Origin of the sequence: Prevotella sp. P3-92 (assembly GCF_002251205.1) — a bacterium.
Lineage (GTDB): Bacteria > Bacteroidota > Bacteroidia > Bacteroidales > Bacteroidaceae > Prevotella.
On record NZ_NPJE01000058.1, the window covers coordinates 1 to 115,343 of the forward strand.

At 45.8% G+C, this 115,343-nt stretch carries 81 protein-coding genes, 2 tRNA genes and 2 pseudogenes (1 of these 85 running past the window's edge); 49 read left to right on the plus strand and 36 right to left on the minus strand.

The genetic code is table 11. The features are described from left to right. On the plus strand, window positions 1-171 hold a 171-nt coding region (locus tag CIK93_RS08440), incomplete at its 5' end, for a transposase (RefSeq protein ID WP_144007558.1). Between the two features lie 247 nt (window positions 172-418). On the opposite strand, the gene CIK93_RS08445 is transcribed toward CIK93_RS08440, so the two are convergent. From CIK93_RS08445 to CIK93_RS08470, 5 genes are all read right to left on the minus strand, one after another. After that, window positions 419-493, minus strand: a tRNA-Val gene (locus CIK93_RS08445). Between the two features lie 155 nt (window positions 494-648). Continuing rightward, window positions 649-1,074 carry an amino acid-binding protein gene (locus CIK93_RS08450; protein WP_094391412.1) on the minus strand — a complete coding sequence of 142 codons (426 nt, stop codon included), beginning with the start codon at window positions 1,072-1,074 and terminating at the stop codon, window positions 649-651. Between the two features lie 85 nt (window positions 1,075-1,159). Further along, window positions 1,160-2,458, minus strand: coding sequence for a phenylacetate--CoA ligase family protein (locus CIK93_RS08455; RefSeq protein ID WP_094440265.1), 1,299 nt, complete (start codon window positions 2,456-2,458; stop codon window positions 1,160-1,162). 340 nt (window positions 2,459-2,798) lie between these two features. Beyond that, entirely contained in the window at window positions 2,799-3,467 is a 669-nt protein-coding gene (locus tag CIK93_RS08465; RefSeq protein WP_094435931.1) for an FKBP-type peptidyl-prolyl cis-trans isomerase, read from the minus strand. A gap of 19 nt (window positions 3,468-3,486) precedes the next feature. Beyond that, window positions 3,487-5,028, minus strand: a complete 1,542-nt coding sequence (locus CIK93_RS08470; protein WP_094391408.1) for a glycine--tRNA ligase — start codon at window positions 5,026-5,028, stop codon at window positions 3,487-3,489. A gap of 443 nt (window positions 5,029-5,471) precedes the next feature. Between CIK93_RS08470 and CIK93_RS08475 the strand changes: the two genes are divergently transcribed. The 4 genes from CIK93_RS08475 (at window position 5,472) to CIK93_RS08490 (ending at window position 12,359) form a co-directional block, all read left to right on the plus strand. Beyond that, the gene (locus CIK93_RS08475; RefSeq protein ID WP_254046773.1) at window positions 5,472-7,613 is read left to right on the plus strand and encodes a glycoside hydrolase family 3 C-terminal domain-containing protein; all 2,142 of its coding nucleotides are present in this window, start codon (window positions 5,472-5,474) and stop codon (window positions 7,611-7,613) included. A 100-nt stretch (window positions 7,614-7,713) separates the two neighbouring features. Next, the gene (locus tag CIK93_RS08480; protein WP_094447078.1) at window positions 7,714-10,419 is read left to right on the plus strand and encodes a DNA gyrase/topoisomerase IV subunit A; all 2,706 of its coding nucleotides are present in this window, start codon (window positions 7,714-7,716) and stop codon (window positions 10,417-10,419) included. Beyond that, window positions 10,403-11,221 (plus strand): DUF3316 domain-containing protein, encoded by an 819-nt coding sequence (locus CIK93_RS08485; RefSeq protein WP_094447079.1) that lies wholly within the window; start codon window positions 10,403-10,405, stop codon window positions 11,219-11,221. The genes CIK93_RS08480 and CIK93_RS08485 overlap by 17 nt, the downstream gene beginning before the upstream one ends. A gap of 103 nt (window positions 11,222-11,324) precedes the next feature. After that, entirely contained in the window at window positions 11,325-12,359 is a 1,035-nt protein-coding gene (locus CIK93_RS08490) for a S41 family peptidase (protein ID WP_094447080.1), read from the plus strand. Window positions 12,360-12,361: 2 nt separating this feature from the next. Here CIK93_RS08490 and rmuC read toward each other — a convergent pair whose 3' ends face one another. After that, window positions 12,362-13,990 (minus strand): DNA recombination protein RmuC, encoded by a 1,629-nt coding sequence (gene rmuC, locus CIK93_RS08495; protein ID WP_094447164.1) that lies wholly within the window; start codon window positions 13,988-13,990, stop codon window positions 12,362-12,364. 1,170 nt (window positions 13,991-15,160) lie between these two features. Here rmuC and CIK93_RS08500 point away from each other — a divergent pair. From CIK93_RS08500 to CIK93_RS08555, 11 genes are all read left to right on the plus strand, one after another. Beyond that, entirely contained in the window at window positions 15,161-17,365 is a 2,205-nt protein-coding gene (locus CIK93_RS08500) for a sodium-translocating pyrophosphatase (protein WP_094447081.1), read from the plus strand. Window positions 17,366-17,382: 17 nt separating this feature from the next. Then, window positions 17,383-17,802 carry a family 20 glycosylhydrolase gene (locus CIK93_RS08505; protein ID WP_371327176.1) on the plus strand — a complete coding sequence of 140 codons (420 nt, stop codon included), beginning with the start codon at window positions 17,383-17,385 and terminating at the stop codon, window positions 17,800-17,802. 275 nt (window positions 17,803-18,077) lie between these two features. Beyond that, window positions 18,078-18,158 (plus strand) — tRNA-Leu (locus CIK93_RS08510). A 352-nt stretch (window positions 18,159-18,510) separates the two neighbouring features. Then, the gene (locus tag CIK93_RS08515) at window positions 18,511-18,744 is read left to right on the plus strand and encodes a helix-turn-helix transcriptional regulator (RefSeq protein WP_094391401.1); all 234 of its coding nucleotides are present in this window, start codon (window positions 18,511-18,513) and stop codon (window positions 18,742-18,744) included. Between the two features lie 11 nt (window positions 18,745-18,755). Continuing rightward, window positions 18,756-19,589, plus strand: coding sequence for a DNA damage-inducible protein D (gene dinD / locus CIK93_RS08520; RefSeq protein WP_094447082.1), 834 nt, complete (start codon window positions 18,756-18,758; stop codon window positions 19,587-19,589). A gap of 7 nt (window positions 19,590-19,596) precedes the next feature. Beyond that, window positions 19,597-20,628: a DNA cytosine methyltransferase gene (locus CIK93_RS08525; RefSeq protein WP_094447083.1), complete on the plus strand. Its 1,032-nt coding sequence runs from the start codon at window positions 19,597-19,599 to the stop codon at window positions 20,626-20,628. Beyond that, on the plus strand, window positions 20,625-22,754 hold the full coding sequence (locus CIK93_RS13785; RefSeq protein WP_254046768.1) for an AAA family ATPase: 2,130 nt from the start codon (window positions 20,625-20,627) through the stop codon (window positions 22,752-22,754). The genes CIK93_RS08525 and CIK93_RS13785 overlap by 4 nt, the downstream gene beginning before the upstream one ends. Further along, window positions 22,754-24,919: an LlaJI family restriction endonuclease gene (locus tag CIK93_RS08540; RefSeq protein ID WP_094447084.1), complete on the plus strand. Its 2,166-nt coding sequence runs from the start codon at window positions 22,754-22,756 to the stop codon at window positions 24,917-24,919. Before CIK93_RS13785 ends, CIK93_RS08540 begins: the two co-directional genes overlap by 1 nt. Before the next feature lie 13 nt (window positions 24,920-24,932). Continuing rightward, window positions 24,933-25,313 carry a hypothetical protein gene (locus tag CIK93_RS08545; RefSeq protein ID WP_094447085.1) on the plus strand — a complete coding sequence of 127 codons (381 nt, stop codon included), beginning with the start codon at window positions 24,933-24,935 and terminating at the stop codon, window positions 25,311-25,313. 2 nt (window positions 25,314-25,315) lie between these two features. Further along, window positions 25,316-25,981, plus strand: a complete 666-nt coding sequence (locus tag CIK93_RS08550; protein ID WP_094447086.1) for a hypothetical protein — start codon at window positions 25,316-25,318, stop codon at window positions 25,979-25,981. A 10-nt stretch (window positions 25,982-25,991) separates the two neighbouring features. Then, a complete protein-coding gene (locus tag CIK93_RS08555; protein WP_254046769.1) occupies window positions 25,992-26,711 on the plus strand; it encodes an ATP-binding protein in 720 nt (239 codons plus the stop codon). A gap of 169 nt (window positions 26,712-26,880) precedes the next feature. On the opposite strand, the gene CIK93_RS08560 is transcribed toward CIK93_RS08555, so the two are convergent. Both CIK93_RS08560 and CIK93_RS08565 read right to left on the minus strand, forming a co-directional pair. After that, complete coding sequence (locus tag CIK93_RS08560) at window positions 26,881-27,111, minus strand: hypothetical protein (protein WP_144007549.1); 231 nt, start codon at window positions 27,109-27,111, stop codon at window positions 26,881-26,883. A gap of 1,234 nt (window positions 27,112-28,345) precedes the next feature. Further along, window positions 28,346-29,473, minus strand: a pseudogene (locus tag CIK93_RS08565) (tryptophanase); the annotation flags it as partial. A gap of 158 nt (window positions 29,474-29,631) precedes the next feature. Here CIK93_RS08565 and CIK93_RS08570 point away from each other — a divergent pair. Then, entirely contained in the window at window positions 29,632-30,225 is a 594-nt protein-coding gene (locus tag CIK93_RS08570; RefSeq protein WP_094447165.1) for a uracil-DNA glycosylase family protein, read from the plus strand. 14 nt (window positions 30,226-30,239) lie between these two features. Here the strand turns inward: CIK93_RS08570 and CIK93_RS08575 are convergent, their stop codons facing one another. The 3 genes from CIK93_RS08575 to CIK93_RS08585 all read right to left on the minus strand — a co-directional run bounded on the left by CIK93_RS08575 (window position 30,240) and on the right by CIK93_RS08585 (window position 34,098). Then, complete coding sequence (locus tag CIK93_RS08575; protein ID WP_094447088.1) at window positions 30,240-31,706, minus strand: PD40 domain-containing protein; 1,467 nt, start codon at window positions 31,704-31,706, stop codon at window positions 30,240-30,242. Between the two features lie 18 nt (window positions 31,707-31,724). Further along, window positions 31,725-32,948 carry a DUF6057 family protein gene (locus CIK93_RS08580; RefSeq protein ID WP_094447089.1) on the minus strand — a complete coding sequence of 408 codons (1,224 nt, stop codon included), beginning with the start codon at window positions 32,946-32,948 and terminating at the stop codon, window positions 31,725-31,727. 136 nt (window positions 32,949-33,084) lie between these two features. Next, window positions 33,085-34,098 (minus strand): aspartate-semialdehyde dehydrogenase, encoded by a 1,014-nt coding sequence (locus tag CIK93_RS08585; RefSeq protein WP_094391397.1) that lies wholly within the window; start codon window positions 34,096-34,098, stop codon window positions 33,085-33,087. Window positions 34,099-34,552: 454 nt separating this feature from the next. Between CIK93_RS08585 and CIK93_RS08590 the strand changes: the two genes are divergently transcribed. From CIK93_RS08590 to CIK93_RS08600, 3 genes are read left to right on the plus strand one after another with little or no spacing between them, the layout of a single operon-like run. Then, window positions 34,553-36,697 carry a cation:proton antiporter gene (locus tag CIK93_RS08590; RefSeq protein ID WP_094391396.1) on the plus strand — a complete coding sequence of 715 codons (2,145 nt, stop codon included), beginning with the start codon at window positions 34,553-34,555 and terminating at the stop codon, window positions 36,695-36,697. Then, entirely contained in the window at window positions 36,694-37,464 is a 771-nt protein-coding gene (locus CIK93_RS08595; protein ID WP_094391395.1) for an ABC transporter ATP-binding protein, read from the plus strand. The genes CIK93_RS08590 and CIK93_RS08595 overlap by 4 nt, the downstream gene beginning before the upstream one ends. Next, complete coding sequence (locus tag CIK93_RS08600) at window positions 37,454-38,311, plus strand: S1 RNA-binding domain-containing protein (protein WP_094447090.1); 858 nt, start codon at window positions 37,454-37,456, stop codon at window positions 38,309-38,311. Before CIK93_RS08595 ends, CIK93_RS08600 begins: the two co-directional genes overlap by 11 nt. 102 nt (window positions 38,312-38,413) lie before the next feature. Here CIK93_RS08600 and CIK93_RS08605 read toward each other — a convergent pair whose 3' ends face one another. After that, complete coding sequence (locus CIK93_RS08605) at window positions 38,414-39,235, minus strand: hypothetical protein (protein ID WP_094447091.1); 822 nt, start codon at window positions 39,233-39,235, stop codon at window positions 38,414-38,416. A 113-nt stretch (window positions 39,236-39,348) separates the two neighbouring features. Between CIK93_RS08605 and CIK93_RS08610 the strand changes: the two genes are divergently transcribed. Further along, the gene (locus tag CIK93_RS08610) at window positions 39,349-40,308 is read left to right on the plus strand and encodes an aldo/keto reductase (RefSeq protein WP_094447166.1); all 960 of its coding nucleotides are present in this window, start codon (window positions 39,349-39,351) and stop codon (window positions 40,306-40,308) included. Window positions 40,309-40,936: 628 nt separating this feature from the next. Here the strand turns inward: CIK93_RS08610 and asnS are convergent. From asnS to CIK93_RS08645, 7 genes are all read right to left on the minus strand, one after another. Continuing rightward, a complete protein-coding gene (asnS, locus tag CIK93_RS08615; RefSeq protein WP_094447092.1) occupies window positions 40,937-42,340 on the minus strand; it encodes an asparagine--tRNA ligase in 1,404 nt (467 codons plus the stop codon). 33 nt (window positions 42,341-42,373) lie between these two features. Next, on the minus strand, window positions 42,374-43,858 hold the full coding sequence (locus CIK93_RS08620) for a pseudouridine synthase (RefSeq protein ID WP_094447093.1): 1,485 nt from the start codon (window positions 43,856-43,858) through the stop codon (window positions 42,374-42,376). A gap of 58 nt (window positions 43,859-43,916) precedes the next feature. Continuing rightward, the gene (gene purB, locus CIK93_RS08625) at window positions 43,917-45,263 is read right to left on the minus strand and encodes an adenylosuccinate lyase (RefSeq protein WP_094391390.1); all 1,347 of its coding nucleotides are present in this window, start codon (window positions 45,261-45,263) and stop codon (window positions 43,917-43,919) included. A 265-nt stretch (window positions 45,264-45,528) separates the two neighbouring features. Continuing rightward, entirely contained in the window at window positions 45,529-46,953 is a 1,425-nt protein-coding gene (locus CIK93_RS08630; RefSeq protein ID WP_094447094.1) for a glycoside hydrolase family 28 protein, read from the minus strand. Window positions 46,954-46,988: 35 nt separating this feature from the next. Continuing rightward, window positions 46,989-47,366, minus strand: a complete 378-nt coding sequence (locus CIK93_RS08635) for a sensor histidine kinase KdpD (RefSeq protein WP_256387580.1) — start codon at window positions 47,364-47,366, stop codon at window positions 46,989-46,991. A gap of 133 nt (window positions 47,367-47,499) precedes the next feature. After that, on the minus strand, window positions 47,500-47,931 hold the full coding sequence (locus CIK93_RS08640) for a Fur family transcriptional regulator (protein ID WP_094391387.1): 432 nt from the start codon (window positions 47,929-47,931) through the stop codon (window positions 47,500-47,502). Window positions 47,932-48,016: 85 nt separating this feature from the next. Beyond that, window positions 48,017-48,916: a diaminopimelate dehydrogenase gene (locus tag CIK93_RS08645; protein ID WP_094447096.1), complete on the minus strand. Its 900-nt coding sequence runs from the start codon at window positions 48,914-48,916 to the stop codon at window positions 48,017-48,019. 200 nt (window positions 48,917-49,116) lie between these two features. Here CIK93_RS08645 and ruvA point away from each other — a divergent pair, with 200 nt between their 5' ends. After that, window positions 49,117-49,719, plus strand: coding sequence for a Holliday junction branch migration protein RuvA (gene ruvA, locus CIK93_RS08650; protein ID WP_094391385.1), 603 nt, complete (start codon window positions 49,117-49,119; stop codon window positions 49,717-49,719). 49 nt (window positions 49,720-49,768) lie between these two features. Continuing rightward, a complete protein-coding gene (gene sprA / locus CIK93_RS08655; protein ID WP_371327164.1) occupies window positions 49,769-57,082 on the plus strand; it encodes a cell surface protein SprA in 7,314 nt (2,437 codons plus the stop codon). A 796-nt stretch (window positions 57,083-57,878) separates the two neighbouring features. On the opposite strand, the gene dacB is transcribed toward sprA, so the two are convergent. After that, a complete protein-coding gene (gene dacB, locus CIK93_RS08660; protein ID WP_094447098.1) occupies window positions 57,879-59,096 on the minus strand; it encodes a D-alanyl-D-alanine carboxypeptidase/D-alanyl-D-alanine-endopeptidase in 1,218 nt (405 codons plus the stop codon). A gap of 92 nt (window positions 59,097-59,188) precedes the next feature. On the opposite strand from dacB, the gene nadB reads away from it, so the two are divergent. From nadB to CIK93_RS08695, 7 genes are all read left to right on the plus strand, one after another. After that, window positions 59,189-60,775, plus strand: coding sequence for an L-aspartate oxidase (gene nadB, locus CIK93_RS08665; protein WP_094391382.1), 1,587 nt, complete (start codon window positions 59,189-59,191; stop codon window positions 60,773-60,775). Window positions 60,776-60,848: 73 nt separating this feature from the next. Then, window positions 60,849-61,820, plus strand: a complete 972-nt coding sequence (locus CIK93_RS08670) for a lipoate protein ligase C-terminal domain-containing protein (RefSeq protein WP_094447099.1) — start codon at window positions 60,849-60,851, stop codon at window positions 61,818-61,820. 51 nt (window positions 61,821-61,871) lie between these two features. Next, entirely contained in the window at window positions 61,872-62,948 is a 1,077-nt protein-coding gene (gene gcvT, locus CIK93_RS08675; RefSeq protein ID WP_094447100.1) for a glycine cleavage system aminomethyltransferase GcvT, read from the plus strand. A gap of 37 nt (window positions 62,949-62,985) precedes the next feature. After that, window positions 62,986-63,366 carry a glycine cleavage system protein GcvH gene (gcvH, locus tag CIK93_RS08680; protein WP_094391379.1) on the plus strand — a complete coding sequence of 127 codons (381 nt, stop codon included), beginning with the start codon at window positions 62,986-62,988 and terminating at the stop codon, window positions 63,364-63,366. Between the two features lie 24 nt (window positions 63,367-63,390). Then, complete coding sequence (gene gcvPA / locus CIK93_RS08685) at window positions 63,391-64,710, plus strand: aminomethyl-transferring glycine dehydrogenase subunit GcvPA (RefSeq protein WP_094447167.1); 1,320 nt, start codon at window positions 63,391-63,393, stop codon at window positions 64,708-64,710. Between the two features lie 16 nt (window positions 64,711-64,726). Then, a complete protein-coding gene (gene gcvPB, locus CIK93_RS08690; protein WP_094447101.1) occupies window positions 64,727-66,139 on the plus strand; it encodes an aminomethyl-transferring glycine dehydrogenase subunit GcvPB in 1,413 nt (470 codons plus the stop codon). Next, complete coding sequence (locus CIK93_RS08695) at window positions 66,126-67,361, plus strand: NAD(P)/FAD-dependent oxidoreductase (protein ID WP_094447102.1); 1,236 nt, start codon at window positions 66,126-66,128, stop codon at window positions 67,359-67,361. The genes gcvPB and CIK93_RS08695 overlap by 14 nt, the downstream gene beginning before the upstream one ends. A 121-nt stretch (window positions 67,362-67,482) precedes the next feature. Here the strand turns inward: CIK93_RS08695 and kduI are convergent, their stop codons facing one another. Both kduI and CIK93_RS08705 read right to left on the minus strand, forming a co-directional pair. Further along, window positions 67,483-68,451: a 5-dehydro-4-deoxy-D-glucuronate isomerase gene (kduI, locus tag CIK93_RS08700; RefSeq protein WP_094391376.1), complete on the minus strand. Its 969-nt coding sequence runs from the start codon at window positions 68,449-68,451 to the stop codon at window positions 67,483-67,485. A gap of 20 nt (window positions 68,452-68,471) precedes the next feature. Next, window positions 68,472-69,914, minus strand: a complete 1,443-nt coding sequence (locus CIK93_RS08705) for a PTS galactitol transporter subunit IIC (protein WP_094391375.1) — start codon at window positions 69,912-69,914, stop codon at window positions 68,472-68,474. A 514-nt stretch (window positions 69,915-70,428) separates the two neighbouring features. Between CIK93_RS08705 and CIK93_RS08710 the strand changes: the two genes are divergently transcribed. The 6 genes from CIK93_RS08710 to CIK93_RS08735 all read left to right on the plus strand — a co-directional run bounded on the left by CIK93_RS08710 (window position 70,429) and on the right by CIK93_RS08735 (window position 76,490). Beyond that, entirely contained in the window at window positions 70,429-71,229 is an 801-nt protein-coding gene (locus tag CIK93_RS08710; RefSeq protein WP_094447103.1) for a GIN domain-containing protein, read from the plus strand. Window positions 71,230-71,264: 35 nt separating this feature from the next. Next, entirely contained in the window at window positions 71,265-71,777 is a 513-nt protein-coding gene (locus CIK93_RS08715; RefSeq protein WP_094449212.1) for an RNA polymerase sigma factor, read from the plus strand. Continuing rightward, window positions 71,774-72,469, plus strand: a complete 696-nt coding sequence (locus tag CIK93_RS08720; protein ID WP_094447105.1) for a hypothetical protein — start codon at window positions 71,774-71,776, stop codon at window positions 72,467-72,469. Before CIK93_RS08715 ends, CIK93_RS08720 begins: the two co-directional genes overlap by 4 nt. A gap of 18 nt (window positions 72,470-72,487) precedes the next feature. Then, window positions 72,488-73,462: a hypothetical protein gene (locus CIK93_RS08725; protein WP_094447106.1), complete on the plus strand. Its 975-nt coding sequence runs from the start codon at window positions 72,488-72,490 to the stop codon at window positions 73,460-73,462. A 25-nt stretch (window positions 73,463-73,487) separates the two neighbouring features. After that, entirely contained in the window at window positions 73,488-75,668 is a 2,181-nt protein-coding gene (locus CIK93_RS08730; RefSeq protein WP_094447107.1) for a TonB-dependent receptor domain-containing protein, read from the plus strand. Window positions 75,669-75,878: 210 nt separating this feature from the next. Further along, on the plus strand, window positions 75,879-76,490 hold the full coding sequence (locus CIK93_RS08735; protein ID WP_371327161.1) for a hypothetical protein: 612 nt from the start codon (window positions 75,879-75,881) through the stop codon (window positions 76,488-76,490). A gap of 127 nt (window positions 76,491-76,617) precedes the next feature. Here CIK93_RS08735 and CIK93_RS08740 read toward each other — a convergent pair whose 3' ends face one another. The 6 genes from CIK93_RS08740 to CIK93_RS08765 all read right to left on the minus strand — a co-directional run bounded on the left by CIK93_RS08740 (window position 76,618) and on the right by CIK93_RS08765 (window position 83,954). Beyond that, window positions 76,618-78,390 carry a hypothetical protein gene (locus CIK93_RS08740; protein ID WP_094447108.1) on the minus strand — a complete coding sequence of 591 codons (1,773 nt, stop codon included), beginning with the start codon at window positions 78,388-78,390 and terminating at the stop codon, window positions 76,618-76,620. Between the two features lie 106 nt (window positions 78,391-78,496). After that, a complete protein-coding gene (locus CIK93_RS08745; RefSeq protein ID WP_094434271.1) occupies window positions 78,497-79,123 on the minus strand; it encodes a hypothetical protein in 627 nt (208 codons plus the stop codon). Window positions 79,124-79,174: 51 nt separating this feature from the next. Continuing rightward, entirely contained in the window at window positions 79,175-80,491 is a 1,317-nt protein-coding gene (locus CIK93_RS08750) for a plethodontid receptivity factor PRF (protein ID WP_094447109.1), read from the minus strand. Window positions 80,492-80,520: 29 nt separating this feature from the next. Then, a complete protein-coding gene (locus CIK93_RS08755; RefSeq protein WP_094447110.1) occupies window positions 80,521-81,639 on the minus strand; it encodes a hypothetical protein in 1,119 nt (372 codons plus the stop codon). Between the two features lie 38 nt (window positions 81,640-81,677). Further along, on the minus strand, window positions 81,678-82,970 hold the full coding sequence (locus CIK93_RS08760; protein WP_094391365.1) for a DUF6175 family protein: 1,293 nt from the start codon (window positions 82,968-82,970) through the stop codon (window positions 81,678-81,680). Between the two features lie 93 nt (window positions 82,971-83,063). After that, window positions 83,064-83,954 carry a hypothetical protein gene (locus CIK93_RS08765; RefSeq protein WP_094447111.1) on the minus strand — a complete coding sequence of 297 codons (891 nt, stop codon included), beginning with the start codon at window positions 83,952-83,954 and terminating at the stop codon, window positions 83,064-83,066. Window positions 83,955-84,438: 484 nt separating this feature from the next. On the opposite strand from CIK93_RS08765, the gene CIK93_RS08770 reads away from it, so the two are divergent. The 10 genes from CIK93_RS08770 (at window position 84,439) to CIK93_RS08825 (ending at window position 101,289) form a co-directional block, all read left to right on the plus strand. Continuing rightward, window positions 84,439-85,596 carry a hypothetical protein gene (locus tag CIK93_RS08770; protein WP_094447112.1) on the plus strand — a complete coding sequence of 386 codons (1,158 nt, stop codon included), beginning with the start codon at window positions 84,439-84,441 and terminating at the stop codon, window positions 85,594-85,596. A gap of 5 nt (window positions 85,597-85,601) precedes the next feature. After that, complete coding sequence (locus CIK93_RS08775; RefSeq protein ID WP_094447113.1) at window positions 85,602-86,312, plus strand: porin family protein; 711 nt, start codon at window positions 85,602-85,604, stop codon at window positions 86,310-86,312. 625 nt (window positions 86,313-86,937) lie between these two features. After that, a complete protein-coding gene (gene mutY, locus CIK93_RS08780; protein ID WP_094447114.1) occupies window positions 86,938-87,942 on the plus strand; it encodes an A/G-specific adenine glycosylase in 1,005 nt (334 codons plus the stop codon). Between the two features lie 14 nt (window positions 87,943-87,956). Then, the gene (locus CIK93_RS08785; RefSeq protein WP_094440224.1) at window positions 87,957-88,310 is read left to right on the plus strand and encodes a YraN family protein; all 354 of its coding nucleotides are present in this window, start codon (window positions 87,957-87,959) and stop codon (window positions 88,308-88,310) included. Between the two features lie 384 nt (window positions 88,311-88,694). Then, window positions 88,695-89,003, plus strand: coding sequence for a helix-turn-helix domain-containing protein (locus CIK93_RS08790; protein WP_094391360.1), 309 nt, complete (start codon window positions 88,695-88,697; stop codon window positions 89,001-89,003). Continuing rightward, on the plus strand, window positions 88,993-90,252 hold the full coding sequence (locus CIK93_RS08795) for a type II toxin-antitoxin system HipA family toxin (protein ID WP_094447115.1): 1,260 nt from the start codon (window positions 88,993-88,995) through the stop codon (window positions 90,250-90,252). Before CIK93_RS08790 ends, CIK93_RS08795 begins: the two co-directional genes overlap by 11 nt. A gap of 633 nt (window positions 90,253-90,885) precedes the next feature. Beyond that, the gene (locus CIK93_RS08800; protein WP_094447116.1) at window positions 90,886-93,279 is read left to right on the plus strand and encodes an alpha-L-arabinofuranosidase C-terminal domain-containing protein; all 2,394 of its coding nucleotides are present in this window, start codon (window positions 90,886-90,888) and stop codon (window positions 93,277-93,279) included. A 1,395-nt stretch (window positions 93,280-94,674) separates the two neighbouring features. Further along, window positions 94,675-95,403 (plus strand): UpxY family transcription antiterminator, encoded by a 729-nt coding sequence (locus CIK93_RS08810; protein ID WP_158215502.1) that lies wholly within the window; start codon window positions 94,675-94,677, stop codon window positions 95,401-95,403. 665 nt (window positions 95,404-96,068) lie between these two features. Then, the gene (locus tag CIK93_RS08820) at window positions 96,069-100,247 is read left to right on the plus strand and encodes a hypothetical protein (RefSeq protein ID WP_158215503.1); all 4,179 of its coding nucleotides are present in this window, start codon (window positions 96,069-96,071) and stop codon (window positions 100,245-100,247) included. A 70-nt stretch (window positions 100,248-100,317) separates the two neighbouring features. Next, window positions 100,318-101,289, plus strand: a complete 972-nt coding sequence (locus tag CIK93_RS08825; protein ID WP_094447121.1) for a sacsin N-terminal ATP-binding-like domain-containing protein — start codon at window positions 100,318-100,320, stop codon at window positions 101,287-101,289. Window positions 101,290-101,300: 11 nt separating this feature from the next. On the opposite strand, the gene CIK93_RS08830 is transcribed toward CIK93_RS08825, so the two are convergent. After that, window positions 101,301-102,206 (minus strand): IS982 family transposase, encoded by a 906-nt coding sequence (locus CIK93_RS08830; protein ID WP_094447122.1) that lies wholly within the window; start codon window positions 102,204-102,206, stop codon window positions 101,301-101,303. 236 nt (window positions 102,207-102,442) lie between these two features. Between CIK93_RS08830 and CIK93_RS08835 the strand changes: the two genes are divergently transcribed. Further along, window positions 102,443-105,469, plus strand: a complete 3,027-nt coding sequence (locus CIK93_RS08835; RefSeq protein WP_158215504.1) for a protein NO VEIN domain-containing protein — start codon at window positions 102,443-102,445, stop codon at window positions 105,467-105,469. A gap of 216 nt (window positions 105,470-105,685) precedes the next feature. Next, complete coding sequence (locus CIK93_RS08840; protein WP_144007551.1) at window positions 105,686-106,258, plus strand: HAD family hydrolase; 573 nt, start codon at window positions 105,686-105,688, stop codon at window positions 106,256-106,258. Between the two features lie 6 nt (window positions 106,259-106,264). Here the strand turns inward: CIK93_RS08840 and CIK93_RS08845 are convergent, their stop codons facing one another. The 6 genes from CIK93_RS08845 to CIK93_RS08870 all read right to left on the minus strand — a co-directional run bounded on the left by CIK93_RS08845 (window position 106,265) and on the right by CIK93_RS08870 (window position 112,056). After that, window positions 106,265-107,350 carry an IS4 family transposase gene (locus CIK93_RS08845; RefSeq protein ID WP_254046770.1) on the minus strand — a complete coding sequence of 362 codons (1,086 nt, stop codon included), beginning with the start codon at window positions 107,348-107,350 and terminating at the stop codon, window positions 106,265-106,267. Window positions 107,351-107,480: 130 nt separating this feature from the next. Beyond that, complete coding sequence (locus CIK93_RS08850) at window positions 107,481-108,719, minus strand: hypothetical protein (protein ID WP_094447125.1); 1,239 nt, start codon at window positions 108,717-108,719, stop codon at window positions 107,481-107,483. A gap of 9 nt (window positions 108,720-108,728) precedes the next feature. Next, the gene (locus CIK93_RS08855) at window positions 108,729-109,172 is read right to left on the minus strand and encodes a DUF488 family protein (RefSeq protein ID WP_216820895.1); all 444 of its coding nucleotides are present in this window, start codon (window positions 109,170-109,172) and stop codon (window positions 108,729-108,731) included. Window positions 109,173-109,186: 14 nt separating this feature from the next. Further along, window positions 109,187-109,897: a DUF488 family protein gene (locus CIK93_RS08860; protein WP_094447126.1), complete on the minus strand. Its 711-nt coding sequence runs from the start codon at window positions 109,895-109,897 to the stop codon at window positions 109,187-109,189. A gap of 7 nt (window positions 109,898-109,904) precedes the next feature. After that, the gene (locus CIK93_RS08865) at window positions 109,905-110,726 is read right to left on the minus strand and encodes a hypothetical protein (protein WP_144007552.1); all 822 of its coding nucleotides are present in this window, start codon (window positions 110,724-110,726) and stop codon (window positions 109,905-109,907) included. After that, window positions 110,713-112,056, minus strand: a complete 1,344-nt coding sequence (locus CIK93_RS08870; protein ID WP_094447128.1) for a hypothetical protein — start codon at window positions 112,054-112,056, stop codon at window positions 110,713-110,715. The genes CIK93_RS08865 and CIK93_RS08870 overlap by 14 nt, the downstream gene beginning before the upstream one ends. A gap of 250 nt (window positions 112,057-112,306) precedes the next feature. Here CIK93_RS08870 and CIK93_RS13920 point away from each other — a divergent pair. Beyond that, window positions 112,307-112,436, plus strand: a pseudogene (locus tag CIK93_RS13920) (IS1380 family transposase); the annotation flags it as partial. 1,437 nt (window positions 112,437-113,873) lie between these two features. Here CIK93_RS13920 and CIK93_RS08875 read toward each other — a convergent pair. Continuing rightward, window positions 113,874-115,343, minus strand: the 3' portion of a protein-coding gene (locus CIK93_RS08875) for an acyl-CoA dehydrogenase family protein (RefSeq protein WP_094447129.1). It continues 258 nt past the right edge of the window; 1,470 of the gene's 1,728 nt are visible here — the last part of the coding sequence; the start codon falls outside the window, past its right edge — the gene reads right to left on this strand; it ends in the stop codon at window positions 113,874-113,876.

The window sequence follows — 115,343 nt, forward strand, 5'->3', positions numbered from 1 at the left end:
TTCTACGAGCACTATGATGACATACTCAACTTCTACAATAACAGGTCGTCTAACGCAGCAGCAGAGTCTTTCAACGCCAAAGTCAAGTCCTTCAGGGCAGCACTAAGGGGAATTAGGGATGAGAAATTCTTTCTCTACAGACTTTCCATGATATACGCTTATCCCCACTAATTATCTACTGAGCCCATAAGCCTTCGTGTCAACGTACTCAATATCAGTTATGATGAAGTGGTCAAGCACTTCCTTGGGCAGCACCATACGTGCCAACATTAGCAAACCTTTGTCTTCCATGATGCAAAGGTAAGCATTTCATATGAATCATACTCATTTACCCCTATGAAAAATCTATTGAGCCGTAGAGTAGGCTTAGATGGATATATAAACAAAAAAAAGAGTTCCAATATTTTGGAACTCTTTGTGGGCGCTGAGGGATTCGAACCCCCGACCCTCTGCTTGTAAGGCAGATGCTCTAAACCAGCTGAGCTAAGCGCCCTTATTTCTTTGTTTGATTGCTTATTTCTTTTAAGCGATTGCAAAGGTACGGAGTTTTTGTGAATCCACCAAATATTTTGGGAACTTTTTTCGAAAAAAACACGAAAAAAGTTCCCAAAACGCGTTTTTTATGCCTAAAATGCGTGATTTTCGGCATTACAGACGGTATAAATCGCTTGCAGCAAGTAGATCTACTTTCTTTTCTGCGAGTATTCTTTCGCAGCCCTCAAGGTCTGTTGGACGTATGACTACGTGCGCCACATCGCCGTTGGAGAATGAGTACATATATTCGATGAATACTCCGTTTTCCGACAAGTGTTTCAGTACTTTTGCCAGTGAACCGCTGGTATTGGGACATACAAAGCCGATGACATCGGTCATTTTTACGGCGAAGTGTGATGCTTTGAGCACTTGGTAGGCTTTGTCGGGGTCGCTTACTATGCAGCGCAGGATGCCGAAGTCGCTGTTGTCAGCAATACTCATGGCTGAGAGGTTGACGCCTGCATTGCCCAGCACGTCTGTAACTTCTGTCAGGCGGCCTGACTTGTTTTCGAGGAAAACGGATAGTTGTTTAGCTAACATATTCTTATTGTTTTATTGTTTGTTGTTTCTGTTGTCTGTATGTCGCATGATTGAAATGCGGTTGTGTGTCGTTTGGTCACGGCGTTTATAGCTTGCGTTTATCGATGACGCGTTTAGCTTTACCGGTAGAGCGCTCGATGGCACGTGGTTCTACGAGGCGCACTTTGAAGCCGAGTCCGATGACGCTACGCAGTTCTGCTTCGAGTTTCTTCTGCAGTCCAACCATGGTTGACATCTCGTCGGTGTAGTATTCCTCTTTGACCTCTACCTGCAGTTCGCTGGTGTCGGTATTGTCTTTACGATCGACGGTCAGCAGGAAGTGCGGTTCGTATTCAGGCAACGAGAGGATGACTGATTCGATTTGTGATGGGAATACGTTGACGCCACGTATGATGAGCATGTCGTCGCAGCGTCCCAGTATGCGGTCCATGCGCACTAATGTGCGTCCGCATGCACATTTCTCATAGTGTAGTGCGGTGAGGTCGTGTGTGCGGTAGCGCAGCAATGGCATTCCCTCTTTGGTAAGGTGTGTGAAGGTAAGTTCTCCCAATTGTCCTTCAGGCATGGGTTCTCCTGTTTCAGGATTGAGTATTTCGGGGTAGAAATAGTCTTCGTTGAGGTGTGTACCGTTCTGACATTCACATTCGTATCCCACTCCTGGTCCTGATATTTCGCTCAGTCCGTAGATGTCGTATGCTTTGATGCCCAATGATGTTTCGAGTTTATGGCGCATCTCTTCAGTCCATGGTTCGGCTCCGAATGCACCAATTCTGAGTTTGAATTCGTCTCGTGGCCATTCGCAGTCTTTTAGTGTTTCTGCTAAGAACATGGCGTATGATGGTGTACAACAGAGTACGGATGTGCCGAAGTCGTGCATCAGCGTGATTTGTTTCTGTGTGTTTCCACTTGACATAGGAATCACGCTGGCTCCGATATTGGTAGCTCCATCGTGAGCGCCGAGTCCTCCGGTAAAGAGTCCGTAGCCATAGCTCACTTGGAAGATATCGTTTTTTGTAGCGCCGTATGCAGTGAATGCGCGTGAGATAGCTTCGGTCCACATGGCAAGGTCTTTGCGGGTGTAGAGTACTACTACCGGTTTACCTGTAGTTCCTGAAGAGGCGTGGATACGCACAATCTGACTCATGGGCACGGCAGTCAGTCCGAAGGGATAGTTGTCGCGCAGGTCGAGCTTGTTGGTAAATGGTAGTTTCACGATGTCGTCTATATCTCGGATATCACCAGGTTCGAGTCCCATTTCTTGAAATTTCTTCCGATAGAATGGTGTGTTGTGATAGACGTAGTCTGCCATTTTTCGCAGACGTTGGCTTTGTAGGTCGCGAAGCTGTTCGCGACTCATACATTCAATAGTTTCATTCCAGATCATTTTCTGTCTTGTTTTCAGTTGTGTATATCCTTGACAAAGGTACGAATAAGCGAGCAGAATGCAAAAGAAAAGCGTGTTTTTCTTTTCATTCTCGAGCGAAAGTACCTAAGAGGCACAGCCTCAAAGGTACGAATAAGCGAGCAGAATGCAAAAGAAAAGCGTGTTTTTCTTTTCATTCTCGAGCGAAAGTACCTAAGAGGCACAGCCTCAAAGGTACGAATAAGCGAGCAGAATTCAAAAGAAAAGTGTGTTTTTCTTTTCATTCTCGAGCGAAAGTACCTAAGAGGCATGGTGTCAAAGGTAGGAATTAGCGTGGCGTAGATATAAAAAAGGTGACCGCTTAATTGCGATCACCTTTAGTCTTTGTCCAGAAATCTGTGAGCCAAATGTCGAACACCAGCGTGCTGTATGCTGGTATTACTCCGCTGGCGGTTTCTCCGTATGCCAGTTGATATGGTATGGTCACTCGCCAATGGTCGCCTTTATGCATGTTCATTAATGCTGTGCTGAATCCATCGACGAAATCGGAAGCAACGGGCAGTCGGTATCCTGATACAGAACCGTATGAGTTGTACTGTGCTATCTTGTAGGGAGCGGTAACGGCAGGGTCGTATGTCCCCTCAAAACTTTGGTCGAACACATATCCGTCTTTGTACGACTTTGATGGCAGGAGGCGTCCGCGATACTGCATACATAGTGAGTCGTTGTAGTATGGCGATGTAGTGCCTTCTCCGCGCTCTATTACATCCACGAGGATGCAGTCGGTCTGTGGGATGTTGATGGAGTCGGAAACCGACCATTTGCGTACAACGAACGATGAGGCTGTGGCAGAGGCATGTAGTTTGTATTGTGTTTCAAAATACTGTTCATTGGTATTTTTCCAATCAACAAATTCCTCTTCTGTGCCATCGTCTTCGCTGCATGATGCCGCAAAGAAGGGCATCAAGGCAAACAGGCAACCTGCGAGGATTGTCTGTTTGCTGCGTATCATCATGTTGTAGATGCTCATTATTATATAATAAGTGTATTTACTGAATCTTCTTGAGCAGGCTGACAATGCTCACCTTGTCTTCGATGATGCTTGCCAAGTCGCTGATATTGACGCGCTCCTGTTCCATGGTGTCGCGGAAGCGGAGTGTCACCTTGCCATCGTTGAGTGAGTCGTGGTCAACGGTAACGCAGTAAGGAGTACCGATGGCATCCTGACGACGGTAGCGCTTTCCGATAGAGTCTTTCTCGTCGTATTGGCAGTTGAAGTGGAACTTCAGGTTGTTGATGATTTCGCGTGCCTTTTCGGGCAGTCCGTCTTTCTTGACGAGTGGCATGACTGCCAGTTTTACAGGAGCCAGGGCGGCGGGCAGTTTGAGTACTACGCGTGTTTCACCGTTTTCGAGTTTCTCTTCGCAGTATGAGTGACACATGACTGAGAGGAACATACGATCTACGCCGATCGAGGTCTCGATGACATACGGAGTGTAGCTCTCGTTGGTCTGTGGATCGAAGTATTTGATGCTCTTTCCTGAGAATTTCTCATGCTGTGAGAGGTCGAAGTTGGTACGTGAGTGAATACCTTCCACTTCTTTGAAGCCGAATGGCATCTTGAATTCGATGTCGGTAGCTGCGTTGGCATAGTGTGCAAGTTTATCGTGGTCGTGGAAGCGATAGTTTTCTGCACCGAAACCAAGAGCTTGGTGCCAAGCCATACGAGTTTGTTTCCATTTGGGGAACCATTCGAGTTCAGTACCTGGAGTTACGAAGAACTGCATTTCCATCTGTTCAAATTCGCGCATGCGGAAGATGAACTGGCGTGCTACAATCTCGTTGCGGAATGCTTTACCAATCTGAGCGATACCGAATGGAATCTTCATGCGACCGGTCTTCTGCACGTTGAGGTAGTTGACAAAGATACCCTGTGCGGTTTCTGGGCGGAGATATACTTTCATAGAACCTTCAGCGCTGGCTCCCATTTCGGTAGAGAACATCAGGTTGAACTGGCGTACGTCCGTCCAGTTGCGTGTGCCGCTGATGGGGCATACGATTTCTTCGTCAAGGATGATCTGCTTCAGTTCTGCGAGGTCAGGTCCTTGCATGGCTTTAGCGTAGCGCTCATGTAGTGCGTCGCGCTTGGCAATATGCTCTTTTACTCGTTCGTTGGTTTCGAGGAATTTGGCTTCGTCAAATGCTTCTCCGAAGCGTTTGCGTGCTTTTGCCACTTCCTTCTGCACCTTCTCATCGTATTTTGCAATCTGGTCTTCAATCAGCACATCGGCACGATAGCGCTTTTTTGAGTCGCGGTTGTCGATGAGGGGGTCGTTGAATGCGTCAACGTGTCCAGAGGCTTTCCAAATTGTGGGGTGCATGAAGATGGCAGAATCGATACCGACAATGTTTTCGTGGAGCAGTACCATTGATTTCCACCAGTATTCTTTGATATTGTTTTTCAACTCTACACCGTTCTGTCCGTAGTCGTAAACGGCTCCCAATCCATCGTAAATATCGCTGCTTGGAAATACGAAACCATATTCTTTACAGTGGCTTACGATTTTCTTAAATACATCTTCTTGTGCCATAATGCTTTTACTTCTTTTCAAAAATTATGCGTGCAAAGGTAGTGCAAATCGAGCGAAATACAAAAGAAAAACGATTTTTTCTTTTTATTTCCGAGATGCAGCCTACCTAAGTACAGGGTTACAAAGGTAGTGCAAATCGAGCGAAATACAAAATAAAACGTGTTATATTTTGTTTATTCGAACGTGATGGGGCTTACATTGTGCGTAAGTTTATGGGAGTTAGTTGGGAGTTGCTTGGGATTTACAGACCTTGCGGAAAAGCGCAAGAAACAGGGATGGCTGCATCCTGAATGCATCCCGAATGCATCCCGAATGTTTTTTTTGCTTTGCAAATAATCTTTTTTGGGGGTAATGTTAGAACATTCTCGCAAAAAAATCGTATTTTTGCAATCTAAAACCTAAAATATTAAAGTATGAAGAAGCTGCTTTCGATACTAATGTTTATGGCACAACTCTCGGTAGTTGCACAGCCATTCGATTTTCAGAACACTCGATTGAAGGATGACCAGCGTATCAATCTCTTTATCGGCCAGTTGACACTCGACGAGAAGATTTCTCTTCTCTCCACACAGATGGGAGTACCACGTTTGGGCATTCCGGCTATCAGTTGCTATGAAGGACTTCATGGGGTGGCTTTGGGTGGACCTGCAAACAATAACGGAATGATTGAGGTGAATGGTGAAAAGCGCCCCAATCCACTACCGACTTCCATCTTTCCACAGGCATATGGATTAGGAGAAACGTGGGATCGTGAGGCTGTGCGCATGGTAGGTGAGCAGATGGCTGCCGAGGCCCGCTATTATATCCATCAGCCCAATGCCCGCCGCAAGGGACTTGTCATCTATGCGCCCAATGCCGATTTGGCACGCGATCCCCGTTGGGGACGTACCGAAGAGAGTTATGGTGAAGATCCGTACCTAACCGGACAGCTCGCCGTGGCTATGGTGCGCGGACTGCAAGGCAATCATCCTCGCTATTGGAAAGCAGCCGCGCTGATGAAACATTTCCTTGCCAATAGTAATGAATATGGTCGCGATTCTACCTCCAGCAATTTCGACGACCGATTGTTTCGCGAGTATTATTCCTATCCTTTCTATAAAGGAATCACGCAGGGAGGGTCACGTGCCATGATGGCAGCCTATAATTCTTGGAATGGAACACCTATGGCCATACACCCATGTCTGCAAAGTATCGTTCGCAAAGAGTGGGGGAATGATGGCATTATCTGTACCGATGGTGGTGCGATGGGTATGCTATCGACCGCCCATAAGGCATTTGCTACTAAGACAGAAGCCGCAGCTGCCGTGGTGAAAAACCAGTTGGGACAGATTCTCGACCGCTATCAGGATGAAATCCGCGAGGCGCTTGCCAAGGGAATGGTTACTGAACAAGATATCGAAGTGGCTATTCGGGGTAATGTGCGCGTGATGCTCCGCCTTGGACTGCTCGACGGAAAGAATTCGCTCAACCCGTATGCAACCAGGGGAACAGATACAACCGCCACACCGCCCTTTATGACCGAAGAGGCACGGAATGCTGTGCGAGAGGTGACCAACAAGTCGGTAGTACTCCTGAAAAACAACGGACTCCTGCCGCTCGATAGTAAGAAAGTGAAAAAGGTGGCTGTTGTCGGACCTTATGCCGACGAGATTATCTATGACTGGTATAGTGGCACACCTCCCTATGAAGTAACTGTCTTGAAAGCACTTCGCGAACTGGGAGCACAACAGGGATTTGAAGTGAGCTACGTGAAAGACAACCGTATGGGTGAGGCAGAACGTCTGGCACGTGAAGCCGACGCTGTGGTAATATGTACAGGCAATCATCCTTATGGTACCAAGGCTGATTGGTTCTTCTGTCCTGTACCCAGCGACGGTCGCGAAGCCGTTGACCGCCTATCGTTGCAATTGCCCGATGAAGATCTCGTTCGTCAGCTCTATCGTGCCAACCAGAACACAGTACTTGTGCTTGTCAGCAGTTTCCCATATACCATCAATTGGAGTAATGACCATCTGCCTGCCATCCTCCACATCACCCATTGCAGTCAGGAGCAAGGCCATGCCGTAGCCGATGCACTCTTCGGACGCATCAATCCTGCCGGTCGCACCACTCAAACATGGGTGAAGGATATTCTCGATTTGCCCGCCATGATGGACTATAATATCCGTAATGGCCGTACCTATATGTATCAGCAAGGCGATGTGCTCTATCCTTTCGGCTACGGATTGAGTTACACGACGTTCCGATATGGTGAGCCAAAGGTTAATCTGAAAGACAAACATACCGTGACCGTTACGCTCCCCGTTACCAATACTGGCGGTCGTGATGGCGATGAGGTTGTCCAATGTTATGTGAACTATCCTGATTCTAAAGTTGAACATCCACAGAAACAGCTCAAAGCCTTTGAACGAGTGGCTGTCAAAGCTGGAGAAACACGCGAGGTCAAACTCACCATCGACCGTGCCGACCTTACCCATTGGGATGAGGCTACCCATCGTTTTGAGGCAGAAAAGGGTCGCATCCAACTCATGATAGGTGCGTCATCAGCCGACATACGGACGGAAATATCGTTTGAAGTGAAGTAAAACCGAGCATCCAACTTGCAAAATTCGAATATTTTTCGTAATTTTGCAAGAATTAAAGGCGTTGGCAGACAATGCCTATAACTTAAAAGGATAAACATCAATGGACGACGAAATCAAGGACGACGAAATACTGAACGAAGAGCAAGACATCACCGAAGAGGTTGAAGCCGAGGCACACTCAGGCTATAAACCCGTGGATAGGTTTGATGCGGCAGCCGTACACCATCTTAGCGGAATGTATCAAAACTGGTTTCTGGACTATGCTTCGTACGTAATCCTGGAACGTGCCGTACCACATATTGAAGATGGACTAAAGCCTGTGCAGCGCCGCATCCTTCACTCGATGAAGCGAATGGACGACGGTCGCTACAACAAGGTGGCAAATATCGTAGGACACACCATGCAGTTTCACCCACATGGCGATGCTTCTATTGGCGATGCGCTGGTACAGATCGGACAGAAAGAATTGCTGGTGGATACCCAAGGAAACTGGGGAAATATCCTCACCGGCAACCGTGCTGCCGCCCCTCGTTATATTGAGGCACGCCTGTCGAAGTTTGCCCTCGATACGGTTTTCAATCCGAAAACTACCGAATGGCAGATGTCCTACGACGGACGCAACAAGGAGCCCATCACATTGCCCGTAAAGTTTCCGTTGCTTCTGGCACAGGGAGCCGAGGGTATTGCCGTAGGTCTGTCGTCGAAAATCCTGCCCCACAATTTCGTTGAACTGTGTGATGCAGCCATCAGTTATCTGCATGGCGAGGAGTTTCATCTCTATCCCGACTTCCCCACAGGCGGCTCTATTGATGTTTCGAAATACAACGACGGACAGCGAGGCGGTTCGTTGAAAGTACGTGCGAAGATAGAGAAACTCGACCAGAAGACCCTTGTCATTCGAGAGATTCCCTTCTCCAAGACTACCGAAACCATAATTGACTCGATACTCAAAGCCATCGAGAAAGGAAAGATTAAGGCACGTCACGTGGAAGACCTCACCGCAGCCAAGGTGGAAATACAAATACAGTTGGCACCCGGTGTCTCGTCCGACAAGACACTCGATGCGCTCTATGCTTTCTCCGATTGCGAAATCAATATTTCGCCCAACTGCTGTGTCATCGAAGACAATAAGCCGAAATTCCTCACCATATCCGATGTGTTGCGCCATTCAGCCGACCGCACTAAGGATCTTATCCGGCAGGAACTCGAAATCCGCAAAAACGAACTTCTTGAGCAGTATCATTTCGCTTCGCTTGAAAAGATATTCATCGAAGAGCGCATCTATAAAGACCGCAAATTCGAACAGGCACCCAATGTCGATGCCGTATGCGAACATATTGACGAACGCCTCACTCCCTACTATCCACAACTGGTTCGTGAGGTAACCAAGGATGATATTCTCAAGTTGCTTGAGATTAAGATGCAGCGAATCCTTAAGTTCAACAAGGATAAAGCCGACGAACTCATGGCACGCATCAAGGAGGAAATCGAACAGATTGACCGCGACCTCAACAACCTTGTAGAGGTCACCGCCAATTGGTTTAAGTTCCTTAAAGAGAAATATGGTAAGGATCATCCGCGACTGACCGAAATCCGCAACTTCGATACCATCGAGGCTACCAAGGTTGTTGAGGCCAATCAGAAACTCTATATCAACCGTGCCGATGGATTTATAGGTACAGGACTGAAGAAAGACGAGTTTGTCTGCAACTGTTCCGATATCGATGATGTCATCATCTTCTACAAAGATGGTAAGTTCAAGGTCATCCGTGTGGCAGATAAGATATTCGTAGGAAAGAATATACTGTGGCTTGGTGTGTTTAAGAAAAACGACCAGCGCACTATTTATAATATGGTGTATCGTGACGGAAAGAAAGGATTCTATTATATCAAGCGCTTCAACGTGCCGTCGGTTACTCGCGATCGCGAATACGACCTGACCATTGGAACCCCGGGATCGCGTGTCGTTTATTTCACCGCCAATCCCAATGGCGAGGCTGAAGTTATCAAGATAACACTCGACCCTGCACCAAAGCTCAAAAAGATATTCTTCGACAAGGACTTCTCTGAGGTGCTCATCAAGGGACGTGCTGCTAAGGGTAATCTGCTGACCAAGTTCCAAGTGCATCGCATCGGACTAAAGAGTCATGGTCACTCCACATTGGGCGGACGCAAAGTGTGGTACGATCCCGATGTCAACCGCCTGAACTACGACGAGCACGGACGCTTGTTGGGCGAGTTCAACGATGGCGACCAGATACTCGTATTCCTACCCAATGGTGAATACTATCTTACCAATTTCGATGTCAACAACCACTTCGAAGACAATATCGTAAGACTGGAGAAATACGATGCCGACAAGGTCTGGAGCTGTGTGCTCTACGATGCCGACAATCAAGGATATCCCTATGTCAAGCGCTTCTTGCTGGAAGCATCCAAACGCAAACAATGTTATCTGGGCGAGAATCCCAATTCCAAGGAGATATTGCTCACCGATCAAGTCTATCCGCGCATCCTTGTCACCTATGGTGGAGCTGACGAATTCCGTGGATCAGAGGAGATTGACGTAGAACAGTTTATTGCTGTTAAGGGCTATAAAGCAAAGGGTAAACGTCTCACTACCTACCAGATTGCCAGCATTACCGAACTGGAACCCACTCGTCTGCCTGACCCACCCAAAGAAGATGAGGCCGATGAAACGGAAGAGGAAGAGAATCTGGATCCTGATGCTGGAAAGAGTCAGCAACAGGTGATTGACGAACTGACTGGACAACAAACGCTTTTCTCTGATGAAGACTATCAATAGAACGCTCTTCGTACTGGCACTTATGCTGAGTGCAACGTCGGCAACGTCACAAACCGCTACCGATTCTCTCCGTATCTCTACGGTAAGTCACATGGTGGGAGGTGGCGCATCCCAGGTGCTTGACACCTATCTGTCTGCCGAGCATTTTAGCGGACCGGGAGTCACTTATCTCTGCACCGTCGAACGACAGCGCCCACAACGAAGATGGGGCACGGTCATGGAACATGAAGTCAACTTCTCGTCGGTTAGTGACCGTACCAATCAGCGCGACGAACTGGAAGGTGCCTACAATTTCTATTGGGGACGTTTGCGCCGTTGGCAACTGCTCGACAATCGCCTGACCCTACAGGCAGGAGGCATGGCTAATGCCTCGTTGGGATTTATCTATAATAGTTCCAATTCAAACAATCCTGCCCAGGCTCGTGCACATCTTAATCTGATGCCTACCGGAGTGGCTTCCTATCGCTTCTCGGTCATGCGCCATCCGGTAGTGGCACGCTACGAACTTGCCGTGCCATTGGCAGGAGTGATGTTCTCGCCCAACTACGGACAGACCTACTATGAGACTTTTGTCAGAGGCGACTATGACGGCAACGTGCGGCTGACCACCTTTGTGTCGGCACCTGAGTTTCGTCAGATGTTGACACTTGAAACGCCATTATCAGCGTCTATCGCCCTTCGCATCGGCTATTTGGGCAACTATCAGCAGTTTCATGTCAATCATCTGAAGCAACATGTCTATACTCATCGCTTCATGGTGGGCATCACCCGTCGGTTCTCAATCATTTCGCGCCGGCTCTGAATACAATTCAGACAGCGTAAAACAATCAATCCCGTAACGAATCATGATGACAGTTCTATCCCATAAATTGAATATCGTCCATCGGCTTTGCCCATTTGGCTTCATGCAGACGCTGAACCGTTTGCATACCGTCGCCCTGATGTTGTGCGCCATATTCATGGTCACGATGTTCACTTCTTGTATCGACGAAGACGAACAACCCAATACGCCAACCGGCAATTTTGAGGCACTTTGGCGTATCATCGATCAGCATTACTGCTTCTTCGACTATAAGCAACAGCAGTATGGACTCGATTGGCAGGAGGTCTATGTCAAATACAAGGAGCGCGTCAGCGACCGCATGACCGATCGTCAGCTCTTTGAAGTGATGACCGATATGCTGTCGGAACTGCGCGACGGACACGTCAACCTTGGTGCCAGTTATGATTACGGACGCTATTGGGCATGGAAGGAAGACTATCCCTCAGATTATAGCGATTCGCTTGAACGCATTTATCTCCGTACAGACTATAAAATTGCCAGCGGCATGAAATATCGGGTGCTTGACGACAATATCGGCTATGTGCGCTATGAGTCGTTTGCCGATGCAATAGGAGAGGGCAACCTCGATGAGGTATTGTCTTATTTCCTACTTTGTCGTGGACTTATTATCGACATCCGTAGCAATGGCGGTGGCGAACTGACCAATGCCGAGCGCTTGGCTTCCCGCTTCGTCGATGAGAAGACGTTGGTGGGATATATGCAACACAAGACAGGTACGGGACATAATGATTTCAGCGAACTCAAAGCTCAGTATCTCGAACCCTCCAGCAGGCTGCGTTGGCGCAAACCGGTATGTGTTCTTGTCAACCGTGGGGTGTTTAGCGCTGCCAACGAGTTTGCATCGATGATGCATGCGCTCCCAAATGTCACTCTGGTAGGTTATCGTACTGGTGGCGGTTCTGGCATGCCGATGAGCAATAGTCTGCCTAATGGATGGATGGTTCGCTATTCAGCCTGCCCCATGTACGACAGTCAGAAGCGTCAGACAGAGTTTGGCATCGAGCCCGACATCTCCCTCCATCTCGATGATGCAGATACGCGTCGTGGTGTCGATACCATTATCGAAACCGCACGAAATGTGATCAAAGGAAAGTGAAATCAGCTTTCGCTCTCGTCATGGAGCATCGCTGTAGCATCTGTTTCTATAAATAAGGAGTCGTTCATGTCGTTGAGCGACTTCTTCTTTTTATTCTCTTTGGCACCTGCCTTAATCAGGTTTTTGGCAGCTGTGATGATGCTTGGTCCGCTGTCGGCGGTGGTAATTTTCAGTTTGGAAATCTTCTTGATGGTATCGTTCATGCTCGATTCCACCTCCATGAAACGAATGCCAAAGTCCTGCACACGGTCTATCACGGTATTGGCAGCATTCATCATGTCCTGTTGGTTTTGGAGTTGTCTCACCTGTGTCCACATCATCTCCAATACGCGCAAGTTCATATACATGGTCTGCGGACCGAGTATCAACACCCCTTCGTCGTAGGCTTCGCGCCATAGCGAGTTGTCGTTGAGTAGAGCCAGATTGAGTGCCCCTTCTATCGGCACATACATAATGGCGAAATTGAGTCTGTTGTATCCGCTTGGCAGATATTTGGTATATTCCTTTTTTGCAAGTCGCTTCACCTGTGCTCTTACGCTGGCGATGTGTGCTTTAAGATAATCTGACTTCTCGGCTGTGCCGTCTTCTGCATTCATATATCGCTCATAGTCTGTCAGCGACATTTTTGAATCTACCACCACATGGCGGTTGTTGGGGAAATGCAGAATGAAGTCGGGTATCAGTCCCTTTCCGTCTTCGCCTTTAGCCGTTTTTCCTGCTTTGTCGCGTAGTGTTTCCTGCGTGTCAAACTGTTCACCCTCTTTCAGTTCAAGGTCTTCAAGGAGTTGTTTCAGTTTCAATTCGCCGAAGTTGCCCTGCACTTTCACCTCACCGGTAAGAGCTCTGGTCAGTCGGTCGGCAGTTTCTCCCAGTTGTGCACTCTTCTGCATATTGATTTTGATGGTCTCGTCGAGTCGGGTGAGTGCTTCGTTTTGTTGTTCCTTCGATTTATCGAAAGCCTCCTGCATATCCTTCAGGCTCTGTTGCAACGGGTCGATAATCTTCGACACCTGTTCTTTGTTTCTCTCTCCCAACTCTTCCTGTCTGCGCTTGAGCACTTCTTCCGATGTGGTCTGCATCTGCTCTTTGATGAGTTTTATCTGACTGTCAATCTGTTCGCGGTTCATTTGCTTCAGCGCTTCTATTTGTTTTTCGGCACCCTCTTTGGTTTGTTCCAGTTGTTTCTCGTGCGAGGTTTTCAGTTCTGCAATCTGTGTTTCATAAGAAGCCTTGAAGTCGGCGAGTTGTTTCTCAAACGTTTCTTTCAGTTCGCTTTCCCTTTTGACATTGCGATCCCTTTCGGTATTGATAGTTTGTTGGGTATTTTCCTTTAGGGCGCTCATCTGTTTTTCGAAGTCAGTTTTCTGTAAAGTCAACTGTGCACAGAAATTCTCAGCGTGAGTTTTCTGCACATCGCGCTCCGATGTAAGTGTTATGATTTGATTCTGTTGATTGGCAATGGTGCTTTCCTGTGCTTGTATTTTCCTGGTCAAGTCAGTCAGTTGTGCGTGTAGATTGTCAATCAGTTCGGCATTGTTTTGTCCGTTACCTTTGCTTTTGTTGCCTAATGCGAAGCCTACTGCCACCATGATGACAGCTACCACAGCAATAATGATGAGATATGTTACCATACGTTTTGATGTGTTGGGAATGTTGCGGGTTATATTGCATGCAAATATATAAAAATTAAATGAGAGAGGCGAAGATGTTGACATAAAAATCTTGCTTTATCATTATTTTCTTTGGCTGAATCCTTGTTGAAGATAATTCTGTGAAACAGAAAATGCCCAGTTTACTTTTTGAAAACTGTTATATTGTCATCTGTAACGCATAGTTTTAATAGTATCGAATTCGGTACAATTAAGAATCTGATTATAGAACTGTCCCTTTTAAAGAAATGTAATTATAGAGACAACTATCGTCTTGAATAGATGATACGGTTTCCGTACTTGGAATCCATAAAATTTTTGTTTTCTAAAAATTTCGACCACACGACCACAGGTATAGTGTAATGTATTGTAAGATAGTGATTTGTTGCTGTGGTCGTTTGCTTCGAACCCGTATTTTCGACCACACTTCGACCACACATGATTTTCCAGATAATCATTGTGGATGTTTACACGAAGTAAATAAAAATTATTATCAGGCATTTTCAAACGGCTGACAAAGTTATTATCCAACGTTAGGTAAAGGTGTTATCCAACGTTAGATAAAAGTATTGTCCAACGTTAGATAAAAGTATTGTCAAACGTTAGATAAAAGTATTGTCAAACGTTGGATAAGGGTGCTGTCAAACGTTAGACAAGGGCCTTTTCAATGTTGGAAACAAGTTGTTTCAAATATCAGAAAAGAGTGCTGTCAAATATTGTGCAATAGTGTTGTCGAATGTATGATAAGGGTGTTGTCGAGCATCTGAAAATATCAAGCCTATATTGGACTTTATTGTGGTTTCGCAGCTTTTATGGTTGCAACAGCAGATTGGGCATGGTGTTTGGAGGGTGGTCGAATGGTGGTCGAAAACCATGTTTTTTTGGAATCGACCACCGCTGTAAGTTATTGAAAAGACGAATGATATGCGGAAATGGTGGTCGGTGGTCGAAAAAGTTGAGACTCGCGTGTGCGTGTGCGCGAGGAAATGGTGATCCAGAATAGAGATGTGCGCGCAATGGAAAATAAATTTGTTTGGGTCGAAAAAAATAATGGATTTTGCTTTTTCGTATCGATATATTTCGTAAATTTGCAGTATCGTTTTCCTAACGATGATTGCCGTATATAATTATTAATCTAAAAACTATATTGTTATGAACAACATTCCATTAGTGTTTTGGCTGATTCCGATTGCCAGTATTGTTGCATTGGGAATGGCATGGTATTTCTTCCGCACCATGATGAAGGAAGATGAAGGTACAGAGCGAATGAAAGAAATTGCAGCACATGTGAGAAAAGGTGCAATGGCTTATCTGAAACAACAGTATAAGGTAGTGACTATCGTCTTTATAGTGCTTGCCATCGTATTTGCTTTCATGGCGTACGTACTGAAAGTGCAAAATCCATGGGTACCCTTTGCATTTCTCACCGGCGGTCTGTTCTCCGGACTGGCAGGTTTCTTCGGTATGAAAACCGCCACCTATGCATCAGCCCGAACTGCTCACGGAGCGCGCACCGGACTGGACAAAGGATTGCGGATAGCATTCCGCAGTGGTGCGGTGATGGGACTCGTTGTGGTAGGTCTTGGACTGCTCGATATCGCCATTTGGTTTGTTGTACTCAATGCCGTTTATGAAGGCGAAAATACTGCACTCATCACCATCACAACCACCATGTTGACCTTTGGCATGGGCGCTTCCACCCAAGCACTCTTTGCCCGTGTGGGTGGAGGAATATACACCAAGGCTGCCGATGTGGGTGCCGACCTCGTGGGCAAGGTAGAAGCCAATATCCCAGAAGATGACCCACGCAATCCAGCCACCATTGCCGACAATGTGGGCGACAATGTGGGCGATGTTGCCGGAATGGGTGCCGACCTCTACGAGAGCTATTGCGGTTCGATACTGTCAACCGCCGCTTTGGGCGCTACAGCCTTTGCCATGAATGGCGATATGCAGTTGCGCGCAGTCATTGCCCCGATGGTGATAGCCGCCATAGGAATATTCCTGTCGCTTATCGGCATATTCTTGGTGCGCACCAAAGAGGGAGCATCGATGAAAGAACTGCTCCACTCGCTGGGGCTTGGCACCAATGTCAGCGCCGGACTCATTGCCGTAGCCACCTTTGTGATTCTCTATCTGCTGGGCATAGAAAACTGGTTAGGACTCAGTTTCTCCGTTATCAGCGGTCTTGTGGCAGGTGTGGTAATCGGTCAGGCAACGGAATATTACACCTCACAAAGTTATCGACCGACACAAAAGATAGCAGAGGCATCGCAGACAGGACCAGCCACCGTCATTATTAAAGGAATAGGTACGGGAATGATCTCTACGATGATACCCGTAGTCACCATATCGGTGGCTATCATGCTGAGCTATCTCTGTGCCAACGGTTTCGATATGTCGCTCTCGGCAAAGTCTATCAGTATCGGCCTTTACGGTATAGGTATTGCAGCCGTGGGCATGCTGTCAACGCTCGGCATCACCCTTGCCACCGATGCCTATGGACCCATTGCCGACAATGCCGGCGGCAATGCTGAGATGAGCGGACTGGGTAAGGAAGTGCGTGAGCGCACCGATGCCCTTGATGCTCTTGGCAATACTACTGCTGCTACAGGCAAGGGCTTTGCCATCGGATCGGCTGCCCTTACGGCTCTCGCTCTACTTGCTTCCTATATCGAGGAAATCAAGATTGCCATGATACGTGCCGTGGAAAACGGAAAACAGTATTTTGATGCAGCAGGAAATGTGTTCGACCCAACGAATGCAACGACCATAGACTTCATCAATTTCTTCCAAGTGAATCTCATCAATCCGAAGGTCCTGGTAGGTGCTTTCCTCGGAGCAATGGCTGCCTTCCTGTTCTGCGGATTGACCATGGGTGCCGTAGGGCGTGCTGCCGAATCGATGGTGCAGGAGGTACGCCGGCAATTCCGAGAAATCAAAGGAATACTTGAAGGCAAAGCCACACCCGACTATGGTCGCTGTGTGGAGATAAGCACACGTGGTGCCCAGCGCGAGATGATCATTCCTTCGCTGCTTGCCATCGTTATCCCCATCGTGGTGGGTCTTGTGCTTGGTGTGGCTGGTGTGCTCGGTCTGCTCACTGGCGGACTTGCTGCTGGTTTCACCCTTGCCGTGTTTATGTCTAACTCTGGTGGTGCATGGGATAATGCCAAGAAGATGATAGAAGAGGGCCATTTCGGCGGAAAGGGCAGTGAGAACCACAAGGCAACCATTGTTGGCGATACCGTGGGCGACCCATTCAAGGATACCTCTGGTCCCTCGCTCAATATTCTTATCAAGCTCATGTCGATGGTAAGTATCGTGATGGCAGGACTGACCATCATATTCCTGTAACGGCGTGTTGCCGCAGCATGACCTATGGACTGACCGATAAGGCGCTTCAAGCTGCTGTGGAAAACAATGCTCGCATCATGCTATGTCCAGGAGAACATTGCTATTTCGACTATCCAATGGCCAAGGGCGATATGCCCGAAGTCAACTGGGGTATGCCGACGACCACACTCAAGGATACTTATAGCCTTGATCCTGCATGGGGACACGATAAAAAGTTTGAAGAGAACAACTTGTTTGGTGTGGCAGGAACGCTTTGGAGTGAATGTATCACAACACCTGAGCGCATCTATTATCAGGCTTATCCCCGTGCCATAGCATTGGCAGAGGCTGGATGGAGCCAGCAGGAAAACCGCTCATGGGAGTCGTTCCTCCAGCGCATGCGTCCATTGGCTAATGACATGATGCGTCGTGGCATATCGTTCTCGATGGAATATTGACGATAGAAACCAATGGTAGAGACAGACCGCCTGTATGGCAGCGGCATCCGTCTCTGCCTCTATCCATGATATGAATTAAACCCAAGTTGGTCACCATGCCGATTTGGGCTTGATTCATTCCTCTGTTTTTGGTATAATGTGTATTCCCTTTGCGTGTCATGCGTTTCCCTTTCCGGTATAAAGTGTATTCCATACCAATATCATGCACAAATGAAAAGAAAAACGGATATTCCTTTTGCAGTTCGCATCTTTTTTACTAATTTTGCAGCCGAAATGCGCCTGTGGCGGAATTGGTAGACGCGCTAGACTTAGGATCTAGTGTTTCCGACGTGCAGGTTCGAGTCCTGTCAGGCGCACCCAGAGAAATCCTAACTACTTAGAAATGAGCAGTTAGGATTTTTGCTTTTATAAAATTGCCAACATTTTGGCAACATAATTCGTCGCTAATTTGTTGTGGTTAGCAAAGTTTATGTTGTTTTCATCCGTATTTCTCATAATTTCATTGCATTTCAATTGACATCGTCCATTTTATGAGTCACCAAATGACAAACTATAGTCAGATAGATTAGCTCATAGATTCTATAAATTGATGTATATATCATCTATATAATACAAATATCACTATCTAACATAATAATTCAACACCTTTATTCGTTATTCTAACAGGAAATCACTACTTTTGTACATTCCAAACAATTAAACGTAAATATGAGTAAAGATATAAACAGACTAAAGGTCGTCCTGGCTGAAAAGAAACGAACCAACAAATGGCTCGCCGAACAATTAGGTAAAGATCCTGCAACCGTATCTAAGTGGTGTACCAACACCATACAGCCGAATGTCGAGACATTGGTGGAGATTGCCAAATATTTGAATGTTGAGATACAAGACTTGTTTTGGCCAATTGAGAATATTGCCATTAACGATTTGTCTGAAGAATAAAAAGAAATCTTATGAAAAAAGAAGAAATACAAGCATTGTTCTCTCAATTTGAACAAGTATCATGTGTTACAAATGGCATAGAATGTTGGAGCGCAAGAGAATTATGTTCTCTATTGGGATATACCCAATGGCGTAATTTCTTGAAAGTCATTGATAAAGCAAAGGAATCGTGCAAAAATGCAGTTCATGATATAAAAAACCATTTTGCTGACGTCAGCAAAATGGTTGTACTTGGTTCAGGTGCTGAGCGTCAGATAGATGACATTATGCTAACACGCTATGCTTGCTACCTTGTCGCCCAAAATGGCGATCCTCGCAAGCCACAGATAGCATTTGCGCAAACTTACTTTGCTGTGCAAACTCGTCGTGCAGAACTTATAGAACAGCGTCTTATTGAAGTTGAAAGAGTTAAGGCACGTGCTAAACTACAGGAAACAGAGCGTAAACTTTCTGGCGTACTTTATGAACGAGGTGTGAATGACAAGAGTTTTGCTGTGATACGTTCCAAAGGAGACCAAGCATTATTTCGTTTGAATACTGCAACGCTGAAGCGACGCATGGGAATCCCCGAGAAACGACCATTGGCAGATTTCCTCCCCACTATCAGTATCAAAGCAAAGGATTTTGCGGCAGAAATGACGAGCGTGAATGTACAGACTAAAGACCTTAAAGGAGAAAGTCGTATAAGCCAAGAGCATATTGCCAACAATGCTGCTGTTCGAGATATGCTTGTGCAGCGTGGTATAGTTCCAGAGAACCTTCCTCCAGCAGAAGATGTAAAGAAGGTTGAACGCAGATTGGCAAGTGAACAGAAAAAGGCTTTGGAGAACAAAAAAAAGAAATAGAAAAACGATGAAGAAGAGATATAAGGGTATAGATTTGTTTTGTGGCATAGGGGGATTTCGTATTGCCATGAAAAGAAATAATGTCAAATGTGTATTTTCGTCTGATAACGATAAGTTTGCACAACAAACTTACGAGGCGAATTTTCACGAGATTCCGACAGGTGATATAAAGGCTGTCGAAGCAAAGGATATACCCCATTTTGACATTCTAACAGCAGGATTCCCATGCCAGCCGTTTAGTTATGCAGGAGAAAAACAAGGTTTCAATGACGATGTTAGAGGTACTTTATTTTTTGATGTGTGTCGAATTTTGGAATACCACAAACCTCCTATGGTTTTTCTTGAGAATGTAAAAGGACTAAAATCACACGATAAAGGCAAGACTCTTCAGGTTGTTTTAGACAGTCTGAGGAAACTTGGCTATTATCCACATTGGACCATTCTATCATCTTTGGATTATGGACTTCCTCAAAAAAGAGAAAGATGGTACTGTGTCGCATTTAGAAGCGATGTGAATTTTGAATGGCCGAAACCTGTAGGTGGACATCCGACCTTGCGTGATATAGTAGACATGAATGATTATAATCCTTCACTGGCTATTTCTAAATTTGAACTTGATAGGATTGACTACCATTTTGCGAAGGCAAAGCCTGGTGATAGGATTCAACATGACAACTCCAAGTATAAACCCAATACAAAGAAAGGCAAATATGGAGTGTATTCGTTCCAAAAACCTGATGGCTCTTTGAGATTTCATGTAGGAGACCCGGCAAAGACTCAAATACAAGAGGCTTTTTATTCGTGTCTTGACACATATGCCTCCACTATTATAGCCAACAGAACGCCTAAGCTATGGGATATTCGTAGAAAGTTATCTGTCCTTGAATCGAAAAGACTTCAAGGTTTCCCTGATGACTTTGTATTCCCCGTATCTGATGCTCAGGCATACAAACAATTAGGAAATTCAGTCAGTGTTCCAATTATTGTTAAGATAATGGAAAACATGATTAAAACTTACGAAAAAACTCTTGAAAAATGAAATACATAAGTGTTAAGTCCGTCGTTGAAGCCTATAAAGGATTTCAAGACTGCATGACCAATAAGTCGTGGGGGTACTTGGCTTTGCTAAAAGGATGTAATAATAGCATAGAGCCATCTGTACCTTATGAGGTAAATCTTGATGGCGTTTCAAATTTTCTTGAAAATATATTCAATTTAAGCCAAACGAAAAAACAATATAATAGTGGGCGTTCTTTGTATGTAGTATTTTCTAATAAATGGGAGAAATACTTTAACGATCAAGGCAAACACATTCCTAACATCTATGACATTGCAGTTTGGGCTTATCGGAGAATGTCTTTCGAGGATAATATAACCATTGAGAGCATACTTCAAAAATTTGCCAGCGAATTCAATATACCATTGAATATTGTTTCAGAAAGTTTCAATACTCATGCTGTAAATATTGAGTTTTCAAACTCTTTGTATTTGGAAAGTACACTAAAAACGGAGTTAAAGAACATAGGTGTAGATGTGTCAAGAGAAAATATTGATGCAAAGAAAGGTAGTGTTGTCGCATCCCCTGGTGAAATAAGCCGTGGTCCTTTTGTTCAAACTCTATATGCAGGATTAGAAATAACAGATTATGTTTTGATTTTACAATCGGACTATCATTCTCTATACGGAAATGGAATAAAGTCAGAGGACAAAGGACACAAGCCCGAACAAAGTGACTCTCTCCAACAAATCTTCTATGGTGCTCCTGGCACAGGTAAATCGCATACTATCAATGAGGAAACGAAAGATGAAGATGTTATTCGTACAACATTCCATCCTGATACAGACTATTCGACATTTGTGGGTGCTTATAAACCGACAACAAAAGAAGTTGAGTTGCGTGACCTTTCAGGTCATAAAGTAGTAGAGAATGGTGAAATTGTAAAAGAAGACCGTATCATTTATGAGTTTGTAGCGCAATCATTCTTACAAGCATACGTAAGTGCATGGAAGAAATATGCTGATGCGAATGAGGGCGAACCTCAAAAGCAATTCCTTGTAATCGAAGAAATCAATAGGGGTAATTGTGCTCAAATATTTGGTGACCTGTTCCAACTTCTCGACCGTAATGATTATGGCTTTTCCGATTATCCCATAAAAGCAGACGCTGATATGAAGCGACAACTTCAAAAAGCATTTGCAGGATTGGTTATTGCGCAAAAAGACAAAATTAATGCCATGTATGAAGGCAAGGATATTGTATCACAAGTGTTGAATGGCGATATTCTACTATTGCCTAACAACCTTTACATATGGGCTACCATGAACACAAGCGATCAGAGTTTGTTCCCAATAGACTCTGCTTTCAAGCGTCGCTGGGATTGGACTTATATGCCTATATCTAATGCAGAAAAGGACTGGATTATAGAAGTTGATGGAAGCAAATATGATTGGTGGCAGTTCCTTGAAAGGATAAACGAGAAAATTGGTTCCACAACCAATTCTGAGGATAAGAAACTCGGCTATTTCTTCTGCAAAGCACAAAATGGTGTTATATCGGTAAAAACATTTGTCGGTAAGGTCATCTTTTATCTGTGGAACGATGTGTTTAAGGACTATGAGTTTGGTGATGCTATTTTCAATGATGAGGATGGTAGCAAGTTATCTTTCGATAAATTCTATACCTCAGAAGGGAAGAATTCAAAAGTAGTAGAAGAGAAGGTTGCTTTATTCTTTAAAAACCTTGGGCTCATACCAATAGAAATATCTAAAGAGGAAAGTGAAATAGAAGATGAGGACGGTAATACGCCAGAATCAAACAGCAGAAACTATGACAAGTTTACTGTAAATGATGGCGCAGAATGTGCCAAAAATAAATTGGCTATAGAATGTATAAAAGAATATATTAAGTTAAATCCAGACATTACAGCCCAAGAGGTTTATGAAAAATGGACTTCATTAGGCAGTATTGTGCCTCATTTCATAGAGACTAAGGAACAATTTGATTCACGTACAGATAACAGTAAGCGTTCTGATGCTGTAGATTGTTATGGAATACCTATTTATGTTGCTCGTAATGGATACGGCAGCAATGGTAAAGCAGATATTCTCATGAAATTAGTAAATGAGAAAAATTGGGGTATTACTATTAAGAAAATTATAAAGTAATGCGCATACTGATAGAAGAATATCAATACAACGTTGCCAATATAAAGAACATTCTCTATGGCATTGATGCTTTGGAGAATGTCGAGGGTAAGGTGTCCGTTCACTATGTGGGGTATTTCTATAATACTCTACTGAAGGATTGTGTCTTTATCCTTCCCAAGGTATTGCTCAAAGATGTGGTGGGGCAAGAACTTGTATTTGGGAAATATAAGCCAGAAAGCATAGCTAACTTGGATGAGAACAATCCTCTTGACGCTGTTGAGAGAAATTTTCTCTACAAGTTTGCAGTTTGGATTTATCGTGCCATTGTGGTTTACAAGAACGACAAACGCAACGATACCGATATTGTATATCATTCGCAAATAGCCCAAGTTGGTAATGGGCAGCGCAGATTGAGCAATACTTATCTTGATATTCTTCTGTCGTTGTTACAATTCAATCGTAACAACCAAAGTTTCTTCTTTTTCATTGTGAAGAACTTACATAGTGGCTTGAATAAAATCAATTGGGCTCGAACCATCGGAACGCAAGCAGCCATTGTGCAAGATGGACGACCTATATACTTGAATCCTGTTAACAAAAAACGACAAATCAACTTTGATGAAGAACTGCTCGTTATCTTCTTCTCAATTTTGAATTATATAGGTGAGACTTATGGCTTTCCAAAAGAAATCTGTTGCCAGTTTCAGTTGATAACGGGAAAGAAGTTTGAGACGTACTTGAATGGTTTCGGCAAAACTCGTTTGCGCCAAATTAAGTACAAATATTTCTCTGACAAAGCACTACAACTGTGGCAATTGTGCTATGCCTTCTTTGATGAAGCAAGGCAAGTGTTCATCACGACAGAGCAGAAAGAATACCTGTTGGTCAAGAATTTCTATATTGTGTTCGAGGCTATCATAGACGAACTGATTGGTGATAATCCATTGCCAGATGGTATGGAGAAAAAGCAAGAGGATGGAAAAATCGTTGACCACTTATTTACAGCCAAAAGCTTGATTGAAAGCGAGAACAAGCAGAAGACCTATTATATAGGTGACAGCAAGTATTACAAGATGGGGCATGAACTCGGCTCAGAATCCATCTACAAGCAATACACCTACGCAAGAAATGTCATTCAATGGAATCTTGACATTTTCAATAATGGTAATACAACGGAGTCGGGCATTCGTATTCGTGATGATGTGACGGAAGGATATAATATCATTCCGAACTTCTTCGTGTCAGCAAAAATGGACGAAAGTTTTGACTATACGAATGATGGTATCGAAAAAACAGATCGCAAGAAGAACCGTCACAAACAAATACAATTCAACAACCGCTTGTTTGACCGCGACACCTTGCTTCTGTTCCATTATGATGTAAACTTTCTTTTTGTCCTGTCGCTCTATGCAAGAAACAACACGGAACAAAAGGCACAATGGAAGCAGAAAATCCGTGAGCGTTTTCGCACAGAAATACAAGAATGGCTACAAAAGGATTACGACTTCTATGCAATGAAGGCACATCCCGATGTGAATGGTGAAGAATACATCAAGACACATTTTAAAGAGCTGCTTGGCAAAGTATATACTCCATTTACGGACGAAAAAGTCTATTCTTTAGCATTAGACACAACAACAGATGCAAACAAGGCGGAGAATGAACAACTGTTAAGTGAATTGAAGAAATATTTCTTTGTAGCAGATTGTAGACTTGGCGAACACCCTGACAAGGTTCTGCAGAAGCCAATATCCAAAGGATACTTACCCGTTGCTGACGCAACAAAAAATGGTGTATTAATGGTGATGATGGAGAACTACGAAGGAAAGAAACAAAAGTTCCTGCCAACAGGGAAACTTGCTGTCGGTATCAAATATACAAGAGACGGCATAGAAATTGCAGAAAACTTGCAATCCATTGGATATGTGCTGTTCCATACTCGTAAAGATATTGGTCAACATCTTTTCCGTGTGAAGAGTGTTCAACTCATAAAGTCAGTCGAAGAACTGCCTGTTGGTATATACAAGAATGTCAGTACAACGGAAATGTATGTTGTGGTCGATATTGATACATTAAATGAAATGGATGCTTCTGAGATGCATTCTTCAAGGAAGGCATATACTTCGAATACGAGATACGATGCACAATATTTCAAATTATCACAACTAAAGAGTCCGAAATAGAGATATCCTAAATATGGTAGATAATAAAAGGAAACATAAATATACTAATTCAAGAAATAATGCATATTCATTCTCGAAGAAAAAAGAGAGTGAAGCCAAAGAGATTTTCTATTGGTGTATTGAACACTATAAGTTTTGGATAGCTTTATTTTCTATATTCGGTGGAATATGTGTAGCTTGTTATAAGTTTGGTATGTTTATTTCTGATGTTGAGTCTAAAATTGAATACAATAATCTCATTCAAGAGAATAATGAAAAATTAGCAAAACAAAAGAGTGAATTTGACCAAGCTATACAGGCACTTAACAAAGAAATTCGAGACTTGGAAAAAGAAAATACATCTTTGAAAACAGAATGCTTGCAATTAAAAATGTCAAAAGAAATAAGCAATTAACAATGAAGAAGACTTCTATTATAAAAAGTATTTACACACTCCCAATTATTGTTCTATTGGGTTGTCTATTCCATGTCATTTCTTTGACAGATAAGTTACAGGAACAAATAGAACAAAGAGATAAAACAATACAAGATTTAGTTTTTAGTGATAGTCTTGTACATAAATATTTCTTAATCAAAAAGGATTCAATAAAAAAAGAAGATTCAATAATTACGACTACAACATATATATTAAAAGAAGAGTATCAACCCAAAGAAATAACAAAATATACGGATATTCATCATTATCATTCAGTGCAATATGAAAAAACAGAATATGCATTGAGAGGTAATGATACACTATCTCTTAGCAGCAGTATTCAAGAGACAAAACAGCTTGTGGCTAAATACAATGCACTTGTTAAAGATTATAACGCATTAGGAAATAAATACAATTTATTGGTTAAGGAGAATGGAGCGTTAGATAAATCATACCAAGCATCCCAAATGGCATTAGGCTTAATAAAGAGATCTTATGACATTGATTATCATGTAGAAGATGAAGGAGAAAATCAAATAAAAGTATCAATCTCTGCTGAAAAGGCAGACTCTGCATTTATGTTATTGCCCTATTATCGCAAGAAATTAAAATTTGACAATATAAAGAATGTTTGGATTATAAAATGATAAATCCAATTTGATAGGCGACCAACGCTATAGCGACCGATTGACATACGATGGGACTTGGGAAAACAACCTGTTCAACTTTATTCGCATGGTCATTCCGAAACTGACACGTGATTTGCCTCACCCTTTCAGTATGGACGGTGTAGTGCGCAAAGACGATACGCTTCAAGCCAAGGCTGTGCGTGAAGCCGTTACAAATATGGTTATTCATTCCGATTTTATGGTGAATGGAGTGCTGAAAGTTGAAAAGTATGACGATTGTTTTGTTCTGACCAATCCAGGACTTCTGAAACTGCCTATTGAGCAGATTTACAAAGGTGGCGAGTCAAAGGCACGTAATCAGCGTATGCAGAATATGCTCCGCATGATTGGCTATGGCGAGAACCTTGGCTCGGGCTTTCCACTCATTCTAAACGCATGGAATGAAAAGCATTGGATAAAGCCTAAGTTATTGGAGCAACCCGAACTTATGCAGGTAAAATTGACTCTCCATATTCAAAACGAGCCAACAAATGAGCCTGTAAATGAGCCTGTAAATGAACGGCAACAAACTATACTATCTATCATGAAGCAAAGTCCATCAATAATAAGAGAAGATTTGGCAAACAAACTGGGTATTTCGCTTGCAACGTTAAAAAGAGAACTTACTTCGTTAAGGAAGGGTACATTACACGTAGCGGAAGTGATAAAAATGGACAATGGATTGTTGTTTCAAAATAATAGTAGATGAAGAATATGACGGTTTCTTCAATATAATATAAACGTAAAATTGCAGATAGCTGTTCTCATTTAACTTGAAGAATACTTACTGCAATTTTATTTGACAATTATCTACTACGCCGTATCCGATACTTCGCTGGTCGCATCATCGCAGCCGATACTGCAATGCACCTGCGCCATCAATGATCATTATCCTCATCTTTGTCACGTCCCCAACCAGAGCATGGCGAACCGCCACTGCCACACGACTCTGCATAGGTTGTAGCCTCATGGATATATCCAAGCGAAAGAAGCATGGCGCAGTTGATTATAGAGTTGCTGTTTCGCATCAAGTCAGAATTGCCAGACTCATTTAGAATTTCCTGCTGACGGTCGGTGAGCGTAGAGGCAAGATACATATTCCAGAGCATACCCGTTCAGTTTTCCAGGGTTGCAGTCAGCAGCCAGAAGGGCTAAAAGCATTTCAACCGTACAGGTCGCGATATTTTGCAGCAACTTGCAACAAAAATATCTATAATACACACAACTAATTGTTTTACGAACTACAACAATATAAGCATACTTGTTTGGTGTGGAGAGTGATATGAAGATGTCTTTGTGAGAATGAAAAGACTGAGAAATAGAGGAAAAAAATATACGTTTCGTCTAATGATTGATTAGGGTGGAGGGGGATGAGGATTGCATAGATGATACGTTTTTCAGGCTGAAACTTGATAGCACACCATGTCAGGAGGATAGGTCATGGACATCTATTGAAAAACAGGTAATATTGCTCTCTATTGTAGAGAACGTCAATCGCTGGGAGAGATAACGCCAATCGCTGGTCGCGATATTGCCAATCGCTGGTCGCGATAACGCCATGCGCTAAAAATACAGTATTTAGCACCAATTTCACATCTCCTGTTGTGATCAAACCAGTTACTCGGATTTTTTATGATCCACGGAATATCCGACACCTTGATAAACTGTTGTTTCTCATCTAAAAGGTGTGGCTTTTGATGGAATTTTGCCTCTATAATATTAAAAAACCTAAATTATGAGTTAAATAAAATTAAAATCCAGACTAAAGGGTTGACAACGGGGGGTGTGATATTGTATCTTTGCACGCGAACCAAAGGCTGATTTCCAAAACAAGGATGAGGCCTTTGCAATAAACCACAAGTCTTATCAATTAAAAATTCCCAATTATGTTTACAAATGCAACTCTAAACACCTCAAACTGGTTACAACAGAAGGACCATGGTTCTTCGATTTACACCCGACCAGTTCTCGATAGTTTTTCGTTCGGTTCTCGTTGGGTTCTCGTTAGGTCCTCGTTCGTCTCTCGTTCGTCTCTCGTTGCTTATTCGTTAGTCTATCGAAGACCGAACGAGGACCGAACGAGGATCGGGCGAATTTCGAACGAGAGAAGAACGAGAGAAGGACGAGAGAAGAACGAGAGAAGGACGAGAGAAGAACGAAAGAAGATCGAGAAAATGACGAGAAACTTTCGAAGGCGCGACGAGAAACTGCCAAACCTGATGGGGGAATGGCAGCCTTCTGTTTTCGTTAAGCCAAATGAGCAGGATTGAACTTTCCGAACGTGGTGGAAAGTCAACGTAGTTCGCCTCGGTTGAGTTGTGCCTCAAGGAGAACGCTAAGTGGTTAGTCTGTGATTCTCTCAAGCTGCACGGTGAAATGGCGCATCAGAGGTGCTTCCCATGTAATATGCACACCGTGGGTAATCTGCTGGCGGCGGTCATACACATTCTTCAGAGCTGCTGCGATGACAGCCATGTGGTTGTCGGTATATACACGGCGCGGTATGGCAAGACGCAGAAGGTCAAGACCGTTGAAGCGATTTTCGCGTGTCACAGGATCACGGTCTGCCAACAGATAACCAATCTCGCAACCACGAATACCTGCTTCGAGATAGAGTTCTACCGTGAGTGTCTGAGCCGGAAATTCTTCCTTCGGCACGTGGGTAAGCACCTTTGGTGCATCAACGAAAATAGCGTGACCACCGGCAGGACGCTGATAAGGAATGCCATACTCATCGAGCAAAGATGCCAGATATTCTACCTGATGAATACGAGTTTGCAGATTGTCAAACTCTGTGTTCTCGTCAAGACAAACTGCCAGAGCATTCATATCGCGACCATTCTTGCCACCATAGGTCAGATAACCTTCAAACTGTACACAGAAGCCTTTGGCTCCTTCATACCAGTCTTGGCGTCTTGTGGCGATGAATCCACCCATATTGACGATACCATCCTTCTTGGCACTCATGGTCATTCCATCAGCGAGTGCAAACATTTCTTTTGTAATTTCCTTGATGGTCTTGTCCTGATAACCCTCTTCTCGCGTTTTGATAAAGTATGCGTTTTCGGCAAAACGAGCAGAGTCGAATAGCACCGGTTTGCCGTATTTGTCGGCAATGGCACGAACTGCTCTTAGGTTTTCCATGGATACGGGTTGACCGCCTGCGGTATTGTTGGTGATGGTCACAATGATAAATGGCACTTTATCACCGTATTGCTCAAGTGCTGCCTCAAGTTTCTTAGGATCGACATTGCCCTTGAAGGGAACTTCGAGTTGCGTGTCCTTCGCATCGTCCACGGTACAGTCGAGCGCCGTTGCTCTACGTCCTTCAATATGTCCCTTGGTGGTGTCGAAGTGAGAGTTGCCAGGTATCACGTCCCCTTCATGCACAAGGTATGAGAAGAGTACGTTCTCTGCTGCCCTGCCTTGATGGGTGGGGATTACATACTCAAAACCAGTAAGTTTAACAAGTGACTATTACTTAACTTGTTCAAGATAGACCACAACTTGGAAATAAAAGGAAAACTCGGTTTCCTTTTGTATTTCGCTCGGTTTGTACTACCTTTGCATAAAAATAAAGACGAATGGCAAAGGAAGACTCTTGGCTTGATAGCGCACATCTGGCGCGGATGGATAGTACGGATGACAATGTGGAGTGGCATCCGTTGAAACCTTTTCTGCCGAAACGGGGAGAAATATTATTCTTGGGCAGCTTTCCTCCGCAACGTAAAAGGTGGTGTATGGACTTCTATTATCCCAACTTCATCAACGACCATTGGCGCATAGAGGGGGAGGTGTTCTATGGTGACAAACAGCATTTTGTGGATCAAAAGCGCAAGACATTCCGATTGGATGATATTGTCAGCCATTGCGAGAAGTATGGCATCGGTTTCTTTGATACGGCAACAGCCGTGAGACGGTTGAAGGATAATGCCAGCGATAAGTATCTTGAAGTGGTGGAGCAGACTGACGTTGCGGCACTTGTGGCACAGATGCCGATGCTGAAAGCTATTGTGGTGACGGGCGAGAAAGCTGCTGAGACCATATGCCAGCGTATGGGTATAGCCCATGTGCCGAAGGTCAATAGCCATATCATGCTCCCTCTGCAGGTGGAACTATATAGGCTGCCATCTTCTTCGCGTGCCTATCCTTTGGCTTTTGAGAAGAAGGCAGCAGCCTATAGAATGATGTTTCAACGCTATCTGTCGAAGCCTCTGCTATAATACGATGTGGTAATCTACTGATTGATTTGTGTTGAAATCCGGTGTTCACTCTCGATATCGTGTTGTAGCTTGAAAGCATCGGAATCTACAGGACGGAGGGTGAAATCGGGCGTGTTATAGGAATAAAGCAACAGTCGATAATATTCTTTTGGATGACGTTGGGGAAGCATGAAAGGTTTGGTGGCTCTTCCTTGGCGGTCGATGGAGGATAGGTAGATACGCGTATAGAGTCCGTCGTCGCGCCGTGAGGTGAAGAGAAACCATTTGCTGTTCTTTGTCCAGGCATGAAGACTCTCGGTGCGCTTGCTGTTAGCAGCTGTGAGCGGATAGGTCTGCATGGTCTTCAGGTTAAGTATCCAGAGGTCGCTTTCGGGATGCCATACGGAGAAGTAGCCATAGTCAATCTGAGTATATAGGAGATAGCGGCCGTCATAGGAAGGACGAGGCCATGTGACACTTTTGCCCATTGTCCTAGCGTTGATGAGTGTATCTACTTGCGTTCCGAAACGTCCCGACATACTGTCGAAAGCCACGCGACAGAGGCTGTAACGTTCTTTATTGTAGTCGGCAGGATAGTTTTGTCGACGCGCTGTGATAAAATATAACCATTTGCCATCAGGAGAAAACACAGGCGTGTTCTCTGCCCATTCCTTTCTCATTAGCAGTGTGTCGCGAAGGATAGAATGTCTCTGAGTGTCATAGACAAAGATGTCCGATTCGGAATCATAGACCTCGATGCGCTTGCTTTTAGCTGCAGCATGAAACATCTGTAAGGTCTTGTTGGTGGAGAAGGCACAGAAACGCCCTTTCGGATGCCAATAGGGATAGACCATCGAACCACCCAACAGTTCGTTTTTTGCCTTCAAAAGTTCAATCTTCCCATTTCTCCTAATGACTGTAGCTCCATGTTCTCCACGTACATGAAAGACATATTGGTCTGGATTGGTTTGGTTGGGTGTATGACAGTTGACGCATTGGTTGGGAATGGCTGTGTTGACGATAAGAGGCGTCTCTTCAAAATTGGAAAGGTCGCGCTGGTAGATTCCCATCTTGCTGTACATGGCATAGCTAGGTGGGATGAGGCGGTAGGTTAGTCCCCATTCATCGAATGGCTGGTTGCTGACGTGGATACGGAAATCACGATAACGGGTCCACCTCCCGTCACGTTCGGCACATACTTCCACGTAGAGGTCTGCACCCTTATTCTGTGTGAGCAACTGATGCCATTCTTTGATGTTGAAGTCGGCATCCTTGCCATTGGCATGCAGTTTGCCACCATGGGCACCTCTTACCACTACGTCAACTGTGGTTACCTGCGGATCGGCTATGGCAAAGTTGAGGGGAGCGATACCGACAGGGATGGTGACGTCAATATAGTCGGGATAGATCTTAGGCAGACGATTGCTCTCCTGCACATCGTGAGGTGTGGAGGAGCACGCTAAGACGAGCAATAGGAAGGCTGATAGAAGATATTTGTTCATTTGCGGTATGCTTGGAAGTTAGAAAAATGCATCTGGAGTGGCATTATAGACCAGTTGCAGTTCATGATAGAACACATGATTCCGGATGCGTTGTGGATGTTCCACCAGACGGCGCATCTTATTTGCCCAGGAACGATACATGAGTGTATGTTCAAGTATAGTGATGTATTTTAGCGCCACTTCATATTGCCCAGTAATCAGGTTAGTCTCTACCAGTCGATACAGTGAACGGGCACTCTTGTTGCAGTTGGGAATGCCCTCCATGGCTTCAAAGGCATTGCGTTGTGACATGGTGATGAATCCCACACGAAGATATACCTCGCTAATCATTTGCATGGCCGGGATGGAGTTCTGGGATCGGAAAGAGGGAGCAAGGCCCTGAAGAAGTTCTTGCCGTTCAATCATCCCTTCATGATAAAGGGCATATTTCGCCACAGCCAGAATGGCAGGATTGTCGGATGGGTGGGTATTATAGCGGTTGGCTATCGTTGCCCAGCGTTGACGTCTGGACAACATGTCGTAAATCATTTCCTCCTCGTCGCCCATCAACTCAGGAGCCCAATGGTAGTCGATGCCATGGACGAGCATGCGGAGCGGATAAGCCACGACGCGACTGCTCGCCACTACGGAACCTGCCAACAACAGCAATGTGCCAAGCACTACCGTAACGATGTGAAATCGCTGTGCTCTATGCAGGAAGCGTAGATGGTAGAGAGGTAATAGAACGATGGCTGGTCCTAACAGCCAGTAGCCCGCAGGGACGAGGACAATAGTCAGCCACATACTACTGCGAGGGTTGTCGGGTAGTATTGCCATTAGGGTTATGGTCAGCAACAATGCTACGGGAACTGTCATCGGTATGGTGGGCACCGTAGTAATATACCACAAGACAAGCGGAGGCAGGAGCGTAAACCAAGACCAGCGTACTTTGTCGGTTATAACCGAACTCAGAAGACGGGCTGAAACGATCTTGGTCATGACAGCCATCAAGGCGTAGCAACCAGCGCCGATAGCAGGATTGAGAAACAACTGCACGATGCACTCGCCAAGATACTGTGCAAATCCACCCGGCACGGCAAGGCGTTCGCTCAGATAGTCTTCTGTCCAAAGAAAAAGCTGCATGCTTTCGCGGAAAAATAAGAGATGAGGAGCTATCCACATCCAATAACAGAACACTGCCACTGCCAATAAAGCATTCTGCAGAGTTGGAAGAAGTTGCAAGTGCTTTTCTTTTATGTGCATCTTCGTTCTTTATTTAGCGTATAATCGATACGAGATGAAAATCTATAAATGACCCGCCATCAATGAAAAACCGACCACAATGTCACATCATTATTGAGTGACGGAGTGGTCGGGATGGTTTCGGGATGCCTTCGGGTTATTTTACGTTGCCCACCTTGATAAGGTATTCGGCAATCTGTACTGCATTGAGGGCGGCACCTTTGCGAATCTGGTCGCCGGTGAGCCACAAGGTGTTACCATTATCGTCGGCAAGATCCTTGCGGATGCGTCCTACATAGATATCGTCTTTGCCTGCACTCTCCAAAGGCATGGGATATACGTAGTTTTGGGCATCGTCCTTAACGGTTACGCCGGGAGCAGCTTCAAGTGCTGTGCGAATCTGTTCGACGGTAAGCGGACTCTCGGTTTCAAACCATACGCTCTCAGAGTGAGAACGAAGAGATGATACACGTACACAGGTGGCACTTGTGCGTACATCCGAGTGCATGATTTTACGAGTTTCGTTGAACATCTTCATTTCCTCCTTGGTATAGTCGTTGGGTGTCATCTTGTCAATCTGTGGAATGACGTTGTATGCCAACTGGTGGGGGAACTTACTGATGTGATCGGTCTTTCCTGTCTCGATGAGGTCTTTGTACTGCTGTTGCAGTTCTGCCATAGCAGCAGCTCCAGCACCAGATGCACTCTGGTAGGAAGCGATGTGAATCTTCTTGATATGGCTCAGATCGTCGATGGGCTTGAGCACAACAACCATCATGATAGTGGTGCAGTTGGGGTTGGCAATAATGCCACGTGGACGGTTGAGGGCATCCTCGGCATTCACTTCGGGAACTACCAAGGGTACATCGTCGCACATACGGAATGCACTCGAGTTGTCGATCATCACGGCACCATACTTGGTGATGGTTTCGGCAAACTCCTCAGAGGTGCCGCCGCCTGCCGATGTAAAGGCGATGTCGATGTCTTTGAAATCGTCGTTATGCTGAAGCAATTTGACGGTCAGTTCTTTTCCACGAAATGTGTAAGTGGTACCTGCACTGCGCTTTGAGCCGAACAACACCAACTCGTCCATAGGGAAGTTGCGCTGGTCGAGTATTCGAAGAAATTCCTGTCCTACGGCGCCACTGGCGCCAACGATTGCTACTTTCATAATTTATCTTTTTCTTTGGTTATGTTGAATATCCGGGTGCAAAGGTACGATTATGTGAGCAGAATGCAAAGAAAAAGTGGTTTTTTCTTTAGTTTTTGTTGGTTAAAACCCTGTTGGTGGTTACATTCTTGTACTTTTTGTCATGTAAAAGCTTGAATCTATTTGAATTGGAAACGGTTTTTCGCTCGCTTATTCGTACCTTTAATCCTGCGGATTTTAGGTACTCTCGCTCGGAAAAGCTCAAATATATTTGGTTTTTCGCTCGCTTATTCGTACCTTTAATCCTATGGATTTTAGGTACTCCCGCTCGGAAAAGCTCAAATATATTTGGTTTTTCGCTCGCTTATTCGTACCTTTAATCCTGCGGATTTTAGGTACTCTCGCTCGGAAAAGCTCAAATATATTTGGTTTTTCGCTCGCTTATTTGTACCTTTGAACCCTTGTAAAGACAAATATGCAGATGCTGTTATCATATTTCCCCATTACTGATCCCACGCTGATATTCTGCGTGGTGCTGCTCATCATCCTGTTTGCCCCTATCATTATGAGCAAACTTCGCATTCCACACATCATCGGTATGGTGTTGGCGGGAATGATTGTGGGTAAATACGGATTCAATATCCTACAACGCGACGATTCGTTTGAACTGTTTGGCAAGGTCGGATTGCTCTATATTATGTTTCTCGCAGGCCTTGAGATGGACATGGAGAGTGTGAAACGCAATAGCAACCGATTCTTGATATTCGGACTGCTGACCTGTTTCGTCCCTCTATCACTTACGTGGATTATGGCAGAGCATATTTTAGGGTACTCCTCGCAAGCCTCTTTCCTGCTGGGATGTATCATGGCATCGAACACACTAATAGCCTATCCCATAATCGGACGCTACGGACTGCAACGTGAGTCGAGTGTCATGCTGTCTGTCGGTTCGTCGATGATCTCACTCTTTCTGGCACTCCTTATGTTGGCAGCCTTGGCAGCTTCCTATGGAGAAGATGTGGGGGTAGGGTTCTGGCTGTTGTTTCTTACTAAGTTTGTGTGCTATTGTGGTGTCAGCGTATGGCTTATTCCAAAACTGACCCGCTTCTTCCTGCGTCGCTATAGTGATGCCGTCATGCAGTTCATCTTTGTATTGGCTATATTGTTTCTAAGTGCTGCGGCTTCAGAAGCTGTAGGAGTGGAAGGTATTGTTGGCGCATTTTTCTCAGGACTGATACTTAACCGATATATTCCCCACGTATCGCCTCTGATGAACCGCATAGAGTTTATCGGTAATGCATTGTTTATTCCCTATTTCCTGATTGGAGTGGGTATGCTTATCGATGTGAGCAGTCTGTTTGAAGGACCACACATGCTGTTTATCGTGACGATGATAGCATTCTTCGGAACCTTCGGTAAGGCAGTGGCAGCCTATCTGTCGAGTCTGCTGTTCCGCTTGCCACAGGTTGCAGGCCGTATGATGTTTGGTCTGACCAGCGCCCATGCGGCTGGTGCCATCGCCATGGTATTGGTTGGCATGCGTTTGGAGATAAGTCCTGGTGTGTATTTGGTCAACAACGAGATACTCAACGGCGTAGTTATCATGATACTCGTCACTTGTCTGATCAGTACGATGACCACCGAACAGGCAGCCCGACAAATCGTGTTGTGCGATAAGTCACATCTGCCTGTGACCAATCAGCAGCGCGATGATGAGCGCATCTTCCTTTGTGTGAAGTATCCAGAGATTGCACCGCAACTTCTCGAACTTGCGGTGATGATGCGCAACCAGAAGTTGAATCGTGAATTGGTGGCGCTCAATGTAGTGTATGATGACCAAAAAGCAGCCATCAATAGGGAACACGGATTGCAATTGTTAGAGAAACTGGAACAACGTGCCAGCGGTTATGATGTGAAGATGCAGACCCAAGTGCGCCTTGCCACCAATATTGCCAATGGCATCAAACATGCCTTCCGTGAGTTTGCAGCCTCAGAAATTATCATGGGCATGCACGTTCATACCGATAACAATCCCAAATTCTGGGGCGATTTCATACAGAGCTTGTATAATGGACTGAGCCGGCAGATTGTGCTCACACGATTCATAGAACCCCTCAATACGCTGCGTCGCATAGAAGTGGTCGTCCCGTCGCGGGCAGAATTTGAACCCGGATTCCATCGCTGGCTCGAACGCTTGTGCCGAATGGCAGGAAATCTTGATTGCCGTATAGAGTTTCATGGACGTCAAGAGTCGTTGGCACTCATCAGAGAATACATCACCAACTGGCATCCCAGTGTGCGCAGCGAATATACCTACATGGCACATTGGAACGAACTGCCCCGATTGGCAGAGACCATACGCAGCGACCACATGTTTGTAGTGGTTACTGCCCGTAAAGGAACCATCTCTTATAAATCTGCACTTGAACGCCTGCCCAATGAGCTTATGCAACATTTTTCGGGCAAGAATCTAATGATAATCTTCCCCGATCAGTATGGTGACATCAAGGAGGAGAATATGACCTTTACTGAGGCCCAGCACCATGAGGAAAGCAGTATCTATGACGCTATCCTGCGCTGGATCAACAAACAACGAACAAAGAAATTTCTGAAGAAATGATAGCTATCAACAACATCACCAAGAGTTTTGGCAAACTGCAAGTGCTCAAAGGCATAGACCTCACCATAGGAAAAGGTGAGGTGGTCAGTATTGTAGGACCAAGCGGAGCCGGCAAGACAACCTTGTTGCAGATTATAGGAACGCTCGACCGGCCCAATACTGGTTCGGTACATATAGACGGAATCGACGTGACGAGTTTGTCTAACAAAAAACTGGCAGACTTCCGCAACCGTCATATCGGTTTCGTGTTTCAGTTTCATCAACTGCTGCCCGAATTTACAGCGCTGGAAAATATCATGATACCAGCCTATATCGCAGGCACATCAAGTAGCGAAGCCAAACAGCGAGCTTCTGAACTTCTACAGTTTATGGGACTGGCAGACAGAGCCAACCACAAGCCTAACGAACTTAGTGGCGGCGAGAAACAACGTGTGGCGGTGGCACGTGCATTGATCAACAATCCTACGGTCATACTGGCAGATGAACCCAGTGGATCGCTTGATTCGAAAAACAAGGCAGAGCTGCATCAGCTGTTTTTCGATTTGCGCGACAAGTACGGACAGACCTTTGTCATTGTTACCCACGACGAACAACTTGCCACGCTTACCGACCGTACCATACATCTGCGCGACGGAGAGTTGGAACAGCCCGAAACTGTTGAACCGTCGGAGCAACCAGTGGAAGGTGAAGACGCTGTAGCAGATCAACACAGCGCGGCAGAACAAACAATAGAGCAACCACAAAACGAAGAAATAAATGAAGATTAAACTCGGTGACTATAATACGCTGACGATTGTCAAGACCGTAGATTTCGGCCTGTATCTTGATGGAGGTGATGAAGGTGAGATACTTCTCCCTGCACGCTATGTGCCTAAAGATGCCAAGATAGGAGACCAACTCGAAGTGTTTATCTATCTCGATCAGGACGAACGCCCAGTAGCTACAACCCAGAAACCGATAGCCAAGGTAGGCGATTTCGCATGGCTTGAAGTGGCATGGGTCAACGAATATGGTGCTTTCCTCAACTGGGGATTGATGAAAGATTTGTTTTGCCCATTCCGCGAGCAGAAGATGCGCATGCAGAAAGGACAATATTATCTGGTCTATATCACCATCGATGAAGAGAGCTACCGACTGATGGCTACAGCCAAGGTTGACAAGTATCTTTTCCCGACCAATGATGAAATCAAACAGACTCCCTATCATGTCTATAAACATGGTGACGAGGTGGAAGTGATGGTGTGGCAAAAGACAGATCTTGGTTTCAAGGTCATTGTAGATAACAAGTATCAGGGTCTTATCTACGAGGGACAGATTTTCCAACCCCTTCATTCGGGCGATCGCCTCAAGGCGTATATCGACCATGTGCGCCAAGACAATAAGATTGATCTGACGTTGCAACCTACTGGACGACGCCAGACCGAAGAGTTCTCCGACGTGCTTCTCCATTATCTACAGGAGAATGGCGGACATTGTGATTTGGGCGATAAGAGTCCTTCGGAACTCATCCAAGATCGATTCAAAGTGAGCAAGAAGGTGTATAAGAAAGCCATCGGCGACTTGTATCGCCGCCGGCTGATTACTATTGCCGATGATGGTATCACGCTGGTTTGACGTCATCACACATATCCAACGGCAATAACGCAACATCATCAATAGAAACAAAGGTAGGCAGCACCCATGTGCTGCCTACACCTTATTAATAGATATGCCTCATTAGAGAATGCGACCTACAAAGCGGATGTTGAGCGAAGGATAAACAGAAATCTTACTGATAACCTTCAATACCTCGCCAGCATCGCTATTGGTTGTGGTCTTCTCCAGTTTGTTGTCGCGCAGATAAACTTCAGGTGTGCCCCAGAACTGTACACCGAGGTCGAAATTGCAAGTGAAGCGATGCTTCATCGGTACGGGACGTCCAAAGCCTAAACCCACATAGGGGCGAAACTTGCTCACCTTCAGCGTGGCATCTACATTACCATTCTGATCGGGAGTCAGAAAGAAATCGCCCAAATCCAAACCAATCATGTTTTCGTGGGTATTGGGGTTTGCTATTCCCTCGTTGATCAATATCTGGTTGGCCTGATTGATGACTTTCAGCGCACCATCTTCTTTGTTGTAGAGGCTGACCACCTTGTCTTTACCGAAATAAGCACCGGCAGTCAAGTGGAAACTGCTCTGTTTGAAGGGGAAGAAATCAAACAGGACGTGGGCATTGCCACCTATCATGTCGGTCTTGCCCTCTACCTTCACATCTTTAGGGATAGTAAAGCCGCTGATATAATGTTCGTACTGCTGATCTACATTTACATCAATATCCAAATCGGTCTTCACCTTAATGTTAGGGAAGATATCAACACCAGCGCGTACGGCTACATAGGGGGTGACGGGCGCAGCAAGGTCGATAGTGATACCGGTGGTACCCACTCCCGCACCAATGCTAAGGTGGTTGAAAATTCCAAGATCATCGACATCCTGTGCCGAAACATGGGTAAGGCCCAACAGAGCCATGGCAACTAATAGAAGAGTCTTTTTCATTTTTTATAGGTTAATAATGTCTTTACTTTGCAAAAATAGTAAAAAAGTTTGTGATATACAACAGATCTTCGGAAAATATGTGTAACTTTATCGACACAAATACATCAAACATTATGGAACTGAAAGAAATCTATACGGCCGACAATAGCCGTTACGCCGATGCAGAGGCACTCTATCAGCGCTGTGGACGCAGTGGAGTGATGCTTCCAAAAGTCAGTTTAGGATTCTGGCATAATTTCGGAGGCAACGACTCTTATGAGCGCAGTCGTGCCATCACTCACTACGCTTTCGACCATGGTATCACCCATTTCGATCTTGCCAACAACTATGGACCGCCATACGGTTCGGCAGAAGAAACTATGGGCAGACTCATGGACGATGACTTCAAGCGCTACCGCGATGAACTGTTCATATCGACCAAAGCTGGTTACGATATGTGGCCTGGACCTTATGGAGAGTGGGGCTCGCGTAAGTATCTTATGGCGAGTATCGACCAGAGCCTCAAGCGCATGCACATAGACTATGTCGATTTGTTTTATAGCCATCGCTTCGATCCCAACACCCCGATAGAGGAAACACTACAAGCCATGGTGGATATTGTGCGCCAAGGCAAAGCACTCTATTTGGGTATCAGCCGTTGGCCACTGGATGCATTGAAGAAAGCGGTGGACTATCTGAAAGCACACGACACACCATTGTTGATATTCCAAGACAAACTCAACATGTTGGACCGCACACCGCAGGAGAATGGCACGCTCGACTATTGTGCAGCAGAGGGTATCGGTTTCATATCGTTCTCACCGTTGGCGCAAGGATTGCTTACCGACCGTTATCTCAACGGAGTGCCTGCCGATAGTCGCATGGCTCAAGAGCGTTTCTTGAAACATTCGGCATTAACGCCCGAACTCCTGGCACAGTTGCAACAACTCAATCAAGAGGCTGCTGATCGTGGAGAAACATTGGCAGAAATGGCATTGGCATGGATTCTCCAACAGCATGGCGTGACAAGTGTATTGGTTGGTGCAAGTAGTGTTAAGCAGTTGGCTACCAATATGAAATGTGTGCATGCATAAATTTTAGTTTTCAGAAAATTTCGACCACTCGACCACCACTATAGTGTAAGGTGTTATTACACAATACTTTAAGTGGTGGTCGATTGCCTTCGTTTCGACCACCACTCGACCACCGACCAACGTTTTACTATCAACAACCCAAACTACCAAGTGTGAGTCGGTGAATACATTAGGAAACGTTGTATAGCGATGTTGTGTAATATTGTATAAGAGTGCATAATAGATCAAAGTGTTATCCAACGTTTGATAAAGGTATTATCCAACGTTTGATAAAGGTATTATCCAACGTTTGATAAAGGTATTATCCAACGTTTGATAAAAGTATTATCCAACGTTTGATAAAAGTGTTTTCAACGTTTGATAAAAGTGTTTTCAACGTTTGATAAAGGTGTTGCCACTGTTTGAAAACTATCCTGTCATCATCGAACACCCACGTAAGTCGATGTCCTATAGGATATTATGCAGTTGGGTGTTTGATGTTAACAAAATCATAACGTCGCGTGTGCGTGCGCGTACGTACATTATATATATGGTGCATTCGATAGCATCGAAACATTCTTCTTTTGTCTATCAACGAAAAAGACGGCAACCCGTGAAGGGTGCCGTCTTTCATCTTGCTATGTGTGATTTAGAAATCAGCTGTCTTTGGAGTACGTGGGAAAGGAATCACGTCGCGGATATTCTGCATGCCGGTGACAAACAGGATGAGGCGCTCGAAACCGAGACCGAAACCGCCGTGAGGACAACTGCCATAGCGACGGGTGTCGAGATACCACCACATATCCTTCATAGGAATCTGGCGACGCTCGATTTCAGCCATCAGTTTGTCGTAACTCTCCTCACGAACAGAACCACCGATGATTTCGCCAATCTGTGGGAACAGCACATCGGTGCCCTGAACGGTACGGCGTTCTTCGCTGTCGTTGTTCTGCTTCATATAGAAAGCCTTGATGTCGCGTGGGTAGTCGGTCATGATGACTGGCTTCTTGAAGTGTTCCTCCACAAGGAAACGCTCATGCTCGGAAGCGAGGTCCATACCCCATGATACGGGGAATTCAAACTTCTTACCGTTCTTCACAGCCTCTTCCAGAATCTCAATACCCTTGGTGTAGGGCAGACGCACGAAGCTATCTTTCAATATGCCCTCCAAGCGCTCAATCAGCGTCTTGTCGATCATCTTGTTGAGGAAAGCAAGGTCATCCTTACAGTTTTCCAAAGCCCAACGCACGCAATACTTGATGAAGTCTTCCTCAAGGTCCATCAGATCGTTGAGGTCGATGAAGGCGACTTCTGGCTCAATCATCCAAAACTCAGCCAAGTGGCGTGGAGTATTGGAATTCTCAGCACGGAAGGTCGGACCGAAAGTATAGATGGCACCCAGTGCGGTGGCACCGAGCTCACCCTCCAACTGTCCGCTGACGGTCAGTGAAGTCTGCTTGCCAAAGAAGTCATCGTCATAGATGATGCTACCGTTCTCGTCCTTCTTCAGGTCGTAGAGATTCTTGGTGGTCACCTGGAACATCTGTCCGGCACCTTCGCAGTCGCTGGCAGTAATCAGTGGTGTGTGGAAATAGAAGAAGCCATGCTCATGGAAGTATTGGTGGATGGCAATAGCCATGTTGTGGCGTATGCGCATCACAGCACCGAAAGTATTGGTACGCAGACGGAGGTGTGCATTCTTGCGCATCACCTCAAACGACTGACCTTTCTTCTGCATGGGATAAGTGTTATCGCAGAGACCATAGATTTCCAAGGTCTTGGCCTGAATTTCACTGCTCTGACCAGCACCCAGACTCTCTACCAAAATACCAGTGGCACAGATACATGCACCAGTGGTAATCTGCTTGAGCATTTCTTCATCAAACTGTGAAGGGTTAACAACGATTTGTACGTTGTTGATGGTGCTTCCGTCGTTGAGGGCAATGAAGTCAACGGCCTTCGAACTACGGTGGGTACGTACCCATCCCTTTACACAAACATCTTTTCCAAAGTCTGTACTCTTCAGTACATCTACTATCTTAGTTCTTTTCATCACTTATTATATTTTCAGTGAGTCGTTGTTGGTTTATTCGTAAGCACCCATGCGCAGACGATCTACCTCTTCCTCTGTCAGGTAGCGCCAGTCGCCACGACGCAGGTTCTTCTTGGTAAGTCCGGCAAACTGTACACGGTCGAGCTTGGTTACTTTATAGCCGAGGCTCTCGAAGATACGGCGTACAATGCGGTTTTTACCAGAGTGGATCTCGATGCCCACCTGCTTCTTGTCAACAGGGTCTGCATACTGGATGTCGTCGGCTTTGATGTCACCGTCGTCGAGGGTGATACCTTCGGCAATCTGCTGCATATCATGGGCAGTCACGTTCTTATCGAGATAAACGTGATAAATCTTTTTCTTGAGGAACTTAGGATGGGTCAGTTTCGATGCCAAGTCACCATCGTTGGTGAGCAGAAGCACACCGGTGGTGTTGCGGTCGAGACGACCTACAGGATAGATGCGCTCAGGACAAGCATCCTTGACGAGATCCATCACAATCTTACGCTGTTGAGGATCGTCGCTGGTGGTCACGTAGTCTTTGGGCTTGTTGAGCAGCACATAGACTTTCTTCTCTGGAGTGACAGGAGTGTCGTGGAACTTCACTTCGTCGGTGCGCAATACCTTGGTGCCCAATTCGGTTACCACTTCTCCGTTGACGGTCACTACACCTGCCTGGATGAAATCATCAGCTTCACGACGGCTGCAAACACCGGCGTTGGCAAGGAATTTGTTCAAACGGATGGGCTCGTTGGGATCGTAGTTCTCCTCTTTATATTCTATACGCTTCTTGAAGCTGTACTTTGCATTGGGATCATAGTCTGCAGTGCGCTGACGATTATATCCGCGGTTGTTGTTATATCCGCCACGCTGCTGGTAACCACCCTGCTGCTGGTATCCGCCGCGGTTGTTGTAACCGCCACGCTGCTGATATCCACCCTGCTGCTGGTATCCACCGCGGTTGTTGTAACCGCCGCGCTGTTGGTAACCGCCACGCTGCTGGTATCCGCCTTGCTGCTGATAACCTCCCTGCAGGAAGTCGCCTTGCTGGCGTGATTGGTAGCCGCCCTGTTCACCGTCCTGCTGATTGTTGTTGTATCCGCGATTATATCCACGGTTGTTGTTGTAACCGCCGCGCTGCTGATATCCGCCGCGCTGCTGGTAACCACCGCGGTTGTTGTTATATCCTCCACGCTGCTGGTATCCACCTTGCTGACGTGGCTGGTATCCGCCCTGTTCACCATCCTGCTGATTGTTGTAGCGGGGACGATAGGAACGCTGGGCGTTATTGTTCTGAAGTCCGGCACCGAATCCTTCTGGACGGAAACCGCCTTCATCATCGTTCTGACTGCGGTTGTAGCCGCCCTGGTTATAGGTGCGTGTCTGTTGATGAATACGGGGACGTGGTGAACGCCCCTGTCGATAAGTGTTCTGTTGGTTGGAGTAACCCTCTCGGTTGCTGGCGCCCTGCTGGTTTGCAGATTGTTCTTCTGTCTTCTTCTCGTTTTCGAAATCCATAATTGTTGTTTCCTTTCTTTTTCGGGAACCTCACGGTTCCTCTTTGGGGGTTAATACTTTAAATGCCTGTATAATTCATTGGCGTAATAGCCATAAGTTCCTCTTTTACCTCATCGCTGACATCCAGACCTGCAATGAATTCGTGAATCAGTTCTGGGGTCATCTTCTGGTTAGTACGAGTCAATGCCTTCAGAGCCTCGTAGGGGTGGGGGTATGCTTCGCGGCGCAGGATAGTTTGGATGGCTTCTGCTACCACAGCCCATGTGTTGTCGAGGTCTGCCTCTATCTTCTCTTCGTTGAGAATGAGTTTGCGTAAGCCTTTCAGTGTGCTCTGTATGGCAATGACAGCATGTCCCATAGGCACGCCGACGTTGCGCAATACAGTAGAGTCGGTCAGGTCGCGCTGCAGGCGGCTGACGGGCAATTTCTGGGCTAAGAATTGCAGAATGGCATTGGCAATGCCGAGGTTGCCTTCTGAATTTTCATAGTCGATGGGGTTCACTTTATGAGGCATAGCGCTCGAACCAACCTCTCCAGCCTTGATCTTCTGCTTGAAGTATTCCATAGAGATATACATCCAGAAGTCGCGATCGAGATCGATGATGATGGTGTTGATGCGGCGCATGGCATCAAAGATAGCGCCCATCCAGTCATAGTTAGAAATCTGAGTGGTCCATTGTTCACGCTCTAATCCGAGTTTCTCAGCCACAAACTTGTTACCGAATTCGCGCCAGTCGTATTGTGGGTAAGCCACATGGTGGGCGTTGTAATTACCGGTTGCACCACCGAATTTGGCGGTAATGGGAGTGTCTTTCAATCCACGCAACTGCTCTTCAAGGCGATAGACATATACCATAACCTCTTTACCCAAACGTGTGGGAGAAGCGGGCTGTCCGTGTGTCTTGGCGAGCATAGGAACGTTTTTCCATTGTTCGGCATAGTCGTTGAGCTGTTCGATGAGCTCTTCTACCATAGGATAATACACCTGTTCGAGTGCTTCCTTGATAGAGAGGGGAACGCTGGTGTTGTTGATGTCCTGTGAAGTCAGTCCGAAATGGATAAACTCCTTGTACTTGTCGAAATTGCCAATCTTGTCGAGCTCTTCCTTGATGAAATACTCCACAGCTTTCACGTCGTGGTTGGTTGTCTTCTCGATTTCCTTTACGCGTCCGGCATTCTCTTCTGAGAAATTGCGGTAGATGTTGCGGAGTGTTTCGAATAGGTTATGGTCAAAATCCTCCAATTGTGGCAAGGGTAGCTCGCAGAGTGTGATGAAATATTCAATCTCTACGCGCACTCTGTATTTGATGAGTGCATACTCTGAGAAAAATCCTGCCAACTGTTCTGTTTTGTTTCTGTAACGTCCGTCAATAGGCGAGATGGCGGTCAATGTGTCTAATTTCATTAGTGTGTTACGCTTAGTTGTTTATATAGCTATATTACAATTACAATATATTGTCTCTATTAGGTTGCAAAGTTACGAAAAAATGTGCTAACTGATGCATGGCTTCGTGTGATATTTGCGGTCTGTGGCTGGTTTTTGTGATATTTTAGCAATTTTGAATGAAATAATAATGGGCAGAACTGAATTTCTGCCCATTATCCTTTGGTTTTGTATGATAACTGATAGGCTTTTTATCTACTATCAATCATTGGAGTTTTATGCCATGTTATTGTTTCTTATCGCTAAGCAGACGCACATTGGTCAGTTTTACGGATGCACTGGCTGTATCAATGTCTTCTCCCTTTTTGCTATAGACGAAGGTGGAGTTGCTGATATTGATATCGCGTACGCATTGCATGCCTTCTATACCATGGGCTTTGATGGCTGTCTCTGCACCACGGCAGATGATATTGTCGATATGGATATCTTGGAAATGGGGCACAAATTGTGCTTCATCACCCTTTGGAGCCAATGCTTTGGCATCGGATGCTCCTGCTGGCCGATTGACATAGTCGCACTGGAAAACAACGGCTTCGTCTTTGATGTCTGTCATGACGATATTGCTGATGTAGAGTTGGCTGGTCTCACCGCCACGGCCTACACCGCTCTTGAAGCGCAAACCGGTATCTGTTCCGGCAAAACGGCAGTTGCGTGCCACTACACGACGCACACCGGCTGCTGTCTCACTACCCAGTACAAAGGCTCCATGTGCGTGATATACTGTGTTGTTTTCTACCAGAATGTCTTCACATCCTGATACAGCAGAAGCTTTGGGACGTCCGCTCTTCAGGCAGATACCGTCGTCGCCCACATTGACAGTGGAATTGACAACCAGCACACGTTGACAGTCGGAGAGGTCGATGCCGTCGCCATTCTGTGCATTCCAAGGGCAACGCACGGTGATGCCGTCGATGATGATGTCTGAAGAATAGCATGGATGTACGTGGAATCGGGGCGAGTTTTGGAAGGTAACGCCTTGGAACAAAACTCTTTTGCATTTTTCAAATCTCACAAGGTCGTTGCGCATCTGCTCCTGTGCTACGGGCGATTTGGCAATGTCAGGATAGCTGTTGCGCATCTGCCAAGGATACCAGAGTGTGCCATCTTTCATCTCCTGTCCGCCCATACTCTTAAACTGGCTCCATTCTGTATCGCTTACTTTTGATCGCTTTACGGGACGCCATTGGGCACCGTTGCCGTCAATGATACCTTCTCCTGTAATGGCAATGTCAGTACGTTTCTCGGCACGGATGCATGGATATACTCTCCGGGCTTTGGTATCTGCATCGCGATAGATGCTTTTGTCAGGTGAGAAATAGATGATGGCATTCTTTTCCAAATGCAGATCGATGTGGTCTTTCAGTTCGATAGGACCAGTCAGCCAAACGCCTGTTGGTACTATGAGGTGTCCACCGCCTTGTTGTGCCAACTTGTCGATGGCATTCTGGATGGCTTTGGTGCAGAGGGTAACACCGTCGCCTATTCCGCCTGCCTCTGTCAGCGTGATGCTTCGGCTGGGGATGTTGACCTGTTGTGGTTGGTTTAACGTGACTGGAGTCTGGTTGTAATACTTCTGATAATCTTGCGCTGACGATAGTGCTGGCATGCAGAGTGCCAACAAAGTCAGCATAGATGTGATAGTTTTTTTCATACTTTTTTTATTTGTTTATAGTAGTGCTTATTTTCTTATTGTTGTTCTTCTAACGTTGTAGCTGTTTGTGCCACAACAGGGAGGATCAGGATGAAACGCGCTCCGGTAGTATAGTTGGGGTCGAGTGTGATTGATCCGCCCAGTTTGGTAGCAATGGTATGGCAGATGTAGAGTCCCAATCCGGCACCTTGTTTGTTAGAATCGAGTTTGACGAATCTTTCAAACAACTTCTTATGATGTTTAGGTGCAATACCATATCCTGTATCGGTGACGCAGAAAGCGATACTGTCTGTTCCTTGGTCATTTTTTATCTTGCGACATTCCAAAAGGATACTTCCCTTCGTGGTATTCTTAATAGCGTTGGCAAGCATTTCATTGATGGCCTGTAAAGTGCGGTGACGGTCAGTCTCTATAGTGTCGGTTTCCTGCTATTGCCTTTTCGCATAGTTCGTTTACGTTGGTCTCTTCTATCTTCAAATACAGAATAGGTGTGTGGTATGTCGGCTCCTAATTGGTGAATGGCAGATCACCGCATAGTAAAAAATGTTATTTCCCCGCTTTAGCACATTCGGCACAGATGCCTTTTACGATATATTCCGCCTCTTCCATTACAAAGCCATCGGGTAGTGGAACATGGGGTATGCGTATGCTTGTCAGACAATAGGTGCGGTTGCATTTGCGACAAGTCAGATGAACATGGCCGTCACACTGTCGGGTATCGTCAAAATGGCAGACGCAATATTTCTGCATGCCCGTTCCATCGTCAATATCATGGAGCAGATGCACACTGGCAAAGAGGGTGAGTGTGCGAAACAGGGTGGAGCGATCAACTGTAGGCAGGGCCTTTTCAACATCTGCCAGACTAAAAGCATCACTGAAACCATGGCGTATGGTGCGCCATACCATCAAGCGTACGGCTGTGACACGGATGCCGGCATTGTCGAGTGACTGTTCGTCGGAGATTTCAAGGTGGTGCATACAGTTGTGATGAATAAAGAATAACGGAAGCCTAAGCTGTCAGCTGTTATGAAAATAGCTGTGACTCAGGCTTCCGTTTATAGAGTTATACTAAATGTTCGATAAGGTCTGCGCGTTCACCGGGCAGCATGTCAATGACTGGCAGTTCAACCATGGTGTAGCAACCGGGTTGCTGACGCATGGAGGCACGAGCCACATTGACCAATACCTGAGCAGTGAGCGCAGGGTTGTTGATGCTCATATCGAATTCGAAACGCTGGTTCTGAGTCTTTCCACTTACACCTTTGCGCACAAGATGTACGCCATGACCCATATCGCGAACAGCATCCACTGATTCAACGGCAAAGACGTGTGTCTCATCGTTGGCAAAGTATGGATCGGCTTTAATGGCAGCTGTCACCTCATCAAGCTTGGCACCGTCTTCCAATTCTACATATACCATGCGGCGATGTATGCCCTCGCCCAAAGGAATAGTCATAGAGAGTGCATTCTTTACACCCGCTTTCGAACGAACGCATACAGAGTGTCCCATAGACATTCCTGGTCCGAAATTGGTATAGGTCAGACCTTTTGGTGCGAGGCTCTGCATGAGCATACGTACGATAGAGTCAGATCCTGGATCCCATCCCGCAGCAATCACACTGACGGTACCGGTTTTCTTGTTAACCTCCATCAGTCTTTCGCGATAACCACGGATATTGGTATGTATATCAAACGAATCGACGGTGTTGATGCCCAGAGGCAGAATCTGCATGGCATGTTCTTCACATGATCGAGTAGGAGTGGCAAGAATGGCTACATCTACATCTTTCAGTTCCTTGATATCCTTGACCACAGGGTATGCAGCCAGTTCTGCGGGTTTGTTGTCTGCTCCGTTTCTGCGGACGATTCCTGCAATCTCGAAGTCTTCAGCGGCTTCAAGAGCTTCTACGGCGTATTTGCCGATGTTGCCGTAACCAACTACGGCAGCGCGAATTTTCTTCATGTTTGTATCTTGTTTTGAGTTGTCTTATTGTCTGTCTGTGTGCAAAATTACACTTTTTGCATGAGAATCGTTACAGTTTGGCGGAATATTTTTCTTCTCTGACCTTCAATTCTGACAATTTGAAGATTTGTGGGCGTCTCACACAATAAATCGTCACCAACAAGCGTTATAACTATTGTATTAATACAAAATTATAAGTTATGATAGATTATATTAAAGGCGAACTGGCAGAGCTCAGTCCTGCCTCAGCCACTGTTGAGGCTGCCGGTGTGGGCTATGCCATGAGCATATCGCTCACCACGTATAGTGCGATACAGGGAAAGAACACCGTGAAACTCTATGTCTATGAGGCTATCCGCGAAGATGCTTATGTGCTCTATGGATTTTCAGGTAAGAAGGAGCGCGAGATGTTTCAACTGCTTATTACTGTTAGCGGTGTGGGGGCAAATACAGCCCGAATGGTGCTGTCATCGATGAGTGTGGCAGAATTGTGTGCAGCGATCTCCACCGGTGATGAGCGACTTATCAAGAGCATCAAGGGTATCGGACTGAAAACTGCCCAACGTATCATTGTTGATCTGAAAGATAAGATAGTAGCCTTGGGCATTGCCGACGAACTGCCTGCTGGCGGATCGGTAGCTGTCGCTGTTGATACTGCTGTCAGAGACGAAGCAGTGGCAGCCCTTACTATGTTGGGATTCTCGCCTGCTCCTACGCAGAAAGTCGTGGTGCAGATATTGAAGGATCAGCCCGATGCGCCAGTGGAGCAGGTTGTGAAACTGGCATTAAAACAAATCAAATAAACAAAACAAGAAGCGATTGACGTTTAGGGTAGGTCATATCGTCATGGTGATGCTGAGCATTGGTGCTTTTGCCATGGCTCAACAGCACAAGCAGGCACCGTTGGAAGTACCGACGGTGCCGTTGCCCGTTGTTGCCGACAGCGTGGTCGATAGTGTGGTAAAGCCCCGATGGACTCCGCAGCGCACCGCCCCCAGGTTTGTTGCCGACCTCGACACCATCCCCCTTGACCTTCGTATGCCGCGCAATATTGCGCTCCAGGTGGACTATGACGACACCGCCAATACTTATGTTGTAGGCCAGAAGATGGGAGGGCGCTATCTGACTACTCCCCTGCTGATGTCCCCTGATGAGTATGGACAGTGGTCGCTCAAACGAAGGATGGGCACCTTCTTTCGCCAGAAGAATGCCGAAAATGTGGCAACCAAGGGGAAGAACAAGTTTGATTTTGCCGACATGCATTTTGATCTCGGTCCAGCCGACAAGATATTTGGTCCCGGTGGTGTGCGCATCAAGATGATGGGAACGGCAGAACTGAAACTGGGTGGCAATATCAAGAATATCGACAATCCGTCGTTGCCAGTACGCAATCGCCGAACAAAATCCATAGACTTTGACGAGAAGATCAACCTTAATGTGACGGGAAAGGTAGGTGATAAGTTGAATATGAACCTCAACTACAACACCGATGCCACTTTCGACTTCGATACCAAGAATATCAAGTTGCGTTATGAGGGAAAGGAAGATGAGATCATCAAACTCATTGAGGCAGGCAATATCACCTTCCCTTCGCAAAACTCACTGATCAAGGGTGCATCGAGCCTCTTCGGCGTACGTACCGATATGCAGTTTGGACGGTTGAAACTGCAGACCGTCTTTTCGCAGAAGAAATCATCAACCACAAGTGTCTCATCAAAGGGAGGCGTACAGCTGACACCTTTTGAAATCAATGTGGCAGATTATGAAGAGAATCGTCACTTCTTCCTTGCCCAGTATTTTCGTGAACGCTATGATGCCGCCATGCAACAGTTGCCCAATCTCACTACAGGCATCCAAATTACAAGAGTGGAGGTGTGGGTGACCAACAAGACGGGTACTACCGCCAATACTCGCAATATCATAGCCCTTGCCGATCTTGGTGAGAGTCGTTCGACGCGCTGGGGTAGTGGCGGAACCGTTTCTTCTGTTCCTGCCAATACCGCCAATGGCGAATATCAAGCCATGACCACCGACTATGTCGCAGCACGTCAGTCGGAACAAACGACGACGGTGCTTGATGGAGTGCCTCAGTTTACGGGCGGTAGCGATTACGAGAAACTCTCTTCCGCCCGTCTGCTCAATAGTTCGGAATATACAGTCAACAGTGCCCTTGGCTATATATCGCTCCATACTACCTTACAACCCGATCAGGTGCTTGCCGTAGCTTTCGAATATACCTCAGGCGGTCGGGTTTACCAAGTGGGTGAATTCGCATCCGACCACACCAATACTTCAGAAGCGATATTCGTTAAATCGCTGAAGAATACCAGCAACCATCCGATGCAGCCCAACTGGCGGTTGATGATGAAGAATGTGTATTATCTGGCATCTCAGGTGGAGCGTACTAAGTTTCGTCTCGATATCAAGTATCAAAGCGATACTACTGGTGTATGGCTCAACTACATCCCCGTGCAGCAGGTTAAAGATACTCCCCTGTTGCGGGTATTGGGATGCGACCGTCTTGACAACAACAATCGCCCCAATAGTAATGGTTATTTCGATTATGTTGAGGACTACACCGTCGGCGACGGCCGTGTATTCCTGCCAGCAGTCGAACCCTTCGGCCAGACCTTGCGTCGCTATCTCACCTCTCATGGTGTCAGTGCCGATGAGGCTGAACGCTATGTGTTTGCCGAACTCTATGACACCACCCGAACGGCAGCACGGCAGATGGCAGAGAAGAATAAGTATATGCTTGTCGGTCAGTATCGGGGAACGTCAGCCAATGTCATCTCGCTCGGTGCTTATAATGTGCCGCAAGGGTCGGTGGTGGTGACTGCCGGCGGTGTGGTACTGACTGAAGGATCAGACTATAGTGTTGACTATGCTGTGGGTGAGGTGACCATTCTCAACCAGAACATTATCGATGCCGGCACCAATGTCAATGTATCGCTGGAGAGCGATACCGACTATGGCATGCAGCGCAAAACCATGTTAGGACTCAACTGGCAGTATGACGTCAGTAAGGCATTGCAGTTGGGCGGCACATTACAGTATCTGACCGAGCAACCGCTGACCTCGAAGGTGACCATGGGTAGCGAACCGCTGCGCAACATGTTGTGGGGACTCAACATCAACTGGCGACAGGAGAGTCAATGGCTCACCAATATGCTCAACCGTCTGCCCTTCCTCCATTGCACAAAACCCTCGCAACTCTCTTTTACTGGCGAGTTCGCCCAACTCTTGGCAGGTCAGGCAGGCGGCACGCAGAGCCATGCCTCGTATATTGATGATTTCGAGAATGCCAAAAACGGCATTGACGTCAGCGACCCCAAGGCATGGGTGATATCGAGCGTGCCGAGCATGTTTCCCGAACATGCCGACCGCGACTCAGTGACAAGTGGTTTCAACCGTGCCTTGCTGGCATGGTATAATATCGATCCTATCTTCACCTATCGCTCGTCGTCGCTCACCCCCAGCCATATCAAGAGCGACCTCCAGCAGTTGTCTAACCACTATGTGAGATCAGTCTATGTTAGCGAACTCTATCCCAACCGTCAGCAGAGCACTTACAGTGGTGTGACAGCCACGCTGCCCATCCTCGATTTGGCTTATTATCCCGAAGAGCGCGGAGCCTACAACCTCACTACCGACCTCACCGCCGATGGACACTTGCGCAATCCGCAACAGCGATGGGGAGGCATGATGCGCCGCCTGGATACCAATGATTTCGAAACCGCCAATATCGAATATGTGGAATTTTGGTTGCTCGACCCCTTTATCTATGCCGACCGCGATGGCGGTGCTGCTGATTACGGTGGCGACCTCTACATCAATCTTGGTGAGGTGAGTGAGGACGTCTTGCGCGACGGCAAGAAATTCTCGGAGAGCAATATGCCTGTTGACGGACAGGGATCGTTCATCCGCACAGCATGGGGTAAGGTGCCCCAGCAGCCGACAGAGACCTACGCCTTTGCTACAACAGCCGGAGCACGCCTCAAACAAGATGTGGGACTCAACGGACTGACTGATGAAGAGGAACGCTCCCAACCAGCGTATGTCCGCTTCTTAGAAGGTGTGCAGGTCAATGACAGTGTGCGTGCCGCCATCCATGCCGATCCCGCAAACGACAACTACCACTTTTACCGTGGTCGCGATTACGATGAACGCAAGACCTCCATCCTTGAACGCTATAAGCGAATCAACATGCCGCAAGGCAATTCGCCCGATTCCGACAGTCAGACCGAAGGCTATGATACCAGCTATAAGACCACGCCCGATGTGGAGGATATCAATCAGGACTATACGCTCAACGAATACGAACGCTATTACCAGTATCGTGTCAGCATACGCCCAGAGGATATGCGCCTGGGATATAACCATATCACCGACATTCGCGAGGCAACGGTGCCGCTGCGCAACGGAACGAGTGAAACCGTCCGGTGGTATCAGTTTCGCATTCCCCTCAGCCAGTATGACCAGCGGGTGGGCAATATCAACGACTTCACCAGCATCCGCTTCATGCGCATGTTTCTCACCCAGTTTCGCCGCCCGGTGGTGTTGCGCTTCGGTTCTCTCGATTTGGTGCGTGGCGAATGGCGCATCTATCAGCAACCCCTGACCAATGGCGCGACTACAGGAACCATCGAGGTCAGTGCGGTGAATATTGAGGAAAACAACGACAAGCGTCCCGTCAACTATGTCCTGCCGCCAGGCATCAGTCGTGTAACCGACCCCTCCCAACCTCAACTCGTGGAAGACAACGAGCAGGCGATGAACCTCGTGGTGCGCAATCTCGCACCCGCCGAGTCGAAGGCGGTCTATAAGAACACTATGCTCGACCTGCGCCGGTACAGGCATCTGCAGATGTTTGTCCATGCCAACCACCTCATCGATGATGCCACAGACTTGCAACATGGCGATTTGGCAGTATTCGTGCGGTTGGGTAGCGATTATAAAAACAACTATTATGAGTACGAGATACCGCTGACGCTGACCCCCGATCGCAACGACTACAACAAATACAGCATCGACGATCGCAGGGCTGTGTGGCCAGAGGCTAATATGCTTGATGTCAACCTCTCCGACTTTACCCGTCTCAAGCGACAGCGCAACAAGTCAAGGGCACAGGGTGGGACTGTGTTCACGCAAATCTACTCAGAGCCCGATGCCAGCCATACCGGTTGCACGGTAAGCATCCTCGGCAATCCGTCGCTCGGTGAGGTCAGAACGCTGATGATCGGTGTGCGCAACAAGTCGGGCACGCAAAAGTCGGGAGAGGTGTGGGTCAATGAGCTCCGTCTGCGCGACTTCAACGACAATGGAGGCTGGGCTGTGAGTGGCGCCATGAATATGCAACTCTCCGATGTGGGGACGGTCAATGTCAGTGGAAGGATGATGACCAGCGGATTTGGCGGACTCGAAGAGAGCGTGTTACAGCGCTCCACTGACGATTACAAGACCTATTCAGTCACCGCCAGTATCGAACTGGGACGCTTCTTCCCCGACAAAGCCAAGGTGTCGGCACCGCTATACTATTCGGTGACGAAAGAGGAAACCCGTCCGAAATACAATCCGCTCGATACTGACCTGACCCTCGACGAGGCACTCGATGCCGCAGCCAACAAGCAGGAGCGCGATTCCATCGAGCGTATCGCCGTCACCCGCACCACCAATACCAATCTGTCGCTGTCTAATGTGCGTGTCGGCATCCGTTCAAGAAAAGCCCCCATGCCCTACGACCCTGCCAATTTCTCGTTCTCCTACAGCCACTCCCACCGCCAGACCAGTGGCGAGACCACGGTCTATGAGAAGGAAGATCAGTGGCGTGGTGCTTTCAACTATGTCTATGAACCCGTGGTGAAGCCCTGGGTACCGTTCCGTAAAATCAAGGGCCGCTCCCAATGGGCGCAATATCCCAGACAGTTAGGAGTGAACTGGCTACCGCAGAGCATCTCGTTCAATACCGAGATGCTGCGCAACTACTACGAACTGCAAGAGCGCGACATGGAGAGCATAGGCGGCCAACAGCTACCCCTAACCTTCAGTCAGCAGTTTCTGTGGAATCGCGAGTTTGCCGTACGCTGGGATCTCACCCAGCGCCTCCACCTCGATTTCCAGTCTGCCACCCACGCACAGATAGAAGAACCCTACACCCCCGTCAACAAAGACCTCTATCCCGAACAGTATCAGGCATGGAAAGACTCGGTATGGCAGAGCATCCGCCGCTTTGGCGAACCGCTCGACTATCAGCAGCGCTTCTCAGCTACCCTGCAGTGGCCACTCAGCCTGTTGCCCGTCTTCGACTGGGTGACCGGCACTGCCAAGTACGACGCCCACTATAGTTGGCTGCGCGGCACAGAACTCGACGACGGTACCAGTCTGGGACATACCATCACCACCAACCGACAGGTCAGCCTCTCTGCCACATTCAATATGGAGACCCTCTATAACCACGTGCCCTTTCTGCGCCGCCTCAATCAGCAGCGTGCCAAATGGCAGACTGTCGGCAGACAGCCGACAGTGCGTGGCAGAATTGCGGCAAAGAGGCCGCAGCCGAAGAGCAGAGAAGAGCGCATCCTGCCCAAAAACCAAGGTACGTGGCAACGCGAAGTCAGACTGTCGGCAGACACCGTTACCATAGTGACCCACGACAAGGCCACGCGCCGACTCATTGTCACCGCACGCACTCGCGACGGGCGCACTTACCCCCTGCGCTATAAGCTGCTTGACCGCCGCCAGTTGCGCATCGACTCTCGCGACACCGCCACTATCCTGCTGTCGGTAGCCGAGCGTCCACCCTTAGACCGCCAGTGGTGGTATCGCTCCCTGCAGTCAGCCACCCAGGTACTCATGATGGTGCGCTCCGCCAGTCTCACTTATCGAGACGACTACTCGCTGTCGGTGCCCGGCTTCCTTCCCACCATAGGTGATGTTTTCGGACAGCGAGGCGGTCACCTGATGGCACCTGGTCTCGCCTTCGCCTTCGGCACGGTAGATGATACCTATGTCAGTCGAGCCCTCGACCGCGGATGGCTGCTCACAGTCGATAGCATAGCATCGCCAGCCACTGCCAACCACACCACCGACTTGCAGTTGCGCGCCGTGCTGGAACCCCTGCGCGGGTTGCGCATCGACCTCCATGCCAGTCGCACGCACACACGTGCGCGTACCATACAATATATGTATTCCGGCATGCCCACCACGCTGAGCGGATCATTCTCTATGACCACCCTGTCGCTCAAGTCGGCACTGGAATCCACGGGCAGTGCCACAGGCGGATACCGATCCGCTTCGTTCAGCCGCTTCTGTCGGTCGCTCGAAGGCTATCGGCAGCGAGCCGCCGCGGCCTACGGTAGTGTGCCCGATGCCTATCATGCCACCGTCATGATACCCGCCTTCCTCTCCGCCTATACCAGCAGTGGAGGTAGTGGCAGCTTCTTCCCCTCGCTGGCATCGATGCTGCCCAATTGGACCGTACGCTATACGGGGCTCTCTGCGCTGCCATGGGTGGCAGACCATTTCAAGAGCATCACGCTGTCACACGCCTATCGGAGCATCTATGCCGTAGGCAGCTACTCCGCCACCAATGCTGCCACGCTTGCCGACTATAGTGTGCCGACTGTCAGTCTGAACGAAGCTTTCTCGCCATTGCTCGGCATCGACGTGTCGCTGCACAACGACCTCAGTGTGAAACTCGAATACCGCACCACGCGCATTGTCAGCCTATCCACTACGAGTGTCCAGATCAACGAGAGCCGTTCCAACGACTGGGTGCTGGGCATGGCATATACCATCAGCGACTTCAACCTCTTCGGCACCGCCGGCAATCGTAGGGTGAGCCGCGCCCAGCGCAGCCAGCGCCAACAGCCCGACAGTCAGAAGAGTGTCAAGACAGGTGTCAACCACGACCTCTCGTTGCGTCTCGACCTCTCGTTGCGTCGTCAGGCATCCCTCTCTCGCGATATTGCTACCGCTACGAGTGCCGCCAACAGCGGCAATACCGCCCTCCGCCTGTCTTTTGTGGCAGACTATACTTTGTCGCGCCTGCTCACCCTCAGCGCCTACTACGATCGGCAGACCAACACCCCCTTGCTGTCATCAGCAAGCTATCCAACCACTACCCACGATTTCGGACTGTCGCTTAAAGTCAGTCTGTCGAGGTGAGGGCGAATGGCAACTCCGCTTTCGCGTACAGTTATTTTAGTTTTCAAGAAATTTCGACCACACGACCACGGATATTTGCAATGTTCTATCTGTTAGTGTCTTATGGTGTGGTCGAAAACCTAAATCATGGGATTACGACCACACTTCGACCACAGAATGGCGTAAGCATATCTGCGATGCTCATATCTATCCATAAAAATAACAATTGTCATTCAGAAATAAAACTGATCGGTATTTGGAAATAACGTTTAATAGAGGTCCTGTCCAATGTTTGATAAAGGTATTTTCAACGTTTGATAAAGGTGTTTTCAACGTTCGAAAAAGGTGTTATCCAACGTTTGACAATGGTGTTATCCAACGTTTGACAATGGTGTTATCTAACGTTTGACAATGGTATTGTCTAACGTTTGACAAAAATATTATCAAGGTTTGAAAAAGCGCTGACAAACTCAAATACCCCACTTAGACATAGATATATATGCTTGTTCAGAGATTTATGATGCTGATAGATGGCAATCCGCGTGGTTGAAGAGCTGATGAAGTGTGGTCGAAGCGGTGGTCGAAGTGTGGTCGAAATTTAAGGATTCGACCACCACTTAAAGTTCTAAACCACTGCGTGTTAGGTTGACGTTGTGGTCGAGTGGTCGAAATTTTTTGAAAACTAAAATAACTGTATCTGAAAGCGGTGCTGTTGATTCACCGCTCTCTTTCATCAACTAACCGAGGAACAACAGCGTGAATAGTCGTTTACCGACGACAGTCTTTCGTGTACGCGTATGTATCGCGCTGTGTATCATCAAGGTGCACAAAGTGCATTGCAGACTCGGTCTTGGAATCGTCGTGCGTTGCTGGTGTGCATGACACCTTGGTTGATGATGGAGAAACACAGGCGATGGTCGTTGGCAGCGGTGCAATAGCCAGCCAGTGCCGATACGCCTTCGAGTGTTCCGGTCTTTGCCTTGACATTGTCGGCGGCAAACGAGCCGCGCATGCGGTTGCGCAAGGTGCCATCGCTGCCCGCCACAGGGAGCGAGGGCAGAAGATGGAGATAGACCGTGCTGTTGCGGTAGGCATAGCGCAGGAGGCGCACCTCAAGGTCTGCAGAGAGATAGTTGTAGAGCGACAGTCCACTGCCGTCGGCTATGCGGTAGGGACGATGGCCCAGTCCTACCTTGGAAATCAACCGCTTGACAATGGCGGCGGCATCCTTGGCGCGCGCAGGGCGGTGGCCCTGATGGGCTGCCAACTGGTAGAACATGGCTTCGGCATAGAAATTGTCGCTCTGCTTCATCATGCGTAACAGTATCTGGTCGATGCTGTGGAAACGTGAACAGAGGTGGAAGGCGCTGTCGGGCAGTGTGCCGTCGGATATGCGCACATCGAGCACCACTCCGTCGTCAACGAGCTGGCGGATGAAGCGATCGACAAACTGCGTGTTGCGACCGATGGTCAGTGGCGACAGCGGCGGATTGTCGTCGTCCCAACACCATCCCTCGCCCAAGAGGTCGGCATCCTTCATGCTGCGGTCTGCCACGATGCTGCCGCGGATCGTGTCTACGCCCATGCAGCGGATACTCTCCACGAAGGCATTCATGTCGTCAATGTTGAAACGCGGATCGAAACCGCCCACGCAGTAGAGATCGCCCGTCAGGGTGTGGTCTTCTACCTTTCCAGTATAATAGAGTTGGGTGCGAAATTGGTAGGAGCCGCCCAACTTGTCGATGGCGGTGATGGCGGTGAGAAGCTTCATGGTCGATGCTGGACGCAACATCTGATGCTCGTTCACCTTATATAATATAGAGTCGGCTGTCAGGTCATAGACCTCCAGACCCACAGTGCTGGTTTCAAACATAGGGTGGCGGAGCAGCGAGTCGAGGCGATACTGGATGTTCCGCGGCCATGGCAGTGCCACATCGATGGTATCGACCTGAAAGGTATCGGGCTCCTCTGTTTCCTGGGCAGAAGCAGCCACTGCTACCCACAATAATAACAATATAATCTTAATCTTACTCATAATATGGGTGCAAAATTACAAAATAATATGGTTTGATGGTCGATTTTCCATAAGAAATTAGTATTTTTGCACCAATATTATAACGAAACGTTATGGTTTATAAGTACGATTATCTCATAATAGGTGCAGGTGTGGCAGGTATGAGCTACGCCCTGAAGATAGCACGTGCCAATAAGGGACGCGTCTGTATGATTTGCAAAAGTTCGCTCGACGAGGCCAATACCTCGTTTGCGCAAGGTGGTGTTGCCTCTGTCACTAATCTGAAAGTGGATAACTTTGAAAAGCACATTGAAGATACAATGATAGCCGGCGACTACATCTCCGACCCTAAGGCCGTGGAACAAGTGGTGCGTAATGCACCGTCACAGATTGAAGAACTCGTCAACTGGGGAGTCAATTTCGACAAGAAAGACGGGCACTTTGACCTGCACCGCGAGGGAGGCCATTCTGAATTCCGTATTCTCCACCATGCCGACGATACCGGTGCGGAGATACAGCGAGGACTGATGGAGGCGGTGCGCAACAATCCTAACATAGATATCAAAGAGCACCATTTTGCCGTGGAGATCATCACCCAGCATCATCTTGGTGTGCGCGTCACCCGACGGTCACCACACATCCAGTGTTACGGAGCATACGTGCTCAATCCCGACACAGAGAAGGTAGATACCTATTTGGCGAAAATCACCGTGATGTGTACCGGTGGATGCGGAGCGGTATATCTCACCACGTCGAACCCCGTGATAGCCACTGGCGATGGTATCGCCATGGTTTATCGCGCCAAAGGTACGGTGGCAGATATGGAGTTCGTGCAGTTTCACCCCACCGTACTGCATAATCCGAAAGAGACACACCCTGCCTACCTCATCACCGAGGCGATGCGAGGCTATGGCGGCATACTGAAACTGCCCAACGGCGAGACCTTCATGGAGAAATACGACGAAAGGCTGTCGCTCGCACCACGTGACATCGTGGCACGCGCCATAGACAAGGAGATGAAGATACACGGACTGGACCACGTCTGTCTTGACGTGACCCATAAGCCCGCAGAAGAGACGCGCCACCATTTCCCCAATATCTATCAGAAGTGCCTGTCGATAGGTATCGACATCACCACCGACTACATCCCCGTGCGCCCTGCAGCACACTATATGTGTGGAGGCATCAAAGTAGATCTCAACGGACAGTCGAGCATTGAACGGCTCTATGCCCTTGGTGAGTGTTCATGCACCGGACTGCACGGCGGCAACCGACTGGCAAGCAACTCGCTCATCGAGGCGGTGGTCTATGCCGATGCCGCTGCCAGACACTCGCTGCAGCATATCGACGAATACGACTATAATACCAATGTGCCGGAGTGGAACGACGAGGGCACTATGACCAACGAAGAGAAAGTGCTCATCACGCAATCGGTCAAGGAAGTGACGCAGATCATGTCCAACTATGTGGGCATCGTGCGCTCTGACCTGCGCCTGCACCGGGCATGGGACCGACTCGACATGCTCTATGAGGAAACCGAACGGCTCTTCAAGCGCGTCAAGGCAAGTAGGGACATCTGCGAACTGCGCAACATGATCAATGTGGGATATCTCATCACACGATGGGCGTTGGAACGCAAGGAGTGCAGAGGTCTCCACTATACCACCGACTATCCGTTGCATGCCTACGACAAGAAATAATATGCAAATAATTTGCAGTATTCAAAATTTCTTGCTACATTTGCCTCTGATTACTAACTAAGAATGCTAAGACATGCTGCACATCGCACTGCCCGACAATAAGACAAGGAGACTGACCTTCTATCTGGCTATGGAAGAATACGTGGCCAGACACCTGAAGGCTGCCGACTGCTTCTTTATCTGGCAGGTGGAGCCCACCGTGATATTCGGCAAAAACCAGTTGATCGACAACGAGGTGAACCTTGATTTCTGTCGCCGCCATAACATACAGACCTACCGCCGTAAGAGCGGTGGGGGCTGTGTGTATGCCGATATGAACAACCTGATGCTGTCGTATATCACCGACGACGAAGGGGTGGGATTCACCTTCAACAAGTATATGGGCATGCTGGTCACGATGCTCCATCGGTTGGGCGTCGATGCCAAAGCCAATGGGCGCAACGATGTGATGCTGGGCAACAGAAAACTGTCGGGCAGCGCATTCTATCGCATACCGGGCCGGAGTATCCTGCATAGCACCCTGCTCTACGACACAGATATCGTCAACATGGTGGGGGCTATCACACCGGGAGAATTGAAACTACTCTCAAAGGGGGTGGAGAGCGTACGCCAGCGCATTGACTTGCTCAAAAACCATATCACTCTCAATGTTGACGAACTCAGAGAGTTTGCCATCAAGCACTTCTGCGACGAGACCTATTGCCTCGGAGAGAAAGAGATTGAAGAGATAGAACATATCGAAGAGGAATATCTCACCGACGATTTCATCTACGGCAACAACCCACGCTACACCGTGGTGAAGCACAAGAGGATAGAGGGCGTAGGAGAATTTGAGGTGAGAATCGATATGCGACATAATGTCATACACGATGTCAACCTGATGGGGGACTACTTCCTCATCGGCGATCTCGACAACGGACTGCTCAAAAAACTGCGGGGTGTTCCGCTTACCAGAGAGTCTATCAGATGTATTCTCCCTGACCGGATAGACGACATCATCTACAACCTTGAGAAAGAGGACTTCGTCAACCTACTGGCAGGTTGAGCAAAATACTAAAAACCCAATAACAACAATATATAAATATTCAAACAGCCTATGAACAACAAACGCACCTGTCTTTACGACAAACACGTGGCACTGGGCGCTCTCATTTCGCCCTTTGGTGGGTTCGACATGCCCATACAGTATTCCAACATCACTGACGAACACCAAGCTGTGCGTCAACATTGTGGTGTGTTCGACGTGAGCCACATGGGCGAAGTGCTCGTCAGCGGTACAGACGCTGAGCGCTACGTCAACCACATCTTCACCAATAATGTGGAAGGTCTTGCTGTCGGCAAAATCCTATATGGCATGATGTGCTATGAGGATGGCGGAGTGGTCGATGACCTGTTGGTATATAAGATGGCGGACGACCGCTTTTTCCTGGTCATCAATGCTGCCAATATCGACAAAGACTGGGCTTGGATCCAGTTGCAAGCCGAGGGGTTCAACGTGATACTCGACAATCAGAGCGACTACTACGGACAGTTGGCAGTGCAGGGGCCGGAAGCGGAGCGCATCATGGAAGAGATACTCAATCTGCCATGCAGCGAACTGACTTTCTACACCTTTAAGACCATGGGCGACGTCATCGTGTCGCGCACCGGATATACCGGTGAGGATGGCTTTGAGATATATGCCACTCCCGATTATATCAACCAGTGTTGGGATAAACTGATGGCTGCCGGCGTGACACCTTGCGGACTGGGATGCCGCGACACCCTGCGCTTCGAAGTGGGACTGCCGCTCTACGGTGATGAACTGTCTGCCGAAATCACTCCTATCATGGCTGGACTGGGCATGTTTGTCAAACTCGATAAAGAGGAGTTTGTGGGACGTGACGCCCTTGCCAAGCAGAAAGCTGAAGGTGTAGCCCAGAAACTCGTGGGTATAGAACTCCAAGACAAAGCGATTCCCCGTCATGGCTATACCGTGATGAAAGACGGACAGCCCATCGGTACTGTGACGACAGGATACCATACCATCTCTACCGACAAGAGCGTATGTATGGCACTTATCGACAGCCAGTATGCGCCACTCGGCACAGAACTGGAAGTGCAGATTCGCAAAAAGGTGTTCCCTGGAACCGTGGTCAAGAAGCGCTTCTACGACAAGCATTACAAGAAATGAGAAAATATATACAATAACTAAAAAGAACTATACGATTATGGCAAAAGTAATTGAAGGACTCTATTATAGCGAGTCACACGAGTATGTACGTGTTGAAGGTAACACCGGTTTTATCGGTATCACAGACTATGCACAGAACGCACTGGGCAATGTGGTCTATGTGGATATGCCCGATGTTGACGATGAGATAACAGCAGGTGAAGACTTCGGTGCGGTAGAGAGCGTGAAGGCTGCCAGCGATTTGCTGTCGCCCGTAAGCGGTACTGTACTGGAAGTGAACGAAGCACTCGAAGACCAGCCCGAACTCATCAATCAGGATGCTTTCGAAAACTGGATTATCAAAGTGGAACTCAGCGATACCGGAGAACTGGATCAGCTGATGGATGCCAAGGCTTACGAGGCTTTCTGCAATCAGTGATTCACGCAAAAAGCCTATATGCCTATGTCCTATAAGTATTTTCCACATACCGACGACGACCTGCAACAGATGATGCAGCGCGTCGGTATCAGCAGTCTCGATGACCTCTATGCAGAAGTGCCGGAGGCTATCCGTTTCCGTGGCGACTATGATCTGCCTGACGAAATGAGCGAGACCGAGGTGCGCCAGGTGTTTGAACAACTGGGCGCCATGAACCGTCCTATGATGTGTTTCGGCGGCGCAGGGGTCTATGACCATTATACACCGGCGGTGATTCCCAATCTGTTGAGCCGTTCTGAACTGCTGACCAGTTATACGCCGTATCAGGCGGAGATATCGCAGGGAACGCTCCACTACATCTTCGAATATCAGTCGATGATGGCTGAACTGACGGGCATGGATATCTCCAATGCTTCCATGTATGACGGCACGACTGCCTGCGCTGAAGCCATGATGATGGCGGCGGCATCGGGAAAGAAGCAAAACCGATTCTTGGTGAGCGATACAGTCAATCCCAAGACGCTGCAGGTGATGCAGACCTATGCACACTATCATGGCATCCAGCTCGGAACTGTTGCCTCACGAGACGGTGTTACCGACCGTGAAGATCTGGAACGACAGTTGGCGGAAGGTGGTGTGGCTGGTGTTCTCGTGCAACAGCCCAACTATTTCGGCATTGTGGAGGACTATAGCGGTTTTGCCGATCTCATCCATACCAATAAGGGTCTGTTTGTCATCGATAGCATTGCTGCCGACCTCGCCCTACTGAAAACACCAGGCGAATGGGGGGCTGACATCGCAGTAGGCGATGCACAGTCGCTGGGCATCCCAATGCAGTTTGGTGGTCCATACGTGGGATATCTGTGTTGCACGGAGAAACTGTTGCGTAAGATGCCTGGACGCATCGTCGGACTGACACAGGACAACAGAGGACAACGTGCTTTTGTGCTCACGCTGCAGGCACGCGAACAGCATATCCGCCGACAGAAAGCTACATCAAACATTTGTTCTAACCAGAGCTTGATGGCGCTCTTCGTCACCATATATCTATCGCTCATGGGCAAGGAGGGACTGCGCGAAGCTGCACAGCTGTCGTATGCCGGCGCCCACTATCTGTGTGACCAACTGATAGCAACAGGTCGTTTCCAACTTGTCTATCAACAGCCTTTCTTCAACGAATTTGTGGTACGCTACGGCGGTGACCTCGACGGACTGCTCCAATGCCTTTCCGACGAAGGTATCTTCGGTGGTGTGAAAGTGGCAGACGACCAACTGATGATTGCCGTCACTGAGCAACGCACCAAGTCTGACATTGACCGTCTGGTCAGCCTTATCAACCTCTAATCCACAGCAAAGCCTTATGAACAACAAGTTATACGGAAATCTCATCTTCGAATTGTCGAAGCCTGGCAGAAAGGGCTATTCGCTGCCCAGAAACGAGTATGGCAACTATAACATGCCGGAAAGTATGCAACGACAACATCCAGCCGAACTGCCGGAATGTGACGAGCTGACCGTGGTACGTCACTATACCAATCTCTCGGCCAACAATTTCGGAGTGGATAACGGATTCTATCCTCTGGGGTCATGCACCATGAAGTATAACCCTAAAATCAATGAGGAAGTGTCTGCTATGCCACAGTTCACACGCTTGCATCCGCTACAACCCGCTGAAACGACACGGGGCGCAAAGGAAGTATGCCAACGGCTGAAGAAAGCGCTCTGTGCACTGACCGGACTGGCTGACTTTACACTCAAGCCTTTTGCTGGAGCGCACGGTGAACTGACAGGACTGATGGTAATCAGAGGGTATCATGAAAGTCGTGGTGATATGGCGCGTACCAAAGTCATCGTACCTGACTCGGCACATGGCACTAACCCAGCTTCGGCTGCTGTATGCGGACTGGAGATTGTGGAAGTGAAATCAACTGCCGACGGTCGTGTGTCACTCGATGATCTGAAAGCTATTGTAGAAGCGGAAGGCAACAATATTGCTGCCATGATGATGACCAATCCCAATACATTGGGACTTTTTGAAACTGATATCCCTGCTATTGCTAAACTCATCCACGACTGTGGCGGACTGATGTATTATGATGGCGCTAACCTCAACCCTATGCTCGGTGCATGTCGGCCGGGCGATATGGGCTTTGATGTGATGCATATCAATCTGCACAAGACATTCTCTACCCCTCACGGTGGTGGCGGTCCTGGCAGCGGTCCTGTCGGAGTGAGAAGCGGATTAGAACCTTTCCTTCCTTTTGTCAGTCCCTATGAAGCTGGCAATTTCGGAGTGGTTATGAAGGCTTATGCCTATATCCTCTCACTGGGTCGCCAACAGATCAAGATGGTTGGACCGTTGGCTACACTCAATGCCAACTATATCAAGGAATGTCTGAAGGATGTCTATCTGTTGCCTATCGACGGACTCTGCAAACATGAGTTTGTGTTCGACGGACTGAAAGACAAATCTACAGGGGTGACAACAATGGATGTGGCAAAGCGGTTGCTTGACTATGGGTATCACGCTCCGACCATCTATTTCCCATTGCTCTTCCACGAATCACTGATGATTGAACCTACGGAGAGTGAGTCGAAAGACACGATCGACGGATTCATCAGTGTGATGCGACAGATTGCAGAAGAAGCCAAGACTCAACCCGATACGGTCAAGTCGGCACCGCTCAAGACGCCTATCGGAAGAGTTGATGACGTATTGGCAGCCAAGCATCCTATTGTCAACTACAAACAGATGATTCATGACAACAACTGATCTTATCATCGTCGGTGCGGGACCTGGTGGTTACCGCGCTGCACATCTTGCCGCGCAACGGGGATTGCAGGTGGTTGTCATCGAAGCCGACCAGGTGGGTGGCACTTGCCTTAACCGTGGTTGCATACCTACCAAAACGTATGTCCACGCTCGTTCCTTCGACGAGGCTGTGGGCAGACAGCCGGAGGTGGTCACTGCATTGCGTAGCGGTGTGGAACAACTCATGGCTTCGCCAGGCATCACTCTCGTACGCGGTCGTGGTGAGTTCACCGGACCTCATACGGTTAAGGTTGGCGATGCGGAATATACCGCTCCACACATCATCATCGCTACGGGAAGTAGTTGCAAGATGATTCCTGTAGAAGGTATCGACCTTCCACAGGTGATGGACTCTACCAAACTCTTGCAGTGTCAGGAACAGCCTCGTCGCTTGTGTATCATCGGAGCTGGTGTAGTGGGCATGGAGTTTGCCAGTGTGTTCAACCGCTTCGGCACAGAGGTGACAGTCATCGAATACCTCAAGGAGTGTCTGCCTATGCTCGACAGCGATATTGCCAAACGACTCCGCAAATACCTGGAGCGCCAAGGCATCACCTTCCGCATGAAGACTACTGTCACCTCGCTCGCAGATATTGATGCTGATGCCATTCTCATTGCCACAGGTCGCAAACCCAATGTGTCGGCTGACCTTGCCGTTGCCGGCATCACCTACGACGAGCGTAAAGGCATCAGCGTAGATGAGCACTTCGAGACTAATGTCAGCGGTGTTTATGCTATTGGTGATGTCAATGGCAAACAGATGTTGGCTCATGCAGCAGAGATGCAAGGCATTCATGTGGTCAACCGACTGACGGGACATCAGGACAATATTCGTTTCGATATCATGCCTTCTGCCATCTTCACAAGTCCTGAAGCTGCGTGTGTGGGCTTGTCGGAAGATCAGTGTAAAGCCACATTGCCTGGCTACCGTTGTCGCAAAGCATTCTGGCGTGCCAACGGCAAGGCTCTGACGATGGATGCTGCCGAAGGCCTGTTGAAACTGTTGTCGGATGTTGACGACCGCATAGTGGGGTGTCATGCTTATGGTGCTCACGCGGCCGACCTGATACAGGAGGTAAGTAGTCTGATGTGTCTCAATGCTACTGTCGCTCAGTTGCGCGACATGGTACACATCCACCCAACGCTCTCTGAGGTGTTGCATGCCGCATCAGAACAGGAATAACATCATTTTACCCCAAATCAAAAGCCCCGTCAGCATGGACGGGGCTTTTGATTTGGGGTATGCTCGGCATGAGCATACAAAAAAGCTCTTATCCGGAGACAAGAGCTTTTATATGTGAATCTTATTTCAATTCTGTGATCTTCACCACCTGCATGTCGTTGTAGATGAGGTTCTCGCCAGCCATACCCCAGATGAAAGTATAGTTGGAAGTTCCTGCAGCGCAGTGCACACTCCACTCTGGATTGATAACAGCCTGTTCGTTGCCTGTCCAAATCAGACGAGTCTCCTGTGGTTCACCCATGATATGGCAAACGCTCTGTCCTTCTGGAACCTTGAAGTAGAAATACACCTCCATGCGCTTGAGGTGGGTATGAGCAGGCATTGTGTTCCATACCGATCCTGATTTGAGTTCGGTAATACCCATCTGCAACTGGCAGGTGCGCACACCAGCCACACCGTTGAGAATCATCTGATGGATAACGCGGTCGTTGCTCTCGGCAGCACTTCCTGCTATAATATTCTTCGCGTCTTTCAGACTCACCTTTTTGGTGGGATAGCTCTGATGGGCACATGCACTGTTCATATAGAACTTAGCAGGATTCTGTGCGTTCTTACTTGCCACAATGATTTCCTTTACACCCTTACCTACATAGATAGCCTCCTGGAAAGCGAGGTCATAGCGCTTGCCGTCAACCGTCACGCTACCGTCACCACCTACGTTGATGATACCAATTTCGCGATTGTCGAGCAGATTGCGACCATTGTCACTCTTGCTGAGATCCACATAGAGTGGTTCGATTGATGTGAGTTTCAGTGGAGTATCGGTTGGCATAGCACCTCCCACAAGGAAACGGTCGATGGTGGTGTAGGTCCAGTTTACTTCACCTGGTGCCATGATTTTCTCAATGAGATACTCGCTACGCAAACGCTGTGTGTCGTAGCTCTTGGCATCTCTGGGGTTTGAAGCCTGTCGCACACAATAGTTTGTGTAGCTGTTTTCTGCTTTTACTTCATAGCCTTTATACTTGCACTGTGCATTTACCGAAATGGCTGCCAGGCAAATGGCTGTAGTCATTAAAATCTTTTTCATTACTTTCTATAATTATTTAGTTAGTTGTTTACTTTCTTTTTCTCGTCAGCGATAATGCGCTTGCGGTTGATCAGCATCATGGCGAGGGTGATGACTACCAATACGGCAGCACCTATATATTTGAAATACTTCACCAGAGCATAGATGACATAACTAAACAGGGCGGACACGAAATCCATACTACCTGCAAGGAATCCTTCTGGAACATGAGCGGCATTATCTTGGGTCTGCGCATATACCGAAGCGGCGGCCTTGGTAAAATCGGGAGCCATATCGGTGATAAACCAAAGTCCTATGAGTAATGCTATAAGTCCTATGATGAAACTCTTCACCACATTACCCTTGGTATAGGGAAGCATCATGGGGAAAATATAAAACAGGCCTGCCAACGATGCAAGGGGCAGAAACTGGTTGCCTGGCAGAATTACTGCTATAACGATATAGGTAGGAATCAGAAACAAAGTACCTACCAACGCGGTGGGGTGACCGATAACGAGTGCAGGACTCATACCGATGTGGATGGTCTTGCCCTTCATCTTTTTGTTGACCACCTCTTTGGTCTTCTCTGAGATAGGCATCAGTCCGTCGATAAACAGTTTGGTGATACGGGGTATCAGTTCCATCACGGCTCCCATCGTTACGCCAAGGAAGAGAATATGCTTCACAATGCGCATCACACCATCGGTAGCGGTAGAACCTGCGGGCATGGTTGCCATAAACTGATCGAACTGGGTGATGTCGCCCCAATGGGCTACAGTGGCTATCAATGCGCCTACTACCACACCGAGTACAAGGGGTTCGCCAATAACGCCGAACTTTGACTTTAAGCCCTCGGCATCGATATTGAGTTTTGAGAATCCCGGTATTTTGTCGAGCAGCCATCCAATAGCAATGGCAAACGGTGTGAAACTCTGACAGAAAGGCTGTGGCACGGAGATGCCTGGAAGGTTGTAGTATTCCTGAAAGCGCTCTGCCGTAAGGTCTGCCATCACGAGTGTGATGATGTAGCACACGATAGCTGCAAAATACCCCCATACAAGACTCTCGCCGCACACAAAATATACCACAGCACCTATGAAAGCGAAGTGCCAGTAGTTCCATAGGTCGATATTGACAGTACGTGTGGTTTTGGTGATTACCATGAGGAAGTTAACACCGAGGCACACAGGGATGATGAGTGCACCGACAGCTGTATTGTATGCTACAGCAGCGGCAGCAGGCCATCCCATATCAAATACACTCAGGTTGAGGTTGAAGATATCCTCAACAGCCTGCAGCGGATCCTTGAAATTATTGGTAAGCAAAGCTGTAACAATACCGAGGCCCACAAATCCTACGCCCACATACAGACCAGATTTGAGTGCCTTGCCAAATTTCATGCCGATACACAGACCGATAATCGTGAAAAGAATGGGCATCATCACCGATGCACCCATTTGAATGATGTAGTTGAAAATATTCATTACTTTACTTTTTTGTTTGTTTCTAATTATAATGTACCGTGACTGGCTCATGCCACGATATTTGATTTGTAATAGTAGTATGACTGCGTGACCGATATCGTGTGCCATCTTTCATCAGCGAAGAAGCATGCCACGGGATATTATCGTATCACGAATTTTATATGCACCTGCAAAATTACTTAATCTTTTTGTAAAACTCACCTTTTATCGTTTTTAAATGCGTTTTTTCGCTTACCATACCTCTTTTTCACCCGAAATCATGCTTGCCAAAGACAAATGTCATGCCAAAAGTGTTGTGTTACACAACGTGGCTTTTTCGTTCTTGTGCGCAAGTGTCTTAAATTCCGATTGGCTATTTGCGTTAACGCGAGGTTAAATTCCAAAAGTTTATATGATGTTAAAATAGTGTTAAATCGCGTTGCCTGTCATTGAGTCTGCTGTTTTTTCTCGTTATTTGTATAAAAGACGCAGGGAAAAGCCCCAAATCGTTATCAGCAAAAACAGAATAAAGACAATGACTATGAACAAAAGATGTATCACAACAACACTGGCACTACTGCTGACAGTATTGACTGTCGCAGCAGGAACGAAGATTGTGGAAACCAAGCCACTCCAACCTTTTACTGTCCTGAATATCCTTGGTAGTGCCAAAGTGGTTTATATCCAAGGTAGCGGACATAGTGTGCGTCTGGAGGGTGACAAAGAAGAAATCGATCGCCTCGAAATCAAACAAACAGATAAGCACCTCAATATCGGTTACAAGACCACCAAGATTGGCGGCATTTATTATATGGGCAATGGATCAAACAACGGTTCGGTTACCATCTATGTTACTTCGCCTGCAATCAATGTGATCAATGTGACAGGCAGCGCAGAGGTTGAAGTCGATAAGTATAAAGTTCAAACATCCATGCTGACTATGAATGTGACAGGGTCTGGATCCATACATGTGAAAAATGCCAGCGTAGGAACTGCCACATGCAATGTAGCAGGGTCAGGTTGCATAAGTGTTGATGAGCTGCAAACTGTCAATGCTTCTCTCGTTGTGAGTGGAAGTGGTATGGTCAAGGCACAAGTGGATTGCAGTGATAAACTGAATTGCGTAGTGGCAGGATCAGGAGACGTTAGTGTATCGGGAAGAACTGCTAACTATAGTAAATCGGTCATGGGATCAGGATGTGTTAGTGACAAGAAACTGAAATATACCAATCTTAGCAATGCCACAAGATATGACGGAAAACAGTCGTATGTGATTGACAGAACAGGAAGAAGCCAAGGCAATGATACGGTGAACGGCATCGTGGCAAATCCTTAAAACTATACGACATAAGACAAGGAAGGATACTGAAGGTGAACCAACAGCAGTTTGAACATACGGCAAAACAATTGCGCATGAAGGCCTGGCAAACGGCATCGCGCATGCTGAACGATAGCGATGATGCCGACGATGTGGCGAGCGAAACAATGCTTAGGCTATGGGCTGTGCATGATACGCTACACGATGAAACACATGCCGTCAGACTGGCTGTTGTCGTGGCTCGACATACTGCTATTGACCACCAACGACGACGGCGACCATCGGTCAGTATAGACAGCGGGACAAGAGTCATTCCTCTCGATATTCCCACCACCGATACACCTGACCGGAAGATGGAATGGGAGGAAAGCGAACAATGGCTGCGACAACGCATCGAACAACTGCCACCCAGAGAAATGCAGGTGTTGAGACTCAGACAGACTGAACGACGCACCAACGCTGAGATTGCAGCACTACTGGGAATAGGCGAAGCATCTGTGGCAACCATGCTATCGGCAGCACGTCGAAAACTGTTTAATGATATCAAAGAAAGGAACCGACAATGACAAACCAACAACTCATCAATCTGCTCGAAAGCTTCATGGATGGACAAACGACAGTTGAACAGGAAACACAACTGGCTGACTTCTTCCGTCAAGCAACAGATGCCGACCGTCCCGAAGGAATCTCGAACGACGATTGGCAGGCCTATTGCGAGATGTTCCGCATGTTTGAAAACGGAATGGAAGATCATACGGCAACCATTCGTCCTGTAGGAACAGACGCTCCTGAGAAGAAACATCGCATCTTGCCACTGCGCTGGATGACGGCGGCTGCCTCGGTGGCTGTGTTGCTGGTTGGCGCACTGACACTTTGGAACCATACTACTGACCAACCGCAGCCGATAGCACAAAGTCAACCGGCCATCACTCCCGTTGAAACCGATACCGTGGCAGTGGATCGACGTCAGATACCATTAGACAGTATCACACCGCCCGCCAAAACCACTAAGCGGAAGATACGTCGACTACACAGCGTTCCACCGCCTCCTAAAGAATATCTGGCTGAGACTGGAACTACCAAGACGGTGGACAAGGCCATCAGTCAGGCTGACCTCGATGAAGCCGTGGCACAGGCAGAACTCTTGCTCCAAGCCATGCAACTGCAACAGATGGTTGAACTCAACGATAGTAAGATGCAATACCTCCAGGCTATGGATGCACTTGATGCCGAAGAGGAAGAATATGTAGAACAATAAGCAAATAACTATACAACAATGAAACAAATAATACTTACCATGGTTGCCATGTGGGCAACTGTAAGTGCCTCGGCACAGGAAACAATCCAGAATGCCTATCAAAAGGTTATTGGAAACTCGACGGTTGAACTGTTGACGCGTTCCGATTATCAGGATCGAACCGACTCGCCAACCACTTACTGTAAGTTTACGGAGTTTAAAATACCGGAGAGCAATAAAAACCTCATTAAACAAATGGAACAAGCCATGTTAAAGGATCAGGACCGTGCTTATTCCTTTTTTATAAGAAAACCTGAAGCAAAGATGAACACACTCAACACCAAGAAAGTGGTGTATGGGCCAAACAATGAGTATGGGGTGACATTGGGAAGTAATAAGTCGCATTATTACTATTCTACCTTTTTCAAGGAACCGTCTGACTCTACTCGCCGCCATGCCTATGCCTTCGTGTGGTTTAAGGAAGGAAAGGATTTCCACTGCTACTACTATCATATCTATGGTCTGACTCCAGAAGCTGCTAAAAGCGTAACGATGAACAGCCTGTCGAGTCTCGCCAAGGGAAATCGCATACGTAGCACTCTTTCTGGCAATACGCTCATCATCGAGCGCTATGACGAACAGGGCAATAAAACCCTGCAACAGGTTAGTGTGTCAGACGACAGCAAAACAGCTGACGATCTGTCGGTAGATGATGTGACTGCTAAACCGTCGAAGGTCACCAATGATGTGGAGTTTATGACTCAGTTCGGACTACTCAGAGTGGCTTTCCTCGATGCCATCAAAGACCCTAGCCAGAAAATGCTGCAGGTGGGGCTCGCTACTAAGATAGTGGCACTGTGTAAAGATCACAGCAGTCTCTTGACCTATGGCGAACGGACAACATGTAAGAATACTATTTTGGATATGACTAATATCATGAACAAAACCGTTCGCGGAGATATCTATCTTGAGGGAATGCTCAAACAAGCCATAGATTATCTCGGAAAGAAATAAACATACACAACATAAACACAAAACAATGATGAAAAGATATGTATGGGCAGCCATACTGCTACTCCTATGCCCTGTAGCGAAGGCGCAGAGCGACTCTGCTGCAGTAGCCACCGACACTACTGATGTCTATAAAAATGTGGGTTTGGGCGAACTGACCGTTAAGGCACAGCGACAAATGGTGAAGACTAAAGACGACCGCGTCAGCTATGATGTGGCTTCCGACCCTGAGGCAAAGACCAATCCGCTGATAGAGATGCTTAAGAAAGTGCCGTTTGTTACCGTCGATGCTGATGGTACGATCAAGGTCAAGGGTTCGAGTGATTTCAAAATATTCAAGAATGGCAGACCTGACCAGTCTTTTACCAACAATGCCAAGGAACTTTTCAAAGGACTGCCGGCAAGTATGGTGAAACGGATCGAGGTCATCACCGAACCTGGAGCTAAATATGATGCGGAAGGACTGGTGGGCATCCTCAATATCGTGATGGACCGACAGAGCCAGATGAAAGGACTGACGGGTACTGTCAGTTCGAACGGGACATTTGGAGATAGTGGCAATCCATACAATGGCAATCTCTTTCTTACAGCACAGACAGGCAAACTCACCATCGCGCCGTATATCGGTATGGCATTTCAGAAATGGCATCAGACAGAAACAACCGACTATGTCTATACCGACACCAACAACCGGTACCACGATGAACGGAGAACATACAATCCGGGAAGAAACATGTGGTATGGCATGGATGCCAGTCTGGAACTCGACTCCTGCAATCTCTTGACCCTGGCGGCAAGTGGATTTGCCTATCGGGTGAAAGATGATGCAATAAAAAACACCCGACTGACCGATGCTGCTGGAAATCCAATCTATAGCATGCAGATGGACAGTAGAGATGTGCTGGCGCGCTATTTCGATATCGACTTGCAACTGTCCTATCAGCATAATTTCAGCAGAAAGGGCGAACTCCTTGCCATCGACTATCTGTTTTCTACCACCCGTTCTCATAGTGACGGAAGCTTAGACCTGTCACAGTGTTTGAACTATGGGGAATATGACAGCCAGTCTTTTGACAATCATACTACCTTCAGCGAACATACCCTGCAGATTGACTATGAACGTCCGTTTGGCAAGCATCATTCATTAGATGTGGGTGGTAAGTATGTGATGCGATTCAATAATAGTGATAACCTCAGGAGGGAATACCTCAACAGCGAACTCCTACGCTCGCCAGCTACTAAGTTTGACCATAAGACCGATGTGGGGGCTGCCTATGCTGAATATAAATATCGGCTCGGTGGATTTACCCTTGCTACCGGACTGCGCTACGAGACGTCACGCATGAAGGGATCATGGCCAGACGGTTCACAAGATGATTTTAGCAGACGTTTCAACGATCTCGTTCCGTCTATTCGCACGACATGGCGCATCAATGATCAAAACTCGCTGAAACTCGCTTATACCATGCGATTGTCAAGACCGGGCATCAGTTATCTGAACCCGTATCATAACGAAACACCAATTTCCGTCAGCTACGGAAATCCGCATTTGGGCACGTCGAAAGCTAATAATTTCACGTTGGGATACAACCTCATGACCACTAAACTGACCATCGGTCTCAATGCCTCACTCAGTCTCTGCGATGATGCTATTGCCGGAGTGAAATGGGTGGAAGACAATCGCTTCATGTCGAGTTACGACAATAGTGGTAAGGTTAACTACTTCCAGGTCGTGCCTTATATCCAGTGGCAGATTACTCCAACCACTAAACTCGTGAGCAATAGCACCGTCACTTGGGTGGACAAAGCCAATACTTCACTTGGACTTGCCATGCATAGATGGAACTTCGATTCCTATAATCAACTGACACAGGAACTGCCTGCCAAACTGGCTTTGACCCTCTCTGCATATTTCGATTATGGCACTCCGACAACGCTTTACAGTTATGACTGTGCATGGCAGAACTTCTCCGTGTCGCTCCGTCGCTCCTTCCTTAAAGAAGATCGACTCACCACCTTTGTGCGTTGCAGTTATCGCAATGATATCAAAACCCATTACGTGAAAGGTGACTACATCGGCAGTCAGCGTGTTGATGGTCCTAACTGGAATCTGCAGTTTGGAGTGTCTTATCGCTTCGGAAGTCTGAAAGCATCGGTCAAGAAGACTGCCAAACAAGTGAGCAACGACGATTTGATGGGGCGCAAATAATAGCATAAACACGCTCAATTACCCTGATGACTGATTATGAATAAACACTCTCAAACAATATGATGCTTCCATGCTATGTCTGTGAAGATTTGCGGAATGCATCCTTTTTCTACTCCCATGTCGGATGACATGGGAGCTTTTTTATCTGAAAAACGATAGGAAAACCAACGAAATGTTGTATCTTTGTAGATTGAATGATGATGATTAAGTATGGACAAGGTACTGTCGCCAGGCGATGCAACCATTGTCCGCCAACGTATGAATACTAATAGACAAGATATGGAAAAAACTTTTGAACAGCGGTTGCACGATGACCTGCACCGTTATCTGCTGGGAATGAAAGTGGTGGATGAGCGTCTGCCTGAATGTCCTGATGTAGAAGGACGATGGAAACAACTGATAGAGGCTTATCTCCCTGATGGCATCAGGGAGTTTGCTGCCTATCCTACCGTTTCGCTGGGATGGATGATGTTTATCGGCATGGCTATCGCATACATGTGGGACAAAGACTGGATGCGCTATAATGCTGATCCACAGCTTTACGAACTGTTGCGCGATGCGCGTGGCTACGATGCGATGGATGATCATATCATGGAGGATGTGCTCAGGCTCGATGAGAATGGACGCAGAAAAACACAGGACATCGTGGCGGAGTGTGCCTCGCGCACCGATAATATGTTGCGTCACGAACATATACAGCCTGGCACCAAAGAGGCTTTTCAGGCCTATACACAATGTCTCCACCAACTCTATCTCATGGGAATGGCCATGCAACTCTCTGCCATGGGCTACCACATGACACCGCTGAATCCTGTAAACTGATGCGGAGATTTTTAGTATAAGAATCTTGCAAAGCACAATAACCCTTGAAAACAATAATGACCGACATCGTACCATGTCGGTCATTATTGTTACTAGTGATGGCTAATCCCCAACTCGGACAGGAGGGTTAATAGCGAAGGATGGATACGCCTGCTGAACGCAGATTGGGCATGGTCATACCGATGGAAGCTCCAATATAGGTGGGGTCGCATACGGTGTAACGCTTGCCATCGACGGTCAGAAAATCGCCTTTCACATCGCCTTTAAACTGTACGGCGGTGGCGATATGGTTGGGATAGTCGAGGTAAACGACATCAAGGCCAAGCAGTTCGCGAACCAGCCAACCGAAGAGCACTGAACGGTCTTCGCAGTCGCAGGCAGGATAATAGAACAGTTCTTCAACGAAAAAGGGTTTCTCAAAACCAAACTGTTCTTCATCCGTAGCATATTTGAAACCGGTCTGCACAAAGTTCAATAGCAGATTGGCAGCATCAACTTCACTCTTTCCCTGTACAAGGGGACGTAATGTGCCGAGCACCTCTTGAGCTAAACTGCCTGCTACGGGTGCCTTGGCATAGACGCCATAGTCGCATTGGGGCATGGAGGCATAGAAGTCCATCAACGATTTGGAAACATTAACGCTGACACTGACATTGCCGGCTTTGTTGGTGCGCTGCCTACTGACCACGCCGCTGTTGAGGGCTGGAACATTGTTGAGGCGCATGGCAACGGGAGTCTTGGCTTTCTTCGAATCCTGATTACACATATAGAATGTGCAGGCCTCCGTGCCGTTGATGTTATAATAGTTCAATCCCTCTTTGGTGAAATAGGGGTGACCATAGACCATGCAGTCGGTGGCAACAAACAATAACAACTGGTTGCGATCGCCACGACGTGCCATCTTCGCACGGTAACCCAGTTCGTTGAGCAAGAACTGTTGCATGACAATACAGCTGTTTTCATCGTTGCATAAGGCTTCGGCTGCGGTTTTCACAAAGAGGAATACTCCCCAGTCGTTGAGGCGGAAGTCTTTCTGTGCCTGTTGGCAGTTGGCAATAAGGGGCTTGTAGTTGGAACGGCATAATGCTTCGTAACCGTCGGCAACGGCACATTCCTGACTGCTGGTGATATTGATAACGCCTTTCATTGATGCGTCAATATAGAGTTTGGTGTTGCAATAGTTGATGGCTACACTGGGGTAGAATTCCTTTTGCAACGAACTCTGCATAGCGGGTTTGGCTTTTGGCTTGGGTTGCGGCTTAACCGGTGTCGTCTGTGGTTTCGCAGGTGTTGTCGGTTCTGCTTTAGGTGCTACGGGTTGCGGCTTAACCGGTGTCGTCTGTGGTTTCGCAGGTGTTGTCGGTTCTGCTTTAGGTGCCACGGGTTGTGGCTTATCTGGTGTTGCCTGTGGCTTCGCAGGTTCTGCTTTTGGTGTATTACCTCCAATGATGGTGGGTGTATTTTGCTTAGCCACGATCACAGTAGGTTTTGGAGTTGGCTTGGGTTGTGGTTGCGCTTTGGGTGTCGGCTTGTCGAAGGTCAACTGATCCACATTCTTCACCTCTACCGTAGGACGTTGCTGTCCCTCGATGGTGGTCTGATTGAGAATATCCTTGATGGTCAGTTCCACTGGTGGAGTATCTTCAGGATGTTTTTGCTCGTCGTAGATGACAGGTTTCGGAGGTTCGGGTTTGGTATGTCGCTCCACGGGTTTCTTGGCTTCTGCCTTTTTCCATGGGTGGCGCAGAAACTCGATAAACTCCTTGTTGGCATCGTCGATGAATTTGTCGAACGAGGCATTCTCTTCTTGGATGAATTTGTCAAAATCGTCAGTAACGACTTGAGCAGACAAGGGAATACTTGCCAACGCTGTTACGGCGAGAAAAACGAGTCTTTTCATTGTTGAAGGTGTTAATGGTGAACAGTCTGTGAATAATGAAAAAATCGACAATCCGAAGCATACGACTGCCTTGCGGTCGGCTTTCGGATTGTCGATATGTGGTCGGTTAATCCTGAGCTACAGGTTCACCGATGAAGTCTTCTACTTCCTTGCTCAGATCCTTGAGAGCGGCTTTCTGCTTGGCTTCGCGTGCTGCGGCCTCGCGGGCTTTCTTGGCCTGTGTCTCGTCGATAGAAAGGAATACCTGGAATTCTTTCTTACCATCCACGTTGCGAACCATGGCGAAGTGTTCTTTTACCAAACCGGCAATCTTGGTGTTGACAGCCATTTCGTAAGCCTGACCGAATTTATCAATTTCCTCGGTGGTCATGCTGCTATTGTCTGAAGAGGCAATGCTCTTGGCTTTACCTACTACCTGAGCTTTCGCACGCATAGCATAGTTGGAAACGGCACTCATTGTAGCATTGTCGCGACCAATCTTGGGATTAGAACCTATTGCAATGCCGATGAGGCTGATACGGTTTTCCTCGTCTCCTTCAATATAGGTACGATACTTGGTCAGAGCATAATCCATGGTTGAGGCTGATGCAAGCATGGTCCAGCCAGCCTTCTTCCATTCCTTGGTGGTTTTCTTAATGTCCTTTGCCAGGGCTTTCGACTGTGCCGAAACCATGGTTGAACCACACAGAATCATGGCTGCAAGGAGCAGCAGGTTGAAAATACGCTGTTTCATAATCTTCTTGTTTTTTGAGTTATTATTTAATAGTTTATAAACGGTTGCGGGTTATTCTTCCCAGTTGGTGGTGTAGGGGAGTGACACCTTGATGCGCTCCACGTCATTGGTGGTGGGGTTCACCACGGTGATGGTGCCTTTGACGAAAGCGAAGCGCGACTTCTTGGTGGTGCGGGCTTTCATCGTGCCTTCTGCCAGTGCTTTGACCTGGATAATGCCTTTAGAACCGAAGATGGCGTCGATGTCGTCGAATACCAACGGGGCGGTCAGTTCGGGCACTTCAAGTTCGATGCTCTTCAGACCGAAGGTAATGCCTTGACGGTTGTTGAGAGTCATGCGGATATTGATGTCGGTCAGGGTGCGGTTTTGCTTGTTGACAGCATTGGCGGTGAGGATGATCTTGCCTTCGGGCACTACGGCTTGCGCAATATTAATGGTGGCATCGGCATCCACACCGATGATGGCACGCTGTTGCAGCTTCTTGTTTTCTATGCGCAACTGTATGTCGAGGAAGTTTTCTTCTTCGGGCAAACAGTCGGTGGCGTCAAAACTGATGAGGAAGGCACCGTCCTGTGGCTCTACGCTGATTTGTCCGGCGCAGTTCGACTTAACGGTGGGCACCTTGGCAACGCGCACGGGTTTGCCTTTCAGCAATACTTGTACCAGATAGGTATTGTCATCGGTGAAGCGTCCGGTGATGGCGAGAGCGTCATAGAGTTGGCGGTAGCGCAACATGAGCCCTTCCGCTTGTTTCACGCGGACATCATCAAAGAAGTACTCCTTCAATGCTGCTAACTGGGTGATGGCGGCTTTGATGTCTGCCACATCGGCAATATCGTCAATACCGTCTTCCAGGGCTTGGTATTGTGCCACTTTCTCAGCATCAATCTTCTCAAACTGACTTTGTAGCGTGCGCTGTTCGGTACGAGAGTAGGGGTAGAGCACCGAATACTCGTAAAACTCCTTCTTAGTTTGCTTGTCGCGCATGCGACGCCAATAGACCTCTTCCACCTTGGCTTGCGAGATACCTTTGAGGAACGGCAGGTTGGCAGACTTCATCTTAGCGATGCGGTTGTATTCGTCGCGCGATTCCACACCGTCGTTGGTCACGGTTTCGCTGGCCACGTTGCGTTGTGTCACGCTGACATTGCTGGCCACCGAGAGGATGATGCGCTCAGTCACTTCGTTCATCGCCTTGACCTGTGCCTGGGCTAAGGTGGGGGCTGTCACGCTGACCACGAGTTTGCCTTCTACGGCTGTGCCGAGCCATGCGGGCACTTTCTTGGCACTACTCTCCACCACCTTGTTTTGTGCATAGATCGTCACGATGGCGAACATCATGCATACGAGGGTTATCAGTCGTTTCATAATGGTCTGTATTTATAATAGGTGTTGTGCTACCATTCTACTGGCAGATTGCGAATCTCAATGATGGCATCGCGCACTTTCAGTTTGATATATGAAATCTTGGGGATGAAATGGTCTGCCTTGATGAGGTAGAAATCTTGCTTCATAGCCAGTTTCGGAGGCATATTGCGCCAGTCGTAACTGCTGTCGTTTTCGTTGACGGAGAAGTTGTAGCTCTCCAACTCCTTGGCATTCTCGTCGAAGGCTGATTTGATTTCAACTTCACCTTTTTCCGTGTTCATGCGGCGGTTGCAGAATTCTGTTTCGATGGTGATGCGGTTCTGTTCTTTATTGCCGTAGCAACGCAATATGCGGAAATCGAGGTCGTTCACCGAGATCGTCAGTTCGTAAGGAGGCATCTGGGGTGCCTTCTGGTCGATGACGGGAGTGGCGGGCTGTGGCTTTTCCACTTCCACGATGACGGGCTTCTCCACTTCCACGATGACGGGTTTCTCCACTTCCTTCTCTACGATGACGGTATCTGGACCGGCAGGGATATTGGCGGCAATCTCTTGCTGAAGGGCATAAGCCTGATCGTAGCAGGGAATGTTGCCTGTCACAGCCGACAGATAAATGACAGCCTCTTGATAGCGGCGTTGGTTATACAGTGCTTGTGCCTTCTGCAGGATGATGGCGCAGTTGGCGGCATAGTAGTCGGCTATCTTCTGACGGGTGGTACGTATGAATCGGGTGAAGGCGGGGTTGGTCACCTTGATATTCTGCACCAGCTTCATCATCGCCTTGTCTTTATCGCCTACGGCATCAGCCTCCACGGGGATGGTCAGACTGTAGTACTCCGTGCCGTCGATGATATTCTTGGCGATGAGCACCAGTTCGCCTTTGGCAACTGATACGTTGCGCACCATTCCCTCGGTAGAGAGCACATCGCCCAGCGAGAGGGCTGGTTCAATGGCAAACACATTATACACGTCGGCTGCTGCTGCGCTGTTGCGGTTGAGCACCTGGTGCATCTTGAGGTCGAGTGCATCAATGACTTCTGCAGGCAAATTCTTATCCGTGGCTTTCACGGTTGAGAAATGGATGTCGCTCTGCGCATATCCTACGATGGCAAGCGTCATCATTGCTATTTGTGTGAACAGTCTTTTCATACTCTTGGTAATTATTGTTGATACTCAGTCCCTGGAATTTATTCAATGACAATCTCCAGTTTCTGTCCCTGTGCGGTAATGGTGGCTTTGTAGTTGTCACCAAACTGTGTGCGGAAGAATTTGCGGAGGTCGCTGCTGAAATTAGAGATAGTGTATGAACGTCCGCGCTCTGCATTCCACAAGGGGATGTTGAGGGCGATGTGTACAAACTTATCGGTACTGTTGCTCATGTCATAGACACTCTGCTGGGCATGTTCGCGCAACCAGTCATCGAGGGCGTCTTTGAAGTTGTTACCCGATTCAGGACTGTCTTGGTCGAAGTCCCAGTCGCTGATGCTCTGTGAGAGGGTCAGGTCAATATAGATTTCACGTCCGTCGGCTACCATCTTCTCAAATGAGCTCTTGATCTGCTCGAAGAAGTCGGCAGTAATCTTTTTCATAGAATACTCCACGAGTTCGGTATTGCCTGTACTTCCCTTGTAGTATTTGCCACTGGGGAAGGTGGCTGCAGCGAGGTTGCCGTTGGTCTGATTCTCCACAGCACTCAGGTTGAGGTTACACTCGATGTGGTTCTGGTTGTCTGCCAGTACTTTGGCATCAACCTTGACAACGATGTCGCCTGGCAACTGCTGCACAATCTTGGTCTTCAAGTCCGACTTGCTGCCCATGCGCATCATCTCATCTCTCTTGGAGTTCTGCAGCTGAGTGATGAAATTGCGGGTCTTGTAACCGTGCTTGGCAAATTCAGCAGTGACACGGGTGAGGGCATATTTCAACGCCTCATTATTCTCTGCTGCTTTGCGCATCGCCTCAAAGTCGGTACCATTGCTGCTGTTCACTTCTGGCACAATGACGATGGTGGGATTGAGGGCGGCGGTAGCTTTCACCTGCTTCTTACCATCCACCCATGTGGGCGAAACAGCAATGCTGTTGTGCTGTAGGTCAGCAATCAGCGACTTCGTATTGATGGTCACCGTCACAACCACTTTCTTTTTCTTCGTCACCTTCATATCATCAACCTCCTTGGGTTCGTCGGTGAGGTAGTTGATGTATCGTGACTCAGAGAAGAAACGGTAGTCGTAATCCTTGCGGGGTACGGCTATCATGGGAGTACCACCTTTCAGTCCTGCCACACCAGAGTGAAACAGCGTGTTGAATGCAGACTTGATGGCGAGGGCGGTAGCTTCCTTTTTCTTGTCGGCAGTGCCCGATGATCGTAATGTTACATTACCGTTTTCCTCCGACACCAGTTCGGCATCGTTGGAATATACTTGTGCGAAAAGGTTGGGGCAGAGCATCAGTCCCAACAGGAAACAGATAATCTTTTTCATATCTATACTCTGTGGTTTATTGGCTTAAAACCCTCATCGGTCAGAAGGCCGACGAGGGGTGATGGCTGCATAAATCAATTTTCCTCGTTGGTCTTAGATACGGATACCGAAGAGGGTGCTGACGTATTTTGACTGAAGGGTAATGGTGACCCCCTGATCCATAGCCGCTTTGAGCTCTTTACCACCCTTCTTTACCTTGCAGAGCGAGATGTTTTCACCCTCTACCGTGCTGACTTTCAAAAGACCGATTTCCTTGTTGGCTGTACGTCCGGCAATCTGGCGACTTACCTTGATGCTAAACCAAGTTTCGGTGTCGATACCGTGTAATGTGCCCAAATCGATATAAACCTCTTTGGCTTCATCCTTCTTCAATTTGCTGATTTCGAGGATGTGACCGTATAGGGGAGCTATGTTTTCGAGCAATCTGTCGATAGCATTCGAGGTACCAACGCTTGTCACTGCACTCTGAATGGCTTTTTCCTCCGATGCATCGTGGCCGGAATTTTCGTTGGTCTCACTGGCAACGATGGTACCGTTTTGTGGATTCACAAATTTAAGGGTGTAGCTACAGGTGGCAGTATAAGTGCGCTTACCTTCTTTATCAGTTTCAGATTTAGTGGCAATCGAGTTGATTCTACCTTGAAGAATGAGGTTGGCACCAATGGTCACCATGGTCTTCATACGATCCATATCGCCTTCTGCAGAGGCTTCAGGACTCTCGCGTCGTGATTGCTCCAGTTTGAGCGATTTGTCAGAATCCACGTCAATCAGAATAATGCGCTTGCGATACTGAATGTGTTCAATCACTTTGTTGCGCAAAGCTTCAGCTTGTGAAAAACTGAGGTTCTGTGGACGGTTGAAATACTCGATGTAAACAGTCTTCTTTGCTTCCGACTGTTCGTTCTGTGCGCATACGTTGGCGCAGAATCCTAAGAGAAGAATTACTGTGAAAACGAAAGAGTTGCGCAAGGTGTACTTTTCCATATTTATAAATCCTTTAAAATTGTTAAAATAGTTATTGATTCTTAGAAAATCGTTATTGGTGGTGCAAATATACGTTTTTTTTATTGATTAATAAAATTTAAGTCTTTAAAAATTACTCCTCAACATGATTTTTATACGCAATGAATATGTTTTTTACCGTATGATAATTGTTTTGTGGCGTTTCTCATGCGGTTGCAATCCTGTCTGAAACGGTCTCATTTTCCATCGCATGACGATGACCCCTATATAAAAAGATGTAGTGTAGAAATCCTGTGGATAAGTGTTATATTTGATGTAAACTACTGATTGTTCATCTGTTATCATGCGCGTGTAACATAGATTAAGGTATCCATTCTTTTTTTGTAGTAACATGCAATCCCATTTTTTTTTCGCCCACTTTGATATTTTTCCCTTTCTTCTTTTGCTGTTTCAAGAAATCGTAGTACATTTGTATCATCATACATACTAAAATAAAAACAAAACCATGAAACGTACTTGTTTCGCATTTCTTTCCCAATGCCTGCTTGTCATCATTACACTGACATCATGCAGTGACGACCAAACTGATCTCTCCCCTGATATTAACACCCCGATTACCGGCTATTGGCAAATAGCCGATGGTGACATCAATGGCGATGGTGCCATTCAAGGCATCGTGGTACACAATGACGAGACTGTCAGCGAATGGTTATATACCGGTGAAACCGCTAATCCTTATCAACTGGGATTCAAAACAGGTAAATGGAGCATCAACGGCAACCACTATGAGATGCAACTTCCTATCAGCAATGGCACCTATTATAATGTGACAGTGGCGGGAAACAATGACAGGACAATGTATCTTGCGTATAAAGGAAAAACATCCGTAGTGCCTTTCTATAAGCTGACATCCCTCCCTGGAAATGGAAACGAGATGATCAGCGAACTTGAGGGCATGAAAATGTCGGGATACACGATGGCTGACTTCACGGGATATTGGGAACTGGATAACGGGAACGGCACAGGCTTCTATATCGATGATGAAGGAAACATCTCTGATTTGATATGTATATATGGTGTGGAAAAATATTATTCCGTGAAATATCATTCGGCAGAGGTGATACTTAACGGCAATAGCTGTGTCATCTCTTCTTTGGGAACACAATGGATGGTGTATGCCGTAGGCAGCAACTCATTACTTGCCATGGACCGCAATAACAATAGTCAGCAAGTGGAACACTTCGTGAAGAAAGATATTCCTGATGTGATGATGCGAGCCGACGAGATTATGAAGGCCCCTGTGCCTGCAGAACTGCTTGGCAAGTGGGAAACCATCCACTATACGCACATGATCAATGGCGAGAATGTTACCGATATTGATATTCTCAATGGCGATGAATGGAATAAGCAGTTTTACCACACATTAGCTTTTTCAGAAAATCACAAAATAAACAAATGGGATAGATTTGGAAGCCAACTCTACGACCAATGCTTCATGTTGAAGGGTGACAATATCACTATTGCAGGAAACTTGACCGATCTCCTTTTCCCACAATACAATTATACAGAAACATGGACTATAAGCGACAAGACTGAAAACAGTATGAAGCTTACGCGCGAGCAAGGTAATACAACAGAATGTTATACTTATAAACGAAAATAATTGCAATGAAACATATCATAGCAGTCGCTATCATGATGTTGTTGCCTATGTGGGCAACAGCTCAAAACGAAAGTCGCCACGTGTCTGTCATTCCACATGCAGGCGTAACAATAGCCAAGATGAATGGTACTGCACTAACGGCAGCAGAGAAATGGAAAACCGGATATACTGTTGGAGCAAGCGTAGAGTTTCCTTTGTCGCAGAAATTTTCTCTGCTTACGGGAGCCGACTTCAGTCTGATAGGCACTGGATTCGAGAAACAGAAAGAGAAATATGCGTCTGCCGACGAAAAACTTGACGTGACGTATCTCTCCGTGCCGCTGCAAATCAAAACATATTTCTCTGGTGTGAAAGGTTTGGCTGCACATATTGGTGTGCAGGCTGGCATACTCCTCTCGGCAAAAGATAAGATGACTATACACAGCATACGCACGATGAACCTCGGCAACGACGTATCATCAATGTACCTATGGGAATCGTACAAAGAGAAGAAATCGGAGAATGTGAGCAGCAAATTCCGCAATGTCGTTATTGGCATTCCCCTTGGAGTGAGCTACGAATGGCGACACATCACCCTCGATGCCTCCTATTGTTTCGAACTGCGACAAGCTATCAATCTGGAGACAGACAACCCCGGTGGCTGGGACTTCAACAACTCTCGCACCGCCCGCAACCATGCCATCTATATCACAGCAGGATATAAGTTCACGCTATAAGCAGAACCACAATATCTAATGTCCCACACGGATTTTTAATGCCGCACACGGACGACACGGATTATAGTTAAAGATTATTTTTAAGATTCTATTTAAGATTTACCATAGGTTATTTTTCTCGCGACTCGGCAAAGAATAAATTCTTGGATTTATTCTCTGCTCTCACTGCTCCAAAAATTCGAGCCTGTAAGGCGATCCCCATAAAAACCCTTCCCAGAAGCGAGGAACTTGAGCGCATTTTGGTCAAGGATTTTTATTTAAAGATTATTATTTCTGGCCAAAGGCCATATTTCATTAAAGATTTCCTCCAAAGATTTCTTGCGCTCGCGCCCCCCCCCCAAAAAAAAACATCCGTATAAATTCCGTCTAAGATCCGATGATTTCCTTCAAAGATTTACCTATGGTTTGTTTTGTCGTGACTCAGCATAGTGAAAGCGAACGTTTTCGTTAAGCCAGATGAGCAGAATAAAGCTCGCTTTAATTCTGCCATGGCGAGAAAAGGTGCCATGAAATGGAACTCTCACTCTGGCTTCGCTACTCCAAAACATCCGTGTACTCCGTGGATCAAAAAAATATCCCCCGATATTTTGTTTTTCGCAACCGATTCAGTAACTTTGTCACCACTATGAGTTTCACAACCACCATACTGCAATGGTACCAGAAAAATGGACGGATGTTGCCTTGGCGACAGACACGAGACCCGTATGCCATCTGGCTCTCGGAAATCATACTGCAACAGACACGCATCGAACAAGGACAACCCTACTGGCAACGCTTCATCGAACGCTGGCCTACCGTTGATCACCTCGCACAAGCCTCTGAAGACGAAGTACTGCGCTTATGGCAGGGACTGGGCTATTACAGTCGTGCCCGACATCTGCTGCAGGCAGCCCGTCAGGTGGTGGCAATGGGAGGATTCCCCAAAGACATGAAAGCGCTGCGCAGCCTGAAAGGAGTAGGCGACTATACCGCAGCAGCAATAGGAAGTATAGCCTTCGACCTCCCCGTTGCCGTGGTCGATGGCAATGTCTATCGCGTCCTTTCAAGATACTACGGCATCACCACCCCCATCAATTCCACAGCAGGCAAACACGAGTTTGCTGCCTTGGCACAACAGCTGCTGCCCGAACATCAAGCTGCGGATTATAATCAGGCGATGATGGATTTCGGCGCATTACAATGCACCCCCAAAGGACAACAGTGTCAGCGGTGTCCGCTCCAGGAAACGTGTGTGGCATGTCGTGAAGGACGCGTCGATACCTTACCCGTAAAACTCAAAACCGTCAAGGTGAGTGAACGCCTCATCACCTATATCTATATAAGGTGTAACGGACAGACCGCCATCCGCCGACGTCCCGAAGGCGACATTTGGCAAGGACTCTGGGAACCGCCAATGATCTCCCCCGATGCGTTACCCGCCGAAGGCGGCCACCTGACCCTCGTGTGCAGTAAACTGCGCCACGTACTGACCCATCGCGTCATCCTGGCAGACTGTTGGCTGTGGGAAACAGCCACCCGACCACCCCTGTCCGACGACTACATCTGGATAGACGAGTCTGCCCTCGACCACTATGCCGTGTCACGATTGGTAGAGATGATGCTACAAAAGATACATACCAACAACGATTGATCATATATAAGTCTATGGCAGAACATAACGAACTCGGAACATGGGGAGAAACCCTTGCTGCAGAATATCTGGAAAAGAAAGGATATCAGATTCTCGAACGCGATTGGAAGAGTGGCCATCGCGACCTCGACATCATCGCCATGGATGGCGACACCATGGTGATAGTAGAAGTCAAGACCCGTCGCAACCGGCTGTTCACCGACCCCGAAATGGCAGTAGATTATCAGAAGATCACCAACCTCCAGCAGGCAGCCAACCATTACGTCAAGATGAAATATTACGATGGCGACCTACGTTTCGACATCATCTCCATCGTAGGCACCCCCGATACCACCCATACCATCGACCACATCATCGATGCCTTCTGATCCTCCCATCGTTACAATGCCGCACACGGATTGTACAGATTTTTACGGATTTTATTTCCGTCTAATTTCCGTATAAATTCCGATGATTATTTCTTGCGAAGCAACATCTTAAAAAAGATTTCCTCCAAAGATTTACCTATGGTTTGTTTTGTCGTGACTCAGCATAGTGAAAGCGCGCTCTCACTCTGTCTTCGCTACTCCAAAACATCTTGCGAAGCAACTAAACATCCACGGAACACACGGACGACACGGATTATAGTTAAAGATTATATTTTCGTATAAATTCCGTATAAATTCCGATGATCCGATGATTAGTTAACTAAAGATATTTAAATATTTAAGTCGATATTTGGAGATAAATAAAGAAATAACTATATTTGCACCATGATAACAGAATATGGAATAGAAGCAAAGTCAAATTCAGAGATTATCTCAGAATTGGGAGGACGATTCAAGCAATATCGTCTGTTCAGCAATCTCACTCAGAAAGAGGTGGCTATAAAGGCAGGTGTGAGCATTTTCACCATCAGCCAGTTTGAAAAAGGCGAAGCTAAGAACATAGGCTTTGGCACTATTCTTTCTCTGTTGAGGAGCATCGGATTCCTGCAGGAAGCAGAGAAATTGTTGCCGCCACTGCCAATGCTGCCTAATCAAGTGAAGAAAATGAATGAAAGGGTAAGACATGAAAGATAATGTAGTACAAGTGAATTTATGGAATAAGAATGTGGGCTTGTTGTCTTGGGATGACAAGCGGGGCTACTCTGTCTTCCAATTCGACCAGGATTTTATGCAATATGGATGGAATATCGCACCATTGATCGCACCATTAGATTCCGTTTTTGTTCAAAGATTCTTCCCTATGTCAGGAAACAGAGAAAAACTTTATGCAGGTTTGCCAGAGTTCATAGCAGATTCTCTGCCTGACCATTGGGGAAATGTGGTCTTCCAGAAATGGATGGAAGCCAACCATTTGCAAGCCAAAATGGTAAATGCGGTGGATAGACTCTCTTTTATTGGTAAGAGAGCAATGGGTGCCTTGGAATTTCAGCCTGCTCATATCCAGGAGGATGCATCTGTAAATATCGAGTTGGCATCACTTTACGAACTCGCCAATAAATTATTCCTGGATAGGCAGGATGTGAGCATTGATATGAGCAACAGTCTTATTATGGAAGATCTGTACAAGGTGGGAACATCCGCAGGTGGTCAGCGTCCTAAGGCAATTATCGGTATGGATGAGGCTACAGGCATTATTCGTTCCGGTCAAGCCGACTTGCCAGCTAACTTTAAACACTATATATTGAAGTTTGATACAAGCAGGAAAAACGAACTTCCTTTTACCAGGTTAGAAATGGCATATTATCTGATGGCCAGGGATGCCGGTATCAACATGATGCCGTCTCGTTTGGTAGAGATAGAAGGAACTCAGAATTTCCTGACACAGCGCTTTGATAGGGTGGAGGGCAAAAAGATATATACTCAGACTTTAGCTGCCATGAGTTCCTTGGCTGATGCTTACGAAGATTTGTTTGTTGTGGGTAGAAAACTGAATTTGTCTGCAGAAGAGCAGAGTCAGCAATATCGGAGAATGGTGTTTAATGTTCTTGCAGAGAATGTGGACGACCACACCAAGAATTTCTCATTTGTGATGTATCCCAATGGAGAATGGCATATATCGCCAGCTTATGACATTGTGTTTTCCTCCGATCCTGATTCACATTTCTATCGTAATCATGAACTTACGGTTCTTGGCAAGCGGAAGAATATCACGAAGCAGGATTTAATACTCTTTGCACAAAGACAGGATATCAGAAAAGCATCTACTATCATAGAAGAAGTAGAGGAGGTGGTGATGAACTTCAAGGCTTATGCAGAGAAAACGGGAATCGACGAGTGCTGGACACGTAAAATAGAACAGGTTTTGGAAGAAAACCGTAAGTAAACGATTTCCTCCACAGGTTTACCAAAGAAATCACAGAAATTCTGGAGCAACGAAGACAGGGTGAAAGCTCCATTTCACTCTGTTGAGTCGTGACAGAATTAACCAAAGGTAAATCACAGATTTTTTTATCCACGGATCACACGGAGAACACGGAAAAGATTCTAGTTAAAGATTATATTTCCGTATAAATTCCGTCTAAATTCCGATGATCCGATGATTGATTTCTGGCCAAAGGCCATATTTCATCAAAGATTTCCTCCAAAGATTTCTTGCGCTTGCGCAACCCCAAAAAACATCCGTTTTCAGAAACAGTAAACTATAACGCCTGGTGTGAATTGGCGTTGTCCAAGAAACAGGAACAGTCCTCGCGAAACCTATTTTCCCTTTCCAAAATCAGTAATACTGTAAGCTGTAAGAATTGAAAGTCATGATGTCAATGACCTGCCCCCTGGCATCTATTTTTAAGCACCCGATGGATTGCCGCAAAAACATACGATAGAATGCCTCAAAAATTACAAATGGATTACATTAAAAATTTAAAACAAAACACATCAAAAAATTAAGATTTGTTTGGTAATCAAAGTAATATGAGTACCTTTGCACAGAACAATTTTAACTATAAATATTCTTAAAATGATAAAAAAGGCACTTTTTTCCAGTTTTGTCTTGATGGCAATGACGGCTGCTGCTCAAAAAACAACGATAACAATCGATGTAAACAAGCCGTTACATGCAGTTTCTCCTACACTTTTTGGTATTTTCTTAGAGGATATCAATCTTTCTGTGGATGGAGGTCTCTACCCTGAGTTGCTGCGCAATCGCTCTTTTGAGGATGCGGATTCGTTATGTTTTTGGCAATTCCGCTCTTTGCAAGGCGAAGCCAAAGTGAGAAAGGCAGACCTTTCTAATGCGAAAAATCCAGCAGTTCCTCTCAACGCCAGAAACCGACAGTTTTTGAATGTTGATGTGCAAGGTGATTTTACGCTTTCTAATGATGGCTACTGGGGCATGAATGTGGAGAAAGGAGAGAAATATGACTTCTCTATTGCTTTGCGCACTCCTAACTCTTATCAAGGAAATATGAAAGCCAAGATAGTTGTTGGTGACAACGTGTTGGCAGAAACTGACATCTCTGATGTAACAGGTCATTGGAAATATACTAAAGCCACATTGATTCCTACGGAAGCAAGTACCAATGCACAACTTGTCATTGAAGGCAACGGAAAAGGCGAGGTGTGTATGGATATGATTAGCCTTATTCCTCAGAAACGATGGGGAAAGAGCGGTGTGAGGAAAGACCTGGGTGAAGCCTTGGACAATCTTCATCCTACCTTCTTGCGTTTTCCTGGTGGTTGCTGGGTAGAAGGAGAGGTGATTTCTCAGCGTTATCAATGGAAGAATACCATCGGTAATATCGACAGTCGCATACCTTTATGGAATTTATGGGGATATACAGCAACTCATGGCATAGGATATCATGAATACTTGCAGTTGGCAGAAGACCTTGGCGCAGAACCGTTGTTCTGTATTAATGCTGGAGTCTCACACAAGGAGACAATACCGTCCGATGAGATAGACCAGTGGATTCAAGATGCGCTTGATGCCATTGAGTATGCCAACGGTCCAGTAACGAGCGTATGGGGAGCAGCTAGAGCTCGCAATGGTCATCCTGCACCTTTCAATCTAAAATATATAGAAGTGGGAAATGAGAACTTTGGTAGTGTCTATTTCAAGAATTTCGAGTTGATAGCCAATGCCATCAAGACTCGTTTTCCAGAAATGCAAATTATCTCTAACGACTGGAGTGGCTCACATCCTTCAACTCCTTCTCATGCGATGATTGACGAGCATTATTATAATACGCCGGATTGGTTCATACTCAATGCCAATAAATATGACAATCGCAAGCGTGGAGGAGAAAAAGTGTTTATTGGTGAGTATGCCGTAACTAGTCAATGTGGAAAGGGTAACCTCAGAGGTGCCATTGGTGAAGCTGCATTTATGACGGGATTGGAGCGCAATTCCGATGTGGTGGCTATGGCTGCATACGCTCCTTTGTTCTGCAATGTGGAGCATCAGCGTTGGCCAATCAACTTGATTAATTATGATAACCATCGTTGGTATGGTCTGCCTAGCTATTATGTACAGCAGATGTTTGCTGAGAATCAGGGCACAGTTACGCTGCCTGTTTCTGTGACGGGAAGTCCACTTGTGGATATTCCATCTAGTTCAGGTGGCATTGGTCTGGGTACTTGGAATAATACTGCGGAGTTTAAGGACTTGAAGGTTACTACGCCAAAGGGCAAAGTGCTGTATCAAAATAATTTCTCATCTGGTATTGATGATTGGGAGATGCAGGGTGATGGAGAATGGAATGTTAGCAATGGTGTGCTTAGTCAAAACTCTTTGGCAGCAGAAGTTACTGCTTTTGTTGGCAATGACAATTGGCGAGAGTATGTTGTTACTTTGAAAGCTCGTAAGTTGTCGGGTGAAAATGGTTTCCAGATATACTTCCATCATCAGAAGGGAGAAAACAATCGTACTCGTTGGGACATTGGTGGTTATAGCAATTCCATCAGTCAGATGCAGACGATCATGGATTCTCATAGCATCAACTATTCAATCGAGCCAGGACGTTGGTATAACGTCCGTCTAGAAGTATCCCCTCTCACAGTTAAGGGATATATTGATGGCAAATTGGTGCAGCAGGCTTCGCTTACTGATATAAACAGAAAGACAGTTTGTGCCAGTGCACAAAAAGACGAAAAGTCGGGTGACATTATTGTCAAGGTTGTGAATACCGGCAAAAAAGATCTTACCACAAAAGTTCTGCTCAATGGAATCGGAAAGGTGGCTGATCTGGCAGAGGCAACAGTCCTTTCTTCAGGAAGTAGTCTTGATGAAAACAGCCTGGATGCTCCAACTAAAGTTGTTCCACACAAGGAGCAGGTACGTATCAATGGCAATCATTTAGTACATAAGTTCCCTGCAAACTCTGTTACGGTATTCCGTATTAGTAAGAAGTAATTCATAAAATATGTATTCTAAAAACTGAACTTTCGTAAAGGTGAAAGTTCAGTTTTTTATTATATAGGTTGTTTCGGAATAAAAATAAAAGCTTTTGTTACAAATCTAGAAATGTTTCGACCTGTACGGTTGAAAAATTTTGTTTGAAGATTATATTTAAGATTTTGTTTTAGATTTCGAGCATCTCCGATGCGATCCAAAATAAATCCCTCCCAAAAGCGAGGTACTCGAGCGCATTTTCGTCAAGGATTTTTATTTAAAGATTATTATTTCTGACCAAAGGCCATATTTCATTAAAGATTTCCCCCAAAGATTTCTTGCGAAGCAACTAAACATCCACGGAACACACGGACGACACGGATTATCGTTAAAGATTATTCTAAAGATTATAGTTAAGATTTACCATAGGTTATTTTTCTCGCGACTCGGCAAAGAATAAATTTTTGGATTTATTCTCTGCTCTCACTGCTCCAAAAATTCGAGCATCTCCGATGCGATCCATAACAAATCCCTCCCGTAAAGCAACGTACTGTTGCGCATTTTGGTAAAAGATTTTAGTTAAAGATTATTTTTGTGTAGCCTATTAATCATCGGATCTTAAACGGAACTTAAACAGATTTCTTGCGAAGCAAAATCTTAAAAAAGATTTCCCCCAAAGATTTCTTGCCGTAGGCAACTAAACTTCCACGGAACACACGGACGACACGGATTATCGTTAAAGATTATTCTAAAGATTATAGTTAAGATGTCGAGCATCTCCGATGCGATCCATAATAAAGTCCTCCCCCAAAGCGAGGTACTCGAGCGCATTCTCGTCAAGGATTTTTATTTAAAGATTATTATTTCTGACCAAAGGCCATATTTCATTAAAGATTTCCTTCAAAGATTTCTTGCGCTCGCGCAACCCCCAAAAAACATCCGTATAAATTCTGTATAATTTCCGTCTAAATTCCGATGATCTACATATTCCGGTCGATACCCGTTCACCAATTCCGGAGCATACCCGTTCAGTCCGTTGTTGATCTTCAGTATCATAGGCAAAGTTAATATTTTTTTTAAAACTCTCTCCTTTTAGCTCTACTCTTTCTGATTCACGCCCAATTCCGTCAAGACGGACCACCACAATACCTCACTTCTCACCACATCAAGCTCCCGAACCCCATTTTTCCTTTTCAAAAACTGTTATACTGTTATATTGTCACGCTTGTGATTGCTGATATTGACTACGGATAGTTACTGCAAATCGCCTCTATTTACAGAAATGTGATGCCAAAAATAAAGATTTCCAATTATTTATTCTTTCGTCTGAATAAGATTTCTTACTTTTGTGGTCAATAATTGACAATTCTATAAGAAAAATGTCTATTGGTTTAATCTAACCTCTAAACAATAACATTGGAAGATGATACCAAACAGCCTTTAACGGCTGACGCTTCATTGTATAATGGGCAGCCTACCGACACAGGCTCATCGTGTCCAAGTGCAAGACTTACCTCTTGTACGTCCTCCATCTCAAAGAACAAAGGTGGGGCGTCGGTAGAGAATGCGTCATCAAAAAACAAACAATGGTTTGTTCTTCGAGTTTCATATGGTCGCGTTCTCAAAGCTAAAGAATTTGTAGAAACTAAAGGCTTGGAATGCTATGTTCCTTTGCGATATAAAGAGGTAAAGAAGCAAGGAAAGATGCGAATCATAACAGAGCCTCTTCTCTCCTCATTTCTCTTTGTTCATGCCTCAGCAAAACAAGTTGATTCACTTTTGCAAGACAAGAGCATCAAGCCTCTTGAAAATATAGCTTTGTTGAGTTACTATTACGACCACACCTCACATTGTGAAAAATCGCCGACCAAGAATCCTCCACTTGTCATTTCTGACTCCGCTATGGATAATTTCATTCGCTTAACCTCCATACATAATCCTCACATCATCCCAGTTACTTCAGAGAACATCAAATACAAGTTAGGGGATGAAGTTGTGATTACAGAGGGAGATTTTAAGGATATACGTGGCAGGGTGGCAAGAATTGCTGGACAACAGCGTGTGTTAGTAGAATTGTTTGATGGGTATTTGGTGGCAACAGCGTATGTACCAAAGAATGCGATGAAACCGGATGTAGAACATTAAATCAACATAATATATATGACCGAAAAAACGAAAAATATACTTAGTCTTAATCATACAGAGGCAATGGATTTCTTTTTGATATCAGAACAATATCATGGATTCGAGTTACCAAGGTATTTTATGTTCGACAAAATGCTTCAAAACCTTCGAACTTTCCAACAAGGGCGCAACATTGGCATCCCCCAAGGAGTACAATATTTGACTTTATTGTTGAGACAAGTTTGTGATTACATTTATGGAGACGAGGATGTACTTAGAGTATATAAAATACTCATATGAATTGGCTCACCCTTATAAATTATATTTCAGAATATGGTTACTTCAATATGGTTAGTGAAAAAGTTTGCAATTAGTATAACATCGAGTAAAAATATAACAAAATGAATAATTTCGTATTTTCCACCAATCGTTATGATGAGGAAGCAAAAAAGCATGGGAAAGCAAAAGCTTTAGACATGTTTCGCGTCAAGACATCTAGTGAAGGATATAAACATCCAAGGGAAATGGAATACACAAAATTCCCTGGCAATTATATAAAAATTAAGCATGAAAATTTTCGCTCAGTATTAACAACTAAACAGTTTAATATCGAAGGGCAGCAAATCTGTGTTTATATCGCACTACGAATGTTTGCTAGAGGTGATTCCGAATATGATAAATTCAAATTGAGCACCAAGTCCGAGAAAGAAAGAGACACAATTACAGGTAAGGTATCACTTGATTGGGCATATTATGAAAAAAAAGTAAAAGAACTTCTTAAAGAGCCGACAGTAATAAGTAACAAACCCGAACTGACAAATTCTGAAAATCTTTTCATCTCTACTCCACTCAATATTAATCACGAATTATTCGAGATAACAATTTTTGAGACCAAAGAGTGGATAAACTGTGTCAACGACAACTTCATCGGCTCTACAAACACAGAAGGAGAATTTACCGATTTTACTAATGCTGCAAACGAGATAAACAATTGTCTAAATGACAATCTATTTAATCCTTCAGGATGGTACCCTATAGAGTTTAAAGAATATGCAATATTGGCATACAAGCGCGAGGACGAGAACTGGATTTTAGCAAAGTTAGTTGAGCGCAATTCCAACAGAGACTATTCAACAGAATTTCCAAAGGTCATCCCCACAGATTTTCAACGCGGCTATCCATACACTTTTCTTGAAGATCGCGACGAGTGGCGAGTGATGGAACAGGATTCAAAGAGCAACATGGTTTTATCATCACAGCAAGTCGACATCGTATCCCAAAAACAGATAAGATACCCACTATTCTTAACGGGAAGGGCAGGTAGTGGTAAATCAACTTTGCTGCAATACCTGTTCGCAGAGGTAATTCTCCGCTACATAAATAGCCGCGACAATGTAGGAATTGAGCTGAAAGCGCCGGTGTATTTATCTTATAGTTCAAACCTTATTGACGATGCGAAAAAACTGTGTACAACGTTGTTTGAGAAAAACAACGTATACAAGAAAGCATTGGAGGATAAGAATGTCAACTACAAGAAAGACATACAACCACTTCTACCCAAGATGTTTTATGTTTTCAAGACTCTACTGTGCGACTGCATTGAGAAGAAGCACCCCGGAAAAGTTAATAAAAAGTTTCCTGACAGTAAGTATATATCGTTTCCCAAGTTCAATTCAATGTGGGAGAAAAAATTCGGCAAGATAAAGAATGCTGCAAGGGATTATGGACCGAGTATTAGTTGGCATGTGATAAGGACCTACATCAAAGGTTGGGACAGTGATGCATTCCTTACACCTGAAGATTATGACAAAATCGGCGAAAAGAACCAATCAGTCACACTAAAAACATTCAAGAATATCTATGAAAATGTTTGGAAAAAGTGGTATTCAATGCTCAATGCAAATGAAGGATTATGGGATGACCAAGACCTTGTCATTTATTGCCTTCAAGAGGATTGTGTTGACGATCGTTTCTCAGCCGTGTTCTGTGACGAGTCACAAGACTTCACTCGTGTGGAAATAGATTTCATACTCAACTCCTCTTCATTCGCCCAACGCTCCATCAAGATTCAAGACGATATCAACAAACTACCGTTCGTTTTTGCCGGCGACGAGTTTCAAACACTCAATCCTACAGGATTCAGTTGGGAGTCACTGCGCAGCTACTTCACGGAAAGGCTATCCACTTTAGTCGGTATCAAGCCACAGAAAGGCATGATACCAAGTCCAGTTGTGCTCTCCGAGAATTTCCGCTCGACTCGCAACATTGTGAAGCTGGCAAACCGCATACAGCTCCTCCGCGCTAGTCGGTTTAATGAATACTCAGTACCACAGAAACCACATTTTTCACAGGAAGGTAGTTCCGTATACTGCATATCTCCGTCAGACGAGGAAACACTGAAGAAACTAAAGGACAACGGAGTTGTACTTATTGTGCCTACCAACGATGGCGAGTCTGTGGAACAATACATAAAAGACTCACCACTGAAGGATTTCGTCAAGTTCGAGGAAGGAGTACCCAGTAACATTACAATTCTGAATCCAACACAAGCCAAAGGTTTAGAATATCCAAACGTCGCAATATTCGGATTTAACACAAAGAACAATCAAGGCATACAAATTGACAATCTGACAAAATGGTTCGACAACCACGAATGTCCCAACTTGACTGAGGATATAGAACTAAAGTATCAGGTCAGTAACGCATATGTGGCCGTCACACGCGCAAGTTCCAACCTTTATATCATCGATGACGTCAACCGCTCATCATTTTGGGCATTCGCTTTCAATCAGTCAGAAGATGAGTCTCTCGATAAGGAAATCAATCATTTGCAGTCACTTATGTTTGGTAACCTTTCCTCAGCAAAGCGTGACCAATGGTCGGAAAATGAAATAGGTTGGATTGAGTACGTTAAGGATATTGATATTTCTGATGAGAATCTAAAGTACCTGAGTTCAAACGAGCACAAGCAAGACTTAGAAAATAGAGCGGCCGAACTGCATGATAGCAAACTCATGTTGCAGGCTGCGACAAGCTACAAGAGTGCTGGCAATAGAATTGATGAGGCACGATGCAGAGCAAAGGCTGCGGCTTACGACGAGAGATTCGACGAGGCTGCAGAATGGTTTTCCAAAGCAGGAATGTATGACAAGGCCGTTGACAACTATTGGCTGGAACTAAACGTCAATCAGCAACAATCCGTGGTCGAGAAGATTAAGAAACTTACAGGGAAATCACACAACAAGAAAATAAAATTCTGCAAAAAGACAACGGCTCCAACGTTACGTGATATAAAAATGGGGCTTGACGATATGGCAATATTCTTAAGAGAAAATCCCAAAGAACAGGTTTGTTACAAAGCTTGGAGTTACATTATTACGCTTATGATGCAGAATCTCAAGACAGAGGGAGCTGAAGGCACCAAGGAAATCCCCATCATTATTAAAGCGTTGGACAAACTAGCTGAGTTCGACATAGAGGTAAACGCTTGCCGCTCAAAATTGGCATCTATAGCCTATGGCATCGGTGACAACGAGGAAGCTATTAAGGTGTGGGAAAGCATGAAGAAAGTGGAAAGAATACCAGAATATTGTAACGCAAAACTAAAAGTTGAGAGATATCCCAAGACCATTGAGTTCTACGAGGGCACAAATGATCCAAAATGGTTCAACAAACTGATTGAGGATGCAAGGAAGAACCTTGATATCCCACTAACAGAAAGCCAAAAGACGGTATTGTGCAGAGCTGTCAGACAGGGTTCGGACTGTAAAAAGGAATTCAAATGGCTTCTTCCGTTCATGCTTAGCTCGTCAGATAGCATAGGGAGCACGGACCATGTGGTTAGAGAGGCAAAGGAATTGGGCATCAACGTTAATGAGTATGTTATTCATACAATTGCCGAGTTACGCTATTCTGACTTGCGGTCATGGAAACGTCCGAAGGTTGAGTATGTTGACGCTGAGGTAGAACCGCTGTTTGATGCGATAGAAGCCATCGGGCGCATACGAAAAAGTGATTTTCTTAGCTATATGCAACGTGCGCTGAAAACCATGAAAACAAAGGATTTTTGCGGAACAAACTACAAGCGATTCGCACGTAAGAAAGCTGCGCTCATTGTATTTCCTGAACTTGGAAAGGCATTCGAGCAAAGTGGAACGTTTGTCAACGCCTGTATATTCTATGAATGGGCAGTTGCGAATACTGACGATAAAGATTTGAAACGGCTTATGGATGAGCGTTGGATTGTATGTAAGGAACGTCAGGCACACAACGATGACAATGACAATTATCGCGCCGATGCAAAAAAGAAACGTGAGCAGCTTAACATCGGCGACAAAGAGCTACCGACTGAACTCATACAAAACAATAGTTATTGGGAACAGATTTATAAAATCGCCACAAGCATAAGCAACGAAACACGTGCACCGCAACAGCAAGCGACTCAGAAACTGGAAACTGCACAGTCGGAGACGGTGTCACAGGTAACTGTAAAACAGGAGAACATGAATAAAGATGCGGCACTGACAAAGAATCAACATATCGAGATACAAGATTCTCATAGAGATGTGCAGCCAACTTTATCTTCAACAATACAAAAGATTATCTATGGCAACTATGCTGTCACATATTTCCCCAAGAATAAGGAGGTCCTGATAAAGACAACTGACGATTACGAGTATCAAGTGCGTATAAAACATGGCATATTACCAAAAGGTGGTGATTACGAGTTTCGCAATGGACGAATCCATATATCGGAAGATGGCAGTCCGACACCTTTCGCCATAATCAAGGACGAGAACATGCTTGTAATAAAAATCATGGACGGTACCCTTGATACAGGTATGCATTTCACGTTTGAATTATAATACAATATTAGTACTGGTGCAATTAATTGCGCTAGTACTAATAAGTTAATGCAGATAAAAACAACATGTAATGAGAAGATCACATTCTTTAGAAAAAAGTCTTGTTGATGTTAAGTATGAACAATATGTAAATAATCTTCATGACAGATTGCCACAACTTACAGACCCTAGTGAAATAGACTGTAAGCGATGGCCATGGGAACTTTTGCAAAATGCAAAAGATACTGTTGTTAAAAGAGAGAAACCAGAAGAACGCTATGTTGATGTAACGATTAGATACTATACAGATAGTGACGGTAAGAAAAAACTTTATTTTGAACATAATGGAGATCAGTTCACGAATAAGGCTATAACAGGTCTTATCTGGAAGTTTAGTGCAGAGAAACGAAATGAGCAGACAACCGAAGACGGTTTGACTCGTGACAAACAAAGTACGGGACGTTTCGGTACTGGTTTCATGACTACACATGCGTTGTCTTTAACTGTAGATGTGTCTGGTTCATTATTCCACGATGACCCAGAAGTTAAGAGAAATGTATCTGTTGATTTTACATTACATAGAGAAGGACCAGATGACGAAGCTTATAAAGCTGGTGTAGATAGAACTGAAAGGGAGATTGACGAGAATATGGATAAAAGACCTATTCCTGCCGATGAAATACTTCCTACTAGATTTACATATCATCTGAACAAAGATTCTAGTGAAAAGGCTGCAAGAATGGGTATTGAGAATGTTCGTGCCAATGCAGCACAAACTATGCTGTTCTGTCCATCAGTTCGTTCTATAACTGTAATTAATGAAGAAAGCAATGTCACTTTTAAGATTATTCGAAAGAATAATGATGAAAGAAAGGATGTAGTAAAAGAGACAGTATTCGTAGAAGAAAGTAGCGATAGAAATGAGCCTATTACCCGTAGGTTCATCTCTATGGAAATTGAAGAGCCATCGAAAGAAATCTCCAGCCATTGGAAAGCAAAAAACAGAAATCTGAGACTTCATGTTGCAGTGGAAGTTGACAACGATAACAATATATTAACGTGAGTTCGATGAATTCAAAACAATGAAAGCTGTGTATCAACTGTACGTTGTACATTGATACACGGCTTCTTAGGAAACATACAATAAGCAGCGATAGCTCCAAGCAGGTTCACGATGAAATTGTCAAAGCACCTGTGTCTTGAATGTTCCACTTGTGCAATATTCTTCAACTCGTCATTTATCGTTTCTATTATTGCTCGTTTCCTAAGCAGCAGCTTGTCAGACACGCTCATCAAGGCACCTTTCATGTTGTTTTTAAGTTTGGTGATAAGCTGTATGCCATCCACGAACAGGCGTTGGAAAAGGTTCTTGCTGATATACCCTTTATCTCCGACCAGCTTGCCATATATGAATTCTACGAAGGCTTTGTATTCCAATGGTTTCCTGTCATCCACATCTCCCGGGGTTATCATAAAGTTCAGCAACTCACCCCTCTCGTTACATATCAGATGCAGCTTAAAGCCAAAGAACCATCCCATGGAGCACTTGCCTCTTTGCGCAATGCCCTTGAATACCTTGTGGATATGTATCCTCTGGTTCCTGCATACTCTAAGGGGAGTGCTGTCCACGAAACTTATGCCAGTACATTTTCCGAGCAGCACCTTCTTGATGAATAGAGCCAAAGGGATGGCTACTTCCTTTTCAAGTTCCACGAATCGGTTGTATGAGACAACTTTCGGGAAGAGGTGACGCATATGTCTGCATACCTTTTCTATATAGAAATGTTTCAGGCAACGGTAGCCTGAATCATGAAACAGTATCATGATTACCATAATTTCTGCCTTTGACATGGTTGACTTGCGGTGATATTGCCGTTTCTTATCTGCTTTCAGTGTATATTTTTCCATCATGGAATCAAAAAACTTGCAAAAATCATCTGCAATACAAAATAATTCTGTAACTTTGTCCTCGGTGATCATAGCGATTATTGTTTGTAAACTTTTGATTTTTAGCACCTTAAAGTTACAACAATTTTCGCTAATCACCAAATTTTTAGACACTTATATTTCGTCGAACTCACGTTATATTACCTATTCCTTCAACATCTCCTTCCGTTTATTGTTCTCTCCCACTTATTGGCTTTGAGAGCATGTCATTGCCATTCTATATCAATAGTAATGATTTTGAACCTGCAACAGAAAGAACCTCATTGTATTTGAAAAAGAAAAGATTTGAGATTAGGACTAATGAAGAAACTGATGAGGAAGAGCAATTCTATCTGCAAAGTGGTATCAACTGGTCAATATTTGAAAGATCGCTTTCATTATACGAATCCGTAGTAGATTATCTTATTGATAACGGATATAATAAGAGATACAATCTCATTAATGGTCTGGGCAATATTCTTAATGGAGCCTGGGGTGTTGAGACTAAGAATTGCTTAGCCTCAAGATTCATTCTACCATTAAGAAATATGCTTGTACAGAAGAATCTGGTTAAGACAAGTGAAGGCTATAGGAGCATAAACTCTGATGTAAAATTTGTAGAATGCTCGAAAGACTGTGACCTGCATGATTTCTATGAAATTTGCAAGACCATATATGGAAATAATCTCGCTATTGAAGATGAAAACGAGAACTGGGTAGCATTAAAGTGGGGACGATTCACTTTTGAAACAGACTTTGACGAGAAGAAGCCAGAAAGTGAGAATCTAGCAATACCCACTGTTAAATATGACAAAGTTGCCAAGTACATTGAGGATGCCACTTGCCTTGATAATCTGATTCTTATCATTGAAAATGATTCTGATATAGATACCAATTTTGATGCTGAGCAACTGAAAGAGTTTGAGGTGTTACGAAAGCTTCAATGGTTAAATAAGTTCTATGAATGGATTGCAGTATCAAAAATAACAAAACTTGCGGACCATAAGATTGTACCTAATCGTCTTGGTTATTTCTGTTCAACAGAACAAGGTTGTGATTTGAAAGATGCAAGTGACATCCCAACCAACATCTTCGATTTCATGAAGAGAATGGAAATAGATTGGGATAAGAATCTGCTTATGGAAGGAGTGCAACACATAACCTTGACAAAGGAAACGAAGGATAATGTTGTTGTCGCAATTAAAAACCGATCAAAAGAGATTCGTGATGATAATTATTCAAGCGATGACTCTAAACTGACAAAGTTATTACCATTGTTGATGGCTCTTCCATCTACAGAAGATGGAAGACACCAAGAGTTCTATGAAAAGCGTTCAAAGATTCTGTCACTTTTGAAAACTGTATTTAAATCCGAGGCAGAAGAAGTTGAATCTGAAACTTTGGAGCTAAAAGCCGAAACTTGGGAAGATTCAGACAAGTGGCTAATGAGCCGTCTTTCTACCAAATTGGCAAACCGCAAGCATTTAGATGTTATAAGTGCTGAAGATACGGAAGAACAAATTGCATCTAAGTATTGCACTTCGGAGTGGCTTTCAGATATAGTAAGTTTCATGTTTGATAAGGGTTATCTGCATCTTGACGACATAACTGAAAATGGATCTTCTGACGATGTTTTGAGCATAATTCCCAACAGATATGGCAACTTTAAACCGATCAATTTGTTATACAAGCAAGGCTTGATTCCCGACAAGTTATTGGATGACTGTCTAAAAGATACAGGCTTTGACATCAAAGAAGTCCTTCTGTATGATGGATTTGTATTAAATGAAAAAACTAAGATTACAGAATATCAAATTACAACGTTGGCAAGTAAGTACAATGAGTACTTTGATGGTGAAGATAATGACAAAAAGGAATCGGTATCAAAATTCTTGCTTCATTTAGTCCCAGAATGTGGCGAACAATATAAAGAGATTCGCAACCTTTACGACGAATACAATAATATTGAAGATACCACCATTAACATTATTAAGACTTCAGAACTTAGTATATGGAAGGGTGCAAAGGACTACATGATAGGTTTGCTAGCAGAGAAAGCCTCTGAATGCAATAACATTTTCACAATTGGCAAAGTTCTCAAAAAAAATACTAATAAGGAACTCACTAACGAGCAGGAGAGTGAGTGCAAAAACTTAGGCATGTCCTGGCTTAACCGATTAGCGCAGGAAATTAAGAATGGCAAAGTGTCGGTGAAAGAAGATCTATTATTGATCCCCGATTGGTATGGTAATCTTCATCCTTCAAATGAGGTAATCTATGATGGAACTATACTTGATCATTATAAACATAGTGATAGTCTAATTAAACTAGTTGATAGTGAACTATGGTCACACTTCCATGATAAGAAGAATGGTGATGACAATATGACAAGCACCATTGTTCATCCCCAATATGTTTTCGCTAAAGAATTTCAAAATAACACTGACAAAGAGTTTTTCGACCTTGTTGATAGATTAGTGTTCTTCTGTAGTGAACATAACTCTACAGAATGGAAGTTACTACTCAAACGTTCAATACAGACGCTTCTATTCTTTTTCGAGTCAAATGAATCGATCTCCATGTCTTCTTTTAGTTACCGTAATAGAGATGACGATAATTTATCAAAACTATTTCCAAAAACATACATGAAAAGGAAGAATTTGTCATATGACTATATTTACGATGCTGAAACAAAAGCTCGTTTCTCACAAATGAATGACAACTATTCTTCGGATGAAATAGAGATATTGATTGAAAACAAAGACTTTGTAAAGAAAATGTTACAGAGGAGCGAACTAGTTACCATCCAAAAGATTATTGAGGAATTTCCTGACACGGATTTTAAGTCAATACTAAACATCTTACGAAGAGAGCAAGGAGATTTTAATTTAGAACTTTTCCAGCAAAATATTTCTGATGATCGCAAGAGAGACATCGGAGATAAAGGAGAATGCTACGTTTACGAAATGCTTTGTAGTCGCTTTGGTTGTGTTAATGTCACATGGTCAAATTATGCGCCAAACGATGCGAATGCTAGAATTGTGAGTTTCAATGGTAAAGAATATCGCTTGAATACAACCTCTCACGATTTTGATTTCGTTGTTTCATATAATGGCAAGAGCATATTTATTGAAGTCAAGACAACTGTGGGAAATATAAAATGTAGTAAGGATTTCCCTCTTATCTTTGAGACAAAAGAATGGGAATGGATAGATAATCTTCAAAATCAAGGATCCTTACATTACATTGTAAGAGTCTTTGATATTGAAGGTTCGCCCAAAGCGTACTTCTTAAAACAGTCTTTATTTGTAGAATAAAAATGAACATTATATGAACATATATTTTAAAATTAGCAAAAGAAACATTATTGCAATTATTATGCTTTGTGCTGCAGAGGTAATGATGGCACAAAACAGTAAGCAGAAATCTAATTCTTTCGACCGACTAGCTAATTGGTAGTCGAATAACCATTATGCTTGAACAAGAATTACAACAATATCTTCTCCGCAAATATCCGCAGGAGAATGCACAATGTGAATAAACTACAACATATATTGATGCTTATATTTCTCGACTTGGACGGAACACTGGTAAATACAGTTCACCCTTCCTGGAAACCTTATAAAGATGGACTGCAGGATTTTCTTGTTGCACAAATACCCTTATTTGCAGGAGTAAAAGAGTTTATTGCTTCGAGGAAGCATAAAGGAGATTCTTTGGTTATCGCTTCTGATTCGCATCCTCGTTATGTTAATCCGATTGCAGATATGTTAAGTGTAGAGGCTTTATCTCTAGCTGACAAACCTAACAACAAGAAAATTCTAGAATTTCTTGATTCACACCCTCAGTATAAGCAAATGGTTGCTGAAGGTAATTGTTTGATGGTCGGCGACACGAAACTTGACATCGAGTTCGGTAGAAGGATTGGTGCGTTAACATGTTGGATACATCCATATCGAATAACTAAGGATATTATAGATGAACGTGACGGTATAGGAGATGAAATGGCAAGTAAGAAAATGGAGCCAACTTTTACGGTTAAGAATTTTGCTGCAATAGAGGAAATTATAGACTTTCCTTTAAATAATCTCACTAGTGTCTCTTAATATATGTTAATAATATATGTTAATCAAATTTGAAGTCAAAATAGAGTTGCCTGTCATCTGCCTTTTCGCTCTCCCTGAGAGGCAGGAGAAGGTCTCGGATGTCGTCTGTGGTGAGTGCAGACTTGCCAAGGATGCGCATGACTTCGAAGACGGGTCTGCCAATCTTGAGGTCGTACTCGATGATGGCAATGAGGCAGTAGGTGATGATAGCCACCTGTATTTATAAAGCAGGGCGATGTCTTTCGCATTGAGGTAGAAGTTGTTCGTATAGTAGACGAAGCTTCGATGAAGCTCTGGCACATAATAGACAATCCTTCTGATAACACTGGGATACTTCTCCTGATTCTCCTTCTTGGTGAAGCGAATGGTCTGGTCTTTGAGTACGTTGTCTGTTCCGTCGAGAATGCTCTCGCCATCGACAATCTCATATGCTGGTTTGCCCTTCTCCCTGATGATGAAAAATGCTCCGAATACATTGATCTTATAGAGTCTGGCGAGGTCAAAGTAGCCTCTGTCAAACACATAGCACGCCAAAGGCTCGTATGTGAACCAGTCCATAGAGTTGATATCGTGTACCTTGGCATTGGTGATTCTGTAGAAAACAGGAATCTCCGTGATGATATCAATCTGAGTATGGATTCTGATGCCCGACTTTGTGCTTCTAAATTCTGCCCATCTGAATACGGACATACAGAGGTCAATAGTCGTAGAGTAGATGGCATAGAATCTTCCATGCAACTCGAACTCCTTCGTGATGCGTCTGGCTTGGGCAATAGATACCATGTAGAAAGCGAACTCCTCAAAGATGCGATGGTCTCTGAGCATGTTGGCCTTCGAAAGCATTTGTCTGTTGATGGGCTGGTGGCCAAAGCCGAGGTGTTTGGACTTCTTACCATGTGCGATTGTAATATCTGTGAGTTCCCTCAGGCTTCCGCATCCAATGAGCTGGCCAAACATCAGAACTAGCAAATGGTTCCAGTGAGACATCGCCCAGCCTTTGGTTCTGTCGTTGTACTTGGCGAGTATTCGCCGGAACTGCCTCTGAGGGAGGAACTGTATTGTCTGTGCAAAAACGAATATTCCAGTATGCATATCTGCTCCGATTTTGAATCAGATGCAAAGGTAAGCATTTCAAAACCCGGACAGGGTATCGCAGGGCTAAAACGTTGTGCATAAGATATTTAATTTTGAGTTTTAACAATTTTAAGAGACACTAGTGAACTTAGTCATATTGTTCTTTTATGTTTCTTTTTACAACAATTGACGCCTCTCGCTGTTTAGGTTTACAATAACTTGAGTATAGTTCCTCGTTTTCTATACGGAATGTACGACTATCAAATTGCATAACCGTCTTTGCGGGGGTATAGCTTACAGAGAATTGATCAGAATGGAGTTTTTCTAAGCCATGAGACTCCATTTTTTGCAATATTTCTGCACGGACTTCATTAATTTGCTCTTCTATTTTGTTCTTTTTGTCAAGCAGACTTGTAAGTTTTCGTTCGTATTCGTCAAACCAATTCGGTTGATTACTCAGCGATAGATTAGAACTATTTGCCCATTTATCAAATATGTGTGGCGAAGAAGCGTCAACATCTAATCCTAACTTACTTATTCGTGAACGTATTGCACCTTCGTTGCGTCCAAATATTTGACACAGTTCTTGGACGGAAACGCCTTTTTTTACAAGTTCAGATAGTTGTTCTTCATCTCCTGTAGTCCACTTTGCATAAGCATTGTGATGGATTTGTTTCTGTTGTGCCATGTATGAAACACCTCCAACTTCATGGAGCTTCGTAGAATCAGTTGGTATTATCACACCTGCCACCAACTTATGATGCCAGCCCTCAAATTCCAATCCTAATGATAGGGTTAGATATACATCATTTATGTTAGTATACTTGTCTGCGCTTTTCTTCAAACAGTCAATGAACGTCGGGTCTGTTATGGGAAAGTCATACTCTGTACCATAATATGTGAACCTCATACGATTTTTGGACTTTTCTCGATTCTCATCAATATATGCACTTGCTTTGTCGGGATGGATTAGCATCAAAGAGTAGTTGATTCCTGCAATCATTTTTGTAGAAACGGCACGTCCCCTATTATGAAATAACGATTGATGCTTCGTGTCAATAAGCAGATTTATTACGTTTGAATCCTGCGAAATGGCATAATTATATTGCTCAATATGTGAATAATAAACATTCTCCGTATGAGCCTTCTCTGGACAAGGTACTACATTTGTAAGCCTTACTATTGAAAATACCTTTATATTTTCTCCCAAAAAGTTGGGGATTTCACCGTATATGGTTCTAGCAATCGGACGTATCCATCGTGGCCTGCCGTCATCATCGCGAACAAGTTTCCATCTATCGTTGTTGTCGAAAACGATTTCCACTCCAGCGATGCAACGTCCTCCACGCTTGTAGGAGTTTGCCAAGCAAATGAAATACTTATCCATAGATATGGGTTATACCAAGTGAACTATCTTTACTTCTTCAACAGAGTGCTCCTTCATATACTCAGCGAGCAAACGGCGATGACACATCTCTGGAGTCTCTTCGCTACAAAGGAAACATGAACCGTCGAACTGCTTAACACCATATTTCTTGATGATATCACGCTGCTTGAGCATACCTGTATATTCTTCGATATATTCTGGCCAAGTAACTGTTTCCTTATGCCACCTATCAAGGAGTTCCTTTGTGGGAGCAAAGTCTGTGACATGTTTATAGTCAATACCGCATATCTGCTTCACAAAATAAGCCAAGTCTTTGCCTTTAGCGAAACCAGCCAGCTGACTACTGTTGCTGATGCGCACATCAACGAGTTGCTTTACTTTATTTTTCTTAAGAAGCTCAAAGAACTGCTCTGCGCTCTTCTTGGTGAATCCAATTGTAAATAGTGTAATCATAATTATTCCGATATTTAATATTCTTCTGTAGTTTCATCATTACCATAGTCCGGTATCCATCCGATTTCATAATTCTTCAAGCGATAAGCATCTGTTCGCTGCTGTTTTTCGTCATATCCGTCACCAAAATCAGCGAAGAGCGAATCAGCCATCTGGCCTCCCACCGACTTTAACTTATTCCGTTTTACATAGTCAAGTATCATCGTTTTTTCAAGTTCTTGGTGAGAGCGAACAATGGGATCTCCTGTTTCTTCATCGTGCATGATATGCTGAATATCCCAGCCTAAATCATAGAAGTACCTTGAGATGAAAGAAAATCGGTGGCATCCCAGAGGGTCTGCCTCCGAGCACATCAGCGAGATTCGTCTGTTTTGATCTAGTGCTTTATTCAGCCTTTCGACACCGCTTAAAAAATTAGTGGTCTTGACACCCATTTCAAAATTGACCTGTAATTTCTTCTCCTTGACACCCTTTTTTACGAATTCCGTTTCTTTAAGACAATCGGAGCGTCTTGCACCAAAGTGCTTGCCAAAAGGTACGTATAAAACCCCGTGTCCTTTGAACCACGTCTTGAGGATTTCCTCATTAAACTGTGGCGTGTATTTACTATAGGGCATACTCCTCACATCAAGAATACAATCTATTCTTTGTGATTCCAGAAGTTGGAAGAATTCTTCTATACTTTGGTTGGAATGTCCTACCGAAAATAACTGTCTTTTATCCATAGTTTTATTAAGCTGCTAAATCAATAACTCCGGCAACCAATTTATAGTGCCAATCGTAATGGTTAACCCCAAGCGATAGCGTGAGATACAAATCGCCTGTATTCCTTTGCCCGCAATTCTTGGTTCTATAGCGAAGTGCGTTAATGTATCTGGTATCTGTCAAAGGGAAGTCATATTGTGTACCATTGTAAGTGAACTGAATGCGATACTTCTCGTGACCATAAACATCATACTGCATCGTAATGACTGGACTTTCTGGCATGATAAACATAAGCGAATAGCTACCATTTTCAAATACTTTATTTGGAACAGCCTTCCCCCTGTTACCAAAAATCAAGGAATGCCATGTGTCGCAAAGAGGATTGAGATTTTGACTATTCTGTCCAATTCTACCGACTTTCCTGATAGAATTGAAATGCACGTTTTCACAATGTGCTCCAGTTGGAACGGCATCTGTAACGTCTACAGCAAGTATATCTAGCATAGAGAATGAGCCTACGAGATATTCGGGGAGACCATTATCACCATTCGACATTACAGGTCTTATCCAGTTGGGTAGGCCATATTGGTTTCTTACAATTGAAACTCCAGAAGCAGTGTCTTGAATCTCAATACCGGCGAGACATCTTCCACCATTTTTGTAGGAGTTGCCCATACAGATAATTTGCTTTTCCATACTCTTTGCTTTTAGTTTATTGTTTCTTGTTGCAAAGATAAGGACTTTATCTGTACAAAGCATCAAAACAGCAACATTGCCATGCAAAGATGGCAAAAAAGTAGTGCTGAGGCTGCAACGTTGCCGAGGGGTATGGAAATCACTTCTTGTCATACTTCAGAATGGGGATATCCTCATAGTCATAACCGCAGTTGGAAGTGCGCACTCTTACAAATACTTTCGATTTGTCCAAACGCATGACGTAGGCATTGCCGTCTCTTTCCGGCTTATACTGGTCGGAATAGTTCAGGTCGGGAATGTCGCTACTGATTTTGCTCTTCAGATGAGCTATGGTGGGCTTGATATGCTTGTCGTAGGTGACGGGCAGTCCCCTCGTGCGAGACTTATAGGTCTTCAGGGCAACCTGGAGATATATGTCATATTCTTTGGGCGTGAACGTCACCTTCTTCTCGTTCCCATCGTCGAACTTGAAGGCTACCTGATAGCGGCCAGTCTTCATGTCTTGTCCCAGGAACACCAAGTCGGGAGCCACTGGTGGAGGAGCCACAAGGAAATCGAAGAGGGCCTTGTAGAATCCGAAATACTTGAACTGGCCCTTGCTGTCGTTGATGGTTATCGATTGGCGGATGCTGACCTTGCTCTGATAGAATCCCAGGATGTCATCCACCAGAGTCAAGATGCCCGACGAGATGGGGATGCACAGAAACTCCGTGTAGTATTGTATCGAACCGCCAGCGCTGCAAAATGGCACGACAGATGTACCGATATTGATAAGGAGAGAAGGCGGTGTGTTGTGGAGTGCCTTCACCTGCAAGCGTTCGTACAGCACATTGCGGAAAAAATCGACTGTCGTCATATCGCACAAGCGGTCGTACACCTGCTGGATGATAGCTTCTTCGAGGTTGGGAGCCATATAGCTGATGACATCCTTCACATACTGCTCATTCATGCCCCGAAACTCCTCCACCATCTTGGGGATGTAGATGAAGTTAAACCCGCAGAGGCGTGTAATCGTGACCAGCAGTCGGAAGTGCTGTTTCAGTTCCTCATTACGCTCTTCATCGTAGGAACTCTCTAGATATACCATATACTGGTCGTTGAAACTGGCCTCGCCAGTAGGACAGGAAATAAGATATGGCTTTGGAGCGGGTATAGTCCCATCAGCCTTCTTGGCATCCTCCATCAGACAGTACTGCAAGGCAATGAGCAGAAGAGCTTCGCGAGGTACGCAGATGTTATCGCTCAGGGCAATATCGTATATATGGTCGAAGAATGCCTTCCGCTCTCTGACAGACAACTCCTTCAGTGTATTGACAGCATCTGAGAAACGAATCTTGCGTGCATCGCTCATCTCCTGGTGAGTGATGGCATACTCGGACATGAGCCGTTTCATGTTCTTTACCTCGCTTTCCTCGATGATATTATCAGCCTTAATCATGTCGTTGAAGATGCGAGCTATTGCCGTCCGCTGTTCTTTGGTCATGTCTCTAAGATTTGAATATCTTTATCCTTTATTCCGCAACACTATTATAAATTAAACTTTTTAAGTACCTGAGCAACAAAAAGTCTTAGACTAGCTAAGCGGCAAAGCCGGTTACTTGCTTTGGCAAGCAGTAGAGCCAGTTACTTGGACAAGCCAAGCGGCAGAGCCGAGCGGCCCAGGATTTTGCCATGTCGAAGAATTCACTTATCTTAGTGTTGCGAAAAGAAAACAAGCAAAACTCTGATATGACATGGCAAAAATACAAATTAAATCTGAAAAACATACTCCTTTTGGAGAAATATTTTCGGGTTGTGGAGCAATTTGACTCCACATTGTCTTCTGTAATTGACTCAATCCTTGGTCTAAGGTGTATAATTCATAGGGGCACTTTAACGGATACACCTTCCTCAACATGCAACTCCGTTTGAAAAAAAATAAGCATTTTGAGGTCAGTAGATGGCTTCTGCTCAAAGATTTTGATCTGCAAAGTCTATTTCACAGGTATGTGATATTGTTATCTAATTTCTTTACATGACTGTTTTGTAATTGAGATGCTGAGAATGAGACTCTTTCTCTATCCGCGCAATCTGTCAATCGTGTTTTACTAGACAACAGCATTCGTTGAAAAACAGGTAATGCCGCTCTCTGTTGGAGAGAACGCCAATCACTGGTCGCGAAAACGCCAATCCCTGTTGGAGAAAACGCCAATCGCCAGTCGCGATGACGTCATGCGCTAAAACACAGTATTTAGTACCAGTTTAAATCTAATGTCGTGGTCTGACAGGGACTCGGATTCTTTTTATTATCCACGGAATACAGGCACCTTGATAGACAGTTTATCTCTCGTCAAAAATGTGTCTATGTTTATAATATTTGAGCGCGTTGTAATATTAAAAAAGCTAAATTATTAGTTAAATAAAATTAAATTTTGGGTCAAAGGGTTGACAATGGGGGGTGTGATTTTGTATATTTGCACGCGAACTCAAGGCTGATTTTCATAACCAGAAAGAAGCCTTTGCAATAAACCACAAGTCTTACAAGTTAAAAATTCTCATTTATGTTTACAATTATTACATCAAACATCTTGAGCTGGTTCCAACAGAAGGATCATGGTTTTTCGATTGACACCCGACCAGGGCTTGATTTCTTCTCGTTAGCTTATCGTTCGGTTCTCGTTAACTTCTCGTTAGGTCCTCGTTCGTCTCTCGTTCGTCTCTCGTTGCTTATTCGTTAGTCTATCGAAGACCGATCGAGGACCGAACGAGGAACAAGCAAAAAACGAACGAGAGACGGACGAAAGAAGAACGACTCTCGGACGAGAAACTATCGAAAACTCGACGAGAAACTGCAAAACCTGTGGGGGATGGTAGCCTTTCTTCCCGAACTCGTTGAGTTATGCCATGGCGAGAAAATGTGCCATGAAATGGATCGTTTTCGTTAAGCCAGATGAGCAGAATAAAGCTCGCTTTAATTATGCCATGGCCAGAAAACGATGGATGCAATCCAACTGACGAGTGAAGTAATAGCAATCCGAGGTTATTCGAACTTGCAAAGTTGTGTGTGTCAGAGCTATGCTTTTTGGAAGAGGGGGCAAATGCCAATGACTGGTATGGGCTAAATTCATAACCTGTTGTAAAACAACGAGGGAGATATTTGATGAGATTTCGTTTTTCTTTTTGGCGTAGATTACATCAAAATGCTTAACATTCCAGTGAAATCATTGATGGGAATCTGAGAGGTCTTGTTATGGTAGAGGTGAAAAAAATCACCGCCGTAGTGCTTGACTACGGCGGTGATTGGTATAGTGGGGGAGTAGATTACTCGGCGGCAGATTCTTCGGCAGCACGGAAGCTGGCGAGATCCTCTACCTGGAAATTCTGAATGTAGGCTGCCTTACCAAGAACATCTTCCTCGGTCATGCGAACATATACGTTGGCTGACTTGGTGAAGAGCTCTGGAGCACGAGTGGCATCGTCGAGGATGAGGAGCGACATCACAATCTCACAGGTCATGTCGTAAAGACGACGGGCAAGGAAATCGTGGGCGTCCTGATTGTTGAGGTCCTTGACGCGGTTGAGGGTTGCCTCGTAAACGGGGATGAGCTTCTCAACACGTGCCTTCAGGGGCTGGAGTGCCTCAGAAACTTCTGCGGCTGCCATGTCCTTGATGTTGTTGAGCATGGTGCCGTTGGTGATGTAACGGATGGCGGCTACTACCTGAAGCTGGGTGGTTCCCTCGTAGATAGAGAAGATGCGGGCGTCGCGGAACAAACGCTGGCTCTTGTACTCCATGATGAAGCCTGAACCTCCGTGGATGCTGATGGCATCGTAGGCGTTCTGGTTGGCGTATTCTGAGTTCATACCCTTTGCCATTGGAGTGAAGGCGTCTGCCAGACGCTGGTATTTCTTGAGCTCCTGCTTCTCTTCGGGGGTGAGCTTGCGGTCGCGCTCAATATCCTCAAGGGCTTTGTAGATATCTACGTAGCGGGCGGTTTGATAGAGCAGTGAACGGCCTGCGTCGAGCTTGGCCTTCATGCGTGAGAGCATGTCATAGACTGCAGGGAAGTTGATGATCTTCTCACCAAACTGTGCACGCTCCTTGGCGTAGGCGAGTCCTTCGTTGTAGGCTTCCTGTTCTACACCTACTGACTGGGCTGCGATGCCGAGGCGGGCGCCGTTCATCAGTGCCATGACGTACTTGATCAGACCGAGACGGGTGCTTCCGCAGAGTTCTGCCTTAGCGTTCTTATAGGTCAGCTCACAGGTGGGTGATCCGTGGATACCGAGCTTGTGCTCGATGTGGCGCACGTCAACACCGCCTTGGTTCTTGTCGTAGATGAACATAGAGAGTCCACGACCGTCTTTGGTGCCTTCTTCTGAACGGGCGAGTACGAGGTGGATGTCTGAGTCACCATTGGTGATGAAGCGCTTCACACCATTCAGGCGCCAGCAACCTTCTTTCTCGTCGTAGGTGGCTTTGAGCATGACGCGCTGCAGGTCGGAACCGGCATCGGGCTCGGTGAGGTCCATTGACATGGTTTCGCCGGCACATACGCGCGGGATGTACTTCTGACGCTGTTCCTCTGAACCAAACTCATAGAGGGTGTCGATACAGCTCTGGAGGCTCCAGATGTTCTGGAAACCTGCATCGGCTGCTGAGATGACCTCGCTGAGCATAGAGAATACGGTGTTGGGGAGGTTGAGACCGCCGTAGCGACGGGGCATTGAGACACCGTGGAGTCCAGCCTTACAGGTGGCGTCAAGGTTCTCGAATGTCTTTGAGGCATA

Excerpts from the sequence above, each read along its gene's own strand:
- CIK93_RS08705 (WP_094391375.1), bottom strand. The coding sequence starts at position 69,914 with ATGAATATTTTCAACTACATCATTCAAATGGGTGCATCGGTGATGATG.
- CIK93_RS08850 (WP_094447125.1), bottom strand. The coding sequence starts at position 108,719 with ATGGATAAGTATTTCATTTGCTTGGCAAACTCCTACAAGCGTGGAGGA.
- CIK93_RS13785 (WP_254046768.1), top strand. The coding sequence starts at position 20,625 with ATGAAATACATAAGTGTTAAGTCCGTCGTTGAAGCCTATAAAGGATTT.
- CIK93_RS08515 (WP_094391401.1), top strand. The coding sequence starts at position 18,511 with ATGAGTAAAGATATAAACAGACTAAAGGTCGTCCTGGCTGAAAAGAAA.
- CIK93_RS08485 (WP_094447079.1), top strand. The coding sequence starts at position 10,403 with ATGAAGACTATCAATAGAACGCTCTTCGTACTGGCACTTATGCTGAGT.
- CIK93_RS08865 (WP_144007552.1), bottom strand. The coding sequence starts at position 110,726 with ATGACAAGAAGTGATTTCCATACCCCTCGGCAACGTTGCAGCCTCAGC.
- CIK93_RS08870 (WP_094447128.1), bottom strand. The coding sequence starts at position 112,056 with ATGACCAAAGAACAGCGGACGGCAATAGCTCGCATCTTCAACGACATG.
- CIK93_RS08550 (WP_094447086.1), top strand. The coding sequence starts at position 25,316 with ATGAAGAAGACTTCTATTATAAAAAGTATTTACACACTCCCAATTATT.
- CIK93_RS08630 (WP_094447094.1), bottom strand. The coding sequence starts at position 46,953 with ATGAAAAAAACTATCACATCTATGCTGACTTTGTTGGCACTCTGCATG.
- ruvA (WP_094391385.1), top strand. The coding sequence starts at position 49,117 with ATGATAGATTATATTAAAGGCGAACTGGCAGAGCTCAGTCCTGCCTCA.
- gcvH (WP_094391379.1), top strand. The coding sequence starts at position 62,986 with ATGGCAAAAGTAATTGAAGGACTCTATTATAGCGAGTCACACGAGTAT.
- gcvT (WP_094447100.1), top strand. The coding sequence starts at position 61,872 with ATGAACAACAAACGCACCTGTCTTTACGACAAACACGTGGCACTGGGC.
- CIK93_RS08730 (WP_094447107.1), top strand. The coding sequence starts at position 73,488 with ATGATGAAAAGATATGTATGGGCAGCCATACTGCTACTCCTATGCCCT.
- CIK93_RS08785 (WP_094440224.1), top strand. The coding sequence starts at position 87,957 with ATGGCAGAACATAACGAACTCGGAACATGGGGAGAAACCCTTGCTGCA.
- CIK93_RS08585 (WP_094391397.1), bottom strand. The coding sequence starts at position 34,098 with ATGAAAGTAGCAATCGTTGGCGCCAGTGGCGCCGTAGGACAGGAATTT.
- CIK93_RS08605 (WP_094447091.1), bottom strand. The coding sequence starts at position 39,235 with ATGAAAAAGACTCTTCTATTAGTTGCCATGGCTCTGTTGGGCCTTACC.
- CIK93_RS08560 (WP_144007549.1), bottom strand. The coding sequence starts at position 27,111 with ATGCTCTGGAATATGTATCTTGCCTCTACGCTCACCGACCGTCAGCAG.
- CIK93_RS08490 (WP_094447080.1), top strand. The coding sequence starts at position 11,325 with ATGCAGACGCTGAACCGTTTGCATACCGTCGCCCTGATGTTGTGCGCC.
- CIK93_RS08525 (WP_094447083.1), top strand. The coding sequence starts at position 19,597 with ATGAAGAAGAGATATAAGGGTATAGATTTGTTTTGTGGCATAGGGGGA.
- CIK93_RS08860 (WP_094447126.1), bottom strand. The coding sequence starts at position 109,897 with ATGGATAAAAGACAGTTATTTTCGGTAGGACATTCCAACCAAAGTATA.
- CIK93_RS08465 (WP_094435931.1), bottom strand. The coding sequence starts at position 3,467 with ATGAGCATCTACAACATGATGATACGCAGCAAACAGACAATCCTCGCA.
- CIK93_RS08580 (WP_094447089.1), bottom strand. The coding sequence starts at position 32,948 with ATGCACATAAAAGAAAAGCACTTGCAACTTCTTCCAACTCTGCAGAAT.
- CIK93_RS08725 (WP_094447106.1), top strand. The coding sequence starts at position 72,488 with ATGAAACAAATAATACTTACCATGGTTGCCATGTGGGCAACTGTAAGT.
- CIK93_RS08790 (WP_094391360.1), top strand. The coding sequence starts at position 88,695 with ATGATAACAGAATATGGAATAGAAGCAAAGTCAAATTCAGAGATTATC.
- CIK93_RS08575 (WP_094447088.1), bottom strand. The coding sequence starts at position 31,706 with ATGAACAAATATCTTCTATCAGCCTTCCTATTGCTCGTCTTAGCGTGC.
- sprA (WP_371327164.1), top strand. The coding sequence starts at position 49,769 with ATGCTGAGCATTGGTGCTTTTGCCATGGCTCAACAGCACAAGCAGGCA.
- CIK93_RS08640 (WP_094391387.1), bottom strand. The coding sequence starts at position 47,931 with ATGCACCACCTTGAAATCTCCGACGAACAGTCACTCGACAATGCCGGC.
- CIK93_RS08695 (WP_094447102.1), top strand. The coding sequence starts at position 66,126 with ATGACAACAACTGATCTTATCATCGTCGGTGCGGGACCTGGTGGTTAC.
- CIK93_RS08595 (WP_094391395.1), top strand. The coding sequence starts at position 36,694 with ATGATAGCTATCAACAACATCACCAAGAGTTTTGGCAAACTGCAAGTG.
- CIK93_RS08720 (WP_094447105.1), top strand. The coding sequence starts at position 71,774 with ATGACAAACCAACAACTCATCAATCTGCTCGAAAGCTTCATGGATGGA.
- purB (WP_094391390.1), bottom strand. The coding sequence starts at position 45,263 with ATGAAATTAGACACATTGACCGCCATCTCGCCTATTGACGGACGTTAC.
- CIK93_RS08610 (WP_094447166.1), top strand. The coding sequence starts at position 39,349 with ATGGAACTGAAAGAAATCTATACGGCCGACAATAGCCGTTACGCCGAT.
- CIK93_RS08795 (WP_094447115.1), top strand. The coding sequence starts at position 88,993 with ATGAAAGATAATGTAGTACAAGTGAATTTATGGAATAAGAATGTGGGC.
- CIK93_RS08540 (WP_094447084.1), top strand. The coding sequence starts at position 22,754 with ATGCGCATACTGATAGAAGAATATCAATACAACGTTGCCAATATAAAG.
- dinD (WP_094447082.1), top strand. The coding sequence starts at position 18,756 with ATGAAAAAAGAAGAAATACAAGCATTGTTCTCTCAATTTGAACAAGTA.
- CIK93_RS08760 (WP_094391365.1), bottom strand. The coding sequence starts at position 82,970 with ATGAAAAAGATTATCTGTTTCCTGTTGGGACTGATGCTCTGCCCCAAC.
- CIK93_RS08670 (WP_094447099.1), top strand. The coding sequence starts at position 60,849 with ATGCTGCACATCGCACTGCCCGACAATAAGACAAGGAGACTGACCTTC.
- CIK93_RS08455 (WP_094440265.1), bottom strand. The coding sequence starts at position 2,458 with ATGATCTGGAATGAAACTATTGAATGTATGAGTCGCGAACAGCTTCGC.
- CIK93_RS08750 (WP_094447109.1), bottom strand. The coding sequence starts at position 80,491 with ATGAAACGACTGATAACCCTCGTATGCATGATGTTCGCCATCGTGACG.
- CIK93_RS08775 (WP_094447113.1), top strand. The coding sequence starts at position 85,602 with ATGAAACATATCATAGCAGTCGCTATCATGATGTTGTTGCCTATGTGG.
- CIK93_RS08470 (WP_094391408.1), bottom strand. The coding sequence starts at position 5,028 with ATGGCACAAGAAGATGTATTTAAGAAAATCGTAAGCCACTGTAAAGAA.
- CIK93_RS08500 (WP_094447081.1), top strand. The coding sequence starts at position 15,161 with ATGAACAACATTCCATTAGTGTTTTGGCTGATTCCGATTGCCAGTATT.
- CIK93_RS08505 (WP_371327176.1), top strand. The coding sequence starts at position 17,383 with ATGACCTATGGACTGACCGATAAGGCGCTTCAAGCTGCTGTGGAAAAC.
- CIK93_RS08735 (WP_371327161.1), top strand. The coding sequence starts at position 75,879 with ATGGACAAGGTACTGTCGCCAGGCGATGCAACCATTGTCCGCCAACGT.
- asnS (WP_094447092.1), bottom strand. The coding sequence starts at position 42,340 with ATGAAAAGAACTAAGATAGTAGATGTACTGAAGAGTACAGACTTTGGA.
- CIK93_RS08755 (WP_094447110.1), bottom strand. The coding sequence starts at position 81,639 with ATGAAAAGACTGTTCACACAAATAGCAATGATGACGCTTGCCATCGTA.
- CIK93_RS08710 (WP_094447103.1), top strand. The coding sequence starts at position 70,429 with ATGACTATGAACAAAAGATGTATCACAACAACACTGGCACTACTGCTG.
- CIK93_RS08620 (WP_094447093.1), bottom strand. The coding sequence starts at position 43,858 with ATGGATTTCGAAAACGAGAAGAAGACAGAAGAACAATCTGCAAACCAG.
- CIK93_RS08800 (WP_094447116.1), top strand. The coding sequence starts at position 90,886 with ATGATAAAAAAGGCACTTTTTTCCAGTTTTGTCTTGATGGCAATGACG.
- CIK93_RS08645 (WP_094447096.1), bottom strand. The coding sequence starts at position 48,916 with ATGAAGAAAATTCGCGCTGCCGTAGTTGGTTACGGCAACATCGGCAAA.
- CIK93_RS08765 (WP_094447111.1), bottom strand. The coding sequence starts at position 83,954 with ATGGAAAAGTACACCTTGCGCAACTCTTTCGTTTTCACAGTAATTCTT.
- CIK93_RS08545 (WP_094447085.1), top strand. The coding sequence starts at position 24,933 with ATGGTAGATAATAAAAGGAAACATAAATATACTAATTCAAGAAATAAT.
- gcvPA (WP_094447167.1), top strand. The coding sequence starts at position 63,391 with ATGTCCTATAAGTATTTTCCACATACCGACGACGACCTGCAACAGATG.
- gcvPB (WP_094447101.1), top strand. The coding sequence starts at position 64,727 with ATGAACAACAAGTTATACGGAAATCTCATCTTCGAATTGTCGAAGCCT.
- CIK93_RS08600 (WP_094447090.1), top strand. The coding sequence starts at position 37,454 with ATGAAGATTAAACTCGGTGACTATAATACGCTGACGATTGTCAAGACC.
- CIK93_RS08845 (WP_254046770.1), bottom strand. The coding sequence starts at position 107,350 with ATGCATACTGGAATATTCGTTTTTGCACAGACAATACAGTTCCTCCCT.
- mutY (WP_094447114.1), top strand. The coding sequence starts at position 86,938 with ATGAGTTTCACAACCACCATACTGCAATGGTACCAGAAAAATGGACGG.
- CIK93_RS08770 (WP_094447112.1), top strand. The coding sequence starts at position 84,439 with ATGAAACGTACTTGTTTCGCATTTCTTTCCCAATGCCTGCTTGTCATC.
- dacB (WP_094447098.1), bottom strand. The coding sequence starts at position 59,096 with ATGAGTAAGATTAAGATTATATTGTTATTATTGTGGGTAGCAGTGGCT.
- CIK93_RS08745 (WP_094434271.1), bottom strand. The coding sequence starts at position 79,123 with ATGAAACAGCGTATTTTCAACCTGCTGCTCCTTGCAGCCATGATTCTG.
- kduI (WP_094391376.1), bottom strand. The coding sequence starts at position 68,451 with ATGAAAAAGATTTTAATGACTACAGCCATTTGCCTGGCAGCCATTTCG.
- CIK93_RS08855 (WP_216820895.1), bottom strand. The coding sequence starts at position 109,172 with ATGATTACACTATTTACAATTGGATTCACCAAGAAGAGCGCAGAGCAG.
- CIK93_RS08450 (WP_094391412.1), bottom strand. The coding sequence starts at position 1,074 with ATGTTAGCTAAACAACTATCCGTTTTCCTCGAAAACAAGTCAGGCCGC.
- nadB (WP_094391382.1), top strand. The coding sequence starts at position 59,189 with ATGGTTTATAAGTACGATTATCTCATAATAGGTGCAGGTGTGGCAGGT.
- CIK93_RS08825 (WP_094447121.1), top strand. The coding sequence starts at position 100,318 with ATGAGAAGATCACATTCTTTAGAAAAAAGTCTTGTTGATGTTAAGTAT.
- CIK93_RS08475 (WP_254046773.1), top strand. The coding sequence starts at position 5,472 with ATGGCACAACTCTCGGTAGTTGCACAGCCATTCGATTTTCAGAACACT.
- CIK93_RS08830 (WP_094447122.1), bottom strand. The coding sequence starts at position 102,206 with ATGATCACCGAGGACAAAGTTACAGAATTATTTTGTATTGCAGATGAT.
- CIK93_RS08480 (WP_094447078.1), top strand. The coding sequence starts at position 7,714 with ATGGACGACGAAATCAAGGACGACGAAATACTGAACGAAGAGCAAGAC.
- rmuC (WP_094447164.1), bottom strand. The coding sequence starts at position 13,990 with ATGGTAACATATCTCATCATTATTGCTGTGGTAGCTGTCATCATGGTG.
- CIK93_RS08570 (WP_094447165.1), top strand. The coding sequence starts at position 29,632 with ATGGATAGTACGGATGACAATGTGGAGTGGCATCCGTTGAAACCTTTT.
- CIK93_RS08590 (WP_094391396.1), top strand. The coding sequence starts at position 34,553 with ATGCAGATGCTGTTATCATATTTCCCCATTACTGATCCCACGCTGATA.
- CIK93_RS08740 (WP_094447108.1), bottom strand. The coding sequence starts at position 78,390 with ATGAAAAGACTCGTTTTTCTCGCCGTAACAGCGTTGGCAAGTATTCCC.